Raw genomic sequence first — 115,343 nt, forward strand, 5'->3', positions numbered from 1 at the left:
AGCAAAATTAAGGATTACAATTGTTAAAGCAATTGCATAAGAACTACTAATCTCAATTTCATTGAGAAGCAAAATTAAGGATTACAATAGCTAAGCTATTGCATTAAGAAAAACTAATGACTTTAGTCATAAGTTTTTCTATATTTTCTCGATATCATCGATAGGTGTATCTACAGCTTTACGTGCACGGCGAACAGCATCTTCATCTGGTGCATCGTATAAACAGATACATTTTGACATATCTTCACATACGTAAGTACGTTGGAATTGTACTTCAGGTACTTCTTCATAATGTACTGAGTTTTTCTTTTTACGTGCTAAATATTGATCCATAGAAACGCCTTCTGGAATATTCCAAGTTACTAGGTAATCTACATGAGCATCACCTTTTTTAACGTCTTCTAATTCTTTACCAACTAAACGTACTTCTTTAACAAGGTTGATATTAATTGAAGCATCTTCTAAAAATTGTTTCGCTTCAGTATCATCATTAGCTTCAACGATAAAGTATCCGTGTGTAAGGTCTTCTGTCGCCTGTACTTCGATAAGTGTTGGCACTTCGCCCGTTGTTAAATCAGCTGCTTTCTTTTCTAATTCGCTTTTATTTGATGCAAATGCTAAATCATTTGCTTCTAGTAAATATAATGTCATAAATATTAACCTCCAAGATTGATAATAAGTGAATAATACAACAATCCCTATCAGATTACAAGGATATAATAAGATGTAATTTTAATTTTCAGAAAACTGTTAATTAATTTATAGAATATTAGAGTTAAGAAGTATCACTAACTGCGTAGCGATTGAGAAAAAGTTAAAGTGTTAAAATATTGATTTTCTAATTAAATATATTGCTATTGAATTTCAATACATATTATACTTGAGGAAACGCTTACAAACGGAGGGGATAAAGTGACAAAATTGCTATGGCAATCATACGAAAATCGATTAAATTTATTGAAGAGATTAGTGAATCATCAAACGGTGACGAATTCTGAAGGTGAGCTAACATTTCCAAACTTCGTCAAGCAGCAATTGTTACAACTTACATATTTTCAAGAACATAAAAAACATATTCAAATGACACAAACTGAAGATGATAAGGAAGCTGTCGTTGCATTTTATCAAGCGGACACATCAGCAAAAACAATTGTGTTAATAAGTCATTATGACACTGTAGGTGTAGAGGATTATGGAAATTTTCAGTCCAACGCGTTTAATCCAGATGAATTAAAGTCATTATTTTCTCAAAACCATCATTATTTAAATGCAGAAGCAATTGAAGACTTAAAGAATGACTCCTATTTATTTGGGCGAGGAACAATGGATATGAAAGCAGGGCTAATGTTGCATCTTTCATTAATTGAATTAGCCAGTGTTGAAGCATGGGACATTAATTTAATTTTAGTTACAGTACCAGATGAAGAGGTCAATTCTTCAGGGATGCGTAAAGCAGTAGAAGCAATTGCTCAGTTAAAGCAACAATATCAATTGGATATACAACTTCATTTAAACAGTGAACCTACTTTTCAACAAGCTGGTGCGGATGAAAAGCATTATATATATTCAGGGTCAATTGGAAAAATTATGCCTGGCGTATTATGTTATGGCAAAGAAACGCATGTAGGTAACCCATTAGATGGTCTGAGTTCTAACTTCATGATGAGTTATATTACTCAAGCGATTGAATACAACAATGTATTTAAAGAAGTTTTTGAAAATGAAGCAACGCCAGTTCCAGTATCACTGCATACAAGAGATAATAAATTGGCATACGATGTCCAAACACCATTCAGAACAATAGGATTATTTAATGTTTTTCTTTTTAAAAATAAGCCTGATGATGTGTTTAGACAATTTATCGATTCAGTGGTACACGCTACAGAACGCTGTGAAAGTGATTGGCTCTCCATATTAGAAGAGCAAGAGAGACAATTTGATACAAAAATTAATGTGCTAACATATGATCAATTAAAGCAATATGCCATTAAACAACATGGAGTCGCGTATATAACTAAGCAAATTGATAAGGCAATTCAAGAAACAGCTGAGTTACATTTACAAAGCGTCAATGTCGTTGATACATTAATGCAAACCTGTAAAGATATTGCACCAGCAGTAGTGACATTTTTTGCAACACCATATTATCCTGCAGTTAATTCGTCTTACGATAAGCGTGTTGAATCAACGGTCGAATTAGTGCATCGAACGTTGCGCGATCAATTTCAACGTCAAAGTGAACGTATTCACTATTTTAATGGTATTAGTGATAGTAGTTATTTGAACTTTGATGGAGATATGGAACAAATTGTTGCTTATGAAAAAAATACGCCTAATTTTAATAAAACATATCAACTACCATTTGAAGCAATAAAAACTATTAGCGCGCCGATATTATTATGTGGACCCATAGGTAAAGACGCGCATAAAGTCAGTGAACGTTTGCATAAAAAGAGTGCATTTGAAGAATTACCTGTTGTTTTAGAACAAATTATTAATTCTTATATTGAGTCAGCAAAAGAATAAGAATAACTTGTAATATTTTCTTAAATAAATTTTTATATTCTATGGCTTGTTAGTGTATAGGTTAGTGCGATATATTAGTGAATATATTCATTGCACAGGTATTTCCATAAGAAGAAAATGGAGTGGTAACAATATGATAGAGGCGTATAAAAGTTTTTGGAAGAGGTATGCTGACTTTAAAGGGAAATCAGATAGACTAGAGTTCTGGACACCAGTATTGGTTCATATCATTGGCATCTTTATCGTAGCGTTAATCGGCGCAATTAGCTTTTTAGCGGGCGTTTTTATTGTCGCAGCAATTTTATCTGCACTTATTGGTATATTTGCTTTAGCAATCATGGTACCTATGGTTTCAGTAACATTAAGAAGATTTTATGATGCAGGTAGAAAAAGGATTACTGCACTCATTTTAATTATTTTATCGATAGTCGTTAATATCTTATTTGATATTATACAAATCAATAGCGTTGCAATGATCTTAAATGTTGTATCAATAATTTGTACGATTATATTGATTGTTGAGACACTATTGCCTTCACGTGACGTTTCTGAGTCAGAATTGAAATGGCTATAAAATTGGTTTTTGATAGTCAATATTAAAGTGAATAACATTTATTTATGAAGTAAAACTTTTTTTAGTTAGCCTTGTAGGAGTGGAAATAAGAAATCACAATTTGATTTCTTGTTCCACTCTTTTTTTGTAGATTTTAGTAAAAGTGAGTTATCAATATAATTTTTCTGAAAATTCATTGTATTTAGGAATAATAAATTTATACTATAGTAAAAAGGAGGGATTTTATGGAATGGTTAAAATTAATTGGTATTTTAATTATCATATTAGGATTTGTCTTTAAAATCGACACGATTGCAGTAATTTTAATTGCCGCAGTGGTTACTGGAATTGTATCAGGATTAGATTTATATGCAATTCTAGATACATTAGGGAAGGCATTTGTTGATAATAGGCTGGTGACGTTGTTCATTTTAACTTTACCGATGGTTGGATTAATTGAAAGATTTGGATTGAAAAAACAAGCATCTAATTTAATAGGAAAGGTAAAGCGTGTAACGAGTGGACGATTGCTGACAATTTATTTAGTGATTAGAGAACTAGCGGGTGTGGCGTCGATTCGTATAGGGGGACATCCACAATTTGTCAGACCACTTATTAATCCTATGGTACAAGGTGCATTAAAAACACGTTATAACTTAAAAGATGAAGAGGTCGATGCAACGGATATCGAGAAGATAAAAGCACAAGCGTCTGCAATGGAAAATTATGGTAATTTCTTTGGACAAAATTTATTTGTTGGTGCGGCAGGTGTGTTACTTATGGTTGGCACGTTTCAGTCATTAGACATTAAAGTAGATGCAGTAGATCTTGTGTTAGCATCATTACCAATTGCAATTATCGTTTTCATTATCGTATGGATTAATAATATAAGGTTTGATAAGTATTTAGATAAAAAGTATGGCACGAAGCAGGTGAATAAAAATGACTGAAAACACATTGAATAATATTTTAGAGCTCTTTTACATATTGATAGGTTTACAATTACTTTATACAGCGTATCGTGTATTAAAAGCTTCGTCACATCAGAAAAAGTATGGAACAGCACTATTTTGGATTTTGCTAGCAGCGACTTTTATCATAGGGCCTTATATACCAAATGTAATAAACGGTATATTTATTTTAGTAATGGGTGGATTAACATTATTTAAACAAGTAACAATCAAAAATATCATTGATGTCGATGAAGCAACAGGGGATAAAGGTGCAAAAAAATATGGTAATAAATTATTTGTTCCAGCTATTATACTAGCTGTGGCTGCCATTGCAGTATCAAATTGGACGCCCTTAGGTGGGGCAATTGGTTTAGGTATATCCTCTGTTTTAGGTTTAATAGCAGCTTACGTTGTAATTAAACCTAATGGCAAATATGTGCTCTATGATAGCGACAGATTAACACAACAGATTGGCACTGTAGGTATATTACCTCAGTTTTTAGCAGCTTTAGGTGTGCTATTTACTGTGAGTGGTGTTGGAGATGTTATTTCTAAAGGGATATCTTCATTCTTACCAGAAGGCAATCATTTATTAGGAGCTACAGCATATATATTAGGCATGGTATTATTTACGATGCTAATGGGCAACGCTTTTGCAGCATTTACTGTTATCACAGCAAGTATTGGTATTCCATTTGTTATAGCGCAAGGTGGAGATCCTGTTATAGCTGGTGCTTTAGCAATGACAGGTGGATTTTGTGGAACGTTGTTAACACCTATGGCAGCAAACTTTAATACATTGCCAGTAGCATTATTAGAAATGAAAGATGAATTTGGTGTTATTAAAGCACAAGCACCTATCGCGTTTATATTAATTTTTGTACACATTGGTTTAATGTATTTTTGGGCTTTTTAAATCATGATTACTGTAGAGTTAATCAATTAAAATAAAGGAGGCTATTAGACGATGAATATATTAGTAACGGGATTTGATCCTTTTGGTGGAGAAACAATTAATCCTGCTCTAGAAGCTGTCAAACTATTGCCAGATGAAATTGAAGGTCATAAGATAGATAAATTAGAAATACCTACTGTTTTTCATAAAAGTAAAGAGGTCGTTGTAGAACAATTAAAACAGAAGGACTATGATATTGTTTTAGCTATTGGACAGGCAGGGGGTAGGTTTGAATTAACTCCAGAACGCGTTGGAATTAATATAGATGATGCGCGTATTCCAGATAATGAAGGGAATCAACCAATTGATGAAGCGATTCAAACAACTGGAGCATCTGCTTATTTTTCTAATTTACCGGTTAAACGTATGACAGAAGCAATAAAATCCCAAGGGGTACCTGCACGCTTATCAAATACTGCTGGCACATTTGTATGTAATCATATTTTATATCAACTTGGTTATTTACAGGCAACGCAGTTTCCAAATATTAAATTTGGTTTTATCCATGTACCATTTATACCTGAACAAGTTACAGATAAGGTAGAAAAGCCATCAATGTCTATTGAGACAATTTTTAAAGGTTTGAAAACCGCGCTTGAAGCGGTCGTTGAATCAGACAAAGATATCAAAGTGGCATTAGGAGAAACACATTAAAAGATGTACACTATAAAAAATAAGGGAGTGGGACAGAAATCTAATTTTTCTAATAAAATTTCGTCGTATGAACCCAGCCCGGCACAGCTACTGTAAAATGGAATACAAGCGCTTCAGCGCTTGCATAAGAACTACTTGTCTTCATAAATGAAGTAGTAGTTCTTTAAAAGCTTGATATAAGCGCATTTTCAATTCTAGTCAGCCACTGCCAATATAAAAATAAGAGGCTAAGACATGTGATATGTCCCAGCCTCTTATTTTTTATGTTGGTATTAATGATCGTGTTCAGTTCTTGTGAAATTCATTCTTATTTCGTTATACGTTTTTCCAAAATAGGTAGGTTTTTTTTCAGGTGTTCGTTTGAAACCGATCTGTTCATAGAAATGGATGGCATTGTCATTTTCTTCTACGACCCATAGCATTACATTATCTGGATAAGATAATTCTAATGCACGTTGTGTTAATGCAAAGCCAATCATATGACGTTGATATTCTTCTAATAAATATAATGCGAAGATTTCGCTCCAATCATCTGAATACGTAGATGTTTGTGTTTTGCCATAGGAAATAAAACCTACAATTTCATTATTTACAATAGCAACTAATGTGGGTACATCATGCAAGGAGGACTGCTTGATAAATTGTTCTTTATCAAGATTTTCTAAGTAATCATTCTTAGCTATGTCATTGTATGTTTCTAGCCAGCTTTCATAATGGACCATCGCTTTACCGTGCTTATCTTTTTCGGACAAGGCTCTAATTGTAAACTCCATAGAATGTCCTCCTTTATATACTAAATTGATATTATTATAGCATCATTTATTTTTAAAAAGAAATGTTTACACTTTTAATAGTAATGTAAAATAAATATATTACGGGATGGTGTTGTATTATCGGTTAATATTCATTTTATTAGTTAGCACAACTCAAAAATGTGCGGATTACTTAATGAACTATAAGAGATATGTAATAATGATAGTGTTATGAAATAGAGGAATGTGATAAAGATGAAAATAGGTATGATTTCAGATTTGCATGTAGATAGACATAAGACACTGACACCCGAAGACTATCAACAAGTATTAATTAAAGTGATAAATCAGCGTGACATAGAATTGTTGCTTATTGCAGGGGACATCTCTAATAATTATAACTTAACGCAACAATTTATTGAGCACATTGAAAGTACGACGCAAATAAAAGTGTTATTTATTCCGGGAAACCATGATTTTTGGGCAACAGATACAGGTGCTACATCATCCGAGATTTTAGATTTTTATATGTCGATGGAGACGTGCTTAATTGGTAAACCTTATGACATCAATGATGAGTGGGCCATTGTCGGTAACACAGGTTGGTATGATTATACGTACGCGGATCCTAAATTTTCAATAGAGCGAATTGCTCGTAGAAAATATTACGGTGCAACATGGCAAGATAAAGTGAAAATTGATTGGCCTATGGAAGATAGAAAATTATCTCGCATTGCAGCCAAACAAACGGCAAAGGATATTGAAAAAGTTAAACACAAAAAAGTGATACTTATGACACATATCGTAACGCACCCGAAATTTGCAGTTCCAATGCCACATCGTATATTTGATTATTTTAATGCGTTTATAGGAACATCAGATTTTGATACTTTATACCAACAATATGATATTCGCTATAGCATCATGGGGCATGTCCATTTTAGAAATGCATTTGAAGAACACGGTGTCACATACATTTGTCCATGTTTAGGTTATCAAAGAGAATGGCGTTCACCTGATATAGAACAAGAAATCAATCATGCATTATATAGTATTTCAATTTTTTAGTAACCTTGTAGGGGCGAGAACATGAAATTAAATTAGATTTCTACCTCGCCCCATTTTTATTTCTACAACATTATGATGGGTGAATATAAAAACTCATGCGGCCAGGTGCATTATAACTTTGTTCTAATTTAGCTTTTTTAATTTTAATAATTTGAAATTTATTCGGTATGATTGCAGGAACAAGTATTATTTTACCTAAATGTGACCATAGTGGATCAATATAATAATAATGATGTTCGTCATAACCAATGAGTACAGTTACATGAATGTTGGACACTAACTGAGTTGGATGGTTATCTAATTTAAATGTACGTTTCGCAGGACGCTGTCCTAGCACAGTGTGATAAATCACCACTGGTTGGCCTTGATCGATTATGCTACATAGCGCATTTAAAGATTGCCCAGTACTGTCATTGATATGTGCATCGTATTGTTTTAAATACGGAACTAAAGCAGTCGGGAATATTGTTTGATGATGACCCCATTTAATCCATAGATAATTACCCACATAACCTTTATGAGGATTATTTGCATGTCTAGGCCAATGTTTCATAATTTGAGTAGCTGGAATAGCGTGTTCATTAAATTGTAGTATCATGGCAGCGGATACGCCTTCACATCCCATAATCATTGGAATAGGAAAAAGCTGACTAATTGGTTTTACAGATAAAATTTTTCGACTCATGCTATGGCTCCTTACTTAATTTGTAAAAAGGGACTTGTTTTGAAATTTATTTTATTATATAACCATTATTTGAAGATGCATATTAAGATGCCTGAATATCTATATAATAGTTCACGATAGAAATTGCATATGCATTTTGGTTATAATAACAAAAAGGGGTGGATGTGTATGGAATACAGATTAGAGACGCTATCACGGACTTCAGTTTTAGGTGTCAAAAAGGAGTATACGACTGGTCAAAAAGCGCAAGAAGATATATTTAATTTCTGGATGGATTTTGATGATAAAGGGAAGAAACAGGAATTAATGCCACTAGGTAATAATCAATTGCAAGGGCTATTGGCTGTTTATAAACCTCATGCTAATGGTGAAGTCCATTGCCTCATTGGTGTTACGAATGATACGGATGAAGCGCAATGGCAGCGAACAGAATTATCTGAGGGGAGATACATTGTCTTTGATGCTAAAGGGCCAGTACCTGAGTCTATTAAAAAGGGTATGGAAAAGATAAATAGACATATTTTACCTACATTAGATTACGAATTTCGCGATGCGCCATTTTTTGAGTTGTATAAAGAAGGACCCATAAGATCAGAAGAATATATTACAGAAATATGGCTTCCTATCGTTTAGATAAATCATAGTAACACAAAATTAAAGGGAGCCTCCAAAAAATTTGGAAGCTCCCTTTAATAATAGGACTGGTGTCCCACCTGTTTTATATAGACTATTTGTTCAATACACTTCTTCTGGTAGTGAATTTTAAGCCAAGTTCTAATGAAATAATTAGCACCGTGGTAATAACTAAAATCGTTAAATATGGCATGACACTATATCCACCTTGTAAACCAACTAATGGTGATATCACACCACCTAGAATAAATTGGAAAAGACCGAGTAAACTAGAGGCGTTGCCACTACCGCCTGTACGAGATTCCATCGCTAATGTAAAGCTTAGTGGTCCAATACCTGTTACTGGACAAACATTTAAGAAGAATGCGATGACTAAAACCCAGGTCGGTAAGTGTAATATGAGTGTGATACAAATTAATACGACGCCTGCAATTTGTATCATTGTTAGTGCAATCAGTAATACATAACGATTTATATAGCTAACTAAAATAGCAGTGAGCTGACTCATGATAATTAACCCAATACCATTAATTGCAAAGAGCACACTAAATTGTTGGGGTGTCATATCATAAATTTTTTGTGTAATAAAAGGGGCTGCAGATGAAAAACTGAATAACATCACATATGTCAGTCCTTGCAGCAACATAGGAATAACAAAAGCTGGTTTTTTCAACAAATAACCAAAGTCTTTAAAAATGGTGCCGAAGTTAAGTTTTGAAAGATCAGCTGTTCTTGTTTCTTCCATTTTGAAAAGGGCGAAAAAGAATATGATCATACTAACAATTGTTAAAATAAAGAAAATAGCTTGCCAGTTTGAGACACTTAAGGCATAACCACCGATCAGTGGAGCGATAATAGTAATAATCCCATTCACGACAAGAAGTGAAGCTAGACCTTTGGCTAAGGCTTTTCCTTTATGTAAATCCCCTATAGAGGCCTTAGCTATGACGATGGCTCCGCCACCAGTCAAACCTTGTATCAAACGAATTGTTAATAAGGTAGACATAGCGTTTGCGAATACTGCAATAAATGAAGCAATTGCATATAATATGATAATGATTAACGCAATCTTTTTACGTCCATATGCATCTGACAAAGGTCCAAAGATAAATTGTCCTATTGCAAGTCCTATCATAGCGAAAGACAGTGTAAGTTGCGCTTGAGAAGCGGTTGTATTAAAATCACTTTGTACACTTGGTAATGATGGAACGTACATATCTATTGTTAAAGGACCAAAAGTAGTCATAATACCCAACACAATAATAACAATTAGCGGTAGTTGGCGATTTGAAGTTTTGTCCATGTTAAGTGCTCCTTTAAATTTCTCTCTAATGCATTATTACATACAAGTTTAATTATTCTGTAACTAAGTAATTATCCCATATGAATTTAGAAATGCAATGATAATTTACATACTAAAAAACAAACAGAACGTGCGAAATAATTATAAATATGAATCAAAGGAGTAAGTTCATGAATTTAAATAAAACCCACTATGAAATTATAAAGTTCATCATTGTTGGTGGCATGAATACATTAAATTACTACATCGTCTACCTTATCTTATTAAAATTAATAGATTTAAATTACTTAGTCAGTCATGTAAGTGGGTTTATGGTTAGTTTTATAATTTCATATTATTTAAACTGCCATTTTGTATATAAAGTAAAACCCACATGGCGTAAATTTATTCAATTTCCATTAACACAGGTTGTGAATATGGGCATGCAGACATTGCTATTGTATATATTCGTACAGTGGCTTCATATTTCTTCAGTAATAGCACCGTTTGCAGGGTTAATTATAACGATACCTATTACTTTCGTTTTATCAAAATATATACTTAAAGACTGATTTTTTAAGGACTTAAAAATAAAGTTAGAACAGTCATAACTTTACTTTTTGTACAATTTAACAACTTTATTTAGGAAAGACTAAAAAAATAATTTTACTATTTATATTAAATAATTTTTGAATAAAAATTGTTGTAAATATGCTTGGGATAGGTCATAATAAATGTTCTATATTAATTAAGGTGGACATCAGACATGACACAAAATGAAAATTTGAAAACAGCGCAAAAAGGCGCTTATTTAAGTTTAATTGTATATATCGTTCTTTCAATTGCCAAATTTATTGTTGGCTCTATGTATGATTCAGCAGCAGTTAGAGCAGATAGTTTAAACAATATGACTGATATTGTAGTCTCGTTAGCGGTTATTATAGGACTGAAAATTTCTATTAAACCTGCAGATAAAAACCATCCTTATGGACACTTAAAATCAGAGAATATTTCAACGTTACTCGTTTCGTTTATTATAATGTTTGTAGGTATACAAGTTGTGATAGAAAGTGTTCCTGAGATTTTTTCTAAGGATCACCATGCACCTAATGTAATTACAATATATGTCAGTGTGATAAGTGGCATCATAATGCTGATAGTATTTTACATTAATCAAAAATTAGCTAAACGTACGAATAGTAGTTCGCTAAATTCAGCGGCAAAGGATAATTTGTCAGATGCGTTAGTTAGTATCGGAACCGCTGTAGGCTTAATTTTTACACAATTTGGTTTGCCAATCCTTGATACAGTACTCGCAACGATTTTAGGTTTACTTATTATATACACTGGTTTTAGAATATTTAAAGAATCAATCTTTACACTAAGTGATGGGTTTAATGAACAAGAATTAGAAGCTTACAAAAATTACGTTTTAGAAATAGAAGATGTGATTGATGTGCAAAATATTAAAGGTCGATACCATGGCAGTAGTATCTTTGTAGATGTAACTATTGTCGTTGAATCGGATTTATCTTTAGAAGATGCACACCATATCTGTGATAAAGTAGAACAACATATGCATGAAAAGGGTATTTCTTCAGTTTATGTACATCCCGAACCAGCATCTATACAATAATTGAAACTAAATCATATTTAAGCTGTTGACAGTTCTTTGTTCCAATTTTTTCGTATATATAAATTTCATACAAGCTTGCTCAGGGTACAGCCTAATATAGTAGTCTTCGGCTTGTGGTATAGTTGCGATTAAAAAGTTAGTGAAAGTTGTAGTTGTTTGATAAATAAATGAGTTAATAACATAAAAAAGGGACCTGAAAGTAATTCCAGGTCCCTTTTTACGTTATTTTACAACAAGCTATTCTTACACGTAGTGCTTAAATAGCTAGCATTAATTACCACCAGCCATTAGCTAGACGGAAATCGATTGCTGCTTCTATTGAACCGTAACGGTCCTCAGCATAGTTAATCATACCTTTAGTTTGTTCTTCAACTGTGCCAGTGCCCCAAGCTTCTTTAGTTTGTCCTAAACCTTTATAGCCCAATTCGTTTACTGCTTCAGGGTCTCCACTTGATTCAGGCATTACAATATTATCCCATAGTGCTTTAGTACCGCCTGCTTCTATAAATTCACTGTATACATCATTGTTAGCTTGAGTAGTTTGTTGTGTTGACGTCTCAGCTGCGTCTGCTGTTGATACGCTTGAACTCACTCCTAAACCAGTTGCTGCAATAGTAATCGATGCGAAAGATGCTAATAATAATTTTTTCATTTTTTAAAATCCTCCTAATTGATTTACCTGTATACAATGTTAAATATCACAGGTTATGTTTTTACATTTAAATACTTAAAAATTTATAATAGTTATATACTGTTTTCTTAATTCAACGTTTATAACTGTAACATCAAAAAATGGTGAGTAGGTTACAGAAAAATAAAAAGAAAGTATCTTTTATGAATAAATGAATACAATCATTTCAAAATAAAGTGTAAATTGTTATAATTTTAATATAGAAATGCGATAGTTAGTGCAGGAATAGGTGAATGGCCAGCTTTGCAACTATAAACAATCAGTATTATTGCTGTAACATTCCTGTAAATATCGTATAAAATCATATTTTACTTAATGGAAAGAAGGAAATATTATGCCAAAATTAATTTTATGTAGACATGGGCAAAGCTTGTGGAATGCTGAAAACTTATTTACAGGATGGGCAGATGTAGACTTATCTGAACAGGGGAAAAATGAAGCAATCACCTCGGGTAAAAAAATAAAAGATAAAGGTTTAGAAATTGATATTGTTTATACGTCTCTGTTAAAAAGAGCTATTAAAACAACATATCATTTGTTAAATGAATCTGATCAGTTATTTATACCAATTATAAAATCTTGGAGATTAAATGAACGTCATTATGGCGGATTGCAAGGTTTAAATAAAAATGATGCCCGAGAAGAATTTGGTGAAGACCAGGTTCATATTTGGAGACGATCATATGATACGCCACCACCAAAACAAAATGAAGAACAACGAAATAGTTACTTAAATGATAGAAAATATGAACTTATAGATAGAAGAGTTATGCCAGAATCTGAAAGTTTAAAAGATACCTTGGTCAGAGTTATACCATATTGGAATGATCAAATTTCTCAACAGTTATTAGATGGTAAAACAGTGTTAGTTTCTGCTCATGGTAATTCATTACGCGCACTAATTAAGTATTTAGAGGATGTATCTGACGAAGCTATTGTTAATTATGAAATAAAAACAGGCGCACCTCTTATTTATGAATTAACAGATGATTTAAAAGTGACGGATAAATATTATTTATAATGAAAGATAAGTAATAAACTGGATAAAATATATAACAGCCCTGAGTTTTATGAATTCAGGGCTGTTATATATTGTCGAGTGTTTAAATATTCTTGTCGTTTAGTCATATGGTATTTAAAATATGTAGATAATCTGCATATTTTAATAGAAATTGACAAACCTCATTCTGGAGGGAATTAAGCTGTCATTATAATTTTGAATTATAGTATTTAAGTAGATATATTATTTATTGCGCTTATGTTGCTGAATGATCTTACGCGCACGTTTTCGTGTTTTTATGTTGGGGCTATTTAGGTTACGACGTGCTGTTTGTACATCTAATTTCATAAAATATGACCTCCTTTATCTATGTGTATTATGAAGTATCATAAGCACTTTGTAAATAGTAATTGTTACGATTTGTAAAGTGTTTCCATCATAAAAAAATAATTATGATGATTTGACCTCTTTTTAATGCTATGTTACTGAGATATATGTATAATGCTTAAATGTAGCTATTTTAAGGTAGATAAATTAAAGAGAATACAGGAGACAAATATGAATCAAAAAACCAAAATATTAATGATATTAATGATGTTGCTTGGCGGTTTCTTCGGACTTTTAAATGAAACATTATTAACAACAGCATTACCAAGTATAATGAAAGATTTTCAAATAGATTACACACAAGTGCAATGGCTCACAACAGCCTTTCTATTGACTAATGGGGTAGTTGTCCCATTATCAGCAATGGTGATTCAACGATTTTCAACTAGGAAAGTATTTTTAACAGCAATATTTATATTCTTTATAGGTACAATTATTGCAGGATTTAGCCCTAACTTTTCAATTCTTTTAGGTGGAAGAATTGTTCAAGCATTAGGATCTGGAATTATGTTACCACTTATGATGACTACAATATTAGACATCTTTGAACCTCATGAACGTGGTAAGTATATGGGGACATTTGGTTTAGTTATTGGTTTAGCACCAGCCATAGGGCCAACGTTATCGGGTGTACTTGTTGAATACTTCGATTGGCGTTCACTTTTCTTTGTTGTTGCACCAATCGCAGCATTAACATTCATCGGGGCACTTAAGTTTGTGAAAAACGTGGGCACGAATAAAAAAGTGCCAGTTGACGTATTCTCCATCATATTATCCATACTAGGATTTGGTGGTTTACTCTATGGTACAAGTTCGATTTCACGTGATGGTTGGAGTGACCCAGTAGTTTTAACAACTGTAATAGGCGGATTGATCTTAGTAATAACTTTCATTGTTCGCCAAACAAAATTAAAAACGCCATTACTAGACTTTTCAGTATTCAAAAACAGTCAATTTGCTATAGGTATTATAATTATGGCATTTACAATGATATCAATGATTGGATCTGAAACAATATTACCAATGTTCGTTCAAAATATAATGAAAGACTCAGCACTTCAATCTGGGCTTATATTATTACCTGGCGCTATTGTAATGGGGATAATGTCAGTAGCTTCAGGATTTTTATATGAGAAGTATGGTGCTAAAATATTAGCATTAATTGGTATGTCCATTGTGGTAGTAACGACTTCTTACTTTGTAATCATGGATGAACATACTTCATCAGCAATTCTTGCAACGGTATATGCAATTCGTATGATAGGTATTGCACTAGGATTGATGCCATTAATGACACATACAATGAATCAATTATCACATGAGATGAATGCACATGGTTCATCAATGACGAATACAGTACAACAAATTTCAGCTTCTATTGGTACAGCTGGTTTAATTACTGTGATGACTCAAGTTTCTAAAAACTTCACACCTGATATGAGTAATTATAAGGGTATTGGAAAACAAGAGATGGCAGCTCAAATACAACATGAAGCTTTATTAAGTGGCTATCATGGAGCATTTTGGTTTGCTGTTATTATTTCTATTATCAGTTTACTCAGTGTGTTTATGCTGAAAAGTCAGCGTAAAATACGCGCAGAACAAAAAGAATTATAATAGATTAATCATACGAAGCACTATAGACAACACTGTAATTAGATTTGTAATTGTGATATTTTTAAACATAAATAACCTCATAAATACAAGAATGGAGTGTATGTATCATAGAACATTCGATGAAATTAAATAATGAACCATTTCATTTAGTTAAAAATGGGACAAAAACAATTGAAGTAAGATTAAATGATGAAAAAAGGCAAGAAGTACAAAATGGAGATACCATTATTTTCACAAATCTCGAGACGGATGAACAAATCAACGTAGTCGTCACAGAAACAGTGGATTTCCCTTCATTTCAAGCGTTGATTAATCAATATACAAATCAAGAAATTGGTGCTAAAGAGGAAGAACAGCTTTCTCAAAAATTAGCAGCCATATATCAAATATATTCGCAAACTGACGAATTAAATTATGGTGCATTAGCAATTAAAATACGCTTAACAGATTAACAATAAATTCGGCCTGACATAAATTGTCGAGCCGAATTTTTATTCGTAAAAAAACAAAAATTTAAAAAGAATGAATTTAAAATCACTCTAGAACATTTAAGTTATTCATTGTATGATAATATTTATGGAAGAAGTATATTTTAAAGGTGGTTCATGAGTAGTTAAACTGGATTTAGGAGTGTGCCAAATAATGAAAAAATTATTGATCATGATCGCTATATCGACGATTATTGTAGCAGGCTGTAGTAGTGGAAAGTATGCTGATAAAATAGATAAAGCAGTAAATAAACAACAAACATATCAAGAAAACTTATCTGAAAAACAAAAAGGTGATCTTGAAGAAAAATTCGACAAAAAAAATGCGAATATATACGTTTATGAAAAAGGTAAATATGTCATGCTTGCTTATAAGCCTTTTAAAGAAGACGAAGAGGTACATTATTATACTTATAAATTTGAAGACGACAAAGCAAAACATTTAAAAGATTTTAATTCGAAAGCATATACACACAAACATGAACCTGACTATAAAGAAGAAAATATGGATATTAAAGAATAATTTTATTTACTGATATCTAAAATTGAGGTGTTTTGGAAAGCATATGAAAAAATTATGGCTATGTTTAGGTTTAATAGCTACTATGTTATTAATAACTGCTTGTTCGAGTGATGAGGATGCACATAAAGATGACAAGCAAAGTGCCAATGGGAAAATTAAAATTATAGAATACGGTGATTTTAAATGTTCTTATTGTAAAAAAGTAGAAAGTAATATTATGCCTAAACTAAAAAAAGATTATATAGACAAAGATAAAGTAGATTACCAATTTGTGAATATGGCTTTTCTTGGTGATGATTCAATTATTGGATCGAGAGCTGGGCATGCAGTACAGCAAATTGCACCGAAACAATATTTAGATTTTCAAAAATTAATGTTTGAACAGCAAGGCGATGCTGAAAAAGAATGGATAACTGAGTCACTGGTAGATAAACAAATTGATAAATTAAGTATCGACAATAACCAAAAAGAAAAAATTAAAAAAGATTATAAAACTGAAGATAGTAAATCATGGAAATCAGCTAAGAAAGATCAAAAACAAGCTGAAGACAAAAATATTGATACAGCGCCTACAGTTTATATTGGTGGAGAAAAAGTAGAAGATCCTTATGATTACGATAATTATAAAAAATTAATAGAAAAAAATAAGTAAGTAAATGGTCTAAAGTACAAAATTGTAATAACAATGTGCTTTAGGCTTTTCTTTTATCCAAAAATAAATCGTAATCATTATTATTTAGTGTTGCGTTTTATTCGGAGGGAGTTTATAATTTTAAATCGTAAGCGTTACTATTTGAAGGAGGATGTAGAATGAAAAAAACACTATACATAATATCTTTGGTCATTACATTTGCAATTGTCATAGCAGGATGTGGCAAAGCTGATACGAATGAAACAGGAAGTGAAGGTGACAAAGATAAAATAAAAATTAATACAACAGTTTTTCCATTAAAATCATTTGCTAAAGAAATTGGAGGAGAACATGTTTCAGTAGAATCAATTTATCCAGCAGGCACAGACTTACATAGCTATGAACCAACTCAAAAAGACATAATTAATGCGAGTAAATCAGATTTGTTTTTATACACAGGGGACAACCTAGACCCTGTTGCTAAAAAAGTGGCTTCAACGATAAAAGATGACGATAAAAAATTATCGCTAGAAGATAAATTAGACAAGTCCCAGTTACTTACAGATCAACATAGCCACGACGAAGAAGATACACATGAGCATGAACATGAGCACGAGGGACATCATCATGGAGGATATGATCCGCATGTTTGGTTAGATCCTAAATTTAATCAAACTTTCGCCAAAGAAATCAAAGATGAATTAATTAAAAAAGATCCAAAACACAAAAATGATTATGAAAAAAATTATAAAAAACTAAACAAAGAACTAAAAAAAATAGATGACAAAATGAAAGATGTTACGAAAGATAAACAAGGTAATGCTGTGTTTATTTCTCATGAATCAATAGGTTATTTATCTGAAAGATATGGTTTTGTACAAAAAGGTGTTCAAAACATGAATGCAGAAGATCCATCTCAAAAAGCTTTAACAGAAGTAGTTAATGAAATTAATGATTCAGGAGCAAAATATATTTTATATGAAGATAATGTCTCAAATAAAGTTACAGATACAATTCGTAAAGAAACAAAGGCTGAACCATTAAAATTTTATAATATGGAATCACTTAATAAAGAACAACAGCAGGATGAGGATTTAACCTATCAATCCCTTATGAATAAAAATATAGAAAATATTGATAAAGCTTTAAATAACGATATCAAAGTAAACGATGACAAACAGCAAGGCAAACATGAAAAAGCTATTTCAGAGGGTTACTTTAAAGATGATCAAGTTAAAGATAGACCATTAGCTGATTATAAAGGTGATTGGCAATCAGTTTATCCATATTTGAAAGATGGATCATTAGATGATGTGATGAAGCATAAAGCTGAAGAAGATGATGCAATGACAGCAAAAGAATATAAAGCATATTACGAAAAGGGTTATAAAACTGATATAGATAATATCAATATCACAAGCGACTCAATTACGTTTGAAAAGAACGGCAAAAAAGCGACAGGTAAATATAAGTATGATGGCAAAGATATTTTGAAATATGAAAAAGGCAACAGAGGCGTAAGATATACATTTAAATTAGTGGGTAATGAAGATAAAGCTTTACCTAAGTATGTCCAATTTAGTGACCATAATATTGCACCTAAGAAAGCACATCACTATCATATCTTTATAGGTAATGATAAAGAAAAAGTGATGAAAGAATTAGATAATTGGCCGACATATTATCCTAAAGCATTAAATAGTAAAGAAATTAAAGCAGAGATGTTAGCGCATTAACTATTCTAGTTACTGTAAATTAATTTACTTTTTAAATTTAAAATGAATAAAAAAGTGAATTAAGGGAATGAAATTAAAGGAGATGAAAAGTTCAGACTTTTCACTTGATATAATAAATATATCTGGTATACTAAATGTATCAACTAAAACTAATAATCTTTGGAGGTATGTTTTTTATGACAACATTTAATTTTGACCCAGCACATTCAGTAGTAGAATTTTCAATTAAGCACTTAATGATTTCTAACGTTAAAGGTAAATTTAAAGATTTCGATGTAAACTTAGAAGGTGACATCAATGATTTAAGTTCACTTAAAGGTACAGCCGTAATTAAAGCAGAATCGGTTGATACAAACGTAGCAGACCGTGATGGTCACTTACGTACTGGAGATTTCTTTGATACTGAAAACTATCCAGATATTAAATTTGAAATTACTTCAGTAGACGAAAAATCTGTAACTGGTAATTTAACAATTAAAGATGTAACTCAAGAAGAAACATTTGATGCTTCTTATGAAGGTACAAGCAAAAACCCATTAAATGGTGCACAAACTGCAGGATTTATTGTAAATGGTACAATCAATCGTGAAAAATATGGAATGACATTTAACCAAAAACTTGAAACAGGTGGCGTAATGGTTGGTAAAGATGTGAAATTCCAAACAAGTTTAGAATTCGCTTTAGAAGACTAATATAAAAATAAATGTTTAAGATTTAACGCTTATTAAAAGAAATAGCTACTAGATAACCTAATATAGGTATCTAGTAGCTATTTTTATATAGATTAATGACTTTCTTCTTTTCTCTCACGCCAATATTTAAAGAATATATAAATACTAACACTCCAGAGAATAATTATAGTACCGATACTAGCAATTAATACGAAGTTATAGCTTGTATGATCTCCACCAGTAAATATTTTTCCAATAAGGTCTGGGAGACATAAGATTAATATTAAAAAAGCAAAATATTTTTGTTTTATTGCAAAACAAGTAATCATCGTTATTAATAAAAGTATTAGTCCAATTATAAAGTTAGTAGTTTGATTGGGTGACCAAAAAACAAATAATGGATGGTTACGTAACACGAATTCACACAGTAAGTAAATTCCGAAAATCAAAGGTGCACTAACAAAAGCAGCAACATATGTTTTCTTACTATCGCCCCATCGCATAATTACTTTTTTCACTACAAATAGTACCAACACAAAAGAACCAATAAAGATGAACAAAATATAGAGTATTAAAGATAAACTTAACTGAAATGAATTATCCAGCATTCTTGGAACAATTGTCATTACCATCATAAATGAAATGATATAGAGTACATATTTATGAATACCTTTAGTTAAACTCAATTCTTTAGAAAAGTTATCAGCATAATTTTTGATAGGCGTGTTTAGTAAATTATCAATATTATCATTGTTTTCTTCAGCGATTGTAATATGATCACGTAATTCTTCTTCAATTGCATTAATTTCATCTTCGTCCTTGCCACGAAATAGCAATTCGATTCTTAATTTTAGTAAAAAATCTTCAGCTTTTTTAGTCAACAACGTCAACACTCCTCATTAAATTATTCATACCATTGTTTAAATAGTTCCACTTACTTTTGAAATTTGCTAATTCTTTTTTACCGTCTTCAGTTAATAAATAATATTTACGTTTTGGTCCGCCAGTATCTGATTTTTTAGTTACCGTAGTGACATATCCATTTTTATTTAGTCGTAATAATACTGGATAGATACTGCCATCACTAATTTCAGGGAATTGTTGAGATTTTAATTTATCTAGAATTTCATAACCATATGTTTCACCTTGAGAAATCAGTCCCAATATGGCGCCATCTAACAATCCTTTCATCATTTGATTTGAAATTGTACGCTTTGTCAACTACCTTACGATAAAAGATAGTAAGTCATAATTAATATTTGTTGATAAATAATTAAGCGATGAAATGGGTATAGTGATACATAAGATAGGGGGAGATCACATGGCGACAGATTTACCAAAAATAGGACGACCTGCGACCCAAGCACTTAATGATATAGGTGTCGTAACGTTAGAAGAAGTTGCACAATATGAACGAACAACATTATTAGGCATACATGGTATTGGTCCTAAAGCGATTGAAATACTTCACGAAGCATTAACAGATATCGACTTAAATTTTAAAAATGAAATGGAGTCATATTTACCATTTAAATTAACGGGGGATTTAAATTGTGATAATGCACCCAAAAGAAAGATAATGTTAGATTTTTTAATAGGCTCAATATTAGTAGATAAAGTGCAATTATTGGAAGCTGTTACAGCAGATTTTATATGGAAGGTTCCTGGCGCTTTTGAATTGCATGGTTTTGAAGCGTTTTATGATGAATTAAACGCACATAAAGTCGATATTGATTCATTGGAAGTGACCCATAATATTTCTCATGGCAAATTAGGAGCGATACATGGCACTCAAATTGCTCAAAATGGAGATGCAATTTATTTTGCGGACTTCTTTGAATTTGAAAGCCATAGTAAAAATGCTAAAGTAAAAAAGATAATATCATATGTAATTATGGATAAAGGAGAATCGTAAATGACAGTTCAAGTTGAGGAAAACAAAATAATTTTTACGAGAGATTTTAATACAACGGCACAAAATATATTTAAAGCGTATACTGACCGTGCTTTATTTGAACAATGGTTTCACCCACAAGGTGCAAAGACTGAAGTATTTAAATTTAATGTTCAGACTGGTGGTCATGCATTTTTCGCTATACGTGCGCCTCAAGGTACAAGCTATACTGTGACTAATTATAATGAAGTGAAAGAACCGACGCTAATTGATTATTATGATTACTTTGCAGACAAAGATGGTAATATTGATGAAAAAATGGCAGGTATGCATAACATCATTCATATAGAAGAAAACAGTAAAGGTTTGACTACGATAAAATCTATAGCAGAATTGCCAGATCCTAAAGCAGCTCAACAATTGTTGGATATGGGTGTAGAAGAGGGTATGAATAGTACTTTTGATAATTTAGAGACACTTTTAACAAAATTATAAGAATAGTCAATAAGATGTTGGAAATTACTTGTTTATTCCAAGTCTCTTTTCGATATAATAGTATATGAAAAGAGGTGAGTGTATTGAATAAACGTTATGTTAAAGTACTTGGACTATATTCAGTGAGTACGCTAGTACCCGCGTTATTTTTAAATGAAAAAAGTTTGAGTCATACTACATTTAAATGGTTTATACGTACATTAACAGGATATGGTATTTTTGCCTATGGTTTACATGTGTTAAGTAGGTATAAAAACTAATATCTTATATACAAAAGCATACTAAAAATAGCAGTGAAGAATCTATAATTGTAGATTTCTTCACTGCTATTTTTTTAAACATTTGAGAGAAGTAAATCGTACAATCTCTTAGATTTTAAATTCGATTGGTAGTGTGTCGGATTCTTAAATCCGTGTATAAGAAAATGAGATAAAAAGACAAGGTGAAGTAATTATATATTTAAGTTCCTACTGAATATACTACTTATTTAATAGAAAAAACACTTTCGTTAAATTCAACGAAAGTGTTTTTCTTTAACTCCTACTAATTGTGGCCAGTTCAGAAAAGCCCTAAGCACTGACAATCATATGCTTATTTTAATGATAATGTTGTAATTGGACGGACTTGTAAAAAATAAATTTGATTTTGCTGGATGCCAAATTCTATATCAACAGGATAGCCAAAAGAAGATTCAAGCTGTTGTGTATACTGAGTTAACAGTTGTATAGCATTTTCATTTATACAATAGCGATTCTGTTCATCCTCTGTAGTTACCACTTCTGTTGTTCCTTCTTCACTAGCAAGTATTTTTATTTCTTTCAATCCAAGTTGTTTATCTATTTCATACGTTAATTTATTTACAATAAAAGTATCAGGCGTAACCATACCGGATACGATACTTTCTCCTAATCCATAACTAACATTTATGATACATTCATTTAAATTATCAGTAATTGGATTATGGCTAAAAATTACGCCAGAAGTTTCAGGAACTAAAAGCCCTTGAATCACAACACTCATAGATAAGTCCGTGGTATCAACGTTCATTGTTCCAAGATAACTTTGGACGCGTTCTGAATACATAGAAGCCCAACATAATTTGAGCTTATGAATGAAATCTTCCTTAGTTTGTATATTTAAGTATGTTTCATATTGTCCTGCAAAAGAAGCATTTTCTAAATCTTCAGCACTTGAAGATGAACGTACTGCAACTGCTTTGAAGTTTTTCTTAATCGAAGTAAAAGCTTCTACGATTTCAAGATAAATATCTTCAGGTATTTCAGCTTTCATAATTTTTTCTTGAATAGCATTATCATTAAGTGATAATTCATTAAATTTAATAAAACGATGAAACGTATACGGCAAAACAACAAAACCATCAGGTACTGGCCAACCTGCTTGTTTAATTTTTATTAAATTAATTGCTTTTGATCCTATAGAATCTGTTATATTTTCTGCGTTTTCAAATGTTTGAGTATACATATATTAGAGCTCCTTATCTTTTTCTTTCAAACCAAAATATTTATTTATTATTTAATTCAATTAGAAACTGTTGGTCTGTTTTCTTTTTGTATCCCTAACGATGCAATGATGCCGATGACTGAAACAACAAGAACAATAACAAAGGTTGATGGTGAAACAGCTAAAATCCCTATTAACGTTGTGGCCATTATTTGGCCAATATAGCGAAATGTAGAAAAGATACCCGTAGCAATACCTGCAAGATCATGTTGTACAGTTTGTAAAGCAGCCACTTGTATGGCTGGCATCCCTATACCAACGCCAAACCCGGCTATGAGTAAGACTAAAATTTGATACCAAGAGGCATGAATAGTCATCATACCTAAATAGCCGATCATAGCAATTGAACAGAATACAAAGGATAGAAAAATCGTCGTTTTTCTTCCTAACCAATCGACTAAACGTCCACCAACAGCTGAAAATAGTGCGAAAGCTAAGGAGAAAGTAACCATAATTTTTCCGACTTGCGCAATTGAATTTCCCCATTTTTCTAATGCCATAGGCGTTATCAACAAAATACTATACATAATAAAACCAATGAGTAGTCCTGCGAAGTTAGATATAGAAAAAGTTTTGTTTTTAAATAATGAGAAGTCCACTAAAGGATATTGAATATTTTTTTCACGATAGATAAATAATACTGCAGATAAAATCGCTGCAATCAAGAAAACAATGTTCCATTGCATACTAAGGCCATTTGTCATCAATACAATAAATGTTAGCGCACTTGCTAAATAAACAGAGCCTAACATATCAATTGACGATTTCATTTTATGTTCAACTTCAGGAAGGAATAAAACGCCAATTAAGCCAATAAGTAAAAAGGGAACGTTCACCCAAAATATAGCGTGCCAATCCCAATAACCAATTAAAAAAGAACCAAGTAATGGGCCTATTGCGGAACCTAATGTTGCAGTCATTCCAAAAATACCTAGCGTTCGTCCTAATCGTTCTGACGCTACTATGTTACGCATAATTGCAGTTGCATTTGGGAGTAACATAGACGTTCCGAATGCTTGAATGCCTCGAAACACGACCAAACTAATCAAATTAGGGGAAAGAGCTCCACCTACTGAACCAATTAAAAATAAAATAATCCCTAAAAAAATGATTTTTCGATATCCATAAATATCGCCTAGTTTGCCTGAAAAAGGTTGGGCCGCTGCATTAACGATAAGATATATTGTTACAACCCAAGATACAGATAATGTACTAACTTGTAATGATTCAGCTATAGGCGAAAGGGCGACTGATATCATGGTTGTATTAATAGGCTGAAATATAATACTCGAGATAAGAGCTATGATTAATAGATATTCTTTACGCTTGCTCATCAAGTGTTACACATCCATTGGTACCATCTACAGTCACAATGTCCCCATCTTTCAATTCAGTCGTCGCATTTTTAGTTCCAAGTACGGCTGGTATTTGATATTCTCGTGCATTAATTCCTGGATGAGATAATAAGCCCCCAACATTAGTAACAATAGCGCCAGATCTTAAAAATAAAACCGACCAGGCAGGCGTTGTCATATGGGTAACAAGTACATCACCATCTTCAAGTTTATTAAACTCTTCTTCATTGTTAATTATTTTCACAGCACCTGTATATGTCCCTTTTGACCCAGCTAAACCTTTAATATATTCACTCGTTGATATTTCATTGTTTAATGTGTTTCCAGATGATCTTTCAGAAATAATATCCATCTTATTTTCAGTATGTGACGGCGGAGTTCCATAAGATGATGGAGCTTCTTGGCTAAGGTTATTTTGGTATTCAACTTTTCGCTCAAAAATCAATTTAGTTAAGCTTTCAGGTTTTTTCAAAACTGTTTCAAGTTCATCTAAGTATAAATAAAAGATATCTTGATTATCCTCTATGATATTTTCTGTCACGAGAAAATCACCTAAATGTAAAAGACATAACCGAACTTTAGCAGTTGGCATTTCGTCCATATAAAAATGATGGTCATCGTCAATATTAGATACATTTAGAGCCCATTCATAGTATTGTTTGAATTCCTCTTTTTTTTCTCCTTCTGGGATGGAATTTAGAACTTCACTGTATTTAGTTTCCCTGCTTTCCACTGCTTTTTGGAAACGTTGTTCTACGTCTATATTACTGTTGACATAGCTTGAAATAGTAGTTAAAGGAATAGATGGATTTTCAAACCACGTTTGGTCTGTTAAGACTCTTGAACTCATCGTTTTATATCCAAATTCCTCTAAAAAATGTTGGAAATCATTCTTGAATTTTTTTCCTGCTTGTATATTATTTAATTCACTTAGTATTTCTTCAGGTGCAACAGTCTGAAAAATTTGTTTTAATCCATCATTTTCTTTCACTTGCTCAGATAATTTAGAAAGTTCATTATCCATTTCTAAAGATTTGTTCCATACACCAATCAATATGTCGTAAATGACCGTTGTATCTTTATCTCCTGTAGCTTGTTCATAAATATTTTCTAAATCATTATGTAACTGATGATGAGGTAAGAGTATATCTAATTGATAAGCAAATGATTTTGGGTACATATTGAATATATAATTAAGCATCTTTTGAGCATTGTTAAAAGTTATTTCTTGTTGTAACATATGGTCAATTTCTTCGAAGAATGGAAAGTAGAAAGACTCTAATATATTGTGATAATAATGGTTTAAATTGGGATACATAGGACGAAGTATATTTAAATATGCTTGAGTTTGTTGTTTAATATCACCATCAATAGGTTCTCTTTTCATATATCTATATCCATTTTCTATTTTAGTTTTCATACCTGGAAAAGGTGCTTTGAATTTTTCAAAAGATTGATTAACAGCATCTTCTAAGTCAAATAAAAGTGAGGCAAATAAAGGTTTTATGTTATTTGCTATAGAAGTATTTTGTTCCCAGTAACCTTGATTTTTATCATTATCTGTTAATTGCAAAAGTTGTTGATAATTAGATCTTATTACAGTTTTCATAAATATTACTCTCCTTAAAATAATTATGGCGTTAATAAAATTATATGATTTGTTGCTTAACGCCTAATCAAATTTATCTTTCTGGGTGTTTTAAGCAAGTTAATAACCTAAAACAATGCTCAACAATATGTTAAGCATTTTAAGCATATAAAAAATACTATCAGCCAGAGAAAAGCTATTCAATAAACACTTTATAAATAGTGTTTACTATACAACGTTATTTATAAAATGTTAATTTATTGTAAAGGAGACTTATAAATGTTAAAAAAAGAAGATCGTAGAAAATTAAAGTCTAGAAAAGATATAAATAATGCTTTCCTTGATTTATTACAAGAAAAAGGAATTTCAGGAGTGACAGTTTTTAATATCACGAAAAGGGCAAATATTAATCGAAGTACATTTTACCTTCATTACAAGGACAAATACGATTTATTTGAACAATATGTAGAAAATTTGCTAAATGAAATGTTTTCGACTATTGAACCCCTAAAACCAATTGAAAAGGGAGAAAGTGAATCACAGAATCGAATGCAAAACCTTTTTAATCATTTTCAGAACAATGCTGACTTCTATCAGGCTATGTTTAATTATAAAGGTGGTGCTTATTTTTATAATGAATTCCTCAGAAATATAAAGCGTTTTTTTCAACAAAAAACGGACGGATTTTTTATTAGATCTCAATCCCAAGACACTAATCAACAAATTTCAAGTGATTTTTTGATATATGGTTTTTTTGGTGTAATTAATCACTGGTTTAAAAATGGTATGAACGAGTCAAATAGGGTTATGGGAGAAGAATTAGAAGCGCTTATTGAGCATATGTCGAAATATCGTTACTATTAAAATAGTGGGGATTTTTATGAATTAATTCAAATATAATTACCTACAATGCGCTTCATTGTCCTTTGTTAAATTAATCCGAAAAAATGGTGATAAAGAAAAAACCAAAAGCTATACATAGCTTTTGGTTCGTCTGTTTTTTAGATTATTGAGTAAAGTCAAATAATTTTATGATATTAAATTTTAATTTAATGATTCACCATTTGTTTCAATAACATTGCGATACCAATCAAAAGAATCTTTCTTTCTGCGCTCTAAAGTACCATTGCCTTCGTTATCTCTATCGACATAAATTAGACCATAACGTTTTTTCATCTCTCCTGTAGTGAAAGAAATAATGTCTATAATACCCCAGGGTGTATAACCTATTAGATCAACACCATCTTCGTCAACTGCTGTGATTGCTGCATTAATATGTGCTTTTAAATAATCGATACGATACGTATCATGAATTTCACCGTTTTCATCAATTTCATCTACAGCACCAAAGCCATTTTCAACGATGAAAAGTGGTATTTGGTAACGGTCATATAATATATTCAAAGTATAGCGTAGCCCTGTAGGATCAATGGCCCAACCCCAATCACTTTGCTGAATATGAGGATTATCGACAGAATTCGCTAACCCACCATTGGTAACATTTTCTCCAGTATATGATTTTGCATCGTGTTTAACAGCAGTAGACATATAGTAGCTAAAACCAATATAATCAACTTTACCTTCTGATAAAATTTTGTCATCTCCTTCTTGCCAACCAATATCATAATTTTTTTGTTCTAACATTTTATTTGCATAGCTAGGGTAGTAGCCTCGAACTTGGACATCTGGGAAGAAGAAACGTAAACGATTTGCTTTTACAGATTCCATCATATCTTCTGGATTACAAGAATAAGGATATATTGCTACATGAGAAATCATTAATCCTATTTCAAAATCAGGGTTAATTGCTCTACCTATTTTTACAGCTTTTGCACTCGCGATTAATTCATTATGAGCGACTTGATACAGTACTTCTTCTGGGTTTTCATCTTCTTCGATAAGGACGCCTGAGTTTGTCCATAAGAAAATCGGATTATCTATATCCATTTGGTTATTAATTTCATTAAAAGTCATCCAATATTTAACTTTATCCTTATAACGCTTGAATACAGTTTCTGCAAATTGAGCAAAGAAATCGGCTACTTTTCTATTTCTAAAACCACCATATTCGCGTGCTAAATGTAAAGGCATTTCAAAATGAGACAAAGTAATCACTGGCTCAATACCATATTTTAACAATTCATCAAAAATATTATCGTAAAATTGTAGTCCTGCTTCATTAGGTTCTGTTTCATCTCCATTAGGGAAGATACGAGACCAAGCGATTGACGTACGTAAACAATTTAATCCCATTTCATTAAATAATGCGATGTCTTCTTTATAACGATTATAGAAATCTATACCTACATGATTTGGATAATATTTATTTGGGTCTACATCTTGCGTGATTTCACGAGGCTTGCCGTGTTCTCCATTAGTCATTACATCAATAACACTTAAGCCTTTTCCGTCTTTATCGTAACCACCTTCAAATTGATTGGCAGCCAGAGCGCCACCCCATAAAAAGTCTTTTGGTAATTTAGTCATTATTATATACTCCTTTATTCTTATTATTTATTTATAATTGTTAGTAATGCATCATTTTGCGAAACTTGTACTGCATCCGTAGTAATTACTTCACTAAATTCAGCTGAATTAGTGACAATGATTGGAATTACAGTATCGTATCCACTTGATTCAAGCCACTTTTGATTGAAATGCAATAAAGGTTGTCCTAGTTTGACTTCATCATTTTCATTAACTAGTAATTCAAAACCTTCTCCTTTTAACTCCACAGTTTCTAAACCAACATGAATCAATAGTTCTACACCGTCAGGAGATGTAATGCCAATTGCATGTTCACTTACAGCAATCATACTTACAGTGCCTTCAAGTGGTGCGTGAACTGTATTACTTGCAGGTTTTATAGCAATACCTTGACCCATCATACCTTCTGAGAAAATAGGGTCATCGACTTCAGTTAAAGGAAGGATTTGCCCATCTAAAGGACTATGAATAAGTGTTTCAAGATTGCTATTTGTTGAAACTGCTTGTGGAATAGTACTTGAGTTAACTTCTGTGTCTTCTACTTCCTCTGTCGTATCATGACCATAACCTAAGAATTGAATTAATATGATAGGCAAGATGATAGCAATTACTGATCCTAATAAAATGCCCCAAATAGATGAAGGGTTATCAGGACTATATCCATTAATAATTGTTATAGGGCCAGGCAGCCCTGCGTATGCATAATATTTAGGATTAAAGAAACTTGCAACAAATGCACCTAAGGCGCCGCTGATACATGCAATAATAAAGGGTTTTTTAAAGCGTAAATTGATACCATATATTGAAGGTTCAGTAATTCCAAAAATGCCTGTAACACCTGCTGAAGAAGCGACACGTTTAATCTCTGTACGCTTAGATTTAATTAACACACCTATAACAGCACCGATTTGAGAAATAACGGCAATTGTTTGGAAAGCTTGGAATGAATCACTTTGATGTTGCTCAAAGTTTGCTAAAACCATAGGCGTGATGCCCCAATGCACACCGAATATTACAAAGATTTGCCACAAACCACCAATAAGTGCGCCAGCTAACCATGGCGCAACTTCAACGAGAAAGTTGAAACCAGCGGCAATACCATGTGCGCCAAGTGTAGTGATTGGTCCAATAACGAGTAATGTAACAGGAACCATAATGACGATACTTAAAAATGGTGTGAATAAAGGTTTTACTACATCGTGTATCCATTTGTTTAAGTATTTTTCAACATAGGATAATATCCAAACTAAGAAAAGAGGCGGCAATACAGATGAAGTGTAACTTGTCTCTGTAAGCGGCATGCCAAATAATTTAATTGTTTCTCCACTTTGTATTCTTTCTACCATTCCTGTTAAATCAGGACTCACCAATGCTGCAGTACAAGCAATTGCAATATAAGTATTTACATTAAAATGGCGTGAAGCAGTAATTGCGATGAATATTGGTAAGAATGTGAAAGGAGCCCAGGACATGAAATTAAAAACTTCATAAGTGCCTGTGTTTTCAAAGGATGGAATAATCAGTTTTATGATTATTAATAAACCTTGTAATATACCAGCAGCAGCTAAAATGTAAATAAATGGTGCGAACACTGCAGACATCGTCGCGATGACACGGTTAAGTATTGACCCTTTATTTTCAGATTGTTCATTATCATCGGATGGTTGTTCACTTGTTAAAGCTTCAAAAAATTTAAATACTTCACCGACGTTATTTCCTATGACAACTTGAAATTGACCATTATTTTCCACAACAGTCACGACACCATCTATTTCCGATACTTTTTTCTTAGCATTTGGAATAGATCTTTTTAATACTAATCGTAATCTGGTTGCACAGTGCGTGCTATTGACAAGGTTTGCTTCGCCTCCAACTGCCTCTAATATACTTTGTGCGAGTATTTTATTTTTGTCTGCCACATTTCCCAACCCCTTTAATAAGTTAATCCACACGATTTGTGTAATCGTTTATTACATTCTAATTGTACCGGTACAATTTGTAAAGACCCTTACAAATAAAAAGTTCGGTAGTTTAAATTGGCATTCATGTTATAATTGGGTGAATTTTAATATAAAAGGGGTAAGTATATGCTCAAGTATGAACAAATTGCTCAACAAATGAATGAATATATAGAAAGTGGTCAATTTCAAGCAGGGGATAAATTACCAAGTGTTGAGGCATTAAAAATAAAATATGATGTGAGTAAAAGCACGATTATTAAAGCTTTGGAAATATTAGAAAAACAAGGGAATATTTATCAAGCACGCGGTAGTGGCATCTATGTGCGTAATAAAAAAAGAGATGGATATCTTAATCTCTTTTCAACTGGCGGTTTTAGTGATGAATTTACAGGACTAAATGTAACAAATAAGGTATTGCGCGTTGAGGAAGTCATTGCACCAGAAAGCGTTCGGCAAAAATTAAAGTTAGACAAAGATACATTAGTCTATGTTTTAGAGCGTATTGTTTATGTAGATGGTGAAATATTTTGTTTCGAGCAGTCGTATTTTAATAAAGATATCGTGCTATTTTTAAATGAATCTATAGCAGAAAAGTCTATTTTTAAATATTTAGAACAAAACTTAAAAGTGAAGATTGGGTTCTCAGATGTTTATTTTAATGTAGATAAATTGGAAGAAGAAGAAGCTGAATTATTAGAATTGGATGAGGGCGATCCTTGCTTAAATTATGAACAAGTATTTTATACAACAACCGGCATACCATTTGATTGTTCGCATCTGATATACCATTATCAGAACGCTCATTTCTATATTCCTTCACAAAAATAAAACGCTTGGTTATCTTGTTTTACTTAATGAAAATTAAGTATATAGCAAGATAATCAAGCGTTATTTATTTAAAAGCGATCAATGACACTTTTAATCGTATAGGTATTAAGTTTATTTACAATCGTTTCGTCTACATCACTATATATTTCATCAAGTGCGTGGGTAATATTTTTCCCTACAGGACAATCTGTGTTCGTATGACCATGAATTTTTGCGAAATGGGTAGTGTTAGAAAAAATCAGCTTATATAAATCACCTAACCTAATATCATGGGATGCGCTAGATAAACTATAACCCGCGATGCCTTGGCTACTCTGTATAAAATTACCGTCTCTTAAATAACGGCATAATTTTCTCACTAAAGTGGCGTTACTATTAATACTGTCAGCGATATATTGACTTGAAACAGGTTCATTTTTTATAGCTAACAGAGAGAGAATATGGATTGAAACAGAGAATTGTGTATTCAAGTATATGCCTCCTTTAGGTTTACTTGTGTGTATTTCTAGTACAAGTAAAGTTTACGTTATTTTAAACTAACGCGCAATATATTAAATTTTAAAATTGAAAAACTTATTTTTTGACTATTAAATATCAAATGAAACTAATATAATAACATTATTGGTATAGATAAATTATCATTTTTTTAAATCAAAAAGGGGGCATATTTCTTGGTAGATAATAATAAATCCATTAAGGACACTTACATGTCGAGAGAAACGATTGATAATATTAATAATCAAGTACAAATGAAGGAAGTTTTGTTTGATAAGACACCTGGTCGTTATGCGCTTAAATCAATTATGTCAGGATTCTTACTAGCAATTGTAACGGTATTTATGCTAGCTATAAAAACACAATTTGCAGGTACAAATGAAGGTTTAATTAATTTAATGGGAGCTATTTCATTCAGTTTAGCCTTGGTTTTAATTGTACTGTCACATTCAGAATTATTAACGAGTAACTTTATGTTTTTAACAGTTGGTTGGTATTATAAAGTTATTGGCATGAATAAAGCATTGGGTATTATGATGGTATGTTTTCTATTTAATATAATAGGTGGATTTATCCTGTTTGGTTTAATGAAATTCACTCCGATTATGACTTCAGACATGGTTGCAAGCTTAACGAAACTTGTTAATGGTAAGACGATAGATGCCACATGGTATGGCATTTTAGGTAAAGCCATATTTTGTAATTTCTTTATTAATATTGGTATTTATTTATCAATTCAATTTAAAGACGGTCTAACTAAAGTATTTTTCATTGCTAGTGGCGTCATTGTCTTTGTATTTATGGGTTATGAGCACGTTGTATTTAATGCAGGGCTATACGCAGGTATGGTGTTTTATGATTTTGATGTAGTCGTATGGTTACACGTATTGAAAAATATTGTGTTCGCCTTTATAGGTAACTATATTGGTGGAGGTATTTTCGTTGGTCTAGTTTATGCATATTTAAATGGTAAACGAAATAGCTTACATAATTAATAGTATTCATAATAGTAACAAGCACGATCATAATCTATTTTGTGATGGTGCTTTTTTCGTTTTTAAAACATAATAATTGACTCAATAATTAAGAAGCCATATTGTATTGATATGATTGTAAATGGTTTATGATTATTTTAGGGATGTTATCCATGAATGAATAAGCTATAAATGAGAAGGAGTGACAAAATGTCTGAATATAATATAAGAGTTGCTGTGGAATCTGACGCGGAAGCATTACAAAAATTGATGTATGAATCTTTTACCCCGTTAAGAGAATTAGGTATAGATTGGCCATCAGTTAATGCGAATGTTGAATTAGTTAAAAAGAATATTAAAACAAGTACGATGTTTGTACTAGAAGATGAGCATGAAATAATTTCAACACTTACTGTACGTTATCCTTGGGAAGGAAAACGTCGTATCTCAATATATCCGTTTGTTTGGTGGTTCGCTACGAAGCCGTCATATGATGGTAAAGGTATTGGAAGTCAGTTGTTAAAATATGTTGAGGAGACTTATTTAAGAGACACACTTAAAGCACCAGCAGTGACGCTTGGTACATCAGCACGTTTACACCCTTGGCTACTAGATATTTATAAAAAACGTGGCTATGAAATATACGGTGAGCATGAGAGTAACGATGGAGATTTAGGAGTTATTATGAGAAAAGTGCTTATACCAGAAAGTTTTGATGAAGAAGTGTTAGGTACGCCACCATTTTAATAAATTGAATAAAATGCATAGGGAATCCCATTAGTAATTGAATAAGGGGATTCCCTATTTTTGATTTATTATGTGATTTTATTCACAAAACCAACTGGATTTATATTACAATGCAAGTGTAAAGAAAGGGGGCATCACATGACAGAGCATATACTTGTTATTCATGGCATGAATAAAGGGAAACAAAATAAAGCACTTCATCATTTTTTGGAGCAATTGTTAAGTCGTAACATACATGATTATCATATTGCTTTCTTAGAAAGTAAAAATCAAAGTCTTGAACAAGTACTAGACAAACTTATTCAACAGGGTACTAAAAGTTTTAATATCATTCCACTTTTGCTTTTTCCAGCAAAGCATTATTTAGAAGATATTCCTATGATTTTAAAACTTTATAAGTATAGATATCCACATATTAAATATAAATTTGCTGAGCCACTTGGCACACATAAATTAATGACAACGCTAGTTAAACAGAAAATTTTAGCTAAAGTTAAAAAGCATCCTAAAATACAGCATATTATTTTAATGGCTCATGGCAGCGAACGTTATCGTCATCCTGATATTGCTTTATGGCAGTTAACTCAAGCGTGTGATGTTTTTGAAACACCTATTTCTATGATGACATTATATGGTGACTACAGTTATCGCTTTAAGTTACAGCACTATTTAAAAAATAATATAGACATATTGATTGTCCCCATATTTTTCTATGACGGCTTTTTGGTGAACAAAGCAAAATACCATATAGCACATATGAATGATGATTGTAATATTCATTATGCATCAGCTATTAATTTCGACCCTTTGCTCTCAATGATAATCACAGAAAGAATTAAACAATTAGAGGTGTTAGAAAGTGTATCCAATTCAACTCAACTTGTCAGATAAACGTGTTGTAGTGGTTGGCGCAGGTAAAGTTGCGTATAGAAAAGTACGACAACTTATTAAGGAAGATATACAGTCGCTAGTTATTATAAGTAAAAAATTTTTACCAGAATTTTTTGAAATGGAATATCCTAAAATGAAGTTGTTTACAAAGTGTTATGACAGCGAAGATATTAAACATGCGGATATTATTTTTGCTGCAACAGATGACGAAGATATTAATAATCTAATTAAGCAAGAGGCAAAGCCTTATCAACTTGTTAACCATATCAGTGATAAAGCGCAATCTGATTTTTATAATATGTCAGAAATAAAATACAAAGACATAAACATTCATTTTAGATCAAATGGCACAAATTGTAGCGGAGTGAAACAACTATCAAAGGCAGTACAAACATTTTTAAATGAAGTGTATGAGGAGGAAGACGATGTCTAAAAAGCAGTTAGTAATGATTGGTAATGGTATGGCGGGCATACGCACGATTGAAGAAATATTAGAACGCGATGCACAACAATATAACATAACGATTATCGGTAAGGAACCCTATCCAAATTATAATCGAATCATGCTATCAAATATATTGCAGAAAAAGATGACAGTGGATGAAACCATTATGAATCCTTTTGAGTGGTATAAAGACAATGATATTCAGCTGATTACGAATGATCCAGTAGTAGAGATTAATCGAGAACTAAAACAAGTGATTACGGCTAATGGCCTAAGATGTCATTACGATATTTGTATATTTGCTACGGGTTCAAGCGCTTTTGTATTACCTATACCAGGGGCGACTTTACCGAGTGTAATAGGTTGGAGAACAATCGAAGACACTGAGCGTATGATTGGAATTGCTAAAACAAAGCAACATGCTATCGTAATTGGCGGTGGTTTGCTGGGATTAGAATGTGCCCGTGGATTAATGGACCAAGGTATGGAAGTCACTGTGGTACATCTTGCTGAATGGCTTATGGAAATGCAATTAGATAGAAAGGCTGCAGATTTGTTGAAAACAGATTTAGAAGCACAGGGAATGAACTTTAAATTGCAGGCAAGTACACAAGAAATACTTGGACAAGAAGATGTTACAGGCGTTTTATTAGCAGATGGAACAACATTAGAAGCAGATTTAGTGGTCATGGCAGTTGGTATTCGACCGTATACACAAGTTGCACAGGAAAGTGGCTTAAAAGTGAATAGAGGTATTGTCGTTAATGATTATATGCAAACGAGTGATGAAACTATTTTTGCAGTAGGTGAATGTGCAGAACACAATGGTAAAGTATATGGATTAGTTGCACCATTATATGAACAAGGTAAAGTGTTAGCAGACCATTTAACCGGTCGAGAAACAGAAGGTTATCGAGGTTCCACAACATTTACTTCTTTAAAAGTTTCGGGCTGTGATTTATATAGCGCTGGTCAAATTACAGAAGGTATAGATATCCAAGGTGTAGAGGTTTTTGACAGTGTTAATAACCACTATAAGAAAGTGTTTTTGAAAGATGACAGCATTGTTGGAGCAGTTTTATACGGCGATATTGATGATGGTCCGAGATTTTTTAATATGATGAAAAAACAAGAACCATTAGAGGATTATACTATGGTTTCACTTATGCATAAAGGTGGAGAAACGCGTGAAATAAGTATTGCTGACATGACAGATGATGAGACAGTGTGTGGGTGTAATGGAGTCAGCAAAGGTAAGATTGTGAGTGTGATTAATGAACATGGTCTTACAAGTGTAGAAGCAGTCACAAAAGAAACAAAAGCTGGCAATTCTTGTGGTAAGTGCAAAGGACAAATTGGTCATATTTTAGAGTATACATTAGGTGATGATTTTGTTGATTCTAAACCATCTGGTATATGTGCATGTACTGAGCTCACACGTGATCAAATTGTTACGCAGATAAGAGCAAAAGGATTGAAAACGTCTAAGGAAGTACGCCATGCGCTCAATTTTAATGATAAGGCAGGTTGTCCAAAGTGTAGACCAGCTATTAATTATTATTTGAATATGGTTTATCCATTTGAGCACAATGACGAGATTGAATCACGCTTTGCAAATGAACGCTATCAAGCCAATATTCAAAATGATGGCACATTTTCAGTAATTCCCCAAATGCGCGGCGGTGTTACGAATGCAGATCAATTAATACGTTTAGGAGAAGTTGCTAAAAAATATGATGTGCCATTAGTGAAAGTGACAGGTTCTCAACGTATAGGCTTGTATGGTGTTAAAAAAGAATTACTACCACAAATATGGGCTGATTTAGGTATGCGTTCTGCTTCAGCCTATGCGAAAAAGACGCGCTCAGTTAAAAGTTGTGTCGGTAAGGAATTTTGCAGATTTGGTACGCAATATACTACACAATTAGGTATTCGTTTAGAAAAAACATTCGAATACATCGATACGCCACATAAATTTAAAATGGGTATCTCTGGTTGTCCAAGAAGCTGTGTAGAATCTGGTGTTAAAGACTTTGGTGTCATCAGCGTTGAAAATGGGTTTCAAATTTATATTGGGGGCAATGGCGGTACGGATGTAACAGAGGGAATGCATTTAACTACCGTCGAAACAGAAGATGAGGTCATTAAATTATGTGGTGCGATGATGCAATATTATAGAGAAACTGGTATTTATGCAGAACGTACTGCACCGTGGATAAAACGATTAGGTTTTGAAAATGTTCAAGCAGTTTTGTTAAATCAAGAAAGACAAGACGATTTGTTTAATCGTATTATGGAAGCGAAAAAAGCTATAGAAGCTGAACCATGGTCACACATTTTAAATAATGAAGCGGCACAAAAAATATTTGAAGTGGAGAAAGTTTAATTATGAAAGCATTAGAAAAAATAAAAGTAGCAACGGTCGATGAGCTTGTTCCTTTAGTTGGCAAAAAGGTAATCATAAACGATATCGAAATTGGTTTATTTTTAACAGAATCAGGTGAAATACACGCAGTTCATAATAGATGCCCTCATAAGCAAGGACCACTTTCAGAAGGTACAGTGAGTAGTGAATTTGTATATTGTCCTTTGCATGATCAAAAAATAGATTTGAAAACGGGGCTCGTACAGCCACCAGATACAGGGTGTGTGGATGTTTACGCTGTAGAAATTCATAATGGAGCTGTGTATATATGCCTCTAAATACTTATGGCAAGGTATATCTCATAGGTGCTGGACCTGGGCATCCGGAATTATTAACAAGAAAGGCCGAACGTCTCATTCGAAGTGCAGATATCATATTGTATGACAGATTAGTCAATCCATTCATTTTACAATTAGTGAGACCAGAAATTGAAATTATAAATGTGGGTAAGGAAGCATACCGTAAGCATATACAACAACAAGTCATAAATGAAAAATTAATTTCAGCTGCAAAGCAACATAGATGTGTTGTTAGATTGAAGGGTGGAGACCCGGCAATTTTTGGTAGAGTCCATGAAGAGGTAGTTACATTATCACAAGCTGGCATTGATTTTGAAGTTGTACCAGGTATTACAACAGCGAGTGCTGCTGTAGCCTCAGTAGGTTTAGGATTAACAATTCGAAATATCGCTCATAGTGTCACTTTTGCTACAGGATATCTGAATAAAAGTAATCAGCAACAAGTTGATGTTACAACACTTATAAACGGAGGTACGTTAGCTATTTATATGGGTGTGAAGCGATTGAGTGAAATTATGAAGGATATATATCAGACTACACAAGTTGATTATCCAGTCTTGCTTATATTTAATGTTTCTTCTTATAATGAAAAACACATCATAGGTAGGGTAACTACAATTGCGGAGCAGGTTTCTGATGATTTAGAACATATATCACCTGGCATGGTGATTGTTGGAGATATAGCAGCCTGTGAAAATATTAAAAGTGCTTTAAACCAATGTATGCCTAAGAAATATTTAATTACTGGACCGCGTTTAGAAGCAATTAAACAAGCATTCGATATCTATGAAAAAGATGGATGGTGCATAATTAATCCTGATGAAAAGCATGAACTTCATCACAGCCAACAGTTGTTTATAGAACAACAATTAATGCAGCATTTTGATGAAGAAATTCACACTAAGGATATAAAATAAGGTGATTTCAGAGGATAACTGATAACACCAAAATAAAAAATGATGAGGCTGGGACATATCACATGTCTCAGCCTCCATTTTTATATTTATGTCTTATTAAATTGCTTTTGCACACGAGTAGATGCTTAAAAACTAAGGGTATTTCCATCTCTTATTAGGTGATTCCCTAATATTTGAAATTTGTGAAAAAATGTACAATTTAGTTAAGCAGTGAATGAAGTGAACCATAGAATCCTACTTTAAAAATTTTACTGGCAATGATCTGAGAGGGTGTTTTCAATGAAAAAATTTGGATTAAGCTTTTTTAAGCCGACTGAAAAATTTAATGGTAACTGGTCAGTCTTAGAAAGCAAGAGTCGGGAATGGGAAAAAATGTATAGAGAAAGATGGAGTCATGACAAAGTAGTTAGAACGACTCATGGCGTGAATTGCACAGGTTCTTGCTCGTGGAAAGTATTTGTGAAAAATGGTGTGATTACATGGGAAAATCAACAAACAGACTATCCAAGTTGTGGACCTGATATGCCTGAATTTGAACCTAGAGGCTGCCCACGTGGTGCTTCATTTTCTTGGTATGAATATAGTCCTTTAAGAATTCGTTATCCATATATCCGTAAAAAGTTGTGGGAACTTTGGGTAGAAGCCCTAGAAACTCATGATAATAATACGATAGAAGCTTGGGCGTCCATCGTAGAAGATGAGGAAAAAGCAAAAATATATAAACAAGCACGAGGCAAAGGTGGATTAGTGAGAACGAATTGGAAAGACGTAGGTAAACTCATATCTGCACAAATTATTTATACCATTAAAAAATTTGGTCCAGATAGAATAGCTGGTTTTACACCGATACCTGCCATGTCTATGTTGAGTTATGCTTCTGGTGCACGATTTGTGAGTTTACTTGGTGGAGAAATGTTGAGTTTTTATGATTGGTATGCAGATTTGCCACCTGCTTCACCTCAAATTTGGGGTGAACAAACAGACGTACCTGAATCCAGTGATTGGTATAACGCTTCTTACATTATGATGTGGGGTTCTAATGTACCGATGACCCGTACCCCAGACGCACATTTTATGACTGAAGTTCGATATAAAGGAACGAAAGTGGTATCAATTGCACCTGATTATGCAGAGAATGTGAAATTTGCAGACAATTGGTTAGCGCCACACCCTGGTTCTGATGCAGCACTTGCGCAAGCGATGACGCATGTCATACTACAAGAACATTACGTTAATCAACCTAATGCGCATTTTATAAATTATTCAAAACAATATACAGATATGCCATTTATTATCATGCTAGATAAAGATGAAAATGGTTTTAAAGCAGGTCGTTTCTTAAGAGCAAATGACTTAGGCGAAACAACAGAGCATAGTGAATGGAAGCCTGTTATTTTTGATAAAATCACTCAGGACTTAACGGTTCCAAATGGCACAATGGGACAACGTTGGGAAAAAGAAAAACAATGGAATTTAAAACTAGAAAATGAAGACGGTAGTAAAATTGATCCAGCACTGAGTCTTGTAGAAGATCATTTTGAATTAGAAAAAATACAATTTCCATATTTCAATAATGAGGGTAATGGCATTTTTGAACGACCAATTGCGGTTAAAAAAATTACCCTTGCAAATGGAGAAGAACGCTATATAACTACAGTTTATGATTTAATGACAAGTCAATATGGTGTGAAAAGATTTAATCATGAATTAGAAGCCAAGGACTACAAAGATGCAAATTCATATTATACACCTGCATGGCAAGAAACGGTGACTGGTGTGAAACAAGATGTAGTTACACAAGTGGCACGTGAATTTGCGCAAAATGCAATTGATACAAAGGGTAAATCGATGATTATTATGGGCGCAGGTATTAACCATTGGTTTAACTCAGATACGATTTACCGTTCTATCTTAAATTTAGTATTACTATGTGGTTGTCAAGGTGTGAATGGCGGCGGATGGGCGCATTATGTTGGCCAAGAAAAATGTAGACCAATTGAAGGATGGAATACACTTGCATTCGCCAAAGATTGGCAAGGACCACCGAGATTACAAAATGGTACAAGTTGGTTCTACTTTGCAACAGATCAGTGGAAATATGAAGAATCTAATGTGGATAGTATAAAATCCCCATTAGCGGAGAATATTAAGCATCAACATCCAGCAGATTATAATGTGCTAGCGGCTAGATTAGGTTGGTTGCCTTCGTACCCACAATTTAATAAAAATAGCTTGTCATTTGGTGAAGCAGCAAGAGATGCGAATGAATTTAATGATGAAGCGATTTTAAAACGCGCAGTAGATTCAGTGAAATCAAAGGAAACACAATTTGCAATTGAAGATCCTGATTTGAAAAAGAATCATCCAAAAACGTTATTCCTTTGGCGTTCTAATTTAATATCTAGTTCTGCGAAAGGGCAAGAGTATTTTATGAAACATTTACTCGGCGCGAAGTCGGGATTATTGGCAGAACCGAATGAAGAAGTAAAACCAGAAGAGATTCAATGGAGAGAGGATACTGAAGGTAAGTTAGATTTACTTGTATCACTAGACTTTAGAATGACTTCGACACCGCTCTACTCAGACATTGTCTTGCCTGCTGCGACATGGTATGAGAAGCATGATTTATCATCTACGGACATGCATCCTTTTGTACATCCATTTAATCCAGCGATAGACCCTTTATGGGAATCACGTTCAGATTGGGATATTTTCAAATTGTTAAGTAAAGAAGTATCAGAAACTGCGAAAAAACATCTGACAGGCGTATACAAAGATGTCGTAACTACACCTTTAGCTCATGATACGCAACAAGAAATATCAAATGTGAACGGTATTGTAAAAGACTGGACTAAAGGTGAAGTAGAAGCCATTCCTGGTAAGACAATGCCAAGCTTTACAGTTGTTGATCGAGATTATACAAAAATATTTGATAAATATGTCACACTCGGGCCTTTATTAGAAAAAGCTAAAGTGGGTGCGCATGGTGTGAGTTTTACAGTGTCAGAACAATATGAAGAGCTGAAACATATGGTCGGTACTTGGAATGATGAAAAAGAAGATTCAGTGAGAAATGGTAGACCTAGAATAGATACTGCAAGACGTGCAGCAGATGCTGTATTGAATCTGTCTTCAGCTACAAATGGCGAATTATCACAAAAATCTTATGAAGATCTAGAACAACAAACAGGCATGCCATTAAAAGATATTTCTAGTGAACGTGCATCAGAAAAAATAACGTTTTTAAATATGACGGCCCAACCAAGAGAAGTTATTCCAACTGCAGTGTTTCCTGGTTCAAATAAAAATGGACAGCGTTATTCACCTTTTACAACGAATATCGAACGTTTAGTTCCATTTAGAACATTAACAGGACGTCAAAGTTATTATATTGATCATGAAATATTCCAACAATTTGGAGAAAACTTACCTGTCTATAAACCAACTTTGCCACCAATGGTATTTGGGACAAGGGATAAGCATGTCACGATGGATGATCAAACGCTCGTATTACGTTACTTGACGCCACATGGTAAATGGAATATTCATTCTACTTATCAAGACAATCAACATATGTTGACACTATTTAGAGGTGGCCCAACGGTTTGGATTTCAAAAGAGGATGCAAAAGCACATGACATTGCAGATAATCAATGGCTAGAAGTCTACAACAGAAACGGAGTAGTAACGGCTCGAGCAGTTGTGTCACACCGTATGCCAAGAGGTACGATGTTTATGTATCACGCTCAAGATAAGCATATTGAGACGCCAGGATCTGAAATTACTGAAACAAGAGGTGGCTCTCATAATGCACCAACACGAATACATTTAAAACCAACACAACTTGTAGGTGGTTATGCGCAAATCAGTTATCACTTTAATTATTATGGTCCTATTGGAAACCAAAGAGATGTTTATGTAGCTGTTAGAAAACTGAAGGAGGTTGACTGGCTTGAAGATTAAAGCACAGATCGCAATGGTATTAAACTTAGATAAATGTATAGGTTGTCATACTTGTAGTGTAACTTGTAAGAGTACATGGACAAACCGCCCCGGAGCAGAATATATGTGGTTTAACAACGTAGAAACTAAGCCAGGTATTGGTTACCCAAAACGATGGGAAGACCAAGAACAGTATAAAGGTGGATGGTATTTAAATAAAAAAGGAAAACTAGAACTTAAATCTGGTAGTAAATGGTCAAAAATAGCATTAGGTAAAATATTTTATAATCCAGATATGCCAGTGATTAAAGACTATTATGAGCCGTGGACGTATAATTATGAACACCTTACGACAGCTAAAGCAGGTAATCATTCACCAGTCGCTAAAGCACATTCTCTAATATCAGGTGAGAAATTAGATTTGAATTGGGGGCCTAACTGGGAGGATGATTTAGCAGGTGGACACATTACTGGACCAGAAGATCCTAATATTCAACGTATTGAAGAAGATATCAAATTTAAATTCGATGAAACCTTTATGATGTACCTACCAAGATTATGCGAGCATTGTTTGAACCCGAGTTGTGTTGCCTCATGTCCTTCCGGTGCAATGTATAAACGGGACGAAGATGGGATTGTGCTAGTCGATCAAGAGGCTTGTCGTGGTTGGAGATATTGTATGACAGGTTGCCCATATAAAAAAGTTTATTTTAACTGGAAAACAAATAAAGCAGAGAAGTGTACATTTTGTTTCCCACGTATTGAAGCAGGCACGCCTACAGTATGTTCTGAAACTTGTACTGGACGTATGAGATATTTAGGTGTTTTATTATATGATGCCGATAGAGTTGAAGAAGCGGCTAGTACAGAAAATGAGCAAGATTTATATGAAAAACAACTCGATTTATTCTTAAATCCATATGATGAATCAGTGATTGAACAAGCGCAAAAAGATGGCGTTTCAATGGAATGGATTGAAGCAGCTCAAAATTCACCAGTTTACAAACTCGCTATTGAATATAAACTTGCGTTTCCATTGCATCCTGAATATCGCACTATGCCAATGGTTTGGTATTGTCCACCATTGAGTCCAATCATGAGTTATTTTGAAGGGCAAACGGCAACAGATGCAAATAGAAATCCTGATATGATTTTCCCGGCAATTGAAGAAATGAGATTACCAATTCAATATTTAGCGAATTTATTTACTGCTGGAGATACAGAATCAATTAAAATAGCGTTGCAACGTATGGCAATTATGAGAAGTTATATGCGTGCAGAAGTGACAAACAAACCATTTGATACAGATAAATTATCAAGACTTGGATTAACTGAACGCCAAACAAAAGATATGTATCGCTTGTTAGCTATAGCGAAATATGAGGACCGCTTTGTAATTCCAACATCTCATAAAGAAGACTATATAGATACGTATCGTGCTCAAGGTAGCCAAGGTTATGGCGGAGAATACTTCGGTTCTAATTGTGAAGGATGTGGCGTGCCTGTGGGTACAGCATCTGAAAAATCAGGACAAGAGATATACAATGAAAATTTCTATGGAGGGATTTTCCGTGATTAATTTAACGCAGTATTATTATTATCAAGAAACTTTTGGCTACTTAGCTCAACAGTTGGAATTTCCTGAAAAATTGACATTTCATCCGAAAACATTTGAAGAAGTGATTGATTTGAGCCATCCAGCGTATGATGATTTATTAATGTATCGTGAAAAAATACATGAACGCAGTCTGTTGGAAATTAAACAATTGTATTCAGACACATTTGATTTTAATAAAAAGGCACCACTTTATATGACTTACAATAAATTTGATACACAAAAGGAACGTGGGCAATTACTCGCTAAATTAAAAGTACTATACGAGATGTTTGGATTGGAAATGGCAGCCAACGAATTACCGGATTTTTTACCCTTAATGCTAGAATTTTTATATATTGCACAATGGCAAAATGATCCACGCGCACAAGGAAATATTGAATTTATCATCATGATTATTGAAGATGGTACCTATGCGATGGCACAGCAATTAAAAGAAAAAGATAGCCCATATTATTACTTGATAAAAGGCTTAAGAGCTACTTTAAAAGCGTGCATCGAGCCTGTATCAGAGGTGAAGACAAATGTTTAATCAATTTTTATGGGTGATTGTACCTTATCTTTGCGTAGCTATTTTTTTAATTGGGCACATTGCACGATTTAAATTTGATCAATTTTCATGGACTGCTAAATCTAGTGAATTTATTGAAAAGAAACAATTGAAATGGGGCAGTCTCATGTTCCATTTAGGCATAATTCCCGTAGCTATGGGGCATTTTGTAGGCTTAGTTATACCTGCATCTTGGTTATCAGCAGTCGGTGTTAATGATCATTTGTATCATATAGGAGCAGTGTATATTGGGAGTATATTTGGTATAATAACTATGATAGGTATGTTGTTGCTAACCGCACGCCGTGTAACTAAAAAGAACATTAGAAAATTGAGTTCTGCCTCAGATATTATTGTGAATTTTTTACTTTTATTCATTGTTTTTATGGGCTGTTATGCTACTTTAGTGACAAATGCAACGATACCAACATTTGATTATAGAGAGACAATATCAATATGGTTTAGACAACTATTTATGTTTTCTCCTGATGCTACTTTAATGACGCAAGTACCACTCGCGTTTAAGATGCATATACTTCTAGGATTTGTGATTATGGCTTTTTGGCCGTTTACTAGATTAGTCCACGTATGGAGCGTGCCGCTAACTTATGCAAGTCGTAGTTACATTATTTATCGAAAGCATAAAGTGTGAATGGAGGCGAAAGATTGAGCCTATTATCTTTTAATGAACAAGTGAATTATCAAGCCGTTTTAGACACATTACGTATTGAAGAAGGTTTTGATTTTGCAGGATTGGCATTTTACAAAGATGAAAACCAATTTTCACCTATAAAATGGAATTATGTATCTGGAAGTACCAATGCTCGCTATAAACTCATTGTGCTTAGAATAGGTAAAGGGATTGCAGGAAATGTGATGAAAACAGGTAAGCGAATGGTGATAGAAGATATCAATCAATTTCTCTTACCGAGCGAAAAACATAAATATCCAATCGTATTATGTGAACGGCTAACAGCAGTGATAGCAATACCATTATGGTATGAAAATCACGTTTATGGTGTGCTATTATTAGGTCAAAGAAATAATAGACCACTACCTCAAACATGTCACTCTATTTCAATCGCAAATAAATTGGGTGTTTTTAATGAAGAAGACTAGGTGATTTTTATGAAAACGAATCAAATGGAAAATATAGACCAATTGTTAGTTCAATATTTTAATAATACGAGTGAAAAAATAGTATTTGTTGATAAACATGGTCAAGTGATAGCGATGAATAAAGCTGCTCATGATATTATTTCACCGGATAATGACTACCAAGAAATGACTAATACGATATGTAGTCGCTGTGATGGGTATACAAATGAGTATGATTTACAATCATGTACAAATTGCTTTTTAGAAGCTGAGTCAGTAGGAAATACAAGTTTTCAAGTATTTATGAAAACGACGCGTGGTACAGTTGAGCCTTTTACAGCGACATATCAAACTATTGATGAAACAAAAGATATTAAAGCATTTACATTACAAAATGTTTCACCTCAAATAGAGCGTCATGATAAGATGTATCAGCGAAAAATGATGCAAAAAACGATATCTGCACAAGAAAATGAAAGAAAAAGAATCTCACGTGAATTACATGACAGTCTCGTACAAGAAATGTTAAATATCGATGTGGAATTACGGTTGCTAAAATATCATAGAGAAATGCAAACTTTGGTAGATAATTCTAAGCGTATAGAAGGATTAATGTCCAAATTGATAGATGATATTCGTAATTTATCTGTTGAATTGCGACCGTCATCTTTGGATGATTTAGGTTTAGATGCAGCATTTAAAACCTATTTCAAACAAGTTGAAGCCAATTATGGCATACGCATAGAATATCATTCTAACCTAGCTTCACATCGCTTTGATAGTGAGATTGAAACAGTCGTATATCGTGTTGTTCAAGAGGCGTTGTTTAACGCAATAAAATATGCCGGTGTAGATACTGTCGATATTGATTTGCATGTAAACGATCATAAATTAATTGCAGAAATTATAGATAGAGGTAAAGGCTTTATTAAAACAGATCAACCACAAGGTACTGGACTAGGACTTTATGGTATGAATGAACGCGCAGAACTCGTCAATGCAGAAGTAAGTGTTGATACACAAATTGATAGAGGTACGATCGTTACATTAGAAGTTCCAATATAAGGGAATAAGGAGAAATTAATGTTGAGAATAGTGATAGCAGATGATCATGCTGTTGTGCGCACAGGATTTTCTATGATTTTAAACTATCAAGAAGATATGGAAGTCGTTGGGACAGCAGCTGATGGTGTAGAAGCGTACCAGAAAGTAATGGAATACAAGCCAGATGTTTTAATTATGGACTTAAGCATGCCACCGGGTGAATCAGGGCTTATTGCAACAAGTAAAATTTCTGAGAGTTTTCCAGAAACTAAGATATTAATATTAACGATGTTTGACGATGAAGAATATTTATTTCATGTATTAAGGAATGGTGCAAAAGGTTACATTTTAAAAAATGCGCCAGATGAACAGCTTTTATTGGCTATAAGAACCGTTTATCAAGGTGAAACTTACGTAGATATGAAACTCACAACATCGCTAGTGAACGAATTTGTTAACAATTCGTCTCAAGATACTCAAGCGAGTAATGATCCCTTTAAAATTTTATCTAAAAGGGAAATCGAGATTTTGCCTTTAATTGCAAAAGGCTATGGCAATAAAGATATCGCTCAAAAGTTATTTGTATCTGTTAAAACGGTGGAAGCACATAAAACACATATCATGCAAAAACTAGACTTAAAAACGAAACCTGAATTAGTTGAATATGCAATGAAGAAAAAACTAGTCGACTTTTAAATCACATAGATTCATCAATATAGTGTTAGCGCGAAAAATGATTATCCTATTCAGTCATTTTTTCGCGCTAACTTTTTTTATAAAAGATTTGTTTACTGTGCTGTGAAACTGAAATATAAAGTAATAATAATGGCTAATGAATATAGGGGAAACCACTCATTAACTTAAGGGATAATCCTTATGTTAATTTTTTCACAATAATCATAAAATAAAAGTGTAGCCAGTATTTTGTAAACAAAAAGCATTTTTTAATTCGCTTATATTACACCAGTTTTAACTTTCATAAATATTAAATAATGCCCACATTTTTTGAATTATAGAGTAATTGCGAAATACTGGCTATTTAATCATTGAAATTAAATAGATGAAAATGAAGGTGAAATGAATGAACAAAGCAAGTGGTGGTTTCCAACTTAGCTTACAAACGCTAAGTCTTGTAGTTGGATTTATGGCTTGGAGTATTATATCTCCATTAATGCCTTTTATCTCCCAAGATGTTAATATCACGGGGAATCAACTTTCAATTATTTTAGCAATACCTGTTATATTGGGTTCTATTTTAAGAGTGCCATTTGGATATTTAACTAATATTATTGGTGCTAAATGGGTGTTTTTCTGTAGCTTTATTATTTTATTATTTCCTATTTACTTTTTAAGCCAAGCTCAAACGCCGGGCATGTTAATGGCTTCTGGTTTCTTCTTAGGTGTAGGGGGCGCAATTTTCTCAGTCGGTGTCACTTCAATACCTAAATATTTCCCTAAAGAAAGAGTAGGACTTGCTAATGGCATATATGGTATGGGGAACATTGGTACTGCAATTTCTTCATTTTTAGCTCCACCTATTGCAGGTATGATTGGATGGCAAACGACAGTTAGAAGCTATTTGATTGTTATTGTATTATTTGCAATTTTAATGTTTCTACTAGGTGATGCGAATGAGAAAAAAATAAAGGTGCCACTAGTTAAGCAGTCTAAAAAATTAATGAAAGATCTTAAGCTTTATTATTTATCATTATGGTATTTTATTACATTTGGTGCTTTTGTAGCGTTTGGATTATTTTTACCGAATTTTTTAGTTCAAAACTTTAACATTAGTGAAGTAGATGCTGGTATTAGATCTGGTATCTTTATCGCGTTAGCCACTTTTTTAAGACCACTGGGTGGGATTTTGGGCGACAAATTTAACGCAGTTATTTTATTAATGATAGATTTTGTATTTATGATTATAGGCGCAATTATTTTAGGATTTTCAAGTCATATATTATTGTTTACAATCGGTTGCTTACTTATTAGTATCTGTGCAGGTACTGGTAATGGTCTTGTATTCAAACTCGTTCCATTCTATTTTGCAAAAGAATCAGGAGCGGCGAATGGTATTGTTTCAATGATGGGCGGGCTTGGTGGTTTCTTCCCTCCAATTGTCATATCATATGTTACGATGATGACCGGTACGAGCCATTTAGCATTTATATTTTTAGCATTCTTTGGTGTTATTGGCATCATTACCATGCTACATATCGTAAAAAAAGAAAATTTGAGACTGATTTCTTAAAATAGGTGGAAATTAAAATTAAGATAACAAATAGCGCTACATTACCAACTTATGGAAATGTAGCGCTATTTGTTATCTATGAATGTTTAGTCTATTTCGATGTTTGATTTCGGTTGTTCTTTTTGCTCTTTTTTAGGCAATGTTACAGTGAGTAAACCATTTTCATAAGAAGCTTTGATACTACTATCATCAACATTTTCAAATGGGAATTGACGGCTCAAATCACTGTGGTTACGTTCTTGGTGTAATGCACGTTTAGTGTCGTTTTCATCTTGAACTTCGACAGTTTGTTTACCTTCAATCGTTAGTAAATTATTTTCAAATTCTAAACTAATATTTTCTTTTTTAATACCTGGAAGTTCAGCTTCAACGATATAGGCGTTGTCTAATTCTTTAATATCTGATTTAATACTCTCAGTGCCAGGAAATTGTTCGAAAATTTGTTTCCCAAAATCTCTGAATAAATCACCTGGATTTACATCGATAAACGGATTGTTAAAATTTTTATTTTCAAAAGTCATGCTACATCTCTCCTCAGCGTAGTTTAATTGTTATATTTAATCGAATGGAATTGAAGTTTAAGTTATAAAAATTATAAAATTAAGGTGAACACCTAGTTTACCTTACAAATACATTATAATAAAATAGTCAAAGAAAATCAAAGTCAAACTATTAATCATTGTATTCATATTATTTTAGCATGAAAGTTGAAACATTTTAAAATGAAACGTTAGGATCTAGAGCCTGTTTTATAAGTAAGTATTTAGATAGTGTCGTTTTAGAAGTAAAGTAAAATAAGTGGGTATTGTAGTAAGTAGGATTAAAAAGAGGAGAGTCGAAGATAAAAATGTTATGTATGTATTACATTGTCCCATTTAACCTCAACAAACCCCATATGAATTAAATATCTTTTGCGAAATGTTTATTAACAAATTTTTGCAATGTATCTTTTAAATCTATAGCTTCATCTATGTCCATGTCGAATTCACTAAAAACTTTTTTTGAAACTTTTGAAAGTGGTTCTTGCACGTTTGTCCCTTTATCAGTAAGTGCAATTTGTAAATTACGTTCGTCATCAATCTCACGAGTTCTTGTTACGTAACCTTTTTTCTCAAGTTTTTTTAACAAAGGTGTAAGTGTTCCAGAATCTAAAAAGACACGCTCACCAAGCGTCTTAATATTAATTTTTTCGTCCACCTTAATTGCGAGTAAAACGATATAACCTGTATATGTTAAATCATACTCTTTTAAATGAGAAGTATACTTCTTAATTATTTCTTTAGAAGAAACATAAAATAGAAAGCATAGTTGCTGTTCCAGGTAGCTGTCCTTTTCCTCCATTTAATCACCCCTTTTGAAATTTAACCATATTATGAACACCATTCATTGTCAAGGAACGGTTGCGCACCTCTATATATAGCTTTTTATACTATTTTTTAACTATTATCTTATTAAATAAGTAAAAATTTAATGCTATAACATGCCGCACGTCTTAATTACCTTGAATTCATATAAAGATTATAGGCTTTAAATCAATACGACTAACTTTGAAATGAGATTGATGTATTAAATGATATTAAGAAATGTTAACTTGATGTTTGTATTAATCTGAAATATAAGGAGATTTTGTTACAAAACAGTTATAACGCTTTATAATTGTATTATAATCAGTCATACTATTAATATTATGAATTTAAATGAGCGAGTATTAATGATTTGAGTAAGATATAACTTACATATTAGGTTAATGACTTACTTTACTATAGAAAGATATCGCGTTAACTAGAGGAGATTATAAATGAAGACATTTTTTAAAGTTATGGGTGTATTAATTGTAGCGCTTATAATTTCAATTGTATTTTTCTTTGCCATGAGAACATACCAAGGGCATAAACATTTAGAATTAGTTGATCATTATATGAAAGATCAAAATTTGACAGAGAAAATTAAATCTGAAGAAACGCTGTACAGTGCTAAAAAAGGTTTGTTTTATAAAGAAGTCAAATTTAAAGATGATCCAAAACATACTTATGTAGTTCAACCCATCAGTATGACTACAGGAATTGTAGTTCAAGGTTTTGATCCAGAGACAAATAAAGATATCAAAGGCGCTAAGCATAATGCATTTAAAAAAGATTATAAAATTAAAGACTAACTAAGAAAATAAAAACGTGGATAAACCAAGTGCTATAAAAGCATTTGGTTTTTCTTTTTAAGTGTTTTTTTTGACATAATATTTGTTCGTTAATTTCATTATTACTTGGTCTTTACGTAGATTATATCGATTTAAAAAAAGCAGTTAAATTTCCACTTAAGAAAATTTAACTGCTTTTATTTTTATGACGTAAAGTACTTTAGCATTTGCATAATCGCTTGGATTACATGCCTTTCATGTCACCCATGTCATGAATTTTCATCATTAAGCCATGTGGCATATCGTCATGATCGATAACTTCCATTTCGCTATAAGTATCGTCACCTTCAGCTTTTACTAATTTAACAAAATCTCCGCTCTTAGGTGAAAATCCAGATTCAGAAGGTAACTTCACATCTTCTTCTATCTTTTTATCTTTTTCGCTGATTACTTTTTCAGCTGTTGTACTGTTTTCCATATAACCATAATAAGTCTCTTTTGGACCACTAGACATCATCATAACGATTAAAACAATAGCAACAATTAACATCACTGAACTAATAACAATTGCAAACATTTTTTTGTTTTTCAAAGTTGAAATCTCCTTTATATCCGTTTCTTCTTTTATATCTGAAATGCTAAAATAATGCAATTATAAAGTGGATAATTATATTCGTTTTATAATAAATAGTACGATTTTAGACTTATTTATAAGATAAGCTAATTTAAGTATAACATTGATTGCTATTTAGGATGGTGAGATACGTATATACTTTAGCTCGTCATAATGAAGTTCAAACTCTAGAGGATTCGCTGTTCGTATAAATTGTTTTATCTCAGCTTTTGGCGTATTTGCTTGTTCTATATAATGCAAGAGTGTGCGTTCGATATAGGTTTCATTTAATAAAGGTGGTAAGGCGTAATCAATAAAACCATGTTCTCTGTTAAGTGTTTGTATAAATAGCATTGCCTTAGTAGGTAATACATGAGGTCTTAGGACAAATTTATGTACTTCTTGTGGTGAAAAGCGATGTTTCAATGAATTAAATAATAATATGTGTATATTTTGAAAATCTTTAAAAACGATATAATTTTCATGAATTGATAAAGGTTTGCCAATAAAAGGTTTTACAATTTGATATAGATACATTAAGGGCTCATATATTCCGTGACGATTCATTAATGCAATATCCATGCTATCTTTAGTCATTAATTCGTAACCTACGCCACACCCGCGATTGAGCATAATTAATATATGACACATTAAGTCAGCAGTTTCTAAAGGTGTATTTTCTTTATATAATTTAAAACACTTTTTGGTGAGTTTGGTATATACAAATTTAGAAGTGTGAATGTGTGATGCGTCAATGAGTTGGTTATAGTAATCAAAATAGCTCATTGAATGATTAAACATATTACTTTTTTTATTAAGCAATGATTGGACATCTTTTTGTTCAATATCAATAAAGTAAAAATCAAAGTTAAATCTGCGTAATATATCAAATGCACTTTTTAAGGCATGCGTTTGTTTGATTACTCCTTCAACTGTTATAGCTAATTTTACATGTATATTTAAATCTTGTACTTTAATATATAAACGGTTAATTTCTTTTAATGACAAATGTTCAGCATCGAAAAGCATTATAAAATTATAGTTAGATTGTTGTTGAGGATAATCATTTTTATATTTTAAAAATTGTAAGATGATATCTTGAATAAATTTAAATTGATGACTAGATTTAATCTTAATTGCGATACCTACATTATTTGAAAACAATGAATCAATGAAATCAATCAAACCAGTGAAATTCAACTTTTCTAAAGCAAGCTTACTAATATTGTTAATCATTAAATAGGATTCGGATAAATCAGTAAAATTGAGATTGGTGTTTAAAGTTGATTGAACTATGTCCATTAAGTCATCGATGTGAATAAAAAGCGTCGGTGTTTTTGCAATATCTTTGTAGGTTAATTGATCCAATTCGATATTGATTTGATTAGATGGCAATGGCTTTTCTACTGAAATAGATTCGAAATAGGGGATATAATTACTAACGTCTTCGTTAATTAGCTTAACAGGAATACGTTGTAATACCATGAACTTTTTCCTGTATTCATTAGGTGTCATATTCAAGTGGTTTTTAAATTGATGTGTATAATTTGGATAATGATTAAATCCCATATTTTCTGAGATGGTATGGATTGTCTCCTTACTATGTACTAATTCTGCTAAGGAGGCGGCTACCTTTAAGCTAGCAATATAATGTTTGAAACTTATGCCTAAGTATTTCTTGAACAAAATAGAGATATACGGTGCTGATATATAAAAAGAATTAGAAATATCTTTTGAAAAAATAGGCTGAGTGATATGAGCTTTAATAAATACAGTGATTTTATTTAATAAATTACTTTCAGATTGAATAGAAAGTACATAAATAAAATCTTGTTTAATTTTAGCTTCTTTATTTAAAATGGTAATAAGTTCAATGATATTTGAAGATTTCGTATCGTTTAAGCGACTTAATTGCTCAATCATAGTTAATGTTAAATATTTGAGATATTCACTAGAATTTATCAATTTGAAATTATAATAACAATGAAAGAATGATTGATCTATTTCCGCAAATTGCTGTACAGGTATTGTTAATTCAACAAGTTGTTCAGCGTTCGTTATTTGATATAAATCGCTATGATTGATAACGATAAGATTGCTGCCAACAGACTCATGTTTCCCATTGATTACGACGTCAAGTTGGTTATTTAAAGAAAATAACAAGATTACTCGGTCGATACAACGTCGTGTGTATGTACTTAAATATTCATGAATACATAGTGTTGTACTTTCCATCATAAAAGCAACTCCTAATAGAAAAATGATTTGTTGAACAAATTCCATTATATAATAAAATGTTGTGAACAGTAATACTTTAAATATAAATGTTTTTGAATATAATGTTGTTATAACGATGTAAAAATTAAATATAGAACAACTTAAAATGAAGCGCGTATAAATTTTCACTATACAATAACGCATTTTTAATTCATATACGTATTATTTAGAGGAGGTTATTCATTTATGAATCATATTTATTCCAACTTTTATACCACATACAATAAAATAACTGATTTAAAACCTTATATATTAGGCATTGTACTTCATGATGATGCTGAGAATTATACTGCCAAAGATTATATAGATTGGCTAAATAATAGAATCGAAAAAAATGAACTTGAAAAAGGATGGGCAAGTGTTTATGTAGATACGGATACTTGCTATTGGTTTCACCCAACTGAATATGTTGAATGGCATTGTGGTAGCGCCTATGCCAATACACATTTTATAGGTATAGAACGATGCCAATCTAAAAGAAATGGTGTGCTTACAGACCAAGAATTTATGAAAAATGAAGAAGTTAGTTTTTGGGTTGCTGCGCTATTATTAAAAAAATACAATTTACCAGTTAACAGAAATACCGTTAGAATACACAAAGAATTTTTTGAAACTGAATGTCCAGACAGGGCATGGAAGATTCATCTTGAAGATGCACAGACAAATCCAGAATCTATAATAAAACTAAAAGATTATTTTATAAGTAAAATTAAAGGATACTATAATAAAGTTGTTGATTCTGAACTCGAAAATATAGGCTGATCATCATTTAGTAAGTGGCACATATCTCGTGGAATAAGTAGTGTAAAAGTTCGTTCAGCTATTGCGTAATTCATTGGAACCGGTTACAATAAAAATATTCATATTTATGGAACCGGTTCTATTTAAATGGGAGGTATAGAGATGAACTATAAAAAATCTGCTGCAGAAATACTACAAGCAATCGGTGGAGAAAAAAATATAGATGCGATGGCACATTGTGCTACACGATTACGTCTTGTTCTTAAGGATGAAAGCTTAGTAGATGAAAAAGAATTATCCGAAATGGATGTTGTGAAGGGAACATTTTCTACCGGGGGCCAATATCAAATTATTATAGGTTCGGGTACTGTGAATAAGGTGTTTGCAGAGTTAGAAAGCATAACAGGTAAAGAAGCTGCTACGACATCAGAAGTAAAAGCAGAAGGTAATAAAAACATGAATCCATTCCAGAGGTTTGTGAAAATGTTATCTGATATATTTGTGCCAATTATTCCTGCAATCGTAGCAGGTGGTTTATTAATGGGGATTAATAATATTCTAACAGCACCAGGTATTTTCTATGATAAACAGTCGTTAATAGAAGTACATAATCAATTCAAAGGTCTGGCAGAAATGATTAACATTTTTGCGAATGCGCCGTTTACGCTACTGCCAATTTTAATTGGATTTAGCGCTGCTAAACGCTTTGGAGGAAACGCCTTTCTTGGCGCAGCCTTAGGGATGATTCTTGTACATCCAGAGTTAATGAGTGCCTATGATTATCCCAAAGCTTTAGAAGAGGGGAAAGAAATACCTTCTTGGAATGTACTTGGTTTAGAAATAAATCAGGTAGGTTATCAAGGGCAAGTATTACCAATGTTAGTAGCTGCTTACATTTTAGCTAATTTAGAAAAAGGTTTACGTAAAGTAGTACCAGCTGTATTAGATAATTTATTAACACCGTTACTTTCAATTTTAGTAACTGCATTTTTAACATTTTTATTTGTTGGACCCATTACACGCACATTAGGTTATTGGTTGTCTGATGGACTAACATGGTTATATGAATTTGGTGGCGCAATTGGAGGACTTATTTTTGGATTGTTATATGCGCCAATTGTAATTACAGGTATGCACCATAGTTTTATTGCAATTGAAACACAACTCATTGCAGATAGTGCTTCCACAGGTGGTTCATTTATTTTCCCAATAGCAACGATGTCCAACATAGCGCAAGGTGCAGCAGCTTTAGCCGCGTTCTTTATTATAAAAGAGAACAAGAAATTAAAAGGTGTAGCATCTGCTGCGGGCATCTCAGCACTTTTAGGTATCACGGAACCTGCAATGTTTGGGGTGAATCTAAAATTAAGGTATCCATTCATTGGAGCGATTGTAGGTTCAGGTATTGGTTCAGCTTACATCTCATTCTTTAAAGTTAAAGCAATTGCTTTAGGTACTGCAGGACTTCCAGGTTTTATATCTATTAGCGGCCAGAATAACGGTTGGTTACATTATGGTATCGCCATGCTCATTACCTTTATCGTAGCCTTTGCGGTTACGTATGGTCTATCTTTTAGAAAAAACTATAAAAATGAAGTAGGATAATTATATAAATTCTAGTGAGATTTAGACTTTTGCTATAACGCATAAAAATAAACCCAACGTTAAATTACAATGTGGGTTTATTTTTATGTTAAATATCAATTTTTAGGATGCCTTCAAAGCTTTTGTTTACGCCACAAAAATGCGCCGACAATCGTCACGATGACTAATGAAATGGCAATGACAATCAGCCATGATACATAGCTGTGATCATCTATAGGTAAGGGTACATTCATACCAAAAAAACTAAAGACCAATGTAGGCAAGGTTAAGAAAACAGTAAACAACGTTAATGTCTTCATCGTATTGTTCATTTCATTAGAAAGCAACGAAGCGTAAGAAGTTGTAATACTCTCTAAAATGTCCGTATATAATTTTGTGGTTTCTAAGGCTTGGTTATTCTCGATAACCAAGTCTTCCAACAAATCTTCATCTTCATCAAAACGCTTAATCGCAGGTAGTCGGAATAATTTTTTGATAATAGCTTCATTGCCTTTAAGTGCAGCAAGAAAATATACTAAACTTTTCTCGACTTCCATTAAATTATAAAGTTGTTTATTCGTGACATTATTTTTTAAATCACGTTCGATGCGTAATCTTGTTTTATTGAGTAATCTAAGATTTCTATTATAGTGGTTGGAAATTGTCAGTAATATATTAAGCGCAAAGCGACTATGAAAATGTAGATTAATATTTTGGCGATTAAACTTTTCAAGAAACTCATTTTCAGTATTACATACGGTTATTATTTTTTTGTTACCAATGATGATACCTAAAGGAATAGTAATAAATGAAAGTACTTTTAAGTTTGTATCATTAACAACTGGGATATCGAGAATGATTAGTGAATAACGTGTATCTTCATCATACTCTACACGAGCGCTTTCTTCTGTATCTAATGGGTCCCGAACAAAGTCGTCTGGAATACCGTATAAATTTATTAAAGATTCAATTTCTTCCCAATTTGGATCAACTACATTTATCCAGGAAGCGGATTGATCTAATGGAGATTCAACAATCTCATGTGTTTGTGTGTGTTTATATGCAGTAATCATAATACAAATAGTTCCTTTCTCTAAAATTCTTTTTAATACTAGCGAAGAAATACAAAGATGACAAGTTTAATTTGTGAAATCAGTAGGTTGGTGCTCATTTGCCATAAGACGCAAAGGACCATTAAAGATAATCTTAAACAAATAATCAACTACCGTCTCTGGATCCATTCTATCTTCATCTTGTACCCAATGCTTAATAAATGAAATCATGGCCCCTGCAGTATAACTATGAAAATAGTCTAAAGGAATATCTGCAATTGTATTGTTATTTGAAACATTTTTTTTCATATTATTCAGCATGATATCGGAAATTTTATTTTCAATTTGACTTTTACGTTCCAAGCTAAAAATAACTTTGTAGAAATCTATATGATCATATAAATAAGTCACTACTTTTTTTAAAATGTCTTCTGTAAAATGCTTAGCAAAGGCCTCTAAATCATCATTCTGCATAATGACTTTGTCGAAATCAACCGCAGACGATAAAGCTAAGGTATATTCATCTTCCATATCAGAAAGTAAAATATATTTATCTTCATAGTGTAAATAAAAAGTACCACGGTTCACATCGGCTAATTGTGTAATATTTTGTATCGTAATTTTTTCTAAATCTTTTTTTTCAAGCAATTGTATAAAAGCATTTTTAATTGCTGTTTTCGTTTTACGGACACGTCGATCTTCTGGCATAGTCGTCACCTCATTAGAGTTAATTAACAATATATATCTATATGTTGATAAACAAACAATATGATTGTTATTGCATATTGAATATTCGATTAACCTCATTATAATAAACAAAGTAATCAATAATCAACACGATGTTTAATAAGGAGGTAAATAATATGAATATATTTAAAAGCAAATTACTTTGGGTTGCACCAATAGCGATATTAATTATACTTGCTATTTTTTCAATTGGATTTTATCCTGCATATAATCCCCAACCGAAAGAGATGCCGATTGCAATCGTGAATCACGATGAAGGGACATCTATTCAAAATAAAGATATAAACATAGGTAAAAATTTAGAAGATAAATTAAAGGATAGTGACTCAAATGAAATAAAATGGGTCAATGTAGATAGTGAAAAAGAAGCACGCAAAGGATTAGATGAACAAAAATATTTTGGTGCTGCAATTTTCGAAAAAGACTTTTCAAAAAATGCGATGAGTAAAACTCAAAAGGTAGTAATGGATAGTAAGAAACAAGAAATGCAAGATAAAGTGAAATCAGGTGAAATGCCTGCTGCTCAAGCTTCACAAATGCAACAAAAAATGAGTGAATCGAGTAGTAGTCAAGGTATAACAGTTAAGCAAGCTGAATTTAAAACACTTACGAACAGTGGGGCAAATATGCAAGCTTCACAAATGTCATCCAATGTACTCACAGGTATAGGAGATAATCTGAATAAGCAAATTTCTGAGCAGGCGCTAGATACATTAGATAAACAAAATGTAAAAGTGAATGCGAGCGACATCAAAGATATTACAACGCCAGTGAATGTAGTAAATAAAAAAGTGAATGAAGTGAAGGACCACCAAGCTAGCGGTAACGCGCCATTCTTAATGTTTATGCCAGTGTGGATAAGTTCAATTGTAGTTTCAATATTGCTATTCTTTGCATTTAGAACCAGTAATATTGTTAAAATTTCGCAACGTATCATTGCTTCATTAGGTCAAATGATTCTAAGTGTAATCACAGCATTTATTGGTGGATTTGGGTATGTTTATTTCATGTCAGGCGTGTTAGGTTTTGACTTCCCTGATATAAATAAAATAGCAATTTATATATCTATTTCCATTCTAGGATTTATAGGATTAATCTTGGGTGTAATGACGTGGCTAGGTATGAAAGCAATACCTATTTTCTTTATTGCAATGTTCTTTAGCATGCAACTCGTAACCTCGCCAAAACAAATGTTACCTAAATTCTATCAAGACTATATAGTGAATTGGAATCCATTTACGCACTATGCTGAATATTTGCGAGAATTACTCTATATGCATCAGTCATTAGAAATGAATTCAACAATGTGGATGTTTGTAGGATTTATCATTTTCGGTATCATTTCATCGCTCTTAGCAGCAATTATTAGAAAGCATAGTGGAAAACGTTCAGAATTACCATCTTAAACAAAGTAATTAACTGTATATTACAATCAATTAGAGAAAAAATTAGGATAAAAATTAAGCTCAAATAAAAAAAGTCTCCCCAAAATTTGGGGAGTTTTTTTAATACTTACAACTCAATAAAAACATAAAAAAGAGAAATAATAAATTTGAATATATTTATATGATTAAATTCATTAAAAAGACATAATTATTTTACACGCAAAATCAATAAAATAACTAGGGAAATATTGATAACAAAGCGTTTGAGAAGGGGTCTGATATGTCGTTGAAATATGATTGCAAAAACATTTAGAAATATCTCTATAATTTTAATAAGAAATTAACACTAAATTTACAAATATGCGTTATAATTCACATAGTTTACAAATAATTTAAAGAGGTGTGACAATGGATTCATCTGTTATGGAGACAATTTTCACTTTTATCGGTGGATTAGGTATATTTTTATACGGTATTAAACAAATGGGTGATGGCTTACAAGCATCAGCTGGGGACCGTCTGAGAAGTATATTAAATAAATTTACGAGCAACCCGCTTATGGGCGTACTTGCAGGTATGATAGTTACGATTTTGATCCAAAGTAGTTCTGGTACAACGGTAATTACGATTGGACTTGTAAGTGCTGGGTTTATGACAATGCGTCAAGCCATTGGTGTTGTAATGGGAGCGAATATAGGTACCACGGTTACAGCATTTATTATAGGTATTGATCTCGGTGCATATTCGTTACCAATATTAGCTATTGGTGCATTTTTAATATTCTTTGTTCAAAAACGTAAAGTTAAAAATATTGGTATGATTTTATTTGGTTTTGGTTCGTTATTCTACGGTTTAGAATTAATGAGCAGCGCCGTAAAACCACTTGCTAATTTAGATGGTTTCCATCAATTCATGCTAGACATGTCAACGAACCCAATTTTCGGAGTTGCAGCAGGTACGATTATAACAGTTGTCGTTCAAAGCTCAAGTGCCACAATTGGTATACTACAAGGTTTCTTTGCGAACGATTTAGTTAGTTTAAATGGTGCCTTACCTATATTATTAGGTGACAACATTGGTACAACAATCACGGCAATACTCGCAAGTTTAGCCGGCTCACTTGCAGCAAAACGTGTAGCAGCAGTACATGTTATATTTAACGTAATAGGCGCAGTAATATTCTTAGCGATTTTACCGATATATCAATGGGTTATCGAATGGATGCAAGGTTTAATGAACTTAAATCCAGAAATGACGATTGCATTTGCACACGGTACGTTTAATATTACGAATACGTTAATTCAACTACCATTCATATTTGTCCTAGCTTGGATCGTAACAAAACTTATTCCTGGTGAAGATATAACAGAAAAATATAAACCTAGACATCTAGATAAAAATTTAATTAATAGAGCTCCAAGTATCGCTTTACAAGAAGCACAAGATGAAATCCAAAACATTGGACGTATGACATACTCATTATTAGAGAATGTTAGTGAATACAATGAAAAAAATGAGAAAAAAGTACTTCAAAAACATGCCGCTGTTCAAAACATGCATGACAATGTAAAAGAATATTTAACGAAAATATCTGAGAAGAAAATATCCAAAAAAGATGCAGAAAGAATGTCTGTGTTATTTGATGTAAATCGTACGATGTTAAAAGTAGCAGGATTATCTGAAGCATATATATTAGATTTGAAACAGTTGCATAACGAACCAGTACAAATCTCTGATAAAGCTGCACAAAGCATTGATAAACTTTATTCACATGTGAATATGTCATTCGATAAATCAGTTGAAATGTTTAGCGTATATGACAAAGTTAAAAAAGATGAAATTGTTAATTTAAGTAACGATTCATATACACTTGAACATGATTTAAGAAAAAAACATATTAAGCGTTTAAGTTCAGGTGAATGTTCGCCAGAAGGTGGCCTGTTATATCTAGATATGATTGCTATACTAGAACGTATTGGCTATCATTCGAGAAATGTATCAGAAGCAATGATTGATATTGACGAACTTTCAAGTGAAGAAGAAACAGAACATACTGTAGGTTGGACTTACTAAAATTTAATTAAATATAAAGTTAAAAGCTGAGAAATTTTGTTGTAAAACAGACTTTCTCAGCTTTTTTACTGTTGAAAAATAACTGATATTGCTATAGCTGACACAATAAAATACATGTATCAAACTATTTTATTTTTAATCCTTAGTAAAGAGATAGGGATACTTGACAAAAAGTCATGGAAGGCATAATATTACATATAATAAAATTTTCAGAAAACTGATATGGGGGGACAGCGTGTGACAGCCATTAGCATTCTTGATCAAAGTCCGATAGATAAAAATGAAACAGTAAACGACGGTATAGCTCGTACCGTTGAATTGGCACAACTAGCAGATAAATTAAATTATACAAGGTACTTTGTTGCTGAACATCACAATATAGAAGAAGTAGCTGGTACGAGTCCGGAGATACTTGTAACACATATATTGAATCACACAAAAAATATACGTGTAGGTTCTGGTGGCGTAATGTTGCAACATTATAGTCCATTCAAAGTTATAGAACAATTTCATTTCATTAGTCATTTAGCACCTGGAAGAGTCGATTTAGGTATAGGTAAAGCACCTGGAGGCTTTCCTTTAGCGACACAAGCGTTGCAAACAGAATTCAAGTCACCACAAACAAGCTTCAATGATAAATTTCATTTATTAAATCAATTTAATAATGGCAGTTTTTCTGAAGACGAAGATTATCGACAATTACAAACAACGATTCGCAATAATGAAATCCCAACACCACAAATTTATCTACTAGGTGGTAGTGAACGTTCTGCGCAATTTGCTGCTACAGAAAAAGTAGGGTTTATATATGCATTTTTCATAAATTCAAATATTGAAACATTACAACAAGCCCTTAAAGATTATAAGCAACAATTTCCTGAAGGCAGAGTCATTGTAGGGGTAGCTGCCGTTGTATCAGAGAATAAAGAAGAACAGGCATTAGTTAAAGAAGGTAGTACAAATTACGCTTTACATTTCGATGACGGTAGAAAAATTACTGTCAATACAAAGGAACAAGTAGAAACATTTAAAAAACAAAGTGACGAAGACTTTGAAGTTGAAGAAAAACAAATAGATGTTTTTAATGGTTCCGCAGATGAAATTAAGCAACAGCTCAATCAATTAAATCGTGACGGCAATATAGATGAATTTATGCTACATATGCCAGTTCAAAATCATAAATTAAGAATTAAAACAGTAGAACAACTAGCTATAACGAATAACAAAGAAAAGCAGAAAGAAGGGGTATTATGAGTCAAAAAAAAATCGATTTTGGGATCATGTTAAACGGTCCTGGTGGTCATATGCATGCTTGGAAATCTAAAGACGTACCGAGTGATGCAAGTACAAATTTTGAGTTCCAACTTGATGTCGCTAAAAAAGCTGAACAAGCAGGATTCAGTTTTGTATTTGTAGCAGATGGATTATTTATTCATGAGAAATCTATTCCACACTTTTTAGATAGACATGAGCCGTTAACATTTTTAGCTGCGCTTGCGCCGGTAACTCAACGTATTGGGTTAGTTGGTACCATTTCAACGTCATATAGTGAACCCTTCACTGTTGCTCGACAACTCGCAACAATCGATAAAATCAGTCATGGCCGTGCAGGTTGGAACATAGTAACTTCGCCGCTTGCTGGTAGTGCGGATAATTATAGTAAAGGAGACCATCCTGAACATGATGTCAGATATGATATTGCTGAGGAACATCTTCAAGTCGTTCAAGGATTATGGGATTCTTACGAAGATGATGCCTTTACATTTGATGTTGAGACTGGCGCATATTTAGATAAGGAAAAAATGCATACGTTAGATTATAAGGGACAATATTTTCAAGTTAAAGGTCCATTAAATGCCAGTCGTTCAGAGCAAGGTCAACCTGTCATATTTCAAGCAGGTGCATCTCCTAAAGGACAAGCATATGCAGCTCAATATGCTGATGCAGTATTTACTTTAGGTGAATCACTGGATATTGCTAAAAGTAATTACGACAGTATTAAATCACAAGCCAAAACGTTTGGGCGTGATCCACAAAACATTAAAGTATATCCTATATTATCCCCAGTTATTGGCAAGTCGAGCGATGAGGTAGAAGCACGCTTTGATGAAATAAAATCATTGGCGACAATTGACGAAGCTTTAGATTACTTAGGCAGATATTATGACCATCATGATTTCAGTCAATATGATCTCGATGCACCGTTTCCAGATTTAGGTGAAGTGGGGCAAAATAGTTTCCGTGCAACTGCAGATTCTATCGCAGCACGCGCCAAACAAAATAATTTAACATTGAGAGATGTTGCTTTAGAAGAAACAGCTCGTCGCTCTCCTTTCACTGGAACTTATGAAGAAGTAGCAAACTTAATCATTGAATGGTTTGAACATGGCGCAGCAGATGGATTTATCTTCGGACCTCATATTAATGGACCTGTATATGATGAATTTTTAAATAATGTATTACCTATTTTAGAAGAAAAAGGTTATTACGATAAAGCATATCAAGGAGATACATTACGTGATCACATTGGTATTCCTTTTAAAGAAAATAGATATAGTAAGTCAGAAGTAACACATTAATACTCAGTAAACAATAAAGTGGATAGACGCATCTGGTTTTATAACGCTGTGTCTGTTTTTTAAATATAAGGAGTGAAGTTCATGTCAGAATCAAGTACAACATCATATGAACATGTAAATCATAGTAACGTCAACAACACCCCAGAGCAAACTGAAACAAAAGTGAAAAGAAAATTCCAATTACCTCATGTGCTATTAATGATGCTTATTATGATGATGTTTGCTTGTTTATTGACGTATGTCATTCCTGCTGGGCAATTTGATACGAGTAAAGATGGATCAATGATACAGGGGACTTACCATGCGATTTCACAAAGTCCAGTGAATCCATTTTATGCTATTACACTCATACTTAATGGGGGAATACAATCGGCCCAAACGATTACACTATTATTATTTATAGGTGGCGCAATGGGCGGTATATTACAATTAGACTCTGTGACAAAATTAACAAATTATATGATTTTTCGTTTCGAACATGCAGGTGCATTACCATTAATTATCGGGTTGTTTTCTTTGATGGCGTTTATCGGCTTCTTCGTTGGTGGAGATCAAATGATCGTGTTCGTAACGCTTGGCGTCATACTCGTAAACCGTTTGAAATTAGACCCTATTATGGCACTAGCTATTACATTTTTACCTTTGTATATGGCTTTTTCAATTTCTCCCTCAGGTATGGCTAAAATTGGCCAAATTGTTTATCCTGAAGTAGCGCTTTATTCTGGTTATGGTGGAAGAGCTATCATGTATGCAGTGTTTTTAATTATCACCTTGTTATATGTGATTTGGTACGCAATAAGAGTCATTAAAGATCCCAATAAGAGTATGATGCCGACACAAACGTGGCTATTTAATCATAAAGAAAAAAGTAATGATGATATGGCAATTGAAGATAGACAAGTAAATTGGAGAGATATCATCGTAGCTGCATTAGTCATTGTGACGCCGATTATATTAGCCTTAGGTAATGGGATGTTAAACTGGACAGAAAAATACGGCAATGGTGTATTTATTACTGTTTTTGGCATTAGCTTTGTTTTAGCCTATTTAATAAAACAAAAAGGGACAACTGCAATGGTTGATGGATTTTTGGAAGGTGCTAAACCGATGTTGGTCGTAGCATTTGCGATTATCATGGCAAATACAATTAGTGTGATTTTAGAAAAAGGGAAGATATTAAGTACAATTGTAAACAGTCTTACTACACAACTTGATGGTTCATCATCTGGCATGGTAGCTGTTATCGTCTTTATTGTCGCAGGTGTATTTAATTTCCTAGTACCGTCTGGTTCAGGATTAATGAGTGTGATGATTCCTATTTTACAACCTGTAACTAATGCATTAGGCGTTAATGATCAAATGTTATTAACCTCTTTATCGTTTGGTGGAGGGTTAGGTAACTTAATTACACCAACTTTAGGTGCAACAATAGGCGCTATCGCGATTGCCAAAGCAAACTTTGGTTCTTGGTTTAAATTTATGATACCACTGTTTCTAATTTGGATTGTCGTCGGCTCAGTTATACTTTACATCTTTACTGCTGTAGGTTGGAGCGGCGGCGTTTAAAAACAACAAAAATATAAGGAACAATGATGTACTGTAATATTTTAGAAGTTATATTTAACTTTTAAAATAACAGTTTTCATCATTGTTTCTTTTTATTTATTTGCAATTGTCAGCGTGAAAGGGACGTCATGTGTCCATTTTTGAGTTGGTGGTTCATCCGTTATAACTTCGGTGATATCACTGATTTTGGCAAAGGAAAGTGTAGAAGAAATATCGAATTTACTTTTATCAATAAGTGCAATTACATTTTCACTTTCTCGTACCATTTGTTTTTTTAATTGAACTTCAGGTAGTGAGAAGTCTGTTAATCCATTATCAAGTGTAAAGCCATTTGCGGATAAAAAGAAATAATCAATATGATACATTTCTAATATTTGTGAATCTATATTACCAGTAATAGCATTTGAGTCCTGTGAAACAAATCCTCCAACTACTAGAACAGTTAAATGGGGATTCTCTTTTAAAAGTACCGCATTTTCTAAACCATTTGTAATAATTGTAAGTTCCATCGTAGTTTCTGCTAATAATTTTGCTAATTCATATGTTGTAGAGCTTGCATCAATCATAATGCATTGTTGGGGTTCAATCTTTTTTAATGCGTATTTACTAATTTTATACTTTTCACTATGTTTTTGTGTCAGACGATAAGAAAAGTTTAATTTAGAAGTCATATTTTCAGTTACTTTTGCACCACCGTGTGTTCGAGTGACTTTGTTTTCACTTTCTAAACGTCTAAGATCACTCCTAACGGTTGCTTCTGTCACACTTAAATAATCTGAAAGCTGTTTAACAGTGGCACGTTTGTGTGATTTTATATAAGTATATATGTGCTCTCTTCGTTCATCCGCGTACATTTTCATATGAATCATATCCTCCTTCGTATCATAAACTATTTTAACATAAATCGTACACAAGCAAATAAAAACAAGTCAAAACGAAAATAAATGAAAAAATATTTGAAAGAAACGAAAATATATATTAGAATTGTAGTTGTAAATGAAAACGCTTTCTAAAAAATGGAGGAGCTGTTAATAATGACAAAGAAAAATTATCCGGAAAAAATGAATGCTGTTGTAGCTTATGCACCTGGAGAATATAAATATGAAACTGTAGATACGCCAACAATTGATAATCCTAAGGAAATTGTTGTTAAAGTAGAAGCTTGTGGAATTTGCGCAGGTGATATTAAAGCATATGATGGGGCACCTAGTTTTTGGGGTGATGAAACACAGCCGTCATATATCAAAGCACCTATGATACCCGGACATGAATTTATTGCACGTATTGTAGAAAAAGGTAATGAAGTCACAGATTTTGAAATTGGTGATCGTGTCATTTCTGAACAAATTGTACCTTGTTGGGATTGTAGATTTTGTAACCATGGACAGTATTGGATGTGTGAAAAACATGATTTATATGGCTTCCAAAACAACGTAAACGGTGGTATGGCAGAATATATGAAATTTACGAAAGAAGCAATTAATTATAAAGTGCCGGAAGATATGCCAATTGAAAAAGCGATTTTAATAGAACCTTATGCATGTAGTTTACACGCTGTACAACGTGCAAATGTTAAACTCGGTGATTTTGTTGTGTTATCTGGTGCAGGAACTTTAGGTTTAGGTATGGTGGGTGCTGCTAAAAAATCAGGAGCTGAAACGTTAGTAGTGCTAGATATGAAAGATGACCGTTTAGAATTAGCGAAAAAATTCGGTGCTGATATTGTTATGAATCCATCTAAGGTAGATGTCGTCAAAGAAATTAAAGCGCTGACTGAAGGGTATGGTTGTGATACTTACATCGAAGCAACCGGTCATCCTAAATCAGTAGAGCAAGGTTTGAGTGCAATTAGAAAATTAGGCCGTTTTGTAGAATTTTCGGTATTTGCAGATCCCGTTACCGTGGATTGGAGTATTATATCAGACCGTAAAGAATTAGATCTAATGGGTAGCCATTTAGGGCCTTATTGTTACCCACTTGTTATCGATGGTATAGCAAAAGGAGATTTTCCAACAGATGGTGTTGTGACGCATCAATTAGCACTTAAAGATTTTGAGGAAGGTTTTGAACTAATGAAAAAAGGTGATCAATCATTAAAAATCGTTCTGGTACCTTAAACAGCTAAGTACAAATACAGAGCATCGTAAAAAGGAGAGAATTGAAATGAAAAAAATGATTAATAACCCCGATAATGTCATTGAAGAGTTAATGACAGGTTATGTGATTGCCTACCCTGACTATATTAGACGTTCAAAACTTCATCAAAGGGCGTTAATTGGAAAGAAACGTGATACGAATCGAAAAGTAAGTGTATTAATAGGTGGTGGTTCAGGACACGAACCAGCGTTTCTGGGTTATGTCGGTCAAGGTATGGCAGATGGTGTTGCTGTAGGTAATATATTTGCTTCTCCATCTCCTATTCCAATACAAGCTGTAACTAAAGAAATAAGTGAAGGCCACGGTGTGCTATATATTTATGGTAATTACGCGGGCGATTTGATGAACTTTGAAATGGCTAGTGAAATGACTGAAATTGAAGATGACATCAAAACCGCAGTGGTCATAGGTAATGATGATGTCGCCTCTTCAAAAGATATTGATGATCGTAGAGGGATAGCTGGAGAGTTGCTAGTGTATAAGGCGGCAGGCGCAGCAGCTGATTTTGGTTATGACTTAGAAGAGGTAAGACGTATTGCCCAATTAGCTAATGATCATACACGTTCAATGGGTATTGGTTTAAGTCCATGCTATTTACCTCAAACTGGAAAACCAAGTTTTGATTTAGAAGAAAATGAGATGGAAATTGGCTTAGGACATCATGGTGAGCCTGGTATTGAAAAAACAACAATTCGCACAGCAAAAGAAACAGTCCATGTGATGATGCAAAATATTTTAAAAGAAGGATTATATAACGCTGACGATGAAGTGGTTGTATTGGTTAATGGCTTAGGTGCAACCTCTCAAATGGAACTGTACATCATAAATAAAGAAGTAGATGAAATTTTAAAAGAACAAAACATTAAAACATATAAATCTTATATAGGTAATTTTATAACTTCAATGGAAATGGGCGGCTTTTCGGTGACTTTAATGAAATTAGATGACACTTTGAAATCTTGTATGGATCATCCTGTAGATTGCCCAAACTTTAAAGAAGTGTAGGAGGAAGTAGTTATGGCGTTGACGAGTCAATCATTTAAAGCATATATCTTAGCGTTAACAACCTTATTTGAAGAACAACAAGATGTACTTTGTGAATTGGATAGGAAAATCGGTGACGGTGACCATGGTGTAACGATGAATATTGGTTATCAAGCCGTACAAAAAACGATAAATAATGAATTACAAACACAAGACGATATCGCAAAGATTAGTGTTGCAGTGGGGAAAAGTTTTTTAGATGCAGTCGGTTCTTCAGTTGGTCCACTCTATGCTTCTGGTTATCTTAAAGCGGCCGTTGCAATAAAAAATAAAACTGAACTAGATGATGAAGCATTATATCAATTTTGGATTGCTTTTAGTAAAGGTATTAAAGATAGAGGTAAAGCTGAAATTGGAGATAAGACAATGATAGATACGCTTGAACCATTCTATAAATCTTTAGAAAGCGCACTAGATGAGGGTGAACCGTTTGGGCCTGCTTTTAATAAAGCACTGGTTAAAGCGAAGTCAGGAATGGAGAGCACGAAAGAGATTATTTCGAATAAAGGCCGTTCTAAAAGACTCGGTTATCGTGCCCAAGGACATGTTGACCCAGGTGCGACATCTTCTTATCTCATGTTAGAAACTTTTAAATCATTTATTTAATTACTGTAGCTAAATCTATAAGGAGGAATTAGAATGAAAATAGCAATTGGTGCAGACCATAATGGTTATGAATTAAAAGAAGCGGTTAAAGCTCATGTTGAACAATTAGGACATGAGGTAGAAGATTTTGGTTGTCATCAATGTGCAGAAACTGACTATCCAGATGTAGCTGCCGAAGTAGGTAAAAGCATCCAACAAGGACAAAATGAAAGAGGTATCTTAATTTGTGGTACAGGTATTGGCGTAGCAATCACTGCTAATAAACTCAAGGGCATTCGTGCAGCACTTGCACATGATTATTACTCTGCAGAACGTGCACAATTAAGTAATAACGCACAAATTTTGACAATGGGTGCTCAAATTGTTGGTATAGAAGTCGCTAAAAAGAACGTTGAAGCTTATCTCAACGTAGCTTGGGAAGGCGGTTCACAGCGTAAAGTGGATAAAATAGACCAAGTTGAGCATAATGAAAACAACTAAAAGATAATTTGAAAACAATTCATATATTAAAAACGCTCATTCCTAATCACAACAATTTGGAATGAGCGTTTTATTGTTTAGAGAGCGCATAAGTGATATTTATGTTTGAAAAGTAAAACATCATATTTTTAAAATATAGCATTGTATAAATGAATAATGTGTAATAAATTGATTGCAAGTATATAACATAAATTAAAATAATTATTGTAAATGATATGTCTGAAAAATGACAATTAATAATTAATATTGTGAATATACTTTGAATTTAATATGATGAGAGGTACAAGACATAATTAGGGGGATTTGTTGTGCAACTGTCTATAAGATTTCCTAAAGCGACGATGTCTATATTTTTCATCACTATAATCATAGTGTTTATGGCATTAACGCAACAAGTGTCAGCACATGCCACACTTGAAAAAGCAACGCCAAACGCAAACAGCGTTGTAGATGAACAACCAAGAGAAATTGAGCTACAATTTAATGAACCAGTACACGCACAATATTCAAGTGTGCAAATTTTTGATGATACTGGAAGTGAAATTGCTGAAGTGAAACCAAGTACAACGGGTTCTTCGCAGACATTATCATTTCCTGTGGATGAGTTAGAAAAAGGAACGCATAATATCAAATGGCAAACAATGTCAGCAGACGGTCACGAGATAAGTGATACGTTTGAATTTTCAATTGGAAAAGAAACTGCTAATGGAATTGACACAACACCACCATTTTATGAAAAATCAGGTTTTTGGTTTGGTGCATTACGCTTTATAACTGAGGGGCTTATTATTACATTATCTGGCCTATTCATAGTAAATCAATTGGCAAGTAGGAAGGGATTATTAACATTTAAGTCAAATCGATATTTTAAACCCATTGTATGGATGCTTATGATGCTTTCAGTAATGACTGCTTTAGTTTATATGATGACACTTTCTTCAGATGTTGTATCTGATGTATTATCATTGCAAACAGCAGCACTCACACAAGTGCCATTTGTCTTATCGATGGTGGCCATCATAGTATTGTTAGGGTTATTTACATTGAAACACATGGCACAGAGTTGGTATGTATTCATCACAATAATAATGCTAATCACATTGAGTATGTCTGGACACGCATGGTCTCAAAGCGTGCCTATTTGGTCGATTTTAATTAGAACAGTACATATAGGCGGGATGTCACTTTGGTTAGGTGCATTGATTTATTTATTATTTGTCATACGTGCGAAATCAAATCAGAATAGCCAGGCTATCAGAGCATTTTTATTGAAATTAAATACAATTGCAGTAGCACTTATTATTATTTCAGGTGTATTGATGTCTATAGATCAAACAAATATATTAGCTATTTGGACTGATATACAAACATGGAGTGCATTGCTCATCGTTAAAGTGGTATTAACACTCATCATGATGACGCTAGGTTTTTATCAAACGACACGTGCGTTAGGAAAACAACACCGTGCAAATAAAGTAACATTGTATATTGAATTAAGTATAGGACTCATATTGATATTAGTTGGTGTAATTATGAGTCAAATTAATATTCCAGGATAAAGGGAGATAAAAATAATGTTCAAACAAATTATGGCAGCAATAGTCGCATGTATCATTGCAGTGGGCTTTTCTAAAAGTGCAGATGCACATGTAACGTTAAATCCGGATACAAGTGAACCGGGCTCATATGAAAAGTATGATGTTAGAATTCCAGTAGAAAAAGATGCAAATACGACTAAAATTGAATTAAAAGTACCGGAAGAACTAACAGTAGTTGGTGTAGAGCCTAATGATCAATTTGATCATAAATTAACTAAAGATGATGAAGGTAATATTACAAAAATTACTTGGACGGCAACAGATAAAGGCATTGGTCCAAATGAATTCATCGATTTACCAATCCAAGTGGCTAACCCTGAAAAAGAAGGAGAATTCAAATGGGAGGCTTACCAAACCTACGATGATGGTGATACTGTTAAATGGACAGGTGATGAAGATTCAGAAAAACCTGCACCTATTACTAAAGTAGCTAAGGGCAACGAAGATACTGCTGGAAGTAGTCAATCTAGTAATGGTCCAATAGCACTATGGATTGTATCAATTGTTGCAATTATTTTATCGTTAATAGCAATTTTTAAAAAGACAGCTAAATAAAATAGTATGTAATTTTAATTAATAAAATAAATAAAAAGACGAGTCATCATAAAAATATGACTTGTCTTTTTAATGTGTAAGTTTGTTGAATTGTCACTGTAATTTTCAAAAAAATATCCTATAATAGCTATAAGGAGGAGTCTCGATGCGCAGAATTTTGTATGCTTTTTTAGTCTATACAATCTTAGGTTTACTAAGTGGTTTTTATTATCGTGAATTAACGTTAGCGTATGATTTTACTGGTGAAACACAACTTGTAGTTGTACACACACATACGTTGATATTAGGTATGTTTATGCATCTTATTTTATTACCTGTAACAAAAGTCTTTAATTTAAGTAGTTATTATCTATTTAATTGGTTCTACATTATATTTAACCTGGGTGTATTAACAACAATAGGAATGATGTTTACTAAAGGAACATATCAAGTCATAGGTAAAACAGTACCAGAATCATTTGCAGGATTTGCTGGTATCGGACATACAATTTTAACAGCAGGATTTATTTTATTATTCTTCTTGTTAAAAAGTGCAATTATTAAAGATCCTAAAGATGAAAAATAAAATTGAGGATGAGACATGTAATGATGTCTCATCCTTTTTTATTATCTTGATGAGCTGCTTCGTTAATAAGTTATGGGTTAAAAAAATGACCGTATAGTTATATTAATTTTAAGAACACAAATAAATGTAAAATTGATTAAAAATAACAGCGTTTCCATTGATAACCGTTATCATTTCAAGCATAATAGAATCAACAGAAAAGATAGATTTTGGGAGGATTCATTATGGATGACGTTATAATTATTGGCGGTGGGCCAGCAGGATTGTACGCGAGTTTCTATGCGGGTTTACGAGGTATGAGTGTTAGAATTATTGATATACAAGATAAACTTGGTGGAAAAATGCATGTTTATCCTGAAAAAATTATATGGGACATTGGTGGTTTAGCACCTAAACCGTGTGCCGAAGTAATTAAAGATACGGTTGCACAAGGTTTACATTTTAATCCTGAAGTGAATTTGGAAGAACGTGTCATAGATATTAGAAAAATAGCAGAACAACATTTTGAAATTGAAACGGCTAAACATCATATTTATAATGCTAAATCTGTCATCATTGCAATTGGTGGTGGGATTATTAATCCTAAGCAATTAGATATCAAAGATGCAGAGCGCTATAAACTAACGAATTTGCACTATGTAGTCCAATCATTGAAAAAATTTAAAGATAAAAATGTATTGATTTCAGGTGCTGGAAATTCTGCGTTAGATTGGGCAAATGATTTAAGTGGTTATGCCAAAAGTGTCACACTTATTTATCGTAAGGCAGATATTAGAGGCTATGAGGCAATGAAAGATGTGTTGGAAAAATTAGAAGTTGAAAAGCTATCTAATACACATATTCATCAACTTATTGGTGATTCTACGCAAACCAAAATTGAGCAAGTTATTTTAGAAAATACAGAAACAAAAGAACAAATTGTAAAAACATTTGATGAAGTAATTATAAGTCATGGCTTTGACCATGAAAGCACATTACTAGAAGAATCTTCAACTCAAGTTGATATGTTTAATGAATATAGTATTAAAGGTTTTGGCAATACATCTACAAGTATTGAAGGACTGTATGCATGTGGTGATATTATTTATCATGAGGCAAAAGCACATCTGATTGCTAGTGCATTTAGTGATGCTGCGAATGCCGCAAACTTAGCTAAATTATATGTCGAGCCTAAAGCCACGCCTGAGGGTTATGTATCTAGTCACAATGATGTGTTTAAAGAGTCCAATAAAGTAGTTATGAAAAAATATCTATAAAATAAAAGTAAGCTAAAAGGCTATGTGAAATGGTAAATGTTACATAGTCTTTTTTTAGGAGTTGTTCGTAAATGATAGAAATAAAGCATGAAGCACCAGCAATTTCAGAGTATCGAAATTTACGTAAAATAGCAGGATTGAGTGAGAAATCACAAAAAGCAGCAGAGAAAGGTTTAGCTCATGCTTGTTTTGATGTAACCATTTATGATAATCAATTGCTTGTTGGCATGGGGAGAGTGATTGGTGATGGTGGGACAGCGTTTCAAATTATTGATATAGCTGTTAATCCTAATTACCAAGGGCAAGGTTATGGCAAGTTGATTATGACAGATATTATGGCCTACATTTCTGCTGAAGCGGAAGAAGGTACTTATGTCAGTTTAATTGCTGATTATCCAGCAGATCAATTATATGCACAATATGGTTTTATCATGACAGAACCGCATTCGGCAGGAATGTATAGGAAATATTAAAATATAATAAAACTGGCTTATCTAATAACATAAACAAATCAAACTTTGTACTGAACCCCAAAAGTTGTACTTTGGTTTAGTATATAATTTCAAAGGTTTGTTTTAGATTATCGACTATTTGTTGGTTGAACTTATATAGAAGAAAATGCACACAAAAATTTAATGAAGGAAATACCTATAAAAACCAAATGTTTAATGTGCACAAAAAGAGAGGGTATGAAGTCATATGACTTCATACCCTCTTTGAGGTAAAACTGATGTGTTTCAGTGTACCTTTTATATAATGAGATTATTTTGTTTCATTAATATTTGCTTCGTCTGCATTTGTTCTAGAACGTAATTCGGCTTCGATTTCTTCTAAGCTACGTCCGCGCGTTTCTGGTAGGTATTTAATAACAAAGATTAAAGCTACAATACCAATAGCTGCAAAGATTAAGAATACTTGTTCTACTGGTAATACGTCAGTCAAGAGTGGGAAGAATTGTGCAACTAATAAACTACCAATTGACAATACTAATGCTGCCATACCCGTTGCTGCGCCACGTGCACGCATTGGGAATAATTCTGGTAACATAACCCATAGTACAGGACCCCAAGTGAAACCAAAGAATATAATGAAAAGAGTTAAACAAGCAACAATAATCCAAGCTGATGATTGAATTCCCATTGACCATATTAAAATAGCCATGATTAATAATGAAGCTACCATACCGATATTACCAATAATTAATAGGCGTTTACGGTCAATCTTATCAATAATATTAATAGCAACAATTGTAACTATCACGTTCACTGCGCCGATACCCACTGTACCTAAAATAGAAGTGGCATCTCCTAATCCAGCTTTACTGAAAATAGTAGGCGCATAATAAATGATTGCGTTAATCCCTATAATTTGTTGTAGCAAGGCAAACACACAACCAATTAATAGTGTAGGTCGTAACCAAGCTGATTTTAGAACGTTCCAAGTGCTGTCAGAAATCTTGTTGATTTCTTTCATATCAGCAATTTCTTTGTCTATTTCATTTTGTTTAAATGTTAATTTCATAACATCTCGAGCAGCTTTTTCGCTTCGATGTTCAAGTAACCATCTTGGACTTTCAGGCATAAATGCTACACCGATAAGTAAGATGAGAGAAGGTACAATTGCAAGACCTAACATCCATCTCCAACCTTCAATTGGTGTGAAAGCATAGTTGATTAAATATGCTGCTAAAATACCAATTGTAATCATTAATTGGTTTAATGAACTTAATGAACCACGTTGTTCTGTTGGTGCCATTTCAGATAAGTATACTGGAACGATTGCGGTAGAACCACCAACGGCTAACCCGATAACTAAACGACCGAGTACTAAGATTGGCATTGATGGAGCTAATGCTAGAATTAATGCCCCGACAATATAAATGATCGCTATGATAAACACAACGCGTCTACGTCCAAGTCTATCGGACATTGGGCCACTAGCTCCCGAACCAACAATTGCCCCAATAAGCATAGATGAAACAACTAAACCTTCTGTAAAACTATTTAAAGGAATATCCTCGTTTATAAATAATAAGGCACCAGATATGACTCCCGTGTCATAACCGTAGAGTAAACCACCTAAGGCACCAAGGAAAAAGATGAGTTTCTTATTTATTTTCATTCCCAAACCCTCCTGATTTAATTCGATAGGTATAAGTATACGCTTTCACATATTGGTTGTAAATATTAAAGTATAAGATTTTTATTAATTCATATGTATTTATATCAAACGGAATATTTTCTATGTACGAATATAAATTCATTTGTATTTAAAATGCAAAAAATCCTACTTCAAAATAAAAATTGAAGTAGGATAGCAAGAACTCACTATTTTACTAGGCTTCGAAATCGATAACGATACGGCCAGAATTATTGTGTTCAAGCACCTTTTTAATACTATCTTTTATATCGCTAAATTTGATTACTTGTTTAATTTCATGTAATTGATCTGGTTTTAAGTCTTTAGCTAATCGACGCCAAATATGTTTACGTTGTTTCATTTCAGTATAAACTGAATCAATGCCTATAATACTTGTACCTCTTAATATGAAAGGAAATACTGAACTGTCAAATGTATGACCACCAGTCATACCGATTACTGCGATACTTCCATTGTAATCTATTTGTTTGATAATCTGAGATAAACTTTCGCCACCTACAGGATCAATTGCTCCTTGCCAAGTACGTTTGCCAAGCAGTTTATTATCAGTTTCGTTAATACGAGGTATAACTTCTTTTGCACCGAGTGATTTAAGCTTTTCTTCAACACCTGATTTACCTGTGCTCGCTACAACATCAAAGCCAATAGAATCTAACATCATAACAGCTAGTGTTCCAACACCACCTGTAGCACCACGTACAAGTACGTCATCTTTTTCAACTGAAAGTCCGTTACGTTCTAATTTTTCTATTGCTAATCCTGCTGTATAACCAGCTGTTCCGTAGATCATAGCCTCTTCCAGTGTTAAATCTTTAGGTAATGGCACGATCCATTCTTCTTTGACACGAGCATATTCACTAAATCCACCAAAATGACTACTACCTAAATCGTAACCAGTTACGATTACTTCTTCGCCAGGATTGAATGCGTGCGTATCAGAATGTTCTATTACACCTGCTAAATCAATGCCTGGAACCATTGGATAAGCATTGACAACTTTTGAATTTTCAACTGTTGCTAATGCATCTTTATAATTGATACCTGAGTACTTAACCTTAATCAGCACTTCACCTGCTGGAAGGTCATCTATAGTTATATCTTTAAATTGATTTGTTACTTTGCCGTCTTGTTCATCGACTACAAAAGCTTTAAATGATTGAGTCATTGCCTTAGGGCACTCCCTTATGTATATATTTATGCACAATTAAAAAACTAGAATCAACTTTATCACGTAATTGCAAATTACACAATAAGCCTAGACATAAGGTTTTAGAAGTAAGCGTTTTAAAGTAAAAAACTTTTGTGTTTATGTGAAAGTAAAACGATGTTGTAAATATACCTTTTAAAAGTAATGGAATTATAATCAAATTATAGTAAAATTATCCTCGGATTAGTATAATAAATTACAAATATAAATTGAGATAGAGGTGGAAATTATGACCCAATGTATTGAACGTGTTAAACAATCTGAGGTTAAAATATTGAGAGCGTTGTGTATGACAACTTTTAGAACAACTTTTGAGGCAGGCGAATATTCTGATGAAGATTTTAACCATTATTTTAATGAAGCTTATGCTATGGAGCAACTAGAAAAAGAATTACTAAATAAAAATTCATTCACTTACTTTTATAAGGAAAAAAATGAAATAATTGGTTATTTTAAATTGAATGTTAATGATGCTCAAACGGAAGTTATGGGTGATGAGTATCTTGAACTGCAACGTATTTATTTTCTACCCCAAGCACAAGGAAGTGGTAAAGGTAGCGATGTCTTTGATTTTGCAGTAACAAAGGCTAAAGAACTCAACAAATCAAAGCTTTGGTTAGGTGTATGGGAGCATAATGCGCAAGCTCATCGGTTTTATCTAAAACAAGGACTTACAGTGACTGGAGAACACCAATTTTATACAGGTTCTATTATAGATACGGATTTAATTATGGAGAAAGATTTATAGATATGAATAGTATTTAATAAATTGTTTAGTTTTCATTAAATTTATATTTTCTTTCGAAAAAATTTTGATAAAAGATGTTTATTTTTAAATTTATAGTGAATAACATACTAATTCTCATCTAACTTATTGGGCAAATTAATACATATGGCTAAATCATTAAGTTATGAGTATTAAAACATAAGGAGGTTTTCTATATGAAAAAATTATTAGCAGGGGCTTTGACACTATCTTTAGCTTTAGCTGCTTGTTCAAATGGTGGCGATGACGAAAGTAATAAAAAAGACGATAGTTCAGACGACAAAAAATCTAGCGAAGACCAATCAAAAGATTCTAAGAATGATGACAAGAAGAGTAATGATAGCTCAGACAAAGATTCAGACAAAGATTCAGACAGTAAATCTGGTGACAGCAATTCAAGCGATGATGATAGTTCTGATAGCAACAGTAATAGCGATTCAGATAGCAATAGTTCATCAAGCGACAGTGGAAATGCTTCAGACAGCGATGGTTCAAATTCAAGCGGTAGTAATGACGCTAACAGCTCTAATAGTGGCGATAGTGCTAATAGTTCTAGTGGTGCAAATGCTAATGGCGATGCAGCTAACAGTGGTAATAACGCTAATGGTTCTGCAGATAGCGCAAATACAAATGGTGCAAATGGTAATGCGAATTCTAACAGTGATGCATCAAACAATGCGAATGCAAACAATGCAAACAATGGTACAGCAAATTCAGGAGCATCAGAATATGTACCACCGTACCAAGGACAAAATGCGGTTCCAGTTTCACAAAATATTTCGTCAGGAACTGTTGATAATCAGGCCGCATTACAGAATTTACCTAACTTCCAAAACTCATTAGATAATGCAACGGCAGAAGTTAACTCAATTAATGGTCAATCTAATCCTTACAATGATTATGCCATTGAAGGAAGCGAAGGTAATTATAGTTATATCTTTAGTTTCCAAAATCAAGCTGAACCAGGAACATATGCAATTGCTACAGTAGATCAACAAGGGACTGTAAGAGTTGTAGATCCAGCTTATCATCAATAATCAATTGAAGTGAAAATGATACACACAATAAAAAAGGCTGGGAGAACTCATTACTATAATGAGTTCTCCTAGCCTTTTTAATGTAAGTTTAAAGATATTTTATGTTAATTATATGTTCTATTACACTTTTTAATAATATGAGACAGGGTTTCAAAAGCATGATTATCTCTATTGATAAAAGAATTGGAATGAATCTCTGTCATTTGATGACTAATTAAATCATTTAGCAATGCTTTAGCATCACTATATCTAACAGTAGCTAATGAATGCATAACTTCATCGTAGACGCCACGTTCAGAAATGTATTTAGCGTGATTTGGTGTGTACTGACAAACAGTTTTATTAATTGTTAATGCATCAAAAATAATAGAAGAATAGTCTGTGAGTACAATGTCTGAAACTAATAATAAATCTTGAACTTCTATATGTGACGGTGCAAGAATTGCATTTTCAGGAATATAAGAAGATTGATCTTCAATATGTCCTTTAAATACAACGTTATATTTATTGAGTAATCCATCACTAATAGGTAATAAATCTGAATCATCGTGGTGAGATTTCCATGTTGGTGCATAAAGTAAAGTTTCTTTTTCAGGGTCTAACTTCAATTCTCGTTTAATAAAAGAAATATAATGGTGATCCGTTTGTTTATCTAGCAAATATCTATTTCTAGGATAACCGCAGTTTAAAATATGTGTTTGTTGTTGCGGAAAAGCAGATTTGAAATATTCTATAATAGATTCACTATCACACACAAAATAATCTTGTTGTAACCATTTATTGTATTTACGTGCGCGGTAATTGTAAATATTTAGATTTTGTGACGGTTCATTACTATCTAAAAACAGTTTTTTTATGGGTGTGCCGTGCCAAAGTTGAATAACAGTTCCATTGGGTTTTAGTGTGTCTGGAATATTACTTTCTAATATCACTACACATGCGCTTTCTATAATCTCTTTTGCTTTTGGATCATTTGGTTTAATGAAGTTTGGACCATTGACCTCATCGGTTATAAAATATATTGGTAATTTTGAAAAATGTTTTGCAAAGTGATTGAACAAGTAACGAGAATTACCTCTAAAACCATAATCGAAGCCTAAGAATACAATATGATTTTTAACTTTTGACGGATTTTTTTCATATATGTAGCTTTGTTCTCGATGTTTTTTAACTGACTGACGTTGCATCATATTGAATAACCAGTGAGGCATTTTGAAACCTGTAGAATTTAACCATTTATCAGTAAAACGCATTTGTTCTGGCGCTAATGTTTCATTTGTTTTAAATGGAAGCCCATGTTTATGTTCATATGCTAATTTATTTAAATTGAACTTTGTCGTGTTCAATGGTGTCAGTTTATGTATATCCTTCCATATCTTATTACTTGTAGTGAATGACTGACTGAAATCAAAAGTGACATGACTGTCAGTAGCAACATCATCTTGCAATAGTGATATTAAAGCTAAGTCAAATACATTTTGTATATTAAAGTCATCTATAATACGCTGAGTTGTTTCTATATGGAAAATGATGTTTGGATAGTGATTAATATTTTCTATCCAGTCATTAAATGTAATCTCTAATTTACCAAAATAACGACAATCATTTATATATTGTTGGTTAACAGTATAGTCAGATACAATCGTGCAAGGTTTCAAATTAACTGCATCAATCATATTTTGGTGTATTTTTACATCCTTGTTAATTACAACAAAATGTGTATAATTTTCTAGTGTTGCTTTTTTTAGTTGAGTTTCTAAATGTTGCCACTCAGCTAATTCAATTTGTTTTATCATTAATATCCCTCTACTTAATCATTATTGTTACTATTTTACCACGGAGTGCACTTGAGATAAATGAATCCCTTGTAGAGCAGGTTTTAAAATTTTAAACTTCGTGTTACGCTAGAAAAAATAACGAAAGTTTTAAAAAGTATATTGTATTTAAGACAGAAAATGTTATAATTTCATTGTGAAAAAAATCACAATAATAATCTACCCCAAAAATTAAAATAGAAAGAAGTAGTGAAACGAATGTTTGTAGAAACTTTTAACCCCTTTAACAATGTATTAGTCTCATCTATCATTGCAGCGATTCCTATTATTTTATTCTTGTTATGCTTAACTGTATTTAGAATGAAAGGGATATATGCTGCAATTACTACTGTAGTCGTTACATTAATCATTGCAATATTGTGTTTTAAACTACCAGTAAGTATTGCTTCTGGCGCAGTTGTCGAAGGATTTTTCCAAGGTATCATACCTATTGGTTATATTGTTATCATGGCAGTATTATTATATAAAGTCACAACTGAAACAGGGCAGTTCCAAACTATCCAAGATAGTATATCTAGTATCTCACAAGACCAACGTATCCAATTATTACTTATTGGGTTTGCGTTTAATGGATTCTTAGAAGGTGCTGCAGGTTTTGGCGTGCCAATTGCAATCTGTGCACTTTTACTTACTCAACTAGGTTTCGCTCCATTACAAGCAGCGATGTTATGTTTAATTGCAAATGCTACGGCAGGAGCGTTTGGTGCGATTGGTTTACCGATTACTGTAATTAATACTTTAGGTTTACCAGAAGATATTACAGGTATGGCAGTCTCACAAATGTCTACGCTAACTTTATTCATTATGAATATGGCGGTACCATTTCTATTGATATGGATTATTGATGGTTTCAAAGGTATTAAAGAAACATTGCCAGCCATCTTAATTGTAAGTATTACTTATACAGTGTTACAAGCTGTAATTACATTATTTGTTGGACCTGAATTAGCAGATATTATTCCGCCATTAGGTGCAATGTTAGCATTAGCTTTATTTTCTAAAAAATTCCAACCAAAACATATCTTTAGAATTAATAAAGAAGAGAAACCACAACAAATTGAGCAACATAAAGCGAAAGAAATTGTTTATGCATGGAGCCCGTTCTTTATTTTAACTGTATTTGTAATGATATGGAGTGCACCAAATTTCAAAGCACTGTTTGAGCCAGGTGGCGCATTAGAAGCGTTCGTCTTTAACATCACATTACCGGGCACATACAGTGAGATTGCAAATAAAGCAATTAGTCTACCATTAAATCTAATTGGTCAAACAGGTACAGCCATTCTTTTAGTAATAATTATTACTATTTTAATGTCTAAACGTGTTGGTTTTGCTGATGGTGGTCGACTATTTAAACTTTCATTTAAAGAACTTTGGTTACCAATCATCACAATATGCTTTATCTTAGTAATTTCAAAACTTATGACGTATGCAGGGTTAAGTAATGTAATTGGTGAAGGTATTGCAAAAACAGGCGCTATATTCCCATTATTATCTCCAATTTTAGGTTGGATTGGCGTCTTCTTAACTGGATCAGTGACAAATAATAATACGTTATTTGCGCCGATTCAAGCAGCTGTTGCAAATAATATAGGAGCAAGTGGTGCGTTACTCGTTTCTGCCAATACTGTTGGTGGTGTAGCAGCGAAACTTATATCTCCACAATCTATTGCAATCGCTACTGCATCTGTTCAACAAGTTGGTAAAGAATCTCAACTGTTGAAAATGACATTACGCTATAGTATTGCGATGCTCGTATTCATATGTATTTGGACATTTATCTTGAATTTCTTTATATAGAAATAAATAATTAAAAACGACTACACATTATTTGGCTGTCGACAAAGTCCGTGACTTTGTTGGCAGTTTTTTTGTGCGCTTTCCACAAGTATAAATTTGACTTCACTATATAAGTTTCATACTCACTTGCCTAAAGCACGGCCTCAGCCTGTATTCTTCAGCTCGAGCTATTCTACTGGACGGAGCCAAATCATTGTCGATACTTAGGTTTAAAAATACAAATCAAACGTCATAATTAACGTTTGATTTGTTTACGTTTTGGATAAAGCACTATGGTGTGTGTGAATTAAGCATATTTGAAAACTGTTGATAAATAGCTTCAGGCGCATAAGTAGCGACGGTCTTGAAACCATTTTCTATAAGGACGTGTTCTTTGAATTCTTGATTGATTAGTCTACGTAGTTTATTCGATAATTCAGTCACGTTCGTGTGATCTATTAAATAACCATTCACATTATTTTTAATAATAGAATCAGGGCCAGCGTTTCCACTAAAGCTTACTACAATATTACTTTGGTTCATTGCTTCTAAGATAACCATGCCGAAACCTTCGTTACGCGAAGGAACGACTGTAATTTCACTAATTGCTAATTTTTCGTTTAATTGTTGCGTTGAACCTTGTAGTAAAACAATATCTGATAAATTATAACGATCAATAAGTTGTTGTAGCGCTTCTCTTTCCTGACCTTCTCCGAAAATGTGTACTTTATAGCCAAATTTTCTGACGATATGTTGAATAGGATTAATACTATCGATGAGTAAGTCGAACCCTTTTTCATATTCTAAACGGCCAGCTGCAGTAATTATTTTTTCTTTTGTGATAGTAAGTCTAGGTTCATCTAAAATATTTGGAACAACGTAAACAGGTGTTTGAATAAATGATTGATATTTAATTTTATCTACAGTAGTAAGTGTAGTCACTTTATCTAAAGCGGTATATGCATCAATGATTTCTTGTTGAAATGCTTCGGGATGGGCTTCAAAATTCATGTGCTCCATGCCAATGGTTTCAATGTTGTTTTGTGCGTATTTTGCAATCAATATATTAAAACTGGCTCTAGTTCCGATTAGAACGTCCGTATCAATTTTACGGATGGATCTAATCATCTTTTTCTCTATATAACGTGAAAATTGATTTAAACCCGGTTCGTTTTTTGAAAGTACTTTAGGTTTAGAAATTGAAGTGTATTTATTGATGCGGTTAAAAAATAAATCTTTAAAATTTTTAGGGTGTAACTGATAATTGATCAAAGGTTTTATAACTATAGAATCATGGAGTTCGAAATAAGGTTTTATATCACCTTTAAATACAGAAATGATTTCGATTTTATGACCTTTTTTAGCTAGCGTATTAGCTAATTGTGAAATAGACTTTACAGTGCCGCCCATAGCATAAATATTATGCATGAAAAAAGTGATTGATTTCATCCGAGAACCTCCAAATGTTTCTTAACTTAAATTAGAATTCATTATATCATGAATGGTATGATGTTTTTTTATGAGTAGTATCAAACTTATTTAAGTATTTAAAAAGCGTATTAACGTCTTTTTAGAAGATATAATAGAACTTTTATTTAACAGTTTGGTTAACACATATTAACAAAATTTGTGTAGAATTACTGAAAGCCCTTTTTTCATAGGGCAATTACGTATATAATTAGAGAAGTATAAAGATATATTTCGTTATTTTTACATTTTAATCAATTATAACGGCAAGGTTTTTTATTTTTTAGTTATAGAAAAGGCTTCATCCCATTTTCTAAAAGGATAAAGATAACGTTTCTATAAACATATATAAAAGGGGGACTGTGTTTGTTATGAGCACAAAACATAGCAAAACAGATGTCATCTTAATCGGTGGCGGTATCATGAGCGCAACGTTAGGAACTATATTAAAAGAACTCGCACCAGAGAAAGAGATTAAGATGTATGAAAGGTTATCTACACCAGCAGAAGAAAGTTCTAATGGTTGGAATAATGCAGGAACCGGTCACTCTGCATTATGTGAGTTGAATTATACAAAAGAAAATAAAGATGGTTCAATAGATATAAATAAGGCCGTAAAAATTAATGAACAATTCCAAGTTACTAAACAATTTTGGAATTACTTAGTTAAACAAGGTCAACTTACACAGCCTGAGGCGTTTATTAAGCCTGTACCTCACATGAGCTTTGTACAAGGCGTCCGTAACGTAGATTTCTTAAAAAGACGTGTGGAGAGATTAAATAAAAACATTCTATTCAGTAATATGGAAATTACTGATAATAAAGATAAAATAGCTGATTGGGTGCCACTGATGATGGAAGGTCGTACATCTCATGTACCAGTGGCAATGAGTTATGATAAAACTGGCACAGACGTTAACTTCGGTGCACTAACTAAAAAGTTATTTGAAAACTTAGAAGAAAAGCAAGTTGAATTGAATTATGAACATGAAGTACAAGATCTTAAACAACGTGAAGACGGTGTTTGGGAGATGAAAGTTAAAGATTTACAAACAGATATCGTGACATTTGTTGAAAGTGATTTCGTGTTCATCGGTGCTGGTGGGGCAAGTTTACAATTGCTACAAAAAACAGGTATTAAAGAATCTAAACATGTTGGTGGATTCCCTGTAAGTGGCTTGTTCTTAGTATGTAAAGATGAATCTATTACAACGCAACATCTTGCTAAAGTATATGGAAAAGCTTCAGTAGGAGCGCCACCAATGTCAGTACCACATTTAGACACACGTTACATAGATGGCAAACGTACAATATTATTTGGTCCATTTGCAGGATTTTCACCTAAATTCATGAAAACTGGTTCAAATATGGATTTAATTAAGTCTGTAAAACCAAATAACTTAATTACAATGCTGTCTGCAGGAATTAAAGAAATGAGTTTAACAAAATATTTAATTTCACAACTTACCCTTTCAAATGAAGAGCGTATGGAAGACTTACGTCAATTTGTTCCTAATGCTAAGAGTGAAGATTGGGAAATTGTTGTAGCTGGTCAACGTGTGCAAGTTATAAAAGATACAGAAAATGGTAAAGGAACATTGCAATTTGGTACAGAAGTTATAACTTCTGAAGACGGTTCATTGTCTGCATTGTTAGGTGCGTCGCCTGGTGCTTCTACAGCAGTAGATATTATGCTTGATATGCTTAAACGCTGCTATGGTGAAGAATTTAAACAATGGGAAGATAAAGTGAAAACAATGGTACCTTCATATGGCATGAAACTATCAGATAATGAAGCACTTTATACGAAATTGAATAAAGAAATCACGAAAAATTTAAAAATAAATTAATATAGCTTTAGCATTGATATGATAATAAGCAATGAAAATAAGCGCACGGTTAACCTAGTATCATACTAGGCTAACCGTGCGCTTTTAGTTTAACTTTTACGGATTTCGATAGAGAATGTAGTGCCCTTATTTTTTTCGCTTACTGTGGATATCGTACCACCATGTAGTTCAAAAATGGCCTTAGCAATAGCAAGGCCTAAGCCATTACTGTTGTCATGATTACTTGCTTTATAAAAACGTTCGAACAAACGAGATTGGGTTTCTTCAGTCATACCCTGACCATCGTCTGTAATCGTACAATTAATAGAATCTAAATCTTGTTTGAGCATAATATCTATCGTGCCACCTTGAATTGAATATTTAATGGCATTTGTAATGAGGTTTTGGAATGCTTGATGTAATAAGCGTTCGTTACCAACCATTTCAATATTTTCTAAATCTGACATAATGATTAAATCTTTTTCATTGGCAGAAAATTGTTCATGGCGAATAATTTGTTTTAAAAGTTGGTTAAGTTCAATGTGATCTTTAAATTCAAGATGTGCACCATTATCAATTTCCGATAACAGTAAAAGTTCTTTTGTTAATTCGCTAAGTTGTGTAGTGATTTGGTAAATATCATCAATATAGCGCTCACGTTCTTGATCACTCTTAGCAAATTTGAGCTGATCAAGTAGATGATGAACATGGGTTAATGGTGTTTTGATTTCATGAGAAACGTTCTGAACGAAATGTTGTCTCATATCATCTAATTGTTTTAATGAAAGTCTCATTTTATCAAATCGATATTGTAACGTGCCTAATTCATCTTTACGGGTGATCTTAATGGCCGTATCAAAATTACCTTGCATAAGACGTTCTGTCGCATTTTTCAATTGTTGAATGGGTTTAATTAATGTATAAGTTGAAGAAATAACTAGAATGATAGAGATAATGAGTAATAACGATATTAATATCGCTAAGAATATTCTAAATTCACTAAATGTTTTACCAATATCTGGTCTCATGAAGACAGCATAGTTTTGACCTTTGGATTCAAAAGCAATACCTACTGTGTTTTGAGTAGTGTTTTCAAAAAAACCAGTAATAATAGGCGCGTAAGGTAAATTTTTAATACCATGATAATCTTTACCGTTTAGTACGCTTTGAACTTCTTGTGGAGCTATATTATCTTTTCTGAATGGTTCACCATAATATGTTCTTTTTCCGTTTTCTGAAATAGTCATAATTTGATAGTTCATTTCACCTAAATGTTTGAAAAATGGTGGATAGCTATCTATTTTTGATTCATTTTGGTATTCCATCGAATCTTTTAAAGTACGCATAATTTTTGCATCATTATTTTCTTTCAAAAAATTATGATAAATAATATTTGTACATAAAAAACTGACTGCTGCACTGAAGAGCATAACAACAATGGTATACACTGCAATGCGTGTATAGAGTGATTTAAACATGATCATCCACCTTATAACCCAATCCACGCACTGTATGAATTGTTACTGATGCTTCCAATTTTTCAAGCCTCTTTCTAAGACGTTTAATGTGAACATCGACAGTGCGTTCATCACCTTCATAATCAAATCCCCATATTTTTTCTATTAAATCATCACGGTTAAAAACTTGTCTTGGATGAGAAGCAAGGATAAATAGTAATTGGAATTCTTTATTAGGCAAATTCATCGTTTTAGATGCTGTTTGTAATTCTAAATACGCTTGATTAATCGTCAGGTTGCCAATAGTAATTTCATTATTAGCATTAATATTATAGCGTTTAAGCACAGCTTTAATTCTGAAAATAAGTTCTTTCACTTCAAAAGGTTTCGTGACATAGTCATCCGTGCCTGTTAAATAAGCTTGCTCTTTATCGCTTAAAGCATCACGTGCAGTTAACATGATGACCGGCATATTGTAATCTTCTTTTAAAATCTTACAGAGCTCAAAACCGCTCATGCCACCCATCATAATATCTACAATGGCAATGTCTACTTGATTGGATTCAAGATAGGACAATGCATCTTCAGCACTTGATTGCGTAATTGTTTCTAATCCTTCACGACTAATATAATTAGAAACATACTCTAAGATTTTTTTGTCATCATCGACAATTAGACAAGTTGTCATGGGCAATGTCTCCTTCTTCATTTTAATGTCATTATAAACGTTACTAAATGACTTAACAAATAACAAAAGTTTTTAAAAATGAACATGAGTTCATATTGAGTTCACATAAGGAGGATAAACTCTAGATATAAGTTTTAGAGAAGGAGTGGGAAATAATGAAATTAGCATGGCAGGAGATTAAATATTATAAATTCCGTTATATTTTAATTATGTTAATCATTTTATTACTAGGTGTTATGGTCTTATTTATTAGTGGACTAGCACAGGGGTTAGCGAGAGAAAATATATCGATGTTAGACAACATGAAAACTGAAAAATATGTTTTACAAGACAATAAGCAACCACAAATTGAGAAATCAATTATCAAACCAGAACAACAAAAGAAAATAGAAGATATTACAAATCAAGAACCATTAAAATTAGCGTCACAAACATTAAAAATTAATAAAGCCGAAGAAGATGTTGTGATGATTAATACGGTAGATAATGACAAGCCTGAATTGGCAGAAGGTAGTTATCCAACAAAAGATAATGAATTTGCAATCAACAGCAAGCTTACTGCCGAAGGTATAAACGTCGGTGACATGGTTGAAGTTAAAGATGGTAAAGAATTAAGAGTATCAGGTGTTATCAACGATACGATGCATTCACATAGCTCAGTCGTGATGATGAATGACAGTGGTTTCGACAACTTGAACAAACAAGTGAGTACAGTTTATCCTGTTAAAGACTTAACAAGTAAACAACAAGATGAAGTAAATAAAATCTCAGATGTCAAAGTATTTACACAAGATGATATTACAAGTGAAATACCAAGTTATCAAGCAGAGCAAGCGCCATTAAATATGATGATTGTAAGTTTATTCGTGATTTCAGCGATCGTACTTAGCGCATTCTTCTATGTTATGACGATTCAAAAAATACCAGAAATCGGTATCTTAAAAGCAATTGGAATCAAAACAAAACATTTATTAAGTGCATTATTAATTCAAATATTAATTACTACTATGATCGGTGTATTGATTTCTGTCGGCTTCGTGAGTGGTTTATCATTAATTATGCCAGTATCGATGCCATTCCACGTAACAGCATCTAATCTTTTATTAGTTGTAGGCGTATTTATTGTAGTGGCAATTATAGGTGCGGTATTATCATTCATTAAACTATTTAAAGTAGACCCTATTGAAGCAATTGGAGGTGGAGAATAATGAGTTTACAAGTAAAAAATATTAAAAAAACATTTGGTAAAGGTCCATCAGAAACGCCAGTATTAAAAGGAATAAACTTTGAAGTGAATGATGGAGAATTCGTAATATTAAATGGTGCGTCAGGTTCAGGTAAGACAACATTGCTTACTATTTTAGGTGGTTTACTCTCACAAAATAGTGGTGACATTTTGTATAATGGTTCTCCGTTATATGCAGGAGATAAAAAAGCATCAGAATTAAGATTGAATGAAATTGGATTTATATTTCAATCTTCACATTTAGTACCTTATTTAAAAGTGAAAGCACAGTTAACGACAATAGGTAAAGAAGCTGGAATGTCTAAAAATGATGCTAATCAAAGAGCGGAAATGTTATTAAAACAAATAGGATTAGAACACCGTTTAAATGTATTTCCACATATGTTATCTGGTGGGGAGAAACAACGTGTAGCGATTATGAGAGCATTGATGAACAATCCTAAAATTATACTTGCGGATGAACCTACAGCAAGTTTAGATGCAGAACGTGCAACTGAAGTTATTCACATGATTAAAAATCAAATACAAAGTAAAAAAATGATAGGTATAATGATTACCCATGATAAACGATTATTTCAATATGCAGACAGAGTAATTGAATTAGATAATGGTGTAATAGTGAATTCATAGACCATAAAAGTTCAATTCAGTCAGGCACTGCCAATATAAAACAAGAGGTTGAGACATGTGATATGTCCCACCCTCTTGTTTTTTTACGTTCTCATTCATCTTATGTTTATTGCCATTAATTAATGCTTAGTACTATGTCATGTTGACCTATTTGCTAGATTGCTAATTTTAGTCGATTTAAGCTGGTTGTTTTTAAAATTATATGTCTACAGAGTAGGGATGTGCCACAATGCAAAAATACAAGCAAAAAACAATGTAGCGAAGTAGACTGTTAGCAATAACTTGTATTGATACATTAATGCTAAAAAATCTCTAATTAAAGCAACTTCAAAAAAGTGATAGGGCGTATGACTTCCTACACCTGTTAATTTAAGGTCTAACTTTTGGCCGAAGCGGACTGCACGCATAATATGAAATTGACTTGTAACACAGACAATCTCAGGTTTTATTTTAAATGACTGTTGTATCAGTGCTTTTGTAAATTTAATATTTTCATATGTACTCGTAGATGCATCTTCCATTAAGATTTGATCTGGATTCACGCCACGGTCAACTAAGTAACGAAACATTGCCAAAGCTTCAGATATAGGTTCATCCGGACCTTGCCCGCCACTTACGATTAATTGCGCATTTGGTTGTTGATTAAACAAGGCTAATGCTCGGTCTAATCTACTAGCTAGCATAGGCGTGACATGTTCATTAAAAATACCTGCACCTAAGACGAGTATCGTATCAAATTTTGCGATGTGTTGTTGATTTAAATAACAAGAAGCGCAAGATACATAACAAATAAAAGTGAAAATTGCGCTAAAGGCAATCGCTGCTAACCATAGAAATACAACATTAAATGCAAACGGTAGCAAGCTAATGTAGGCACAAGCAAGTGTGAAAACGATGACTTTAAAAGATAAGCGATAGAGTCGTTTTAAAAATAGCGCGCTCATACGATACTGCAGTATATGTTTGTGTTTTATATGTACTAATAAGAAACCAATAAGCATCACAACAATGATATCTATAGGGATATGATGAGAAGCAATACGTAATATAATTACAATATAACCTAATATTACCTGGGAAATAAAAATATTGATATTTGCAAAATATTTTAAATTTAAATACATACTTACGAAAATAAGTACTGTCAGTAAACTACAGAGTAGTGCCAGAATATTCATGTTTCACCCCAGTATTTTATAGTATATTAAATGTAGTTGAATCCATTAAAATAAGCAAATGTATAAAACGTTACTATTAATATTAAGCAATACACACCATCCATAAATGGATGCATTATATATTTTAACTTTTATAGAAGTTAAAATATTGATACTATTAATATAACAAATGACAAAATGATATTACATATAGTAGAGATTGAAGAGGTGCAACCAATGGTGAAAAATTTAAGTAGTCATATAGAATTCATGGGAGAATTCATAGATGATGTAAATACATTATTAGCTAAATTATTAAAGGCGTTAAGAGAAGAGTACAATGTATCAAAAGAACAGGCAAACGTTATTTTAATGCTTGAAAATGGAAAAGCGATGACTTTAACAGAAATAACAGAACGTCAAGGCGTAAATAAAGCTGCCGTCAGTAGAAGAATAAAAAAGCTAATTCAAGCTGAGGTTGTACAATGGGATAAATCTGAAGATACAGGAGATCAACGATTAAAATATATTAAATTAACTGAGAAGGGCAAACAGTTTAATAGAAAAAGTAAGTCTATTATAAATGACATAGTGAGTGATATGCTGCATGATTTATCAGATGATGAAATTGAACAAGCGCGTTATGTATTGGAAATCATTGACCAAAGACTGAAGAACTTTAATGTCAAACATCATTCGTAACATTAATCAATATTAGTATGGTAGGACGAATCTAAAAACACAGCAAGTTATAATTAGATAAATATGAATCTTATTAAGTGGCTGTTAGCATCCAAGCTAGGGTGACTAGTAGCTGCTTTTATTTTATGAATTATTTAGTTATAAAGTTTGTAGATATATTGTTTTGAACAATGGATGATCCAATGACAGAACTGAAGCATTAGACTAAATGCGTATATCAATTTTTAAGCAAGGCACATATAATAAATATTATAGCTTTTAAAATATACATTATAATACTTCAATACTGCATAGGTATAGTAATTTATGCAGTATTAATCTGACATATAGTTTCAACCTATAATGTGTTAAAATAACGGGATAGTGTAAAAATCGAGGGTAAAGAGGTGATAAAATGCAAAAATGTCCAAAGTGCGGAGAAAACATAAGAAATGGGCAGAGAAGGTGTAGTCATTGCGGTTATCGAGCAAAACAAGGCGATTCAGAAAAAATGACGCGCTCTACAAAAACAAATAAAAATACAACAAACATTAACGCACGTAAAGTTATTCCTTTGGGGATTGCATTCTTTATCCTTATCTTACTGATCATTGTTTTTTTCTTAGTAAGAAATTTTAATTCACCTGAAGCACAATCAGAGATTATAATAAATGCAGTAGATAATAACGATACGCAAAAACTTTCAACGCTTTTGAGTACCCAAAATAACAGTGTTGATGAAAATGAAGCTGAAGCTTATATTAAATACATAAAAAATGAAGTTGGAATGGATAACTTTGTGAAAGATGTAAATAATAAAATTGCGAAATTGAACCAAAATGATACAAAGAATTCAGATTTTGTCACAGCCAAAAATGGAGAAAAAGTTCTGAGAATCAGTAAAAATGGAACACGTTATTTAATATTTGATAATATGAGCTTTACTGCACCAACTAAAGAAGCAATTGTGAAACCTAAACAAAAAACAACTTATAAATTTAAGGCAGACGATAAACAAAAAACGGTAGTTGCTGAGAAAAATAAGCCAACTTCTTTAGGTAAATTTATTCCAGGTGATTACACACTTGAAGCTAAGAAAGAAATGGAGAACGGTCAATTCAATGGTCGCCTTAAATTCAACTTTAATAACAGCAACAATGAGTCAGTTGATGTTATTGAAGATTTTAACGAGGCATATGTACAAGTTGAATTAAATGGTGCATCTGAAATAGATACAGATTCAGTTAAAGTGAAAATCAATGACAAAGCTTATGATTACGCAAAAGCCAAAGAATTTGGACCATATCCTAAAACAAAAGATATAACAGTATCTGCTGAAGGACAAGCGAAGAAGAAAACATTTAAGTCAGCAGAAACAACAGTGAAAACAGATAACCTCAAAGATAAAACACAGGTTACTTTAAACTTTGATGATGATGAAATTGAGAAGTATGTTGAGGAAAAAGAAAAAGAAGAAAATAGTTTTAGAAATAAGGTGTCTCGTTTTTTCGGTGAATACACTGCGGCAATGATTAGCGCACGCAGTCAAAGTAATTTTAATTTAGTATCATCTTATATAAAGAAAGATAGTGAAAAATATAAGGATACTAAAAAGGACGTTAAATCTAATGAACTATTCTATCTTCAACAACCACAAATCACTGATATTGTAAAAGAAGGTAAAACATTCTATGTTACGGGCCAAGCATTAAAAGAAGATGGCCAATATGGTGAGGTAGAATATCAACTTGAAGGTAATGACAAAGCGAATGATTTAAAAGTAGTGAAATACTCAGAGGAAAGTTAAATATTTGAAAATTTAATGCAAAACGTACTTTTTATAGTTACCTTGTGGGAGCGGGAATACGATATCAAATTTTGATTATGTATTCCCGCTCCCTTTGTCTTTTACATATCAATTTAACTTCATCTATTTAAAATTGCGTTCGCAAAGGCTATAATAATAGCAATAAACTTTATCTTATAATGATATGATATAAAGTGTTAACTAAGTAGCTAAAATTGCTAGGGCTTCAACATTGGGGAGAATAGAAATGTCTAATTATCAAGAGCAAAATAAGAATTCCTTACTGTTTGTTATTATCTTAGGCGCGTTGACTGCGATAGGGGCATTATCTATTGATATGTTCTTGCCAGGTTTGCCACAGATACAATCAGATTTCAATACAACAACATCTAATTCACAACTAACATTATCTTTATTTATGATTGGTTTAGCATTAGGTAATTTATTTGTAGGCCCGATATCAGATGCTATAGGACGAAAGACACCACTAATCGTAGCTATGACGTTATTTACTATGGCAAGTATAGGTATTATTTTTGTGGATAATATTTGGTGGATGATTGCCTTACGATTTGTACAAGGATTTTGTGGTGGAGCAGGAGCGGTGATTTCTAGAGCGATATCAAGTGATCTGTATACTGGAAAACAATTAACTAAATTTTTAGCGTTACTTATGCTAGTAAACGGTGTTGCACCAGTATTAGCACCAGCATTAGGGGGCGTCATTTTATCATTTTCTACGTGGCGGATGGTCTTTGTCATATTAACTTTATTTGGTCTGCTTATGTTATTTGGAACGATATTTAATATCAAAGAGTCATTGTCAACTGAACAACGAGATAGCCCACATCTCGTAAGTATCTTCAAAAATTTCAAACGGTTATTAGCGACGCCTCGATTTGTATTACCTATGCTTATACAAGGTGTGACATTCGTTATTTTGTTTAGTTATATTTCTGCATCTCCTTTTATTGCACAACGCATTTATGACATGTCTGCTCAGCAATTTAGCATTATGTTTGCATCCGTAGGTATAAGTCTCATTATCTCTAGTCAATTAACAGGTAAGTTAGTGGATTATATTGATAGACAAGTTCTTTTACGTGTATTAACAATCATCCAATTAGTGGGTATTGTGTGGATAAGCATTATTTTGTACATGCATCTATCTATCTGGCTATTGTTTATAGGTTTTATTATTCTTGTGGCTCCTGTTACAGGAGTAGCGACACTAGGATTCTCAATTGCAATGGATGAGAACACAGGTGGCAATGGAAGTGCGTCTAGCTTATTAGGATTAGTTCAATTCTTAATAGGTGGGCTTGTATCACCACTAGTAGGCGTAATGGGGGAAGATAGTTATATACCTTACGTCACAATTATATTGATAGTAGGGGTATTATTGATGATACTTCAAATAATAAATTATTTTGTATTTAAACGTGTAGCGCCTAAATAGTAAATTGGATAAAGAGAAAATGAAAAATGGCTGTTAGATTCCTTAGTGGATACCTAGCAGCCGTTTTTCATTTATGTGCTTTAGAAATATCGTAATACGAAAGTGATTACAGTATTAACGCCCTAATTTAATTGCATTTGCAAGTAAAATTTGTGCCATTTCATTTGGTGATTCAATACAACCTTCTCGTATCCAATAATAGATAATACCAAGCTGTCCCCCGATAGCATACGTAACAAACTGTTTTTTATTTGCCACGGTCGTATAATCATCTAACAATTTTGTATAATTGAGTTTGGTTTCTTTAACATAATCGCTAAATAAGTCACGATTTGGATTTGTGACAAATATTGCGTGAAAGAAGCCATAATGACGATGGATATAGCACAAAATGATTTTGAAAAATTTATATAATTTCTCGTAGTTGATTTCTGTGTGTTCAAAGCTATTGTGTAAGACATCTAATAATTGAATATACTTCTTTAGGTGATAAGTTTGAATTGTAGATAAAAGCTCATATTTATCCACAAAATAATCATAGAATGTCGTTCTGTTAACACCACTATACGCGCAAATCATTTTAATAGTAATATGTTCAAATGGATGTTCTTCTAATAGGATAATCATATTTCGAATGATTTTATTTTTAGCTGTCTGTCTCATTTTATCTCCTTCAAAATAACATATGATTACTTACCCGACACATTTAGTAGAAGTGTCGGTGTTTTTTTCTTTAGCATGACTCTATAATATATAAGGTGAATTTTAAAAGCAAATAGGAGGAAAGTGTAATGAAGAAAATGGTGTTAATTAATGTCATTACCATTGTAGTTCTTGTAATAATAGGAGTAGTTGGTTTCCACTTTTATAATCAAGCTACAGGATTTGTCAGTACAGATAATGCCAAAGTTGATGGAGAGCAAATTAAAGTTTCAGCTCCAGCAGCAGGCGAAATTAAATCTTTTGACGTTAAGAATAATGAGAAGTTAAGTAAAGGCGACAAAGTTGCAGAAATCGCAGCAAAAGGTGAAGATGGCCAATCACAAAATATGGATATTAAAATGCCCCAAGATGGAACGATTGTAAAAACAGATGGTATGGAAGGTTCAATGGCGCAAGCTGGAACGCCAATTGCCTATGCTTATAATTTAGATGATTCATACATTACTGCAAATGTTGATGAAAAAGATATTGCGGATGTTGAAAAAGGTAAAGATGTAAATATAACACTAGACGGTGAAGATGCTGAGCTTAAAGGTAAAGTAGAAGAAGTTGGTAAAGCAACAGCTTCAAGTTTTTCAATGATGCCTTCAACAAACAGTGATGGTAACTATACTAAAGTTTCTCAAGTAGTACCTGTAAAAATCTCACTAGATTCAAAACCATCTAATAATGTTGTTCCAGGAATGAACGCTGAAGTCAAAATTCATAAAAACTAAGGAGGGCTTGAAATGACAATAGCCTTCATTATAATTTACGTAGTCATAGCGCTCATTCTTGTCGGATTATTGAATCTGTTTATCACTAAAAAAAATAAGAAGAAATCAATGCGACAAATGGAACATGCTAAGCATGAAAACAACACATCGAATGAAACTTATCAATCTAAATTTAAAGTAAGAGACAATGAAAAATCTAGCGAAACAACGTCACAATCTGAAGAAATACATCATACAAGTGAAAACGTTACATCGGATTCTGAAGTGCTTGATGATGAAAGCGAAACCGTCAATACAGAAACAGAAGAAGTACAACAACAAACTGATTCTGATCACGAAAAGATAAATCCAAATTCAGAAGAAGCCCAAGTCAATGAACAACTAAAAGCCAAACATAATTCATTTATGTTTGGTAAAGGCGCTACACAAGCCAAAGTTTTAGTAGCCATGATTTTTGGTATGTTTATTGCGATTTTAAATCAAACGTTATTGAACGTGGCTTTACCAGAAATCAATATTGATTTTAATATTTCTGCGAATACGGGTCAGTGGCTAATGACAGGATTTATGTTGGTCAACGGTATTTTAATTCCTATCAGTGCTTTTTTATTTAATAAATATTCTTATCGTAAACTCTTTTTAGTTGCGATGGCATTATTTACATTAGGCTCTTTAGTCTGTGGTATATCAGGTTCATTTGGAATGATGATGGCAGGACGTGTATTACAAGCCATTGGAGCTGGTGTATTAATGCCGTTGGGTACAAATGTATTTATGACGATTTTCCCACCAGAAAAACGTGGAGCGGCAATGGGAACATTAGGTATAGCAATGATCTTAGCACCAGCGATTGGTCCAACGTTATCTGGATATATCGTTGAAAATTATCAATGGAATGTTATGTTCTATGGTATGTTTATCATCGGACTTGTAGCTTTAGTTATTGGTTATATATGGTTTAGAGTATATCAAGTTACGACAAACCCTAAAGCAGATGTTCCAGGTATTATCTTTAGTACCATTGGTTTTGGCGCGCTATTATATGGCTTCAGTGAAGCGGGGAATAATACATGGACTTCACCTATCGTGTTAATTTCATTAGTGCTAGGTGTTATCTTTATTATTGCCTTTGTTATTAGAGAACTTACAATGCGTGTACCGATGTTGAATATGGAAGTATTAAAATATTCAGGTTTCACTTTAACAACTATAATCAATATGATTGTTACAATGAGTTTATACGGTGGTATGATTCTATTGCCTCTGTATTTACAAAACTTAAAAGGATTTAGTCCAATGGATTCTGGGTTATTATTATTACCTGGTGCATTAATTATGGGTCTAATGGGTCCTATTGCAGGTAAATTATTAGATACAATTGGTATTAAACCGTTAGCCCTTATAGGTACAGCAATCATGACTTATGCAACATGGGAATTGTCGAAACTGAATGGGAATACAACGTATAATCACATAATGGTAGTTTATATGATTCGTTCATTTGGTATGAGTTTTATCATGATGCCGATTATGACTGCAGGCATGAACTCCTTGCCACAACGTTTGATTTCGCATGGTAATGCCTTATCCAATACATTAAGACAACTTTCAGGTTCTATAGGCACAGCGTTATTAGTGACTGTAATGTCAACACAAACAACTGAACATATCGCTGCTTATTCACAAGATTTGGATAAAACGAATCCATTTATTAAAGATCGTTTACAAGAAATGGCACAAACAATGGGTGGCGAACAATTAGCGACATCACAATTATTAGAATTTGTTCAGAAAATTGCCTCCATCAATGGTGTGAATAGTGCGTTCTTAGTTGCGACAGGTTTAAGTGCACTTGCATTTATATTGAGTCTTTTCTTAAAAGGGAAAGAACATTATTTATCAAAAGAAAATTAAAGTAACAATAAGATAGAAACATGAGATATAAATAATCATTCTCAAAACAAAAATAACCAATCCGTTAGTTGTCTAATGGATTGGTTATTTCTATTTTAAATTTAGTTGTATTAGCTTAATGAATCAACGCTTATGCTTTCGATATTAAGCACGTATACGAGGTTTACGATTTCTAAAAAGCATACTAATGATAATCAATGCAATACTACAACCTAAAAGAATGAGCGCATTATGAATTGCGTCGGCTTCTGTCAAAATATCAATAGGCCTAACGGAAACGTAATATTGATTCATTGAATCGGCAATACGTTTAGCAATATTTTTAATTAAGTAAGAAAAACCAAATGTAATAACTAACATAATAGCAATAATAAACATATTGACAACTTTTAATGCAGTTCTATTAAAAATAATCGTAAAAATAGTTAAAACTAAACTAAAGATACAAGCAATAAAAAATACATAAAACACTAATATTAAACGATCGATACTTGTTTGTAAGTTGTCAATGTTTTCAACATTGATATTTAAGTTAGAGAAGCTATTGATCGTTTCCTGAAAGTTTGTAAGTTGATGGAAATTAACTGTTTCTTTGACAAATACTAGGTTGAAAATAGGTTCCTTAAACATACTATAGCCTGTAATAGCTACTAATATTAATACGATAAGTTGGATAAGTATGTTCACCCAAGAAAGTTTCTTTTTACCGTAGCGAGATCCTCTTTGCATAGGCTCGCTCGTTAATGTGTGCTCAAAATCGGCAAACTGTTTGTTTTTTTCGGCCATAAGGTGCTCCTTTCGCTAAACTATTATTAGCATCTGCTTATTTTATGACTTTTGTTTTGTTATAATGCTTAATAACTGATACATTTTAATTATCGATAGAATGTATTTAATATTCAATAGCATTTAAAATAGGGGTTTTTTATGTTACTTACATTATATTATATCTTCTTTTTTATGTCATTGTATTAATTTTACCATAACATTAATTTTTAAATACTAAATTATATTAAAAAATTCTGATAAAATGCACATTAAATATAGAGATTGGGTTGATTATGAATGAAATCAAGACTGACAACAAAATTTATCAACAAGTATTTATTACCACATAGATCAATTTTATTTGAAGGTGAGCAAGATTTTGAACGATTTTTAGATACAAGGTTAAAAATGAATGAAAAAAAGCATAAACAACCAGAAACATTAAATGTAAAATCTGATTTGGATAAGCAAACTATAGGGAACATGCAACTTTTCAGATTTTGTTTTAGACATAGTCGCAAGAAAAAAATACTATATATACATGGTGGCTACAATGTATTGCAACCGTCAGCATTTCATTGGAGATTAATGGATAAGCTCGCATTAAGTACATTACATGAAATTGTTATGCCAATTTATCCTAAAGCACCTGAGTACTATATTGATGACACATATAGTGCTATTTTTGAAGTGTATAATCAATTATTATCCGAAGTGAGTAGTGATGAAATTGTCATTATGGGTGATGGGACTGGCGGTGCATTAGCATTAGGCTTTATGCAACAATTACAAGATAAGCAACAACCCTTACCAAATAAACTTTATTTACTGTCTCCACTTCTAGATGCGGATCTACAAAACGAAGCGATTACAGAAGAGTTAGAAAAGAAAGATGTCATTCTAAATAAATATGGTATTCAAAAAATTATGCGTCATTGGTCAAAAGGTTTTTCACTAGATGAACCTAAAGTTTCACCTATTAATGGGAATTTAAGTCATTTACCACCGATATTTATGTTTGGTGGTACGCGTGAAATTTATCAACCAGATATGAAAAAATTGGTTGATATTTTAGAAGAGCGTCAACAACCCATACATTATTATGAATATAAAAATATGGTTCATGCATTCGAACTTTTGCCTATTAGAGAGTCTCATAAAGTGGTTAAACAAATCGTTAATACAATTGATGTATAATGTACGATAAAGTTAGTTATTTTAAATGAAAATCCAACTTACAAAGGCAAAAGATATAGAATAAAATAAAACGAGGCTGGGACATAAATACTTGTCTCAGCCTCAATCATTTTCTAGTCAACTTTGACGAGATGATTCATACAACGAAATCTTTTTAGAAACATTAGATTTCTGTCCCACTACCGTTTCATTACGTTTAAGTATTTATAAGTGTGTTAATTGTATCAATAACTAATTTTTGACCCATTAGATTATAGTGAGTGGCTAAAAATAATTCAAATTCATCTTGAGGTTCAATCATTGAACTAAAGTTAGAAGCAGATGTTTCAAATTCTTCAGAAGTAATAAGCGTGTAATTATTATAATGTTCAATGAATGTACGGTCGTCTGTATATGTTTTTAAAAGCGTATGAATGGCATCGATTGCCTTCTTTTGACCTTGGAGATAACTTATATCTAAACCTCGCTTAATGAGTTTACTATCAGGGCCATTAATAACGAGACTTTTATTTTGGTTAAGTTCACTAAGTTCAAATTTAGTATTATCGAATAAATCATAAAGTTGTAATTGTACGATTTCTCTTATATTTTGTGTCATAAATATACATCTCCTTATTGTGGAATGTTGATACGATGACCTAATTGTTTAGGCCAATCGATGCGTCCTTGATTATCATAATAACTTACAATTTGATCTAAATAATGTTGAGGGAATGGGGCTGGTTTTTTAGTCTCTCTGCTAATACCTAACATCATAGCTTCATTTGTAGCTACAGTCGTCCCGTCTTGTTGTTTCATTATAGAGAAGAAATGTACTCTCTTAACATCATAATTATATATATATACACTGGTGTAGAATTGGTCATTTTCAATTAATTCCGATAAATAAGCAGTCTGTTCCTCGACAGTGAACATTGTATAATTTAATGCTTTACGTTCTTGAAGTGATAAACCATGCTGATAATTAAATTGGTTAATTGCATCACTAAAAACCATATTATAGTTCGCATCATGTACGTGTCCGTTATGGTCAATCATTTCTTTAGCAACAGTTTGAACTACTGTAAAAGGCTTTTTCATGTAAACAGCTCCTTGGTTGTTAAAAACAAAAGTAATAGTTAAATTTTAACATGCAAATGTATTTTCTAAAGAAAAATAACTAAAACTTACCAAACCATACATACGGTCTATTTCATGGTAAAATAGAAGAAATGATTTGAGGAGGGAAATTATGAGTGTGACAATAAAATATCAGACTTCCAAAGAAACTTTAACCCAAGTTAATCACTTTAAAGAAATTCCTGAATCAGCTACTTTTATCTGGTGTGATTTTAATGATCCATCTGATGAAGAAAACGAGATGTTACAATCATACTTTAATTTTAATCAGCTTGAAATTGATGATACGGTAAATGGGACTCCAAGAGCTAAATATAAAACCTATGATACTTATCAATACATAGTGTTTCATAGTGTGGACTCGCAATATAAAGGAGATAAAGTACTGAATTTGTTCATTAAAGACAACATGTTAATTACATATCATCATAAGCCTTTTGATGTGTTACAAGAGGTGGAACAGTATATCTCAAGTCATTATGAATCGGATTTAGACGCTTCAGATGTGATACTTTATATTTTGGACGAAGTTGTAGATACTTATTTTGAATTAATTTATGATATCGAAAATAAAGTCTATGAGTTAGAAGATAGAGAAACACATGGTAGCTCAACTAAAGAAATAATGGATGATGTATTTAAAATACGTTCAAAAATCATAAAATTAAAGCGTATTATATATCCAATGAGAGAATTAGTAGAGAATATGAAAGAAAGCAGTCAATTACTTGTAGATGACAAAAATCATATGTATATTCAACATATAGACGATCATATGATTAAACAAGAAAATATAATGAACTTATCACAAGAAATGACAGAAGAAATCAGGGATAATTATTCGTCATATTCATACTATAAGATGAATAGCATTATGCAAATACTTACTTTAGTATCTGTTGTATTCCTCCCTCTGACATTAATTACAGGTATATATGGAATGAATTTTTCAAATATGCCAGAGCTTAAATGGGATTACGGTTATTACATTGTGCTTGCAATCATGTTAGCGATTAGTATAGGGAGTATTTTTTATTTTAAAAAAGAAAAATGGTTTTAATTTTATAATTGAAAATAGAGGTAATGTTTTAAATAATAGAGTGAACATAATAAGGATTGAAAGTAGGGCAAAAGATGAGTGATAATAAAAGAGAACAAAGAAAGAATGAGCACGTAGAAATTGCAATGGCACAACAAGATGCTACAATTTCAGATTTTGATGAAATAAGGTTTGTCCATCATTCAATTCCGAATATTGATGTGGATGATGTTAATATACAAAGTGAATTAAAGGACTTTACACTTAAGAAACCATTATATATTAATGCAATGACAGGCGGCAGTGAATGGACGAAAGAGATCAATGAGAAACTGGCAATCATTGCACGTGAAACTGGGATGGCAATGGCTGTGGGATCTACACATGCTGCTTTGCGTAATAGTAAAATGATTTCATCATTTAGTGTAGTAAGAGAAACAAATCCTGATGGTATTATATTCAGTAATGTTGGTGCAGATGTGCCTGTAGATAAAGCAGTTGAATCAGTGAAATTACTTGATGCACAAGCGCTACAAGTTCATGTAAATGCGCCCCAAGAACTTGTCATGCCAGAAGGGAATAGAACCTTCTCTACATGGATGGAAAACCTTGCGCAAATTGTAGCACATGTGGATGTACCAGTAATTGTTAAAGAAGTTGGATTTGGTATGAGCAAAGAAACAATTAAACAATTGTATGAGATTGGAATCCGATACGTTGATGTAAGTGGACGTGGCGGTACAAACTTTGTAGATATTGAAAATGAAAGACGTACGTATAAAGATATGGATTATCTTGGTTTATGGGGTCAAACGACTGTTGAATCATTATTAGAAAGTACTGCACATCAGCAAGATATGGATATATTAGCAAGTGGTGGTGTGAGAACACCATTAGATGCAGTGAAATGTCTTGCTTTAGGTGCGAGTGCTGTTGGTATGTCACGACCATTTTTAAACCAAGTCGAGAACCATGGCATTACAGAGACAATTAATTATACTGAACAATTCACAGAGCATATGAAGAAAATTATGACCATGCTTGATACGCCAACAATTAAAGATTTAAAACAATCACAAATGATCTTTAGTCCTAAGCTAGAATCATGGATAGAGCAAAGAGGATTAGATATTAGGTAATAAAAAAGGATGGCTGAGACATAAATACTTGTCTCGGCCATCCTTTTATTCAACTGAGCATGTTTATATCTCAGTTTGATTCAAATGTCATTTTTACCTTAACCAAAAATGTTAATGAATGCTGTAACGATTGGTACACCAAGTAAATCTATTAAGAACGCACCGACAATCGGAACGACAAGATAAGCTTTAGGTGATGCACCGTATTTTTTAGTAATAACATCTAAGTTAGCCATTGCGTTAGGAGTAGCACCTAGACCGTGTCCGATGAAACCACCAATCATAACTGCGGCATCATAATTTTTACCAAGTCCTCGGAATACGACGAAGACTGAGAATAATACGATGAATACAACTTGTACTAATACAATAACAATCAGTGGAATCGCTAATTGATAAATTTCAGTAAGTTGAATACTCATTAAGGCAATAGATAAGAATAAGCTAAGAGAAACATCACTGATACTATCGATAATCTTCATATCAATCAGATTTAAATTATTATATTCTGATATATTACGTATAATAACTGCGATAAACATAGCACCTACATAAACAGGAATATTAATACCTGTTAAGTCTGAGAACGTATTACCTAAATAAGAACCAATGGCCATACAGATGGCTACAATTGAAAATTGTAATAGGAAAATTGTTGTCGGTGTCATGCGGTTTCTTAAATATGAGTTTGATTTTACATTACTATAATCTTTTGTTGTTTCTTCTGCATGTTCTGGTTTTAAATTATATTTATTTATTAAATATTTAACGACTGGTCCACCAATTAAACCACCAGCAACAAGTCCTAATGTTGCGGCTGCTAAAGCGGCTGTTAATGCGGAATCAATACCCATGTTTTGCACGGTTTGACCATATGCTGCAGCATTACCATGTCCACCTTCCATTGACATTGAACCAGCTGTTAGTCCAAGCAATGGCGGAATATTTAAAACTTTTGCGATAGATACACCGATGATATTTTGGAATACGGCAAGAATGCCACAAAAGATAAAATATAATATTAATACTTTTCCGCCTAAGCGTAGTAGTTTTAATGATGCTCCTAGCCCAATTGTTGTAAAGAAAGCAAGCATAAAGAAATTCTGAATAAAATCAGAATCTAATTTTATTGTTATAATGTTCGTTGATTGTAAGACAGCAACAAGTATCGCGAATAACAAACCACCAATTACTGGTGCTGGGATACATAATCGCCTTAAAATTGATATGTGATTCACAACATATATACCTAAAAGGTATAAAACACTCGCAAGTGCTAAAGTAGTAATAGCATCTAGCTCTAGCATTTTCATTCCCCCTCATTTTACAAATAAATCTCTCCTATAATGTGATATGTAAACAATTTTTGCACTTAAACAAGAAAGTGCTTACAAAAGCCCATTATATTTATTATACATTCTCGAATATGATAATGCTAGAAAAAAATTAAATGCTTAGAAATATATAGTTTTTTTGTGTAATTTAACACCTTGTTTTATAATAGAAGTTAATTTATATAGTATTAAAGGTAATAGCAATGCTTCAAAATTGATTCGTAATATAATAGAGGTAGTATTAAAATGAGCTATATCAATGTGATGGAACGAAAATAAATAACTGAATAAAAGAAATGAAGTTTTATGCAATGACATTCAATAGGTTTTGATATACTATATATCATATGTAAATACTAGGTTATAAGGAGTAAGTATATGGATGAATCATTAAGAAGTGAAAAACAATATGGTGCGTTAGCGTTATTGCCGTTATTAATATTTTTAATTTTATATATCGGTGTGGGGATTACATTTACGATTATGGGCAAAGAGGATGCTTTTGATCAACTGCCACGACATGTCGCTATTTTTATCGGTATTGTCATAGCATGGACTTGTTATGATAGAAAAACGAAATTTACGAAAAAAGTTCAGATTTTCACTGAACACGCAGGGAACTCAGGCATTGTAAATCTTGGATTAATCTTGTTACTTGCAGGTGCTTTTTCAACGGTTACGTCTGAAATGGGTGGTAAAGAAGCTATGGTCAACATGGGTCTATCCGTGATTCCGCCAAGTTTACTTATCCCAGGAATATTTATAATGAGTGGGTTTGCTGCCTTAACGTTAGGGACTTCAACAGGAGCGCAAGCAGCATTTATCCCTGTAGGTGTAGCCGTGGCACAAGCAGCGGACTTAAGCGTAGCAGCAGCGGGTGCAGCTGTTATTGCAGGGGCTTACTTTGGTGATAATTTATCTATTATTTCTGATACAACGATTGCTGCAACGAACGGCGTAGGCGCAAAGATGAAAGATAAATTTAAAATGAATGTGCTCATCGCTTTGCCGGCAGCATTAATTACGGCGATTATATACGCCATTGTAGGTGGTACAGGTAAAGTAGAAGGCGACTTAAGCTTTAATTTTATAAATATTTTACCTTATATATTTGTATTAATTGCAGCTATTGCAGGTTTAGACGTCATTCTTGTGCTTATTCTTGGTATTGGGATGGCTGGATTACTAGGTTTGGTTCAAGGTCAAATGGGTATCTTCCAATTTACGAAATCGATTGGTGATGGTATGGAAAGTATGTTCAACATTTTCCTTGTAGCATTCTTAGTATCTGGCCTTGTAGCATTGATTCGATACTATGGTGGTGTAGATTGGATCATTCAAGCTATGAAGCGAAAAGCTACAGGGCGTAAAAGTGCTGAATATGTCATCAGTATGATGTCAGGTGTCCTATCTGCTGCACTTTCACATAATACGTTAGCGATTATTATTTCGGCACCAATTGCAAAAGAGATTGGTGATGAATATAAAGTGCCACCTAAACGGATGGCCAGCTTACTAGATATATTTGCTTGTAGTGCTTTAATGGTCCTCCCTCATGACAGCGGGATGTTAATGGTAGAGCAATATGGCGATGTCTCTTATTTAGAAGTATTAAAATATTCATTCTATCCAGTTATATTGGTTATTTGTACAATTATTACAATTCAATTTGGTTTATTAGATGGAAATAAAAAGTTAAAAAATAAATAGTTGATGAAAAACTTATGCTTGATATAGAAAAGAGAGCTTCCATTTTTGGAAGCCCTCAGAGTGTCGACAAAGTCTCTGACTTTGTTGGCACTTTTTTGTGCACGCTTTCCGCGGGCACAGCCTCAGCCTGTAGTCTTCGGCTAGTGCTTTTCCCGCAGGAGTCGGCCCAAGTTACTGCCATTTTTCAAACAAAAATAATATAATATGTTTAAATTAAACAGTGGCGGGGTCTGTAATGTTGAATAAATCAATCGATAAAAGAAATAGAAACGAACGTAGCGGAGCTTCCATTTTTGGAAGCTCTTTTTCTATATGATTATAATTAGTTATTTGCGCCAAGTATGTTCTGAATCAGTCATATCTGATTTGCGCATCTTAGAGACATAGGGATTGCCTTTTACAGTAAAGCGTAGTGGTTTAAATGTCCAGTCGCCTTTATTTGGAATTCCAATACGTCCGCTTTCTTCAATAGCACATGGATATTTACGATTTTTAGTGTCGATTAATAGACGACTTTCATTTAAACGAGAACCATCTAAATGTCGAGGAATATTAAAAGCTTTGGTCCACTTTCCAGGTCCATTGGTTAATTCAAATCCACTTTTTCCTCTATTTAATTTCATGGTTTCGATACCTTCTTCAGGTTCGACAGCTCTAATTAATACACCTTCAGGGACGCCTTCATCTTTTGTGACAAAATTTATTAAAAGGTGATTGTGCATCACGTGTGCATATATCGTCCCGCCTCGTTTATATAAAGATTCTACTTTGGGCGTTCTTTTTCCATTAAAACCATGAGCGGCACGGTCTTCTTTGCCAACATAGGCCTCTGTTTCTACAATATATCCAGTGAATGTTTCGAGTTCATCTTGAAAAATCACTTTGATACCTAATAAATCTTTAGCAATAGTTATTGTATCTCGACGTAAAAAATCCATGAGTTGTTCCTCCGGTTTCTAGTTTTTTAAAAAATAAATATTTTTAAATGTTTTTTTTAGAATCAGTAAAATTGTATTACTACTTACAAAATAGTTTGTTACACTAAACTAAATAAGATATTTAAAGAATTTACATATAATGTACCAAAATTTAATGTGAATTAAAAATTATCTTTAACAAATGAATATGAAAGGGGGAGTATGATGGAGCGAAAAGTTAGTTTTCTTCAAGCGCTCAAATTGTTCTGGACAAACTATGTTAATTTTAAAGGGCGCTCACGTCGAAGCGAATATTGGTATATGACATTATGGCATATGATTTTTATGATACCAGGGCTAATATTACTTATTATAGGTTTTATCATGCTTGTTTCAGGTCTTTCATCTTATTCTGGTGAAATCACTGTAATTGGAGGCATTTTAATATTCATATCTTTTATATATCTAGTTATATATGGATTAGCTACACTGATTCCTTGCTGGGCATTATTGGTTAGAAGATTTCATGATACTGGTAGGAAAATGTTGATTCCAGTGATTTATTTTGCCGTATTAATTGTTACTAATATTATGATTACATTAATAAATGCGATGGATCCTGAATATGCTAATATTGCTAGTATCATTACGCTGATGTTGATATATATCATTTATGCGGTATTAGGAATATATTGTTTAGTTATTTGTTGTTTGGATAGTGAGAGAAAAACAAATAAATATGGGACGAGCCATAAATATGGTAATCACATTCGCTCGAATGCTCACATGTATGAGGATACTTTTAACCCTAAAGAAAATGAGCAACTTGGACAAACTCATAATCAAAAACAAGAGGAATTAAAATACTGAAATTAAAACGCTGTTACCAACTTAGTTTAAGTGGAAACAGCGTTAATTTTTTCTTGTGCGATATCACTTGCACAAGAAGTAAAAAAGTAGAATCATGTCAAGCAAAGTTGAATTTAAAATGTAACTTTGCTTGATCTAATGGTATTATCAAAGTATATTATTTTTAAAAAGAGAGGGGTCGGGGCACAATGTCACTAAACATTGAACATGTAACCAAGAAATATAAAGATTTTACAGCGGTTAATGATATTTCATTATCTTTAGAACAAGGTAAAATGTTAGGTTTTCTAGGCAGAAATGGTGCAGGAAAAACGACAACCTTCAGAATGATTTTAGGACTAACGCCAATCACTGAAGGTAAAATTGCATATAATGACAAACCCATAGACAAGACTTCATACAACCACATTGGCTATTTACCAGAAGAGAGAGGATTACATCCTAAAATGAAAGTAGAAGATGAATTACGTTATTTAGCTACTTTAAAAGGAATGAAGTCCAAAGAAATTACGGAAGCTATAGATTATTGGTTAGATAGGTTTGGTATTAACGAAAATAGAGAAAAGAAAATTGAAGCATTATCCAAAGGGAATCAACAAAAAATCCAACTTTTAGCAAGTATGTTACATAAACCAGAATTATTAATTTTGGATGAACCATTCAGTGGCTTAGATCCAGTCAATGTAGAGTTATTAAAATCAGCTGTTAAAGATTTAAATGATGCTGGTACTACTATTATATATAGCTCTCATAGAATGGAACATGTAGAAGAATTATGTGACAATGTCTGTATTCTAAATCGGGGAGAGCTTGTTGTTTCAGGTCCAATTGATGAAGTGAAAGCAAATCATGGTAAGAAAAGCGTCGTTATAGAAACAGAACATGAAATGCCAGAAATAGATAGCATTGACGGTGTATTACAAGTAGATAGAAGTAAAAGAGAAATCAAAGCAATGATTGAGACAGAAGCGGTTGCTGAAAAAATTTATGAAGTTGTAACACAGTATGGTTTCGTCAAACGGTTCCAAGTTGTAGAACCATCACTAAATGAAATCTTTATAGCAAAAGTAGGTGACGTCAATGGATAAATTCTTTGCGACTTTTTCCTTAACTTATAAAAGTAAAGTCAAAACAAAGTCATTTGTTATTTTTACAGCTATTGTGATTCTTTTAATGGTTGGAGCGGCGAATATTAATAAAATTATTGATTTATTTGATGATGGACCTGATAAAGTAGGGGTTGTCTCATCGAATAATGAAATTTATAAAGTCATTAAATCACAAGGTGATCAACTTGATGAAGGCGCAGACTTTAAGCAATTATCAGAAAAACAAGCAAAGTCACAGGTTAAAAACGAAAAATTAGATAAAGCTTACGTTATTAAACTGAGTGAAGATAAAAAACTTTCAGGTAAAATATTGAGTAAAGATACTGTTTCAGAACAAGATAAGCAAAAATTAAAAGCGACATTATCAACTATACAAACACAATTTGTTGCAGCGAATTTAAACTTATCACAAGATGAATTAAAGCAGTTACAGTCTCAAAGTGAAGTAACTTCAGAAGTGCTTGCAGATAATGCTAACAATTCAAATTTAAGTGAAGCTCAAAAAGGCTTTAATACAATGATTGTATATGCAGGCGTGATGCTTATATTCTTTATCGTTTTCAATTATGCGAGCCAAGTTGCTATGGAAATCGCAACTGAGAAAACATCACGAGTTATCGAAATGATTATTACGAGTGTGTCACCAGTGACGCATATTCTTGCGAAGATGGCAGGTGTGGTTTCAGTAGCATTAACCCAAATCAGTATATTTATTGTGGCTGGCATTATATGTTTCTTATTGTTTGATATTGGAGATATGTTAAAAGGGTTTAATATTGAACCAAACGAATTAACCGTGCAATTAATCGTCGTAGGTATCATATCAATGATTATTGGTATACTTTCATATATTATTTTAGCATCGATTTTAGGATCTATTACTGCTCGTATAGAAGATATTAATCAATCATTAATGCCAATGACATTAATTAGTATGATTGCATTTTATATTTCCTTATTTAGTATCATGAACACAGATACATTATTGGTGAAAATTACCAGCTTCATACCATTGCTTTCACCATTTGTGATGTTTGTTCGTGCATCCACGCCAGATGTTGCTATATGGGAAATTGTATTAAGTATGATTATCTCTATTATCACTATTTTTATACTATTATGGGTTGCAGTGCGTAGTTATAAAGATACGATTTTGAGTTTTGATAAAGGCTTTATGAGTTCGGTAAAACGTATATTTAATAAAAAATAATAATTTAAAATGAGCGATTAAAATAAACTGCCATCAACATGTAATATGTGGAGGTAGTTTATTTTTTATGATTGATACGTTTATTGTGTATAAAAAACGTATCTTTTTAGAGTGAATAGAAATTTGTTTATATAAAATTACTATGTACTTATATAAATTAAGTAGTAGAATAAAGAGGAATTCAACAAAGTTATAATATTGTAAAATGAAAATTTGGCTATTATTTGTATAATAATAGAAAAAGTATAACAATTTTTATGATTGTTTGTTAAAATTGACGATTAGTATAGATAAAGATTTGACTAAATTGTTACAATATAAGAGAGTAATAGAAGAATTAGGGAGTATTAAATATTACACAAGATTTGTGTTATTCCATCACAGTGACTTTGCAAGTTAACTTATGCTAGAGGGAAGCATAGTTAATCACATTGATGTTGTTACATTTAATCGTATTATGTGTGATAGGGATTGTTCACTACAATTGAATTATTATTTTCAAAATAAATATTCAAATAAATTGGACTTGTAGTGAGACAGTTTACATTGCCTAAACACAATGAAGATCCCCTTCTGAGTTGTGATTTACAGGCCACGTTTGTAAGTGATGTTTTTATTCATGATAAAACCTGATATTAACTTTTGAAAAAGTATTGGGTTTGAAAGGGAGTAATTGATGATGTTTGCAAAAGTAGAAAGCCAAAGTAATGGTATTGATTTAATTAAAATTGATAATGAAGAAACGAAAATTGTTTTTACAAATTATGGTGCACGTATTGTCTCATGGAAGTATGATGATAATAACATTGTACTTGGAAATGTTGTAGAAGCAGATGAATTCTATGAGGAAAACCCATTTCATTTCGGGGCAACAATTGGCCGTTATGGTGGCAGAATTGCAAATGCGACTTTCGAATTAGATGGAAAGACTTATCAGCTTGACGCAAATAACGGTGAACATAACATACATGGTGGGCCAGAAGGTATTGGTACACGCTTCTTTGATTATGAAATTGAAGAGCAAGTGGGCCAAGTAAAAGTTATTTTCACAACAACTATAAAAAGTTCGGACGACCATTTTCCTGGTGATATTGAGCTAGAAGTAATTCATTCTTATGATGTTGATCATAAATGGACAATTGAATACAAAGCAACCGCTACAGAGAAAACGTTATTTAATCCGATGAATCATGTTTATTTTAATTTGAATAGAGATAATAATGTGATTGATAACCATAGTATTTCAAGTTCAAAATTAGATATGTATTTATTAGGCGACGATAATATCGTTGAAAGCATGGAACCAATTGATTTAGTGGACACGTTTAACGAAAAAAACATACAATTTAAAGACATCTTTACGAGTGAGCATCCAGTTGTGAAAGCACAAATGGAACGTTTTGGCGGCATCGATCATCCATTTGATATAGGTGGCAATGAAATGACCGTTGAAAATAAACGCTTTTTATTAACAGTGAACACTGACATGCCAAATGTTGTCATTTTCACATTTAATGATACTACAAGTTGGCAAAGTGACTTTAATATTTATAAGGCACATTCTGGTTTTACGCTTGAGACGCAATGTATACCAAATGACATTAACTTAATGGGAGAAAAAGCACCATCTATATTGGAAGCGAATCAACCATACTATTCAAAAACGTCATATAAAATTTTTGAAAAAGAGTTATAGAAACTAAATTGATATTATGCAAATGAGTCTGGGACATTAATATATGTCTCAGACTTATTTTTATATTGGCAGTAGTTAACTGCATTGGAAATGCGCTTATATTAAACTTTTAAAGACTTACAATTCTTGTAGTCCATTTTCTAGTCATCTTTGCCGAAGTCGAATCATACAACAAACCTTATTAGAAAAATTTAGTTTTCTATCTAGTTCCCATTTATATAGTTATTTCTCTGCGATGTTTTGTGCGCGTTTTAAAAATTTTTGCAATTTTGAATGTCTCTCGTCAGTTAGATAGGGATTTTTCAAAGCATCTGTTAAACGTGTTATATTTTTATTATCGTTATAATAGATGTCATTCAGTTCGAACACCGAAAGCGGCATATGCGTGTTTGAAGAATGTATGAATTCTAAATTTGCACCATCATCTACAAATCCTTCTTTTATAACTCTAAGATAAAACCCAGTCTTGCAAGAACGCGACATGCGCTTAACTAAATCTGGAATTTTATACTTTTCTTGAATTTTCCAACATGGTTCTCTTATTTCAGATACTTCTACAATTGCTTCATCTAATTGAAATTGATCACCCAAATAAATGTCATTTTCATCTAAATCGACAGCAGTTAAATTCTCACCAAACATAGCATAGTCAGGTAATGTAGAAACATCATTTTTCCATAATTCATAGTTCTTCTTACTATAAAGGCATAGCGCTTTATCTGGTCCACCGTGTCCTTTATATTCTTGCTCATCTTCAATAAACCCAGTCTTCGATAACCACATTTGACTTGTAATTCTCTTTTTGTTTAAGGCTGAGCGCATCGGTCTTTTTGTACTGTATGATAAATCTTGAATTTTACCTGTAGAAATTGCATCTAGCGCATAAATCATAATTCAGTACCTCCTGCAGTTTAGTGATTATCATTTTAAAACAATTTTCAGAATATGCAAGTGAACATATATTAGCGTCTTATAATTACGTTTTTTAGCTATGTATTTTTATGAATCTCATGTACAATAAAGATAAAAGTACTGTGTGTAAAGGGGAAGCATTATGAATAAAAAACAGTTGAAGTTAAGTACATTTGATGATGCATTAGACCAAATTAAAGATGGTATGGTTGTGGGTATTGGTTCAGGTTCAACAATTGAACTACTCGTGCCAAAAATCGCAGAGAAATTAGAACAAGCACATATTGATATAACTGGCGTCTGTACTTCAAACAAAACAGCTTATATCGCAAAGGAATTAGGTATGCGTGTAGTCGATGTAAACGATGTGGATAAAATTGATATCGCAATTGATGGCGCTGATGAAGTAGACAATCAATTAAACCTTATAAAAGGTGGCGGTGGAGCACTATTCAGAGAAAAAGTAATTGATGCTATGGCAGACAGATTTATTGTTTTAATAGATGATAGTAAATGCGTAGATTATTTAGGCCAAACGTTTAAGCTTCCTGTGGAAGTAGATAAATTTAATTGGCTACTCGTTTCTAAAAAGATTGAGTCATATGGTAAGGGTAATATTAAAGCAATACGCCGTGTTGTTGATGATGTGCCATTTATTACAGATAATGGTAACTATATATTGGACTTAGATTTAAACGGAAGTATAGATGCTTACGAAATGCATGAGTATTTAATCCATCTTGTGGGTGTATTGGAAACCGGTTATTTCTTAGATGTTGCTGACCAAATTATTATTGGTTCACCAGACGGTGTGAAAGTACTTGAAAAATAAATAATAAAAATGGCGGATGAGACATGTAATTATGTCTCATCCGCTTTTTTGTATTTTTATTTAAAGATGGTAATGCTTTGGAGAGGCCTGACTAGTTAATAAAGCAATATCGGACGCGCAGACAGCATAAACAAAAAATGCCGACAAAGCCAGAGGCTCTGTCGACACTTTGTGAGGCATACCATACTCCTCAAGTTTTAATAATGTTACGCATTGGTGTAACTAACGACGGTGACCACGTTTACTTTTAAGATTAAAAGGTGAACGCGTTTGTTTATCATTTGAATCATTGTCTTCTTCTTGATCATTATGTGTTGCGTTTGTAGAGTTTAATTCAGTTGATGATGTGTCTTCAATATGATCATCATCTGTAATGGATGCTTTCGCATCACTCACAGCTGAAGATTTACGAGAAGATGAATAACGTGCACTTGTTTTTAATGACTCATTATCGTTGTCGGTTGTATCATGCTTTACTTTTTCAGTAGATGCTTCAACGGAACTATTAGTCAAATTGTTTGAGTCGTTATTATCATTAGATTTTGTTTTGTCATCTTCTTCATTTATTTCAACATGATCATCATACGTCGTGTTGCTTTCAGTGTTTGTCTTTTTTTGATTATCATCAGTAGTTAAATCTGCGTTGTTTTGTTCAGTTGCT

General features: G+C 32.7%; 109 protein-coding genes (1 of these 109 running past the window's edge). 73 read left to right on the plus strand and 36 right to left on the minus strand.

The window, feature by feature from the left end; genetic code table 11:
* Positions 1-138 precede the first annotated feature (138 nt).
* The gene (locus AST02_RS08635) at positions 139-651 is read right to left on the minus strand and encodes a DUF4242 domain-containing protein (protein WP_057513328.1); all 513 of its coding nucleotides are present in this window, start codon (positions 649-651) and stop codon (positions 139-141) included.
* Between the two features lie 261 nt (positions 652-912).
* On the opposite strand from AST02_RS08635, the gene AST02_RS08640 reads away from it, so the two are divergent.
* The 5 genes from AST02_RS08640 to pcp all read left to right on the plus strand — a co-directional run bounded on the left by AST02_RS08640 (position 913) and on the right by pcp (position 5,641).
* Entirely contained in the window at positions 913-2,526 is a 1,614-nt protein-coding gene (locus AST02_RS08640) for a M20/M25/M40 family metallo-hydrolase (protein WP_069817421.1), read from the plus strand.
* Between the two features lie 133 nt (positions 2,527-2,659).
* Positions 2,660-3,100, plus strand: coding sequence for a DUF805 domain-containing protein (locus AST02_RS08645; protein WP_069817423.1), 441 nt, complete (start codon positions 2,660-2,662; stop codon positions 3,098-3,100).
* A gap of 224 nt (positions 3,101-3,324) precedes the next feature.
* Entirely contained in the window at positions 3,325-4,029 is a 705-nt protein-coding gene (locus AST02_RS08650) for a DUF969 domain-containing protein (RefSeq protein ID WP_069817425.1), read from the plus strand.
* On the plus strand, positions 4,022-4,948 hold the full coding sequence (locus AST02_RS08655) for a DUF979 domain-containing protein (RefSeq protein WP_069817427.1): 927 nt from the start codon (positions 4,022-4,024) through the stop codon (positions 4,946-4,948). The genes AST02_RS08650 and AST02_RS08655 overlap by 8 nt, the downstream gene beginning before the upstream one ends.
* A 51-nt stretch (positions 4,949-4,999) precedes the next feature.
* The gene (gene pcp, locus AST02_RS08660; protein WP_069817429.1) at positions 5,000-5,641 is read left to right on the plus strand and encodes a pyroglutamyl-peptidase I; all 642 of its coding nucleotides are present in this window, start codon (positions 5,000-5,002) and stop codon (positions 5,639-5,641) included.
* Between the two features lie 272 nt (positions 5,642-5,913).
* Here the strand turns inward: pcp and AST02_RS08665 are convergent, their stop codons facing one another.
* The gene (locus AST02_RS08665; RefSeq protein ID WP_069817431.1) at positions 5,914-6,414 is read right to left on the minus strand and encodes a GNAT family N-acetyltransferase; all 501 of its coding nucleotides are present in this window, start codon (positions 6,412-6,414) and stop codon (positions 5,914-5,916) included.
* A gap of 234 nt (positions 6,415-6,648) precedes the next feature.
* On the opposite strand from AST02_RS08665, the gene AST02_RS08670 reads away from it, so the two are divergent.
* Positions 6,649-7,461, plus strand: coding sequence for a metallophosphoesterase (locus tag AST02_RS08670; RefSeq protein ID WP_069817433.1), 813 nt, complete (start codon positions 6,649-6,651; stop codon positions 7,459-7,461).
* 70 nt (positions 7,462-7,531) lie between these two features.
* Here AST02_RS08670 and AST02_RS08675 read toward each other — a convergent pair whose 3' ends face one another.
* Positions 7,532-8,146: a C39 family peptidase gene (locus tag AST02_RS08675; RefSeq protein WP_069817435.1), complete on the minus strand. Its 615-nt coding sequence runs from the start codon at positions 8,144-8,146 to the stop codon at positions 7,532-7,534.
* A gap of 168 nt (positions 8,147-8,314) precedes the next feature.
* On the opposite strand from AST02_RS08675, the gene AST02_RS08680 reads away from it, so the two are divergent.
* Complete coding sequence (locus tag AST02_RS08680; RefSeq protein ID WP_069817437.1) at positions 8,315-8,779, plus strand: GyrI-like domain-containing protein; 465 nt, start codon at positions 8,315-8,317, stop codon at positions 8,777-8,779.
* A gap of 94 nt (positions 8,780-8,873) precedes the next feature.
* Here the strand turns inward: AST02_RS08680 and AST02_RS08685 are convergent, their stop codons facing one another.
* On the minus strand, positions 8,874-10,082 hold the full coding sequence (locus tag AST02_RS08685; protein WP_069817439.1) for a multidrug effflux MFS transporter: 1,209 nt from the start codon (positions 10,080-10,082) through the stop codon (positions 8,874-8,876).
* 170 nt (positions 10,083-10,252) lie between these two features.
* Here AST02_RS08685 and AST02_RS08690 point away from each other — a divergent pair, with 170 nt between their 5' ends.
* Both AST02_RS08690 and AST02_RS08695 read left to right on the plus strand, forming a co-directional pair.
* Complete coding sequence (locus AST02_RS08690) at positions 10,253-10,633, plus strand: GtrA family protein (RefSeq protein WP_069817441.1); 381 nt, start codon at positions 10,253-10,255, stop codon at positions 10,631-10,633.
* Positions 10,634-10,827: 194 nt separating this feature from the next.
* Positions 10,828-11,697: a cation diffusion facilitator family transporter gene (locus AST02_RS08695; RefSeq protein ID WP_069817443.1), complete on the plus strand. Its 870-nt coding sequence runs from the start codon at positions 10,828-10,830 to the stop codon at positions 11,695-11,697.
* A 274-nt stretch (positions 11,698-11,971) separates the two neighbouring features.
* On the opposite strand, the gene AST02_RS08700 is transcribed toward AST02_RS08695, so the two are convergent.
* Entirely contained in the window at positions 11,972-12,349 is a 378-nt protein-coding gene (locus tag AST02_RS08700) for a hypothetical protein (protein ID WP_069817445.1), read from the minus strand.
* A 373-nt stretch (positions 12,350-12,722) separates the two neighbouring features.
* Between AST02_RS08700 and AST02_RS08705 the strand changes: the two genes are divergently transcribed.
* Positions 12,723-13,409, plus strand: coding sequence for a 2,3-diphosphoglycerate-dependent phosphoglycerate mutase (locus tag AST02_RS08705; RefSeq protein ID WP_069817446.1), 687 nt, complete (start codon positions 12,723-12,725; stop codon positions 13,407-13,409).
* 222 nt (positions 13,410-13,631) lie between these two features.
* Here AST02_RS08705 and AST02_RS14235 read toward each other — a convergent pair whose 3' ends face one another.
* Positions 13,632-13,736, minus strand: a complete 105-nt coding sequence (locus AST02_RS14235; protein WP_002511503.1) for a putative metal homeostasis protein — start codon at positions 13,734-13,736, stop codon at positions 13,632-13,634.
* A gap of 210 nt (positions 13,737-13,946) precedes the next feature.
* On the opposite strand from AST02_RS14235, the gene AST02_RS08710 reads away from it, so the two are divergent.
* The 6 genes from AST02_RS08710 (at position 13,947) to AST02_RS08735 (ending at position 19,462) form a co-directional block, all read left to right on the plus strand.
* Complete coding sequence (locus AST02_RS08710) at positions 13,947-15,392, plus strand: MDR family MFS transporter (RefSeq protein ID WP_069817448.1); 1,446 nt, start codon at positions 13,947-13,949, stop codon at positions 15,390-15,392.
* Positions 15,393-15,511: 119 nt separating this feature from the next.
* Positions 15,512-15,844 carry an ASCH domain-containing protein gene (locus AST02_RS08715; RefSeq protein ID WP_081325320.1) on the plus strand — a complete coding sequence of 111 codons (333 nt, stop codon included), beginning with the start codon at positions 15,512-15,514 and terminating at the stop codon, positions 15,842-15,844.
* A gap of 190 nt (positions 15,845-16,034) precedes the next feature.
* Positions 16,035-16,403 carry a cystatin-like fold lipoprotein gene (locus tag AST02_RS08720; RefSeq protein WP_002511500.1) on the plus strand — a complete coding sequence of 123 codons (369 nt, stop codon included), beginning with the start codon at positions 16,035-16,037 and terminating at the stop codon, positions 16,401-16,403.
* A gap of 43 nt (positions 16,404-16,446) precedes the next feature.
* Positions 16,447-17,055, plus strand: coding sequence for a DsbA family protein (locus tag AST02_RS08725; protein WP_069817452.1), 609 nt, complete (start codon positions 16,447-16,449; stop codon positions 17,053-17,055).
* Positions 17,056-17,213: 158 nt separating this feature from the next.
* Positions 17,214-18,770, plus strand: a complete 1,557-nt coding sequence (adcA, locus tag AST02_RS08730) for a zinc ABC transporter substrate-binding lipoprotein AdcA (RefSeq protein WP_069817454.1) — start codon at positions 17,214-17,216, stop codon at positions 18,768-18,770.
* 176 nt (positions 18,771-18,946) lie between these two features.
* Positions 18,947-19,462, plus strand: coding sequence for a YceI family protein (locus AST02_RS08735; RefSeq protein WP_069817455.1), 516 nt, complete (start codon positions 18,947-18,949; stop codon positions 19,460-19,462).
* A 92-nt stretch (positions 19,463-19,554) separates the two neighbouring features.
* Here the strand turns inward: AST02_RS08735 and AST02_RS08740 are convergent, their stop codons facing one another.
* Positions 19,555-20,334 carry a hypothetical protein gene (locus tag AST02_RS08740; protein WP_081332989.1) on the minus strand — a complete coding sequence of 260 codons (780 nt, stop codon included), beginning with the start codon at positions 20,332-20,334 and terminating at the stop codon, positions 19,555-19,557.
* A complete protein-coding gene (locus AST02_RS08745) occupies positions 20,315-20,635 on the minus strand; it encodes a PadR family transcriptional regulator (protein ID WP_069817459.1) in 321 nt (106 codons plus the stop codon). The genes AST02_RS08740 and AST02_RS08745 overlap by 20 nt, the downstream gene beginning before the upstream one ends.
* A gap of 127 nt (positions 20,636-20,762) precedes the next feature.
* On the opposite strand from AST02_RS08745, the gene AST02_RS08750 reads away from it, so the two are divergent.
* From AST02_RS08750 to AST02_RS14385, 3 genes are all read left to right on the plus strand, one after another.
* Positions 20,763-21,356 (plus strand): DNA-binding protein, encoded by a 594-nt coding sequence (locus AST02_RS08750; protein ID WP_069817461.1) that lies wholly within the window; start codon positions 20,763-20,765, stop codon positions 21,354-21,356.
* Positions 21,357-21,830: an SRPBCC family protein gene (locus AST02_RS08755; protein WP_069817463.1), complete on the plus strand. Its 474-nt coding sequence runs from the start codon at positions 21,357-21,359 to the stop codon at positions 21,828-21,830.
* Between the two features lie 83 nt (positions 21,831-21,913).
* The gene (locus AST02_RS14385; protein ID WP_176721553.1) at positions 21,914-22,090 is read left to right on the plus strand and encodes a hypothetical protein; all 177 of its coding nucleotides are present in this window, start codon (positions 21,914-21,916) and stop codon (positions 22,088-22,090) included.
* Positions 22,091-22,421: 331 nt separating this feature from the next.
* Here the strand turns inward: AST02_RS14385 and AST02_RS08760 are convergent, their stop codons facing one another.
* From AST02_RS08760 to AST02_RS08770, 3 genes are read right to left on the minus strand one after another with little or no spacing between them, the layout of a single operon-like run.
* Positions 22,422-23,312 carry a PEP/pyruvate-binding domain-containing protein gene (locus AST02_RS08760; protein ID WP_069817465.1) on the minus strand — a complete coding sequence of 297 codons (891 nt, stop codon included), beginning with the start codon at positions 23,310-23,312 and terminating at the stop codon, positions 22,422-22,424.
* A gap of 56 nt (positions 23,313-23,368) precedes the next feature.
* Positions 23,369-24,685, minus strand: a complete 1,317-nt coding sequence (locus tag AST02_RS08765) for an MFS transporter (RefSeq protein WP_069817467.1) — start codon at positions 24,683-24,685, stop codon at positions 23,369-23,371.
* Positions 24,672-26,315, minus strand: coding sequence for a PEP-utilizing enzyme (locus AST02_RS08770; RefSeq protein WP_069817469.1), 1,644 nt, complete (start codon positions 26,313-26,315; stop codon positions 24,672-24,674). Before AST02_RS08770 ends, AST02_RS08765 begins: the two co-directional genes overlap by 14 nt.
* Positions 26,316-26,573: 258 nt before the next feature.
* On the opposite strand from AST02_RS08770, the gene AST02_RS08775 reads away from it, so the two are divergent.
* Positions 26,574-27,158 carry a TetR/AcrR family transcriptional regulator gene (locus tag AST02_RS08775; RefSeq protein WP_069817471.1) on the plus strand — a complete coding sequence of 195 codons (585 nt, stop codon included), beginning with the start codon at positions 26,574-26,576 and terminating at the stop codon, positions 27,156-27,158.
* A gap of 180 nt (positions 27,159-27,338) precedes the next feature.
* Here AST02_RS08775 and AST02_RS08780 read toward each other — a convergent pair whose 3' ends face one another.
* Positions 27,339-28,781 carry a 6-phospho-beta-glucosidase gene (locus AST02_RS08780; protein ID WP_069817473.1) on the minus strand — a complete coding sequence of 481 codons (1,443 nt, stop codon included), beginning with the start codon at positions 28,779-28,781 and terminating at the stop codon, positions 27,339-27,341.
* Positions 28,782-28,804: 23 nt separating this feature from the next.
* Positions 28,805-30,700, minus strand: a complete 1,896-nt coding sequence (locus AST02_RS08785) for a beta-glucoside-specific PTS transporter subunit IIABC (protein WP_069817475.1) — start codon at positions 30,698-30,700, stop codon at positions 28,805-28,807.
* Between the two features lie 168 nt (positions 30,701-30,868).
* On the opposite strand from AST02_RS08785, the gene AST02_RS08790 reads away from it, so the two are divergent.
* Positions 30,869-31,570: a GntR family transcriptional regulator gene (locus AST02_RS08790; RefSeq protein WP_069817477.1), complete on the plus strand. Its 702-nt coding sequence runs from the start codon at positions 30,869-30,871 to the stop codon at positions 31,568-31,570.
* Positions 31,571-31,638: 68 nt separating this feature from the next.
* Here AST02_RS08790 and AST02_RS08795 read toward each other — a convergent pair whose 3' ends face one another.
* Positions 31,639-32,040, minus strand: a complete 402-nt coding sequence (locus AST02_RS08795; RefSeq protein WP_069817479.1) for an Rrf2 family transcriptional regulator — start codon at positions 32,038-32,040, stop codon at positions 31,639-31,641.
* Between the two features lie 201 nt (positions 32,041-32,241).
* Here AST02_RS08795 and AST02_RS08800 point away from each other — a divergent pair, with 201 nt between their 5' ends.
* From AST02_RS08800 to AST02_RS08870, 15 genes are all read left to right on the plus strand, one after another.
* Positions 32,242-33,060 carry a formate/nitrite transporter family protein gene (locus tag AST02_RS08800; protein ID WP_069817481.1) on the plus strand — a complete coding sequence of 273 codons (819 nt, stop codon included), beginning with the start codon at positions 32,242-32,244 and terminating at the stop codon, positions 33,058-33,060.
* A gap of 189 nt (positions 33,061-33,249) precedes the next feature.
* Complete coding sequence (locus tag AST02_RS08805) at positions 33,250-33,786, plus strand: GNAT family N-acetyltransferase (RefSeq protein ID WP_069817484.1); 537 nt, start codon at positions 33,250-33,252, stop codon at positions 33,784-33,786.
* Between the two features lie 138 nt (positions 33,787-33,924).
* On the plus strand, positions 33,925-34,677 hold the full coding sequence (locus tag AST02_RS08810) for a sirohydrochlorin chelatase (protein WP_069817486.1): 753 nt from the start codon (positions 33,925-33,927) through the stop codon (positions 34,675-34,677).
* Complete coding sequence (locus AST02_RS08815) at positions 34,646-35,110, plus strand: precorrin-2 dehydrogenase/sirohydrochlorin ferrochelatase family protein (protein ID WP_069817488.1); 465 nt, start codon at positions 34,646-34,648, stop codon at positions 35,108-35,110. Before AST02_RS08810 ends, AST02_RS08815 begins: the two co-directional genes overlap by 32 nt.
* Complete coding sequence (gene nirB, locus AST02_RS08820) at positions 35,103-37,508, plus strand: nitrite reductase large subunit NirB (protein ID WP_069817490.1); 2,406 nt, start codon at positions 35,103-35,105, stop codon at positions 37,506-37,508. Before AST02_RS08815 ends, nirB begins: the two co-directional genes overlap by 8 nt.
* Positions 37,509-37,510: 2 nt before the next feature.
* Positions 37,511-37,825 carry a nitrite reductase (NAD(P)H) small subunit gene (locus tag AST02_RS08825; protein WP_069817492.1) on the plus strand — a complete coding sequence of 105 codons (315 nt, stop codon included), beginning with the start codon at positions 37,511-37,513 and terminating at the stop codon, positions 37,823-37,825.
* Positions 37,816-38,763, plus strand: a complete 948-nt coding sequence (cobA, locus tag AST02_RS08830) for a uroporphyrinogen-III C-methyltransferase (protein ID WP_069817494.1) — start codon at positions 37,816-37,818, stop codon at positions 38,761-38,763. Before AST02_RS08825 ends, cobA begins: the two co-directional genes overlap by 10 nt.
* Before the next feature lie 279 nt (positions 38,764-39,042).
* Positions 39,043-42,726: a nitrate reductase subunit alpha gene (locus AST02_RS08835; RefSeq protein ID WP_069817496.1), complete on the plus strand. Its 3,684-nt coding sequence runs from the start codon at positions 39,043-39,045 to the stop codon at positions 42,724-42,726.
* Positions 42,716-44,284 carry a nitrate reductase subunit beta gene (gene narH, locus AST02_RS08840; protein WP_069817498.1) on the plus strand — a complete coding sequence of 523 codons (1,569 nt, stop codon included), beginning with the start codon at positions 42,716-42,718 and terminating at the stop codon, positions 44,282-44,284. Before AST02_RS08835 ends, narH begins: the two co-directional genes overlap by 11 nt.
* Positions 44,277-44,852 (plus strand): nitrate reductase molybdenum cofactor assembly chaperone, encoded by a 576-nt coding sequence (gene narJ, locus AST02_RS08845; protein ID WP_069817500.1) that lies wholly within the window; start codon positions 44,277-44,279, stop codon positions 44,850-44,852. Before narH ends, narJ begins: the two co-directional genes overlap by 8 nt.
* On the plus strand, positions 44,845-45,522 hold the full coding sequence (narI, locus tag AST02_RS08850; RefSeq protein ID WP_069817503.1) for a respiratory nitrate reductase subunit gamma: 678 nt from the start codon (positions 44,845-44,847) through the stop codon (positions 45,520-45,522). The genes narJ and narI overlap by 8 nt, the downstream gene beginning before the upstream one ends.
* A 14-nt stretch (positions 45,523-45,536) precedes the next feature.
* Positions 45,537-45,989: a nitrate respiration regulation accessory nitrate sensor NreA gene (gene nreA, locus AST02_RS08855; RefSeq protein ID WP_069817505.1), complete on the plus strand. Its 453-nt coding sequence runs from the start codon at positions 45,537-45,539 to the stop codon at positions 45,987-45,989.
* A 9-nt stretch (positions 45,990-45,998) separates the two neighbouring features.
* The gene (locus AST02_RS08860) at positions 45,999-47,033 is read left to right on the plus strand and encodes a sensor histidine kinase (RefSeq protein WP_069817507.1); all 1,035 of its coding nucleotides are present in this window, start codon (positions 45,999-46,001) and stop codon (positions 47,031-47,033) included.
* Between the two features lie 21 nt (positions 47,034-47,054).
* Positions 47,055-47,708 (plus strand): nitrate respiration regulation response regulator NreC, encoded by a 654-nt coding sequence (gene nreC, locus AST02_RS08865; protein ID WP_069817654.1) that lies wholly within the window; start codon positions 47,055-47,057, stop codon positions 47,706-47,708.
* Between the two features lie 385 nt (positions 47,709-48,093).
* Entirely contained in the window at positions 48,094-49,260 is a 1,167-nt protein-coding gene (locus tag AST02_RS08870) for a nitrate/nitrite transporter (RefSeq protein ID WP_069817509.1), read from the plus strand.
* An 86-nt stretch (positions 49,261-49,346) separates the two neighbouring features.
* Here the strand turns inward: AST02_RS08870 and AST02_RS08875 are convergent, their stop codons facing one another.
* Together AST02_RS08875 and AST02_RS08880 are read right to left on the minus strand one after the other, a co-directional pair.
* Positions 49,347-49,781, minus strand: coding sequence for an Hsp20/alpha crystallin family protein (locus AST02_RS08875; protein WP_069817514.1), 435 nt, complete (start codon positions 49,779-49,781; stop codon positions 49,347-49,349).
* Between the two features lie 379 nt (positions 49,782-50,160).
* Positions 50,161-50,601 carry a MarR family winged helix-turn-helix transcriptional regulator gene (locus AST02_RS08880; RefSeq protein WP_065338657.1) on the minus strand — a complete coding sequence of 147 codons (441 nt, stop codon included), beginning with the start codon at positions 50,599-50,601 and terminating at the stop codon, positions 50,161-50,163.
* Positions 50,602-51,058: 457 nt separating this feature from the next.
* Between AST02_RS08880 and AST02_RS08885 the strand changes: the two genes are divergently transcribed.
* Positions 51,059-51,415 carry a DUF3139 domain-containing protein gene (locus AST02_RS08885; protein WP_069817516.1) on the plus strand — a complete coding sequence of 119 codons (357 nt, stop codon included), beginning with the start codon at positions 51,059-51,061 and terminating at the stop codon, positions 51,413-51,415.
* A gap of 223 nt (positions 51,416-51,638) precedes the next feature.
* On the opposite strand, the gene AST02_RS08890 is transcribed toward AST02_RS08885, so the two are convergent.
* Positions 51,639-51,986, minus strand: a complete 348-nt coding sequence (locus tag AST02_RS08890; RefSeq protein ID WP_069817518.1) for a DUF4889 domain-containing protein — start codon at positions 51,984-51,986, stop codon at positions 51,639-51,641.
* Positions 51,987-52,142: 156 nt separating this feature from the next.
* On the minus strand, positions 52,143-54,245 hold the full coding sequence (gene rsp / locus AST02_RS08895) for an AraC family transcriptional regulator Rsp (RefSeq protein ID WP_069817520.1): 2,103 nt from the start codon (positions 54,243-54,245) through the stop codon (positions 52,143-52,145).
* A gap of 225 nt (positions 54,246-54,470) precedes the next feature.
* Here rsp and AST02_RS08900 point away from each other — a divergent pair, with 225 nt between their 5' ends.
* Both AST02_RS08900 and AST02_RS08905 read left to right on the plus strand, forming a co-directional pair.
* Positions 54,471-55,046, plus strand: a complete 576-nt coding sequence (locus AST02_RS08900) for a peptidoglycan recognition protein family protein (RefSeq protein WP_069817522.1) — start codon at positions 54,471-54,473, stop codon at positions 55,044-55,046.
* Positions 55,047-55,187: 141 nt separating this feature from the next.
* A complete protein-coding gene (locus tag AST02_RS08905) occupies positions 55,188-56,630 on the plus strand; it encodes a sucrose-specific PTS transporter subunit IIBC (RefSeq protein WP_069817524.1) in 1,443 nt (480 codons plus the stop codon).
* A gap of 113 nt (positions 56,631-56,743) precedes the next feature.
* On the opposite strand, the gene AST02_RS08910 is transcribed toward AST02_RS08905, so the two are convergent.
* Positions 56,744-57,682 (minus strand): magnesium transporter CorA family protein, encoded by a 939-nt coding sequence (locus tag AST02_RS08910; protein ID WP_069817527.1) that lies wholly within the window; start codon positions 57,680-57,682, stop codon positions 56,744-56,746.
* 66 nt (positions 57,683-57,748) lie between these two features.
* The gene (locus AST02_RS08915; protein WP_069817529.1) at positions 57,749-58,369 is read right to left on the minus strand and encodes a TetR/AcrR family transcriptional regulator; all 621 of its coding nucleotides are present in this window, start codon (positions 58,367-58,369) and stop codon (positions 57,749-57,751) included.
* Between the two features lie 155 nt (positions 58,370-58,524).
* Here AST02_RS08915 and AST02_RS08920 point away from each other — a divergent pair, with 155 nt between their 5' ends.
* From AST02_RS08920 to AST02_RS08940, 5 genes are all read left to right on the plus strand, one after another.
* Positions 58,525-59,814 carry an ABC transporter permease gene (locus tag AST02_RS08920; RefSeq protein ID WP_069817531.1) on the plus strand — a complete coding sequence of 430 codons (1,290 nt, stop codon included), beginning with the start codon at positions 58,525-58,527 and terminating at the stop codon, positions 59,812-59,814.
* Between the two features lie 387 nt (positions 59,815-60,201).
* Positions 60,202-61,866, plus strand: a complete 1,665-nt coding sequence (locus AST02_RS08925) for a Na/Pi cotransporter family protein (protein ID WP_069817534.1) — start codon at positions 60,202-60,204, stop codon at positions 61,864-61,866.
* Between the two features lie 237 nt (positions 61,867-62,103).
* The gene (locus AST02_RS08930) at positions 62,104-63,120 is read left to right on the plus strand and encodes an LLM class flavin-dependent oxidoreductase (RefSeq protein ID WP_069817536.1); all 1,017 of its coding nucleotides are present in this window, start codon (positions 62,104-62,106) and stop codon (positions 63,118-63,120) included.
* Positions 63,117-64,445 (plus strand): LLM class flavin-dependent oxidoreductase, encoded by a 1,329-nt coding sequence (locus tag AST02_RS08935; RefSeq protein WP_069817538.1) that lies wholly within the window; start codon positions 63,117-63,119, stop codon positions 64,443-64,445. The genes AST02_RS08930 and AST02_RS08935 overlap by 4 nt, the downstream gene beginning before the upstream one ends.
* Before the next feature lie 81 nt (positions 64,446-64,526).
* Positions 64,527-66,011 carry a Na+/H+ antiporter NhaC family protein gene (locus AST02_RS08940; protein ID WP_069817540.1) on the plus strand — a complete coding sequence of 495 codons (1,485 nt, stop codon included), beginning with the start codon at positions 64,527-64,529 and terminating at the stop codon, positions 66,009-66,011.
* Positions 66,012-66,103: 92 nt separating this feature from the next.
* Here AST02_RS08940 and AST02_RS08945 read toward each other — a convergent pair whose 3' ends face one another.
* Positions 66,104-66,871 carry a DeoR/GlpR family DNA-binding transcription regulator gene (locus AST02_RS08945; RefSeq protein WP_069817541.1) on the minus strand — a complete coding sequence of 256 codons (768 nt, stop codon included), beginning with the start codon at positions 66,869-66,871 and terminating at the stop codon, positions 66,104-66,106.
* Between the two features lie 174 nt (positions 66,872-67,045).
* Between AST02_RS08945 and AST02_RS08950 the strand changes: the two genes are divergently transcribed.
* From AST02_RS08950 to AST02_RS08990, 9 genes are all read left to right on the plus strand, one after another.
* Positions 67,046-68,128: an MDR/zinc-dependent alcohol dehydrogenase-like family protein gene (locus tag AST02_RS08950; protein WP_069817542.1), complete on the plus strand. Its 1,083-nt coding sequence runs from the start codon at positions 67,046-67,048 to the stop codon at positions 68,126-68,128.
* 46 nt (positions 68,129-68,174) lie between these two features.
* Positions 68,175-69,173 (plus strand): dihydroxyacetone kinase subunit DhaK, encoded by a 999-nt coding sequence (locus AST02_RS08955; RefSeq protein ID WP_069817543.1) that lies wholly within the window; start codon positions 68,175-68,177, stop codon positions 69,171-69,173.
* Between the two features lie 12 nt (positions 69,174-69,185).
* Positions 69,186-69,818 carry a dihydroxyacetone kinase subunit DhaL gene (gene dhaL, locus AST02_RS08960; protein WP_069817544.1) on the plus strand — a complete coding sequence of 211 codons (633 nt, stop codon included), beginning with the start codon at positions 69,186-69,188 and terminating at the stop codon, positions 69,816-69,818.
* A gap of 33 nt (positions 69,819-69,851) precedes the next feature.
* Positions 69,852-70,298: a ribose 5-phosphate isomerase B gene (rpiB, locus tag AST02_RS08965; RefSeq protein WP_069817545.1), complete on the plus strand. Its 447-nt coding sequence runs from the start codon at positions 69,852-69,854 to the stop codon at positions 70,296-70,298.
* Between the two features lie 308 nt (positions 70,299-70,606).
* Positions 70,607-71,857 carry a copper resistance CopC/CopD family protein gene (locus tag AST02_RS08970; protein WP_081332990.1) on the plus strand — a complete coding sequence of 417 codons (1,251 nt, stop codon included), beginning with the start codon at positions 70,607-70,609 and terminating at the stop codon, positions 71,855-71,857.
* A 15-nt stretch (positions 71,858-71,872) separates the two neighbouring features.
* A complete protein-coding gene (locus AST02_RS08975; RefSeq protein ID WP_069817546.1) occupies positions 71,873-72,451 on the plus strand; it encodes a YcnI family copper-binding membrane protein in 579 nt (192 codons plus the stop codon).
* Positions 72,452-72,596: 145 nt separating this feature from the next.
* On the plus strand, positions 72,597-73,016 hold the full coding sequence (locus AST02_RS08980; RefSeq protein ID WP_065338641.1) for a DUF2871 domain-containing protein: 420 nt from the start codon (positions 72,597-72,599) through the stop codon (positions 73,014-73,016).
* A 224-nt stretch (positions 73,017-73,240) separates the two neighbouring features.
* Positions 73,241-74,272 carry an NAD(P)/FAD-dependent oxidoreductase gene (locus AST02_RS08985; protein ID WP_069817549.1) on the plus strand — a complete coding sequence of 344 codons (1,032 nt, stop codon included), beginning with the start codon at positions 73,241-73,243 and terminating at the stop codon, positions 74,270-74,272.
* Between the two features lie 71 nt (positions 74,273-74,343).
* Positions 74,344-74,745 (plus strand): GNAT family N-acetyltransferase, encoded by a 402-nt coding sequence (locus tag AST02_RS08990; protein ID WP_069817550.1) that lies wholly within the window; start codon positions 74,344-74,346, stop codon positions 74,743-74,745.
* Positions 74,746-75,034: 289 nt separating this feature from the next.
* Here AST02_RS08990 and AST02_RS08995 read toward each other — a convergent pair whose 3' ends face one another.
* A complete protein-coding gene (locus tag AST02_RS08995) occupies positions 75,035-76,393 on the minus strand; it encodes a sugar porter family MFS transporter (protein ID WP_069817552.1) in 1,359 nt (452 codons plus the stop codon).
* Positions 76,394-76,607: 214 nt separating this feature from the next.
* The gene (locus AST02_RS09000; protein ID WP_069817554.1) at positions 76,608-77,597 is read right to left on the minus strand and encodes an acrylyl-CoA reductase family protein; all 990 of its coding nucleotides are present in this window, start codon (positions 77,595-77,597) and stop codon (positions 76,608-76,610) included.
* Between the two features lie 271 nt (positions 77,598-77,868).
* On the opposite strand from AST02_RS09000, the gene AST02_RS09005 reads away from it, so the two are divergent.
* On the plus strand, positions 77,869-78,387 hold the full coding sequence (locus tag AST02_RS09005) for a GNAT family N-acetyltransferase (protein WP_069817556.1): 519 nt from the start codon (positions 77,869-77,871) through the stop codon (positions 78,385-78,387).
* Positions 78,388-78,581: 194 nt separating this feature from the next.
* Positions 78,582-79,442: a hypothetical protein gene (locus tag AST02_RS09010; protein WP_069817558.1), complete on the plus strand. Its 861-nt coding sequence runs from the start codon at positions 78,582-78,584 to the stop codon at positions 79,440-79,442.
* Positions 79,443-79,546: 104 nt separating this feature from the next.
* On the opposite strand, the gene AST02_RS09015 is transcribed toward AST02_RS09010, so the two are convergent.
* A complete protein-coding gene (locus AST02_RS09015) occupies positions 79,547-81,238 on the minus strand; it encodes a CDP-glycerol glycerophosphotransferase family protein (protein ID WP_069817560.1) in 1,692 nt (563 codons plus the stop codon).
* 237 nt (positions 81,239-81,475) lie between these two features.
* Between AST02_RS09015 and AST02_RS09020 the strand changes: the two genes are divergently transcribed.
* Entirely contained in the window at positions 81,476-83,077 is a 1,602-nt protein-coding gene (locus AST02_RS09020) for an L-lactate permease (RefSeq protein WP_069817562.1), read from the plus strand.
* A 270-nt stretch (positions 83,078-83,347) separates the two neighbouring features.
* On the opposite strand, the gene AST02_RS09025 is transcribed toward AST02_RS09020, so the two are convergent.
* Positions 83,348-84,505: a glycosyltransferase family 4 protein gene (locus tag AST02_RS09025; protein WP_069817564.1), complete on the minus strand. Its 1,158-nt coding sequence runs from the start codon at positions 84,503-84,505 to the stop codon at positions 83,348-83,350.
* Positions 84,506-84,894: 389 nt separating this feature from the next.
* Here AST02_RS09025 and mqo point away from each other — a divergent pair, with 389 nt between their 5' ends.
* Entirely contained in the window at positions 84,895-86,373 is a 1,479-nt protein-coding gene (gene mqo / locus AST02_RS09030; protein WP_069817565.1) for a malate dehydrogenase (quinone), read from the plus strand.
* 89 nt (positions 86,374-86,462) lie between these two features.
* Here the strand turns inward: mqo and AST02_RS09035 are convergent, their stop codons facing one another.
* Both AST02_RS09035 and AST02_RS09040 read right to left on the minus strand, forming a co-directional pair.
* Entirely contained in the window at positions 86,463-87,830 is a 1,368-nt protein-coding gene (locus tag AST02_RS09035; RefSeq protein ID WP_069817567.1) for a HAMP domain-containing sensor histidine kinase, read from the minus strand.
* Positions 87,823-88,497 carry a response regulator transcription factor gene (locus AST02_RS09040; protein WP_069817568.1) on the minus strand — a complete coding sequence of 225 codons (675 nt, stop codon included), beginning with the start codon at positions 88,495-88,497 and terminating at the stop codon, positions 87,823-87,825. The genes AST02_RS09035 and AST02_RS09040 overlap by 8 nt, the downstream gene beginning before the upstream one ends.
* Positions 88,498-88,652: 155 nt before the next feature.
* Between AST02_RS09040 and AST02_RS09045 the strand changes: the two genes are divergently transcribed.
* Together AST02_RS09045 and AST02_RS09050 are read left to right on the plus strand one after the other, a co-directional pair.
* Positions 88,653-89,705 carry an ABC transporter permease gene (locus AST02_RS09045; protein ID WP_069817571.1) on the plus strand — a complete coding sequence of 351 codons (1,053 nt, stop codon included), beginning with the start codon at positions 88,653-88,655 and terminating at the stop codon, positions 89,703-89,705.
* Entirely contained in the window at positions 89,705-90,373 is a 669-nt protein-coding gene (locus AST02_RS09050) for an ABC transporter ATP-binding protein (protein ID WP_069817573.1), read from the plus strand. Before AST02_RS09045 ends, AST02_RS09050 begins: the two co-directional genes overlap by 1 nt.
* A 206-nt stretch (positions 90,374-90,579) precedes the next feature.
* Here AST02_RS09050 and AST02_RS09055 read toward each other — a convergent pair whose 3' ends face one another.
* Positions 90,580-91,551, minus strand: coding sequence for a YdcF family protein (locus AST02_RS09055; protein WP_069817574.1), 972 nt, complete (start codon positions 91,549-91,551; stop codon positions 90,580-90,582).
* Between the two features lie 216 nt (positions 91,552-91,767).
* On the opposite strand from AST02_RS09055, the gene AST02_RS09060 reads away from it, so the two are divergent.
* The 3 genes from AST02_RS09060 (at position 91,768) to AST02_RS09070 (ending at position 95,477) form a co-directional block, all read left to right on the plus strand.
* On the plus strand, positions 91,768-92,232 hold the full coding sequence (locus AST02_RS09060) for a MarR family transcriptional regulator (RefSeq protein ID WP_069817575.1): 465 nt from the start codon (positions 91,768-91,770) through the stop codon (positions 92,230-92,232).
* Between the two features lie 394 nt (positions 92,233-92,626).
* The gene (locus AST02_RS09065; protein ID WP_069817576.1) at positions 92,627-94,018 is read left to right on the plus strand and encodes a zinc ribbon domain-containing protein; all 1,392 of its coding nucleotides are present in this window, start codon (positions 92,627-92,629) and stop codon (positions 94,016-94,018) included.
* A 247-nt stretch (positions 94,019-94,265) separates the two neighbouring features.
* Complete coding sequence (locus tag AST02_RS09070; protein WP_069817577.1) at positions 94,266-95,477, plus strand: multidrug effflux MFS transporter; 1,212 nt, start codon at positions 94,266-94,268, stop codon at positions 95,475-95,477.
* A 114-nt stretch (positions 95,478-95,591) separates the two neighbouring features.
* On the opposite strand, the gene AST02_RS09075 is transcribed toward AST02_RS09070, so the two are convergent.
* Positions 95,592-96,140 carry a TetR/AcrR family transcriptional regulator gene (locus AST02_RS09075; protein ID WP_069817578.1) on the minus strand — a complete coding sequence of 183 codons (549 nt, stop codon included), beginning with the start codon at positions 96,138-96,140 and terminating at the stop codon, positions 95,592-95,594.
* Positions 96,141-96,268: 128 nt separating this feature from the next.
* Between AST02_RS09075 and AST02_RS09080 the strand changes: the two genes are divergently transcribed.
* Positions 96,269-96,916 carry an HlyD family secretion protein gene (locus AST02_RS09080; protein ID WP_069817579.1) on the plus strand — a complete coding sequence of 216 codons (648 nt, stop codon included), beginning with the start codon at positions 96,269-96,271 and terminating at the stop codon, positions 96,914-96,916.
* 12 nt (positions 96,917-96,928) lie between these two features.
* Positions 96,929-98,830, plus strand: coding sequence for a DHA2 family efflux MFS transporter permease subunit (locus AST02_RS09085; RefSeq protein WP_069817580.1), 1,902 nt, complete (start codon positions 96,929-96,931; stop codon positions 98,828-98,830).
* Positions 98,831-98,974: 144 nt separating this feature from the next.
* Here the strand turns inward: AST02_RS09085 and AST02_RS09090 are convergent, their stop codons facing one another.
* Complete coding sequence (locus AST02_RS09090) at positions 98,975-99,616, minus strand: hypothetical protein (RefSeq protein ID WP_069817581.1); 642 nt, start codon at positions 99,614-99,616, stop codon at positions 98,975-98,977.
* Positions 99,617-99,895: 279 nt separating this feature from the next.
* On the opposite strand from AST02_RS09090, the gene AST02_RS09095 reads away from it, so the two are divergent.
* Positions 99,896-100,795 carry an alpha/beta hydrolase fold domain-containing protein gene (locus AST02_RS09095; RefSeq protein WP_069817582.1) on the plus strand — a complete coding sequence of 300 codons (900 nt, stop codon included), beginning with the start codon at positions 99,896-99,898 and terminating at the stop codon, positions 100,793-100,795.
* Between the two features lie 196 nt (positions 100,796-100,991).
* Here AST02_RS09095 and AST02_RS09100 read toward each other — a convergent pair whose 3' ends face one another.
* Both AST02_RS09100 and AST02_RS09105 read right to left on the minus strand, forming a co-directional pair.
* Positions 100,992-101,393, minus strand: coding sequence for a hypothetical protein (locus AST02_RS09100; RefSeq protein WP_069817583.1), 402 nt, complete (start codon positions 101,391-101,393; stop codon positions 100,992-100,994).
* Positions 101,394-101,407: 14 nt separating this feature from the next.
* Positions 101,408-101,875, minus strand: coding sequence for a thioesterase family protein (locus tag AST02_RS09105; protein ID WP_069817584.1), 468 nt, complete (start codon positions 101,873-101,875; stop codon positions 101,408-101,410).
* Positions 101,876-102,026: 151 nt separating this feature from the next.
* Between AST02_RS09105 and corA the strand changes: the two genes are divergently transcribed.
* Both corA and fni read left to right on the plus strand, forming a co-directional pair.
* On the plus strand, positions 102,027-102,974 hold the full coding sequence (gene corA / locus AST02_RS09110; RefSeq protein WP_069817585.1) for a magnesium/cobalt transporter CorA: 948 nt from the start codon (positions 102,027-102,029) through the stop codon (positions 102,972-102,974).
* 74 nt (positions 102,975-103,048) lie between these two features.
* Complete coding sequence (gene fni, locus AST02_RS09115) at positions 103,049-104,092, plus strand: type 2 isopentenyl-diphosphate Delta-isomerase (RefSeq protein ID WP_069817586.1); 1,044 nt, start codon at positions 103,049-103,051, stop codon at positions 104,090-104,092.
* A 98-nt stretch (positions 104,093-104,190) separates the two neighbouring features.
* On the opposite strand, the gene gltS is transcribed toward fni, so the two are convergent.
* Positions 104,191-105,399: a sodium/glutamate symporter gene (gene gltS, locus AST02_RS09120; RefSeq protein WP_069817587.1), complete on the minus strand. Its 1,209-nt coding sequence runs from the start codon at positions 105,397-105,399 to the stop codon at positions 104,191-104,193.
* Positions 105,400-105,804: 405 nt separating this feature from the next.
* On the opposite strand from gltS, the gene AST02_RS09125 reads away from it, so the two are divergent.
* Entirely contained in the window at positions 105,805-107,136 is a 1,332-nt protein-coding gene (locus AST02_RS09125; protein WP_069817588.1) for a Na+/H+ antiporter NhaC family protein, read from the plus strand.
* Between the two features lie 326 nt (positions 107,137-107,462).
* Here the strand turns inward: AST02_RS09125 and AST02_RS09130 are convergent, their stop codons facing one another.
* Positions 107,463-108,074, minus strand: a complete 612-nt coding sequence (locus tag AST02_RS09130; protein ID WP_069817589.1) for a DNA-3-methyladenine glycosylase — start codon at positions 108,072-108,074, stop codon at positions 107,463-107,465.
* Positions 108,075-108,278: 204 nt separating this feature from the next.
* On the opposite strand from AST02_RS09130, the gene AST02_RS09135 reads away from it, so the two are divergent.
* The 4 genes from AST02_RS09135 to AST02_RS09150 all read left to right on the plus strand — a co-directional run bounded on the left by AST02_RS09135 (position 108,279) and on the right by AST02_RS09150 (position 112,938).
* Entirely contained in the window at positions 108,279-108,923 is a 645-nt protein-coding gene (locus AST02_RS09135; RefSeq protein ID WP_069817590.1) for a DUF805 domain-containing protein, read from the plus strand.
* Positions 108,924-109,111: 188 nt separating this feature from the next.
* Positions 109,112-110,011, plus strand: coding sequence for an ABC transporter ATP-binding protein (locus AST02_RS09140; protein WP_069817591.1), 900 nt, complete (start codon positions 109,112-109,114; stop codon positions 110,009-110,011).
* Positions 110,004-111,242: an ABC transporter permease gene (locus AST02_RS09145; protein WP_069817592.1), complete on the plus strand. Its 1,239-nt coding sequence runs from the start codon at positions 110,004-110,006 to the stop codon at positions 111,240-111,242. The genes AST02_RS09140 and AST02_RS09145 overlap by 8 nt, the downstream gene beginning before the upstream one ends.
* 679 nt (positions 111,243-111,921) lie before the next feature.
* Positions 111,922-112,938, plus strand: a complete 1,017-nt coding sequence (locus AST02_RS09150) for an aldose epimerase family protein (RefSeq protein ID WP_069817593.1) — start codon at positions 111,922-111,924, stop codon at positions 112,936-112,938.
* 222 nt (positions 112,939-113,160) lie between these two features.
* On the opposite strand, the gene AST02_RS09155 is transcribed toward AST02_RS09150, so the two are convergent.
* Complete coding sequence (locus AST02_RS09155; RefSeq protein ID WP_069817594.1) at positions 113,161-113,829, minus strand: MOSC domain-containing protein; 669 nt, start codon at positions 113,827-113,829, stop codon at positions 113,161-113,163.
* A 163-nt stretch (positions 113,830-113,992) separates the two neighbouring features.
* On the opposite strand from AST02_RS09155, the gene AST02_RS09160 reads away from it, so the two are divergent.
* Positions 113,993-114,682 (plus strand): ribose 5-phosphate isomerase A, encoded by a 690-nt coding sequence (locus AST02_RS09160; protein ID WP_069817595.1) that lies wholly within the window; start codon positions 113,993-113,995, stop codon positions 114,680-114,682.
* A gap of 222 nt (positions 114,683-114,904) precedes the next feature.
* On the opposite strand, the gene AST02_RS09165 is transcribed toward AST02_RS09160, so the two are convergent.
* Positions 114,905-115,343: the 3' end of a CPBP family intramembrane glutamic endopeptidase gene (locus AST02_RS09165; RefSeq protein WP_069817596.1), read on the minus strand. Its footprint extends 1,076 nt past the window's final position; 439 of the gene's 1,515 nt are visible here — the last part of the coding sequence; the start codon falls outside the window, past its right edge; the stop codon is at positions 114,905-114,907.

Source organism: Staphylococcus equorum, from assembly GCF_001747895.1.
GTDB lineage: Bacteria > Bacillota > Bacilli > Staphylococcales > Staphylococcaceae > Staphylococcus > Staphylococcus equorum_A.

Bases quoted from the DNA above. Each gene is read 5' to 3' on its own strand.
- AST02_RS09150 (WP_069817593.1), top strand. From the start codon at position 111,922: ATGTTTGCAAAAGTAGAAAGCCAAAGTAATGGTATTGATTTAATTAAA.
- AST02_RS08705 (WP_069817446.1), top strand. From the start codon at position 12,723: ATGCCAAAATTAATTTTATGTAGACATGGGCAAAGCTTGTGGAATGCT.
- AST02_RS09010 (WP_069817558.1), top strand. From the start codon at position 78,582: ATGAAAAAATTATTAGCAGGGGCTTTGACACTATCTTTAGCTTTAGCT.
- AST02_RS09070 (WP_069817577.1), top strand. From the start codon at position 94,266: ATGTCTAATTATCAAGAGCAAAATAAGAATTCCTTACTGTTTGTTATT.
- AST02_RS08805 (WP_069817484.1), top strand. From the start codon at position 33,250: ATGTCTGAATATAATATAAGAGTTGCTGTGGAATCTGACGCGGAAGCA.
- AST02_RS08650 (WP_069817425.1), top strand. From the start codon at position 3,325: ATGGAATGGTTAAAATTAATTGGTATTTTAATTATCATATTAGGATTT.
- AST02_RS08880 (WP_065338657.1), bottom strand. From the start codon at position 50,601: ATGGAGGAAAAGGACAGCTACCTGGAACAGCAACTATGCTTTCTATTT.
- AST02_RS08950 (WP_069817542.1), top strand. From the start codon at position 67,046: ATGACAAAGAAAAATTATCCGGAAAAAATGAATGCTGTTGTAGCTTAT.
- AST02_RS09125 (WP_069817588.1), top strand. From the start codon at position 105,805: ATGGATGAATCATTAAGAAGTGAAAAACAATATGGTGCGTTAGCGTTA.
- gltS (WP_069817587.1), bottom strand. From the start codon at position 105,399: ATGCTAGAGCTAGATGCTATTACTACTTTAGCACTTGCGAGTGTTTTA.
- AST02_RS14235 (WP_002511503.1), bottom strand. From the start codon at position 13,736: ATGAAATTAGATGTACAAACAGCACGTCGTAACCTAAATAGCCCCAAC.
- corA (WP_069817585.1), top strand. From the start codon at position 102,027: ATGAGTGTGACAATAAAATATCAGACTTCCAAAGAAACTTTAACCCAA.
- AST02_RS08900 (WP_069817522.1), top strand. From the start codon at position 54,471: ATGAATCATATTTATTCCAACTTTTATACCACATACAATAAAATAACT.
- AST02_RS08755 (WP_069817463.1), top strand. From the start codon at position 21,357: ATGACAGTTCAAGTTGAGGAAAACAAAATAATTTTTACGAGAGATTTT.
- AST02_RS09080 (WP_069817579.1), top strand. From the start codon at position 96,269: ATGAAGAAAATGGTGTTAATTAATGTCATTACCATTGTAGTTCTTGTA.
- AST02_RS09000 (WP_069817554.1), bottom strand. From the start codon at position 77,597: ATGACTCAATCATTTAAAGCTTTTGTAGTCGATGAACAAGACGGCAAA.
- AST02_RS09060 (WP_069817575.1), top strand. From the start codon at position 91,768: ATGGTGAAAAATTTAAGTAGTCATATAGAATTCATGGGAGAATTCATA.
- AST02_RS09160 (WP_069817595.1), top strand. From the start codon at position 113,993: ATGAATAAAAAACAGTTGAAGTTAAGTACATTTGATGATGCATTAGAC.
- AST02_RS08935 (WP_069817538.1), top strand. From the start codon at position 63,117: ATGAGTCAAAAAAAAATCGATTTTGGGATCATGTTAAACGGTCCTGGT.
- AST02_RS09100 (WP_069817583.1), bottom strand. From the start codon at position 101,393: ATGACACAAAATATAAGAGAAATCGTACAATTACAACTTTATGATTTA.
- AST02_RS08875 (WP_069817514.1), bottom strand. From the start codon at position 49,781: ATGACTTTTGAAAATAAAAATTTTAACAATCCGTTTATCGATGTAAAT.
- narI (WP_069817503.1), top strand. From the start codon at position 44,845: ATGTTTAATCAATTTTTATGGGTGATTGTACCTTATCTTTGCGTAGCT.
- AST02_RS08760 (WP_069817465.1), bottom strand. From the start codon at position 23,312: ATGTATACTCAAACATTTGAAAACGCAGAAAATATAACAGATTCTATA.
- AST02_RS08910 (WP_069817527.1), bottom strand. From the start codon at position 57,682: ATGATTACTGCATATAAACACACACAAACACATGAGATTGTTGAATCT.
- AST02_RS08715 (WP_081325320.1), top strand. From the start codon at position 15,512: ATGAAATTAAATAATGAACCATTTCATTTAGTTAAAAATGGGACAAAA.
- AST02_RS08710 (WP_069817448.1), top strand. From the start codon at position 13,947: ATGAATCAAAAAACCAAAATATTAATGATATTAATGATGTTGCTTGGC.
- AST02_RS08680 (WP_069817437.1), top strand. From the start codon at position 8,315: ATGGAATACAGATTAGAGACGCTATCACGGACTTCAGTTTTAGGTGTC.
- AST02_RS08920 (WP_069817531.1), top strand. From the start codon at position 58,525: ATGAATATATTTAAAAGCAAATTACTTTGGGTTGCACCAATAGCGATA.
- AST02_RS08690 (WP_069817441.1), top strand. From the start codon at position 10,253: ATGAATTTAAATAAAACCCACTATGAAATTATAAAGTTCATCATTGTT.
- AST02_RS09025 (WP_069817564.1), bottom strand. From the start codon at position 84,505: ATGAAATCAATCACTTTTTTCATGCATAATATTTATGCTATGGGCGGC.
- AST02_RS09040 (WP_069817568.1), bottom strand. From the start codon at position 88,497: ATGACAACTTGTCTAATTGTCGATGATGACAAAAAAATCTTAGAGTAT.
- mqo (WP_069817565.1), top strand. From the start codon at position 84,895: ATGAGCACAAAACATAGCAAAACAGATGTCATCTTAATCGGTGGCGGT.
- AST02_RS08655 (WP_069817427.1), top strand. From the start codon at position 4,022: ATGACTGAAAACACATTGAATAATATTTTAGAGCTCTTTTACATATTG.
- AST02_RS08985 (WP_069817549.1), top strand. From the start codon at position 73,241: ATGGATGACGTTATAATTATTGGCGGTGGGCCAGCAGGATTGTACGCG.
- AST02_RS08835 (WP_069817496.1), top strand. From the start codon at position 39,043: ATGAAAAAATTTGGATTAAGCTTTTTTAAGCCGACTGAAAAATTTAAT.
- AST02_RS08925 (WP_069817534.1), top strand. From the start codon at position 60,202: ATGGATTCATCTGTTATGGAGACAATTTTCACTTTTATCGGTGGATTA.
- AST02_RS09045 (WP_069817571.1), top strand. From the start codon at position 88,653: ATGAAATTAGCATGGCAGGAGATTAAATATTATAAATTCCGTTATATT.
- cobA (WP_069817494.1), top strand. From the start codon at position 37,816: ATGCCTCTAAATACTTATGGCAAGGTATATCTCATAGGTGCTGGACCT.
- rsp (WP_069817520.1), bottom strand. From the start codon at position 54,245: ATGATGGAAAGTACAACACTATGTATTCATGAATATTTAAGTACATAC.
- AST02_RS08825 (WP_069817492.1), top strand. From the start codon at position 37,511: ATGAAAGCATTAGAAAAAATAAAAGTAGCAACGGTCGATGAGCTTGTT.
- AST02_RS09130 (WP_069817589.1), bottom strand. From the start codon at position 108,074: ATGGATTTTTTACGTCGAGATACAATAACTATTGCTAAAGATTTATTA.
- AST02_RS08915 (WP_069817529.1), bottom strand. From the start codon at position 58,369: ATGCCAGAAGATCGACGTGTCCGTAAAACGAAAACAGCAATTAAAAAT.
- AST02_RS08675 (WP_069817435.1), bottom strand. From the start codon at position 8,146: ATGAGTCGAAAAATTTTATCTGTAAAACCAATTAGTCAGCTTTTTCCT.
- fni (WP_069817586.1), top strand. From the start codon at position 103,049: ATGAGTGATAATAAAAGAGAACAAAGAAAGAATGAGCACGTAGAAATT.
- AST02_RS08700 (WP_069817445.1), bottom strand. From the start codon at position 12,349: ATGAAAAAATTATTATTAGCATCTTTCGCATCGATTACTATTGCAGCA.
- AST02_RS08745 (WP_069817459.1), bottom strand. From the start codon at position 20,635: ATGATGAAAGGATTGTTAGATGGCGCCATATTGGGACTGATTTCTCAA.
- AST02_RS09020 (WP_069817562.1), top strand. From the start codon at position 81,476: ATGTTTGTAGAAACTTTTAACCCCTTTAACAATGTATTAGTCTCATCT.
- AST02_RS08905 (WP_069817524.1), top strand. From the start codon at position 55,188: ATGAACTATAAAAAATCTGCTGCAGAAATACTACAAGCAATCGGTGGA.
- AST02_RS08990 (WP_069817550.1), top strand. From the start codon at position 74,344: ATGATAGAAATAAAGCATGAAGCACCAGCAATTTCAGAGTATCGAAAT.
- AST02_RS09095 (WP_069817582.1), top strand. From the start codon at position 99,896: ATGAAATCAAGACTGACAACAAAATTTATCAACAAGTATTTATTACCA.
- AST02_RS08885 (WP_069817516.1), top strand. From the start codon at position 51,059: ATGAAGACATTTTTTAAAGTTATGGGTGTATTAATTGTAGCGCTTATA.
- AST02_RS08635 (WP_057513328.1), bottom strand. From the start codon at position 651: ATGACATTATATTTACTAGAAGCAAATGATTTAGCATTTGCATCAAAT.
- AST02_RS09140 (WP_069817591.1), top strand. From the start codon at position 109,112: ATGTCACTAAACATTGAACATGTAACCAAGAAATATAAAGATTTTACA.
- AST02_RS08670 (WP_069817433.1), top strand. From the start codon at position 6,649: ATGAAAATAGGTATGATTTCAGATTTGCATGTAGATAGACATAAGACA.
- AST02_RS08870 (WP_069817509.1), top strand. From the start codon at position 48,094: ATGAACAAAGCAAGTGGTGGTTTCCAACTTAGCTTACAAACGCTAAGT.
- AST02_RS08665 (WP_069817431.1), bottom strand. From the start codon at position 6,414: ATGGAGTTTACAATTAGAGCCTTGTCCGAAAAAGATAAGCACGGTAAA.
- AST02_RS09050 (WP_069817573.1), top strand. From the start codon at position 89,705: ATGAGTTTACAAGTAAAAAATATTAAAAAAACATTTGGTAAAGGTCCA.
- dhaL (WP_069817544.1), top strand. From the start codon at position 69,186: ATGGCGTTGACGAGTCAATCATTTAAAGCATATATCTTAGCGTTAACA.
- AST02_RS08940 (WP_069817540.1), top strand. From the start codon at position 64,527: ATGTCAGAATCAAGTACAACATCATATGAACATGTAAATCATAGTAAC.
- AST02_RS09085 (WP_069817580.1), top strand. From the start codon at position 96,929: ATGACAATAGCCTTCATTATAATTTACGTAGTCATAGCGCTCATTCTT.
- pcp (WP_069817429.1), top strand. From the start codon at position 5,000: ATGAATATATTAGTAACGGGATTTGATCCTTTTGGTGGAGAAACAATT.
- AST02_RS08750 (WP_069817461.1), top strand. From the start codon at position 20,763: ATGGCGACAGATTTACCAAAAATAGGACGACCTGCGACCCAAGCACTT.
- AST02_RS09055 (WP_069817574.1), bottom strand. From the start codon at position 91,551: ATGAATATTCTGGCACTACTCTGTAGTTTACTGACAGTACTTATTTTC.
- AST02_RS09145 (WP_069817592.1), top strand. From the start codon at position 110,004: ATGGATAAATTCTTTGCGACTTTTTCCTTAACTTATAAAAGTAAAGTC.
- AST02_RS08975 (WP_069817546.1), top strand. From the start codon at position 71,873: ATGTTCAAACAAATTATGGCAGCAATAGTCGCATGTATCATTGCAGTG.
- AST02_RS08780 (WP_069817473.1), bottom strand. From the start codon at position 28,781: ATGACTAAATTACCAAAAGACTTTTTATGGGGTGGCGCTCTGGCTGCC.
- AST02_RS09035 (WP_069817567.1), bottom strand. From the start codon at position 87,830: ATGTTTAAATCACTCTATACACGCATTGCAGTGTATACCATTGTTGTT.
- AST02_RS08955 (WP_069817543.1), top strand. From the start codon at position 68,175: ATGAAAAAAATGATTAATAACCCCGATAATGTCATTGAAGAGTTAATG.
- AST02_RS08995 (WP_069817552.1), bottom strand. From the start codon at position 76,393: ATGAAAATAAATAAGAAACTCATCTTTTTCCTTGGTGCCTTAGGTGGT.
- AST02_RS08735 (WP_069817455.1), top strand. From the start codon at position 18,947: ATGACAACATTTAATTTTGACCCAGCACATTCAGTAGTAGAATTTTCA.
- AST02_RS08810 (WP_069817486.1), top strand. From the start codon at position 33,925: ATGACAGAGCATATACTTGTTATTCATGGCATGAATAAAGGGAAACAA.
- AST02_RS08770 (WP_069817469.1), bottom strand. From the start codon at position 26,315: ATGAAAACTGTAATAAGATCTAATTATCAACAACTTTTGCAATTAACA.
- AST02_RS08720 (WP_002511500.1), top strand. From the start codon at position 16,035: ATGAAAAAATTATTGATCATGATCGCTATATCGACGATTATTGTAGCA.
- nirB (WP_069817490.1), top strand. From the start codon at position 35,103: ATGTCTAAAAAGCAGTTAGTAATGATTGGTAATGGTATGGCGGGCATA.
- AST02_RS09090 (WP_069817581.1), bottom strand. From the start codon at position 99,616: ATGGCCGAAAAAAACAAACAGTTTGCCGATTTTGAGCACACATTAACG.
- AST02_RS09065 (WP_069817576.1), top strand. From the start codon at position 92,627: ATGCAAAAATGTCCAAAGTGCGGAGAAAACATAAGAAATGGGCAGAGA.
- AST02_RS09155 (WP_069817594.1), bottom strand. From the start codon at position 113,829: ATGATTTATGCGCTAGATGCAATTTCTACAGGTAAAATTCAAGATTTA.
- adcA (WP_069817454.1), top strand. From the start codon at position 17,214: ATGAAAAAAACACTATACATAATATCTTTGGTCATTACATTTGCAATT.
- AST02_RS08790 (WP_069817477.1), top strand. From the start codon at position 30,869: ATGCTCAAGTATGAACAAATTGCTCAACAAATGAATGAATATATAGAA.
- AST02_RS09105 (WP_069817584.1), bottom strand. From the start codon at position 101,875: ATGAAAAAGCCTTTTACAGTAGTTCAAACTGTTGCTAAAGAAATGATT.
- AST02_RS08685 (WP_069817439.1), bottom strand. From the start codon at position 10,082: ATGGACAAAACTTCAAATCGCCAACTACCGCTAATTGTTATTATTGTG.
- rpiB (WP_069817545.1), top strand. From the start codon at position 69,852: ATGAAAATAGCAATTGGTGCAGACCATAATGGTTATGAATTAAAAGAA.
- AST02_RS08645 (WP_069817423.1), top strand. From the start codon at position 2,660: ATGATAGAGGCGTATAAAAGTTTTTGGAAGAGGTATGCTGACTTTAAA.
- AST02_RS09005 (WP_069817556.1), top strand. From the start codon at position 77,869: ATGACCCAATGTATTGAACGTGTTAAACAATCTGAGGTTAAAATATTG.
- AST02_RS09015 (WP_069817560.1), bottom strand. From the start codon at position 81,238: ATGATAAAACAAATTGAATTAGCTGAGTGGCAACATTTAGAAACTCAA.
- AST02_RS08775 (WP_069817471.1), top strand. From the start codon at position 26,574: ATGTTAAAAAAAGAAGATCGTAGAAAATTAAAGTCTAGAAAAGATATA.
- AST02_RS08945 (WP_069817541.1), bottom strand. From the start codon at position 66,871: ATGAAAATGTACGCGGATGAACGAAGAGAGCACATATATACTTATATA.
- AST02_RS08765 (WP_069817467.1), bottom strand. From the start codon at position 24,685: ATGAGCAAGCGTAAAGAATATCTATTAATCATAGCTCTTATCTCGAGT.
- AST02_RS09075 (WP_069817578.1), bottom strand. From the start codon at position 96,140: ATGAGACAGACAGCTAAAAATAAAATCATTCGAAATATGATTATCCTA.
- AST02_RS08980 (WP_065338641.1), top strand. From the start codon at position 72,597: ATGCGCAGAATTTTGTATGCTTTTTTAGTCTATACAATCTTAGGTTTA.
- AST02_RS08695 (WP_069817443.1), top strand. From the start codon at position 10,828: ATGACACAAAATGAAAATTTGAAAACAGCGCAAAAAGGCGCTTATTTA.
- AST02_RS08860 (WP_069817507.1), top strand. From the start codon at position 45,999: ATGAAAACGAATCAAATGGAAAATATAGACCAATTGTTAGTTCAATAT.
- AST02_RS08725 (WP_069817452.1), top strand. From the start codon at position 16,447: ATGAAAAAATTATGGCTATGTTTAGGTTTAATAGCTACTATGTTATTA.
- AST02_RS09135 (WP_069817590.1), top strand. From the start codon at position 108,279: ATGGAGCGAAAAGTTAGTTTTCTTCAAGCGCTCAAATTGTTCTGGACA.